The organism is Streptomyces sp. NPDC028298 (assembly GCF_055565895.1).
The window spans coordinates 1,556,358-1,670,518 of sequence record NZ_JBVHTL010000001.1 but is presented as its reverse complement, the minus strand read 5'-3'; the positions used below and the strand labels follow the sequence as shown (position 1 = coordinate 1,670,518).

Below are 114,161 nucleotides of genomic sequence, written 5' to 3'. Positions count from 1 at the left end.
GAATCCCGTCGAGGCGGGACTGGCCGACCTGTGGGCCCGCACGGTGCCCGCGATGTCCACGGCCTGGCGCCGGCGCTTCGCCGTGTCCACCGAGCACCTGCTCAACGAGTCGATGTGGGAGCTGTCCAACATCGACGAGGGGCGGATCGCCAACCCCGTCGAGTACATCGAGATGCGCCGCAAGGTGGGCGGGGCCCCCTGGTCGGCGGGACTCGTGGAGTACGCGACGTCCGAAGTGCCCGCGTCCGTCGCGGAGTCGAGGCCCCTGCGCGTCCTGATGGAGACGTTCTCCGACGGAGTCCACCTGCGCAACGACCTCTTCTCCTACCAGCGCGAGGTCGAGGAGGAGGGCGAGCTCAGCAACGGCGTCCTCGTCCTGGAGACGTTCTTCGGCTGCACGACACAGGAGGCCGCCGAGACCGTCAACGACGTACTCACCTCACGCCTCCACCAGTTCGAGCACACGGCGCTCACCGAGGTGCCCGCCCTGGTCGCCGAGAAGGGGCTCACCCCGGCGGAGATCGGCGCCGTCGCCGCGTACACGCAGGGACTCCAGGACTGGCAGTCCGGCGGACACGAATGGCACATGCGCTCCAGCCGCTACATGAACGAGGGCGCCGTCGAGGAGGCGCGGCCCTTCGGCACGAGCGGGTTCGGGACGTCCGCGGCGGACGTCGGCGCGCTGCTCTCCGCGGCCGGGGCGGAGCGGCTGCGCGCGTACACCCACGTCCCGTTCCAGAAGGTCGGACCCTCCCGGCTCCCCGACTTCCTCATGCCGTTCGAGGTCACCCTCAGCCCGCACCTCGCGGGCGCCCGCGACCGCCTCGGCACCTGGATGCACGCGACGGGCATGCTCCAGGAGGGCGTCTGGGACGAGGACAAACTCATCGCCTACGACCTCCCGCTGTGCGCCGCGGGCATCCATCCCGACGCGACACCCGAGGCCCTCGACCTCAGCTCGCAGTGGCTGGCCTGGGGCACCTACGGCGACGACTACTACCCCCTGTACTACGGCAACCGCCGCGACCTCGCCGCCGCCAGGCTGACCACCGCGCGGCTGTCCGCCTGCATGCCCGTCGACGGCGAGGAGACACCCGTCCCGGTCAACGGCATGGAGCGCGGACTGATCGACCTGTGGCGGCGCACCACCGAGGAGATGACGCCGGAGGCCAGGACCACCCTGCGCGCGACGGTGGACGTGATGACGGAGAGCTGGCTGTGGGAGCTGTCCAACCAGACGCAGAACCGCATGCCCGACCCCGTCGACTATCTGGAGATGCGCCGGGCGACGTTCGGCTCGGAGCTCACCATGAGCCTGTGCCGCCTCGGGCACGGCCGCACGGTCCCGCCGGAGGTCTACCGCAGCGGTCCCGTCCGGTCGCTGGAGAACGCGGCCATGGACTACGCGATGCTCCTGAACGACGTCTTCTCGTACCAGAAGGAGATCGAGTACGAGGGAGAGATCCACAACGGCATCCTCGTCGTGCAGAACTTCTTCGGCTGCGACTACCCGACCGCGCTCGGCGTCGTCCATGACCTGATGACCCGGCGCATGGAGCAGTTCCAGCACGTCGCCGCTCACGAACTGCCCGTCCTGTACGACGACTTCAAGCTCTCGGAGGAAGCGCGCGGGATCATGCGGGGCTATGTGACGGAGCTGGAGAACTGGCTGGCCGGAATCCTCAAGTGGCACCAGGACTGCCGGCGCTACGGCGCGGCGGACCTGGCCCGCCGGGCCCACGGCTTCGTACCGGACCGGGCGCCCGCACCGCCCCTGCTCCGGCGGGCGCAGCCCGTTCCCCTCTGACGGGACGGCAATCCACTCGTCCGGGGAACGGCCGGGTCAGTCTCACTCGTTCGGGGATCGTCGCACGCCGGGGCGCGGGGTAGGGCAAGAGCCGAAGGCGGTCCTCGGAACATCTGCCGGAGGCGACTCATGGAACAGACCGCGTTGCGCCCCAAGCCGATGCCCGGCCGGGATCCGGGCGGCCGCGCCCGTCCGGCCGGCGGGGCCGGGCGCCCGCGCGTGGCGCGGCGGCGCGGGAGGCGGCTGGTCACCGTCCTCGCCGGGGTGTCCGCCGGGGTGGTCCTCGTCCTGTCCGGCGTGGGGCTCGGAGCGGTGGGCGCGACCGTGATCGGCGTGGGCAGGGCGGCGGACCTCCAGCGGCAGACCGGTGCGGCCGGGCAGCCGCGGCAGGCCTCCGCCACCGAGACGCCGGGACAGGAAGCGTCCGGGGCGCGGGAACCGGGCGCGTCCGGGGGGCCGGCACCGGCCGCTTCCGGAGCGCGGGAACCCGGCGCGTCCCAGGGGCCTCGGGCCGGCGCTTCCGGGGCGCCGGGGGCCGGCGGCTCCACGGCGGGGTCCGGTGACGGCGGTCCGCTCCGGCCGGGGGAGTCCGGGCGGCAGTTCGTACGGGGGACCCTCGGCGTCGAGGCGGTCGACGCACCCGGCGGCGGCGCGCTCGTCGTGGGCGTGCACCTGCCCGGTCCCGGCTACACCGCGGGCCTGGTCCGCGGCGACGTCGTGCTCGGCGTCGACGGGACCGGGATCACCTCGGCCGCCGACCTCGCCCGCGCGGTGGCGGACGCGACGCCGGGCCGGGAGGTCACCCTGCGCGTGCGCCACGCGGGCGGCGGCCGCGCGTACCTTTCCGCCGTCCCCGGCACCGCGACCTGAGGCCCCGGCCCGAGCCACCGCGCGGGGCACGGCGAACCTTCCCCGCGGGCGCGAGCAGCGGGCACAGCGCCCCTCCCCGAAGTACAGGGGAAAATTCCTGGTCACCGGACCCGCGGCCCGTCATCATGGCCGCATGCTGAGCACCCTCCTCGCCTTCCTCGGCGCCTGCACCCTCATCGCGGCCTCGCCCGGACCCAGCACCGTCCTGATCATCAAACGGTCACTGGGCAGCCGGCGCTCCGGCTTCATGACCGTGCTCGGCAACGAGACCGGCGTCTTCCTGTGGGGAGCCGTCGCCGCGTTCGGCCTCACCGCCCTGCTCGCCGCCTCCGAGATGGCGTACGGCGTCATGCGGGTCGTCGGCGCCGTCGTGCTCGTCGGCTTCGGCGTCCAGACGCTGTGGCAGGCACGCCGCTCCAAGGGCGCCGCCGACGGCGGCTGGGAAGGAGCGGAGAGGAGCGCCTGGGCGTCCTACCGGGGCGGCCTGCTGCTCAACCTCGCCAACCCGAAGGCGGCCGTCTTCGCGATGTCCTTCCTTCCCCAGTTCGTGCCCGAGGGCGCCCCGCACCTGCCCGCCATGCTCGGACTCGCCGCGCTGTGGGCGGTCTACGAGGTGGGGTACTACGGCGTCTACGTGTGGTTCGTCGGCCGGATGCGGACCGTGCTGTCCCGGACGGGCGTGCGCAGGCGCCTGGAGCAGGTCTCCGGAGGCGTCCTGCTGCTCCTGGGGGCCCGCCTCGCCCTGGAGGGCTGACCCCCCGGGGCGGGCGAGAACCGGCTCGCGCGCACCCCGTCGGAGGGGCAGGATGCTGCCGTAGCCCCCTGGGGAACTCCGCACACACGGAGGCATGGATGACCGCCGCCACACCCGCGCCCTTCACCGCCGCCGACTACGAGGCCCGCATGCGGCGCGCCGCCGAGGCCGCGGCAGCCGCCGGGCTCGACGGCGTCCTGGTCGCGCCGGGGCCCGACCTGGTGTGGCTGACCGGGTACCGCCCGGTGGAGACCGAGCGGCTCACCCTGCTGGTGCTGCGCGCGGGTGCGGAGCCCGCCCTCGTCGTGCCCACGCTGGAGGCGCCCGACGCGGCCAAGTCGGCCGGCGCGCCCGCGATGACCCTGCACGACTGGACCGACGGCCAGGACCCCTACGGAGCGGCCGCGCCCCTCCTCGACAGCGCCGGCCGTTTCGGCGTCAGCGACAACGGCTGGGCCCTGCACCTGCTCGGCCTCCAGAAGCGGCTCCCCGACACCCGCTACGCGGCCCTGACCGAGGTCCTGCCGATGCTCAGGGCGGTCAAGGACGCGGCCGAGCTGGAGCGGCTGGCGTCCGCCGGAGCCGCGGCCGACGAGGCGTTCGAGGAGATCCGCAAGGTCCGCTTCGCCGACCGCAGGGAGACCGAGGTGTCGAACGACCTCGCCGACCTGCTGCGCCGGTTCGGGCACTCCCAGGTGGACTTCACCATCGTCGCCTCGGGCCCCAACGGCGCCAACCCGCACCACGAGGCCGACGAGCGCGTGATCGAGGCCGGCGACATGGTGGTCCTGGACTTCGGCGGCCTCAAGGACGGCTACGGCTCCGACACCTCCCGCACGGTCCACGTCGGCGAACCGGACGACGAGGAGCGCAAGGTCCACGACATCGTCCGCGAGGCCCAGGAGGCCGGGTTCCGCGCCGTGCGGCCCGGAGCCGCCTGCCAGGACGTCGACCGCGCCGCGCGCGCCGTCATCGAGGCCGCCGGATACGGCGAGTACTTCATCCACCGCACCGGGCACGGCATCGGCGTCACCACCCACGAACCGCCCTACATGGTCGAGGGCGAGGAACAGCCCCTGGTCCCCGGCATGTGCTTCTCCGTGGAGCCGGGCATCTACCTGCCGGGCCGCTTCGGGGTCCGTATCGAGGACATCGTCACGGTGACCGAGGACGGCGGACGCCGGCTCAACAACACCTCCCGCGAGATGGTGATCGTCGACTGACGTGCCCCCACCGACCGAGCGGCCGGGCCGCCGCACCCGTACCCTCGACCCCACCCGCAGCCTCCACCGCTCCCGGACGACAAGGGCGCGACCATGAACCGGACACCGGCACCCGCACCGACCCCCGCTCCGGAACCCACCCCGGACGCGGTCCGTCGGCTGGTCCGCGGCCTGCTCTCCGACGACGCCGCGCCGGGCCCGGGACCGGACGTACGGCCCGTGCGCGAACACGGCGGACGCTTCACCTGGTGGGTGGGCCGACGCCATGTGCTGCGGCTCGCCCCGGACCGCGAGGCCTCCCTGCGGCAACGGCGTGAGCTGCGGCTGCGCGACCTGGTCCGCCCCCTCGTCGGGGGCGCCGTGCCCATGAGCGTCGCGCAGGGCGAGTGGGCGAGCGGACTGAGCTTCACCCTCGACACCAAGGTGCCCGGCGTCTCCGGCGAGGAGCAGGCCGTCTCGGCTCTCGGGGAGGCGGACCTGGCCGACCTGCTGACCGGGCTGCGCGAGGTCCCCGTACCGCAGGCCGAGACACTGGGGGTGCCGCGGACCCCGCCGCGCTCCCTGGAGGCACTGCGGGCCGCCGCCGTACGGGCCGCGGGACGGCTGCCCGCCGAGGAGTTCGACCCCGCCCGCTTCGACCAGCTCGCCGCGCCGGCCGCCGTCCAGCTCGGCGCGCAGCCCGGCGCCGCCGTCCTCGTGCACCACGGCCTGCTGGGCGAGCACCTCGTGGTCAGCCCCGACGGCCGGGTGCGGGGCGTCCTCGACTGGACCGGCGCGGTGACCGGGGATCCGGCCGAGGACATCGCGGGGCTGGCCCTGGCGGTCGGCGCCCCCGCGGCCGTACGCGCCGCCACCCTCGCCGGGTACGGCGCGCGCCCCTGCCTGCGCGGCCTGTGGCTCGCCCGCTGCGACACCGTCATCCGGCTCGCCGACCGCCTCCAGGATCGCGACGTGGGACAACTGCCGCTCCTGGAGGCCCGGTTGGCGCGCGCCTGGGAGTCGATCCTGCTGGAGCGGGTCACCGACCTGAGGGACGCGCCGGACGAGGCTCCCTGAGCCGTGTCCGACGCGGGCGTCCCGCGCCGGGCGTCCTCACGCCTGGGTCAGCACCACGCACGACTCGCCCGGCACGCTCAGCACCCCGTCCGTGCCCGGCGCCTCCACCGGGTCCCAGGCCGCGAGGACCCGCGCGCGGCGGATACCGAGGGGGATCGCCGCCGGGTCCTTGCCGAGGTTCACGGCGACGCGCACGTCCCCGCGCCGGACGGCGATCCAGCGGGCGGCCGGATCGTGCGCGACCCTGACCGCCGCGAGATCGGGGTCCGACAGGTCGGCCTGGCTCCGGCGCAGGGCGATCAGCTCGCGGTACCAGGCCAGCAGGCGCGCGTGCGGGGCCTGTCCGGGCTCCGACCAGTCGAGGCACGAGCGGTCCCGGGTCGCGGGGTCCTGCGGGTCCGGCACGTCCTCCTCGGCCCAGCCGTGCGCCGCGAACTCCCGCCGCCTGCCCCGCCGTACGGCGTCCGCGAGCTCGGGATCGGTGTGGTCGGTGAAGAACTGCCAGGGAGTCGTGGCGCCCCACTCCTCGCCCATGAAGAGCATCGGCGTGAACGCCGCGGTGAGGGTCAGCGCGGCGGCGCAGGCCAGCAGTCCGGGGGAGAGGGACGCCGACAGCCGGTCCCCCTGCGCGCGGTTGCCGATCTGGTCGTGGGTCTGGGTGTAGCCCAGCAGCCGCTGCGCCGAGACCCGCGCCCGGTCCAGCGGACGGCCGTGGTGCCGCCCGCGGAAGCTGGAATAGGTGCCGTTGTGGAAGTAGCCCGACGTCAGCGTCTTGCACAGGGCGGCGAGCGGGGGGTTCGCGAAGTCCGCGTAGTAGCCCTGCGCCTCGCCGGTCAGCGTGGTGTGCAGCGCGTGGTGGAAGTCGTCGTTCCACTGGGCGTGCAGCCCGAGGCCGCCCTCCTCGCGGGACGTGATGAGCCGCGGGTCGTTGAGATCCGACTCGGCGATCAGGAACAGCGGCCGGCCCAGGTCGCCGGCGAGCGCGTCCACGGCCGCCGACAGCTCCTCCAGGAAGTGCACCGCCCGGGTGTCCCGCAGCGCGTGCACCGCGTCGAGACGCAGCCCGTCGAGGCGGTAGTCGTGCAGCCAGGCCAGCGCGCTGCCCAGGAGATACGAGCGCACCTCGTCCGAGCCGGGCGCGTCCAGGTTCACCGCGGAACCCCACGGGGTCTGGTGGGTGTCCGTGAAGTAGGGCCCGAACGCGGGCAGATGGTTGCCGGACGGGCCGAGATGGTTGTGCACGACGTCGAGGACCACGCCCAGGTCCAGTTCGTGCGCCCGGTCGACGAACCGCTTCAGCGCCTCGGGACCGCCGTACGGCTCGTGCACGGCCCACAGGGAGACCCCCTCGTACCCCCAGCCGTGCCGGCCGGGGAACGGGCACAGCGGCATCAACTCGACGTGCGTGACGCCCAGTTCGACCAGGTGTTCCAGCCGCTCCGCCGCCGCGTCCAGGGTGCCCTCGGGGGTGTACGTCCCCACGTGCAGTTCGTAGAGGACCGCGCCCGGCAGCGCCCGGCCGGGCCAGTCGGCCCGCCAGGCGTACCCGCCCTGGTCGACCACCGCGCTCAGTCCGTCCGGTCCGTCCGGCTGGCGGCGCGAGCGGGGGTCGGGCAGGACGGGACCGTCGTCCACGGCGAACCCGTACCGGGTTCCCTCCGCCGCCTCCGCCTCGCCCGACCACCATCCGGAACGGCCGGGATCACGGTCCAACGCGCGCGTGACACCGGCGCAATGGAGCGTCATCCGCTCGGCCCGTGGTGCCCACACCTCGAATCGCATGGACGCTTCCCCCTTGTCGGCTCGCAGTGACCCAGCCCGTCCATGGTGCTCCACGGGAGATCAATTCGCTTTCGGATCCACCCTTTTGCCGCGTGTTCGTCGCCCTTTGGTCGCGCGAACGGCCGCACCCGGCCCCACCAGCCGTTTCCGGGTCTTCTGGACACCCTGTCGTTACTGGCCGACAATCACGAACGTGACGTCGTCCTTCGAGTTCCATCCGTACCCCGCGCGGCTGTCCGACGCGGAGCGCGACCGGGCGCTCAAGTCCCTCCGTGACGGCGTCGCGCTCGGCCGTCTCTCGCACGACACGTTCGTCCGCCGCATGGAGCTGGTCCTGTCCGCCCGCCGGTCCGAGGAACTCGCCGTGCTCACCGCCGACCTGCCCGCCGGCGACGAGCCCGCCGGGCGGCGCTGGTCGAAGGTGGTGTTCGGCACCGTGGAGGCCGTCTCCGGCTTCACGGTCCGGCTGCGCCGGGCCTGGCAGGCCGAGCGGCTGCCGAAGCTGCAATTGCCCGACCCGGGCGACGCCTACCCGCTGCGGATCGGCCGGGACCCGGCCAGCGGGCTGCGCCTCAACCACGAGACGGTGTCCCGGGTGCACGCCGAACTGCGCCGCCAGGACGGTGTGTGGGTGCTGCGCGACCTCGGGTCGACCAACGGCACGACCGTCAACGGGCGGCGCGTCATCGGCGCGTCCGTCGTGAAGGACGGCGACCAGATCGGCTTCGGCCGCATGCTGTTCCGCCTCACCTCGGCCTGAACCCGGGCACCGCGGCCCGGCCCGAGCTCCGGCGCCTGCCCCGGCCCGAGCTCCGGCGCCTGCCCCGGCCTGAACCCGGGGCCCGCGCCCCGGCCCGACCGGGGTGCCGCGTGGGGCGCCCGGCGGAGTCCCGCGCGCCCGGCGTCCACAACATCCTTTCGCCGCAGCGGTGTTGACGTACCCCTCGACTCGTGACTGACTGTGTGTACTTCATGTACATCTGGTGAAACGACGGCACCGTACGAGTGGAGGTGTGCCCTGCCGCCACTCCGCCGCTATCCGACCGTGGACGAACTCGGCGTCCGCGCCGCCGCGCTCGTCGCCCGGCGCCCCGGCGAGGCCCGGCTGCGCCAGGTGGGCACCTCCCGGGCGGGCACCCCGATGCTGCTCCTGTCCGTCGGACGCGGCAGCCGCCAGGTCCTCGTGGTCGCCGGACCGCACGCCAACGAACCCGTCGGCGGCGCGACCGCCCTCCGGCTGGCCGAACGGGCCCTCGCCGACCCCCGCCTCACCGAGGGCGCGGACGCCACCTGGAACCTGCTGCTCTGTCTCGACCCCGACGGCTCCCGGCGCAACGAGGCCTGGCTCCAGGGCCCTTACACGCTCGGCCACTACTTCCGGAACTTCTTCCGGCCCGGCTTCCTCGAACAGCCCGAATGGCTGCCCGACGGCGCCGGGCGCGCCGCCCTGCCCGAGACCCGTGTCCTGCTCGCCCTCCAGGACGAGCTGAGGCCGTTCCTCCAGTGCTCCCTGCACGGCGTCGACGTCGGCGGCGCCTTCGTCGAACTCACCCGCGACCTGCCGGGACTGGCCCAGCGGGTCGCGCACAGCGCGGCCCGCCTCGGTATCCCGCGCGAACTCGGCCCCTACGACACCCTGTACTGGCCCGCGCTGGGCCCGGCCGTCTACCGCGTCCCGCCGCCGCGCGGGGGAGACCTCGCCGCGGCCATCACGGAGGCCGCGGTCGACTCCACCTGGTTCCACCCCCAGCCGCACGGCACGGTCACCGCGATCGTCGAGGCACCCATGTGGGGCGTCGGCGCCGTCGAGGACCCGACGTGCCCCGCCGATCCCGACGCCGTGCTGCGCTCCGTCAGCCGCACCCTGCGGCACGACACCAAGGTCCTGGAGGACATCCTGGCCCGGGTGCGGCCCGGCGTCGGCGGCTCGCCCGACGCGCCCCGCCTGCTGGCGCCCGTCGACGACTATTTACTGGTCGGCCCCGGACTCGCCGACTCCTGGGACCCCGACGTACGCGACGCCGGGGGACGCGCGCTGCCCTCCCTCGACACGGCCCGGCTGACCGCCCTGCGCCTCGCCGGACGGCGGGTCGCGCTGCGCACGGCCGGGCTGCTGCACCAGTTGGTCACCGCCTCCGGGCGGGACCCGGGCGGGGCGCTGCCCGAGCTCGACCGTCTGATCGACGCGTGGTGTGCCGACTACCGCGACGGCTGCGGAGCGCGCTGGATCCCGGTGGCGCGTCAGGTCGAGTACCAGGCGCGTGTCGTGCTCGCCGCGTTCGACCTCGCGGGGCGTCCCCGCGGCACGCGTTCCCGTTCGGGTGATTCCGGCTGGACCGCGCGGGCCACCGTGCCGATGCACCGGGAATGACGACAACCCTTCGAGCGATCCGCGCCGCCGTGCTGCTCCCGCTCGCGCTCCTCCTGGCGGGCGCGGCTCCCGCGGCCCACGCGACCCCCGGACACGGCCTGCCGGGCAACTGGCTCCGCCTGGCCGTCACCCGCGGCGACGCCCGCTCCAGCGACACCCGTGGCGTCCTGCTGCTCTGCGACCCGCCCCAGGGCCACGCCCACGCCGCCCGCGCCTGCCGGCAACTCGCCGCGGCCGGGGGCGACATCGACCGCATCCCGGGCCGGTCCGGCGTCAGGTGCCCGATGCTGTACGCGCCGGTGACGGCGTCGGCGCACGGCGTCTGGGAGGGCCGCCGGGTCGACTACCGGCACGCGTTCTCCAACTCTTGCGCGCTGGGGGCGCGGACGGGCGCGGTGTTCGACCTGTCGGCCTGAGTCAGGCGGCGCCCTCGCGCGCGTGGCGGGCGGCCGCCATCACCGTACGGGCCTGGTGCTCGACCTGGTTCTCCAGCGGCACCCAGCGCGCGCGGAAACGCCGGGCGAAGGCGTCGCTCCAGTCGGCGACCAGCTCTTCCAGGCGGGGTGCCTCGCGGTCCTCGGCCTCCTGGAGGACGCGCAGCAGCATCGACGCGGCCCGCAGCGGGATCCGCCGGCCGAAGGCGTCCACACTGCCCACGTACGCCATGGTCGTGTCCGCGGGGAGCGGCTGCGACCAGTCCGCGGCGAGTCCGGGCACCAGTTCCAGCGCCCACTTCGAGGCCCGCAGCAGAGGCCCGTCGGGTCCCCGCAGCCGCGGCCGGGCCCGTCCGAGCACCGCCTCCACCTGCTCCGCGTCCGTCACCAGCCGGTGGGCCAGGCGCCGCATCGCCGCCGCGGGCGCGGGGTGCGGCGCCGGGTCGTCCACGAGGTCGCTGGCCCACATCGGCACCTCCACGACGGCCGTCAGACCGCCGTACCGGTGGGCGTGGTACCAGGTGCTGTGCCGGGCGTCGTCCGGCATGCTCGGGTACGCCGTGTCCGAGCCGGGCGCCGGCATCACATGCACCCCGGGCCCGGAGGCGGGCCAGCCCGCGGCGTCCGAGGCGGCCGTCTCCACCGGGATGCGCAGCTCCGCGGCCGACTTGGCGAACGGCTCCGCGAGACCTGGGATGTCCTTGGTCAACTGCACCCAGCTACCGCCCAGATCGGTGCCGTGCAGCGTCACCTGGAGGTAGGGCCGCACCTCGTCGATCACCCCGGTCAGCGTCCGCGTCTCCGGCGGCAGCCGGTCGGGCGGCAGGACGGAGGGCGACCACTCCGGCTGCTCGGGTCCGGCCGGACGGAAGAACCCCAGGTGGTACTCGAGGAGGGTCCGCGGCGCGGGGGTGACGTGGAGACTCGCCCCGTCCGGGTCCGCGCAGAGCAGGAAGTGCCAGGAGGTGTCCCGGCGCAACTCCCGCCGTAACAGCACACGTTCGGCCAGTGACAGCAGCGTCGAGCCGCCCGTGGGTTCGTTGGCGTGGGCCCCCGCGACGACGAGCACCGTGCGCCGGGCATGGCCGACGGACAGCAGGTGGAGGGGTCTGCCCGCGCGGGAGGTGCCCACTTGCCTGAGGACGCAGAGATCGGGCCGGTGGGCCGCCAGCGCGCGGGCGGACGACACGATTTCGGTCACACTGGGGTAGCGCAACTCCGGCAGATGACTCACCCCCGACTTGTCCGCCCTGCGTCGCTTTTGGCAGTACTCCACGGTCTCGGAGAACTGTCAAGCAGGCGTCGGCGCGGCCCGGAGGGAGCCCGGGTGGCATTTTCCGCTGGCAACGGGCAGCGGAAGGTGCGCGGGCCCGCCCGTTGCCGGCGGACCGCGTCCCGCAGGCCTGCGGAGAACGGGGGCGCGCGCCGCGAGAGAGGGCGCCCCGGAGGGGACGACCGGCGTACGCGCGCACCCCCGGCGGACAAGCCGTTTCTACGTACACGATTCACTCGTCCGGGTGTACGGGAACTGCGGTGCGGGGCGGGCGGTGGTCCACTCGGAACAACCGCGCGCGGGTCCGGCGCGCAGACCCGAGGTGGTGGCCCGCGGTGCTGTGTCCACACGGCCTTCCCGGCGAAGGCGCCCCGACGGCGACCCCCACGGGCCCACCGGCCCGGGCGCGCGCGTCGCTGGTCCCGTCCGCTCCCGTCCCCTCCCCTCCCGTCCCGGCCCGCCCCTCCGCCCCGTCCCGTCCCGCGGTCCGGCCCCGCCCCGCGGTCCCGTTCCGCCCCTCGCCGGACGGGCCCTGCGGGCCGTACACCCCGCCGAGCGGGCCGTCCGCGCGCGCGGACGCCCCCGCGAGCCTGCTCGACCCGGGGACCGAGCGTGACCCCCACCCGCTCCACCGCACCCTGCGCCGGGACTTCCCCCTGGTCCTCGACGAACCGTTCGGCGCCTGGCTGATCAGCCGCCACGCCGACGTCCGCGCCGCGCTCGCGGACCCCCGGCTCGCCCCGCCGTCACCCGGACCCGGGCCGGACCACGGGGAGGACGGCACGCACGCCGCGCACCGGGCCGCCGTCTCCGCGGCGCTGGCGGAAGGGATGCCGGCCGGACTAAGGGCGGGCGTCGAGCGCACCGCCCACGTCCTGGCCAGCCGCCTGGCGGGCCGTCAGGAAGCCGACCTCGTGTCCGAGTTCTGCCAGTGGCTGCCCGTCGCCGCCGCCGTCACCGCGCTCGGACTGCCGTACGAGGACACCGCGCGCGTACACGCCTGGTGCCGCACGGGCCTCGACCACCTCGGCCACCGTCCCGGACTCGACGCCTACCTGCGCCCCCACCTGGCCCGCCGTCGTACCCACCCCGGCGACGATCTGCTCTCCGCGCTGTGCGCGGCCCGGCCCGGCGGACGACCGCTGCCCGACGAGGCCGTGACCGCTGTCGCCGGGACCGTGCTGGGCGCGGCCGGCGGCACGACCGCGCGCGCCCTCGCCTCGTTCCTCGCCAACCTGCTCGACCACCCGGGCCTGCTCGACCTGATCCGCGCCCGCCCCGGACTGACGGGCGCCGCCTGGGCCGAGTCGCTGCGCCGCGACCCCCCGGTGCAGATCGTGCCGCGCCGGGCGCTCGAACCGATCGGCCCGATACCCGAGGGCGCCACCGTGGCGTGTCTGCTCGGCGCCGCGGGCCGCGACCCGGCACGGTTCGCCGACCCGGACCGCTACGACCTCTTCCGCGCCGACCCGGGCGCCCTCCCGTACGGCGCGGGACCGCACCACTGCCTCGGCGAGGCGCTGGCCCGGCTGACGGCGGAGGCCGGGCTGCTCGCCCTGCTGGACGTGCTGCCGGGCCCGCGCCGGGCCCCCGGGCCCCGGCCGCGCCCCGAGGGCCTGGTCAGCCGCTCTCCCCGGACCCTCCCGGTGTGTCCGCGCTGACGCGCTCCAGCAGGACGACGGGGGACCGCTCGAAGAGGTCCGCCACGCGCGCGTGCCCCGTGAACTCCCGCTCCCCGGTGCCGGAGGGGAGCACGTCGGCCCACCGTCCTTCGGGGAGCGCGAGAACGGTGTCCCGCCAGCCGCCGGCCTCGGCGAGCCCCAGCGACAGCCGGGTGACGGCCGCGATCACCTCTCCGGAGCGCGCGAACGCCACACAGTGCTCCGCCGCCGGCCCCTCGGCATGCAGTGGCGCGTACGTCGCCGCCTCTCCGAAGAGGTCGGGCCGCCGGGCGCGCAGCCGCAGCGCGGCGGCCGTGAGCGCGGGCTTCTCCGCGGACGGGTCGCGCGGCGCGAACGGCTCCCGGTTGTCCGGGTCCACGAGGGCCAGATACTCGTCCTCGGTGCCCTGGTACACGTCCGGCACCCCGGGCATCGTCAGATGGACCAGGGCGGCCCCCAGGACGTTCGCCCGCACGTGCGGGGCCAGCGAGGCGCGCAGGGCGGCCACGTGCCGTCCAGGGGGCCCGCACGGCCCGTCCGTGACGAACGCCGTCACCGCGTCCTCGTACGCGGGGTCCCGCTCGGTCCAGGCGGTGCGCGTCCCGGCCTCCCTGATGTGCTTCAGCAGGGCGTCCCGGACCCGCTCGGTGTGGGCCCCCGCCCCGTCCTCGCCGGCGGCCGGGCCGAGCCCGAACACCGTCTGCCACGCCGCCCACGCCACCTGCGGGTCGGGGCTCCCGGGTACTTCGTCCGCCACCTGCGCGAGGACCTCGGACCAGGCCTCCGGGCACTGGGTGAGGACGGCGACGGCGGCGCGGACGTCCGCGCTGCGCTTGGTGTCGTGGGTCGACAGGACGGTCCCGGTGGCGGGCCAGTCGCGCTGCACGCGCGCGCAGTAGGCGTGGAAGTCGTCCGGGGACACCGCGGGGCGGCCCGGGTCGCCGCCCACCTCGTTCGCCGACAGCAGCGGCACATAGCGGTAGAACGCCGTGTCCTCCACCGACTTGGCCCGCAGCGCCGACGAGGTCTGCGCGAACCGGGCCCGGAAGGCGGCCTCACCGGGTCCGTCGCCGTCGCCGAGCAGCAGATCCCGTACGACGTCCACGGCGTGTGCCTCCTCGGGCACCCGGAACGCCGACCTGGCCTCGGCGGCGGCCCCCTCGGTGATCACCCGGGAGGCGTCCGTGGACGGGTAGGGCCGGTACACCTCCAGGCGGACCAGGAGCTCCCGCAGCGCGGCGCCCAGGGCCCAGGGGGCGTGGTCGCGGGCGGCGGGGTCGGGGGACGCGGCGCACAGCGCGCTCACCTCGCGGGTGAGGCGTTCGACCTCCGTGGCCAGTTCGTACGTGATCACCTTGTACGCCGCCCGGCGCACCGTGCTCTCCCAGTGGCCGCCCCGGTCGGCCTGCGGGCCGGCGAAGCGCCGGTAGCGGCCGAGGAGACGGCTCGCGCCGGCCTCGTCGGTGAAGAGGCCGTCGACGTGCCGCAGGGCGTCGTAGCCGGTGGTGCCCGCCACGGGCCAGGCGGGCGGGAGCGGTTCGCCGTCCGCGAGGATCTTCTCGACGACCGTCCAGCGGCCGCGGGTCGCCTCGTGCAGCCGGCGCAGATAGGCGTCCGGGTCCGCCAGCCCGTCCGGGTGGTCGACGCGCAGACCGTCGATCACCCCGTCGGCGACGAGCTCCAGGATCTTCGCGTGGGTCGCCGCGAACACCTCGGGGTCCTCGACGCGCACCCCGATGAGCTCCGAGATGCTGAAGAAGCGGCGGTAGTTGAGCTCGGTGCGGGCCAGCCGCCACCACGCGGGGCGGTACCACTGGGCGTCCAGCAGCCGGGGCATCGGCAGTTTCGCGGTGCCCTCGCGCAGCGGGAACACGTGGTCGTAGTAGCGCAGTATGTCGCCGTCGACCTTGAGCTCGCCGATCTCGGCGCCGAGGCGGTCCCCGAGCACCGGCAGCAGCAGCCGGCCGTCCTGGGCGTCCCAGTCGATGTCGAACCAGCGGGCGTACGGCGAATCGGGGCCCTCGCGCAGGACCTCCCACAGGGCGTGGTTGTGGCGCGGCGCCATCGCCATGTGGTTCGGGACGATGTCCACGACGAGCCCGAGACCGTGCTCCCGCGCGGTGCGGGCCAGGGAACGCAGCCCCTCCTCGCCGCCGAGTTCGTCCCGTACGCGCGTGTGGTCCACCACGTCGTAGCCGTGCGTCGAACCGGGGACGGCCTCCAGGACGGGGGACAGGTGCAGGTGGGAGACGCCGAGCGAGGCCAGATAGGGCACGGCCGCCTCGGCGCGGCGGAAGGGGAACTGCGGCTGGAGCTGGAGCCGGTAGGTGGCGGTCGGCACGTAGGGGACGACCGGGCCGGGGACGACCGAGTGCGCGATCGCCGGTTCGGGGCGCTCAGGTGTCATGCGTGTCTACGTACCCGTCCGGCCGGACTTCTGTCACCGGCGCCTCCAGAAGGGCACGCACGGCCCCCCTAGGAGGCCCACGCGCGCGCTGCCAAGGGAGCCGTGCACGCGCGCGGGTCTCGTGGGAGAGCCCACGCGCGCGTGTCCGCCGGAGAAGCGGTCCACGCGCGCGTGCTCCCGGGAGGGCCGTCCTACGCGGGCCGCTGAAGCACCGTCATGCTCCGGTCGACCAGGGTCAGCCGGTCACCGGCCGTGACCTTGGCGCCCGTACCCGGGGCCACGCCCTCCGCGAGGGAGGTGTCGACGACGACCTGCCACTGGCGGCCGTGGTCGGCCGGTACGACGAATTCCAGGGGCTTGGGGGAGGCGTTGAACATCAGCAGGAAGGAGTCGTCCGCGATGCGCTCCCCGCGGGCGCCCGGCTCGGAGATCGCGTTGCCGTTGAGGAACACCGACAGCGCCCTGGCCTGCGCGGAACCCCAGTCGCGCTGGGTCATCTCCTGGCCCTCCGGGGTGAACCACGCGATGTCGGAGAGCTCGTCGTGGGTGCCCTGGACGGGCCGTCCGTGGAAGAAGCGCCGCCGCCGGAAGACGGGATGGTCGCGGCGCAGCCACACCATCGCGCGCGTGAACGCGAGGAGCTCGCAGTCCTCCTCCGGCCACGGCACCCAGGCCAGCTCGCTGTCCTGGCAGTACGCGTTGTTGTTGCCGCCCTGGGAGCGCGCGAACTCGTCGCCGTGGCTGAGCATCGGCACGCCCTGGGAGAGCATCAGGGTGGCGATGAAGTTGCGCCGCTGCCGGGCCCGCAGCGCCAGCACGTCGGGGTCGTCCGTGTCGCCCTCGGCGCCGCAGTTCCAGGAGCGGTTGTGGCTCTCGCCGTCCCGGTTGTCCTCGCCGTTGGCCTGGTTGTGCTTGTTGTTGTACGACACGAGGTCGTTCAGGGTGAAGCCGTCGTGGCAGGTCACGAAGTTGATCGAGGCGAGCGGACGGCGTCCGTCGTCCTGGTAGAGGTCGGAGGAGCCGGTCAGCCGGGACGCGAACTCGGCCAGCGTGCGCGGCTCGCCGCGCCACAGGTCCCGTACGGTGTCGCGGTACTTGCCGTTCCACTCCGTCCACAGGGGCGGGAAGTTGCCCACCTGATAGCCGCCCTCGCCGACGTCCCAGGGCTCGGCGATCAGCTTGACCTGGGAGACCACCGGGTCCTGCTGGACGAGGTCGAAGAACGACGACAGCCGGTCCACCTCGTGGAACTGGCGCGCCAGCGTGGCCGCGAGGTCGAAGCGGAAGCCGTCCACGTGCATGTCGGTGACCCAGTAGCGCAGCGAGTCCATGATCAGTTGCAGGACGTGCGGCGAGCGCATCAGGAGCGAGTTGCCGGTGCCCGTGGTGTCCATGTAGTAGCGGGGGTCGTCCGCCAGACGGTAGTACGAGGCGTTGTCGAGGCCCCGGAAGGACAGCGTCGGCCCGAGGTGGTTGCCCTCGGCCGTGTGGTTGTAGACCACGTCGAGGATGACCTCGATGCCGGCCTCGTGCAGCGCCCGGACGGCCGACTTGAACTCCAGCACCTGCTGGCCCCGGTCGCCCCAGGAGGCGTACGCGTTGTGCGGGGCGAAGAAGCCGATCGTGTTGTAGCCCCAGTAGTTGCTGAGGCCCATGTCGGCCAGCCGGTGGTCGTTCACGAACTGGTGCACGGGCATCAGCTCCAGCGCCGTGACACCCAGTTCCGTCAGGTGTTCGATGATCGCCGGATGGGCGAGGGCCGCGTACGTGCCGCGCAGCTCGTCCGGGAGCTCGGGGTGCAGCATCGTGAGGCCCTTCACGTGGGCCTCGTAGATCACCGTGTGGTGGTACTCCGTCCGGGGGCGCCGGTCGTCGCCCCAGTCGAAGTACGGGTTGACCACGACCGAGGACATCGTGTGCGGCGCCGAGTCGAGGTCGTTGCGCTTGTCGGGTGACCCGAAGGGGTATCCGTACACCTCCTCGCCCCAGTTCACGGCGCCGGCGATCGCACGCGCGTACGGGTCGAGCAGCAGTTTCGCGGAGTTGGCGCGCTGCCCGCGCTCGGGCGCGTACCGCCCGTGCACCCGGAAGCCGTACCGCTGCCCGGGCATGACGCCGGGCAGGTACGCGTGGCGCACGAACGCGTCGGTCTCCCGCAGTTCGACGGCCGTCTCCGACCCGTCGTCGTGCAGAAGACACAGCTCAATACGGTCGGCGGCCTCCGAGAAGACCGCGAAATTGGTACCGGCGCCGTCGTACGTGGCACCGAGTGGATACGCCTCGCCAGGCCAGACCTGCATGGATATGACTCTTCCAGTAGTTCCGTGCCCCAGGGGGCGAGTCCGAACCGAGTCTCCCCGAAAGTGATGGAACCTCACATGCCTTACATCCCTCTTACCCCGCGACCAGGCATATCTCGTATGCCGAACCAGTGGGACTCAAACGACTCCTGGGGATGTAGGGGGAGTAGGGGGAAATGTGCGCAAGATAGTGCACCGCCATCTGGGCAAGGTGGTGGCGGGTGCGGCCATCGCGGTGGCCGGCACGGCCGTGATGATCGGGATCACCCTTCCGGGGTCGGCGGGGGCCGACGAATCGGGCGGAACGAGCGGGACCGGCGCGAACGGCGGGTCCGCGCAGCAGGCGGCGCAGGACGGGCAGGGCGGCGTCGTGCGGCCCGGCGTCGTCGAGCGGGCGCCGGCCGAGGGGGACAAGGGCAAGGGCCGTGACCCGCTGACCGACGACGAGATGCGGCGCGCCGAGCGGATCGCGGTGAACCGGCAGCTCTTCAACTCGAGCGAGAACGTCGAGGGCGCGCGCGGACCGCAGCGCATCGGTGTGGACCTCGCCGAACCCGACACGGCCGATCTGGACAACCCGGACGCGCCGCGCCGCGCCGACATCACGTTCTACGACTACAAGGACGACACGCTCGTCACCAAGACCGTCGACCTCGACACGGAGAAGGTCGTGGAGGCGGGTGTCCAGCACGGCGTGCAGCCGCCGATCAGCCGGGACGAGATGTCCGAGGCCGCCAAGCTGCTGATCGCCGATCCGCTCGGCGCCGGCCTGAAGGCCGACTTCAAGGACGCGACCGGCAAGGAACTCACCTCGCCCGATCAGCTCATGCTCAACAGCATGGTCTACCGCGCGACCCCCGGCGTCCGGCCCGCCGCCCTCGGCGCCTGTGGCGAGCACCGGTGCGTCCGGCTCTTCCCGAAGGTCAAGAACGGGCCCTGGATCGACAGCCGTGACCTGGTGATCGACCTGAGCGCCCGCAAGGTCGGCAGGCTCGGCTGAGCGCCGCCTTTCTTTCCTTCCCACCTTCACAGCTTTCCGCAAGGAGTCATGTCTTCATGCGCGTCAACAGAAACAGCCGTGCCCGCAGCCGGGCCGCCGTGGGCCTCTCCGCGCTCGCCCTGGCCGCCGGCGCGACGACGGCCGCGGGACCGGCCGTCGCCCAGCCCCGGTCCGCGCCCGCTCCGGCCCCCGACTGCAGCGCCGCGTTCCGGATCGAACAGAAGCTCGCCACCGGCACCACCTGGCGGATGTGCTGGCACTACGAGAGCGAGGCCGGGCTCGTCCTGGAGGACATCTCCTACCAGCCCCCCGGCGAGGCCCAGCCGATCAAGGTCCTGGCCACCGCCAAGCTCGCCCAGATCGACGTGCCCTACGACGACGGCTCGGTCGAGTACAGCGACCTCACCGGCGCCGGCTTCGGCCAGGGCCTGGTCGACATGGCCCCCGCCGAGTGCCCCGGCGGCGCCATCAAGACGGTCAAGGTCCCCGACGCCTGGGACCCGCAGCACGCGAACGTCAAGGGCCTGTGCACCACGACCCGTTCACGCGGCCACGCCTACCGCATGGAGGCCGACACCGGGAACAAGGTCTTCCAGAAGCAGGGCAAGGACCTGCTCGTCTACACCGTCAACAAGGTCGGCTGGTACGAGTACATCACCGAGTGGCGCTTCCAGGACGACGGCACCCTCAACATGAACGTCGGCGCCACCGGCAGCCTCTCGCCCGGTGACTACGACGCGGGCGACGGCCGCGGCTGGCCGCTCGGCAAGGGCGCCAAGGACTACGCCACGAGCCACAGCCACAACATCTTCTGGCGGCTCAACTTCAACCTGGACGGCTCGTCCAAGTCGAAGGTCGAGCAGTACGACTCGGTGGTCAGCCCGCCCGCCTCGGGCCAGGAGGCCCCCAGCAACAAGACCACGGTCACCAAGGTCGGCAAGGAACTCGCCGGCGACGCCAAGAACATGCGCTGGTGGCGCCTGGTCAGCAACACCGGCAAGAACAAGGACAACCACGCGCGCTCCTACGAGCTCGTCCCGGGCGCGACCACCAAGTACCTCGGCCACGCCTTCACCAAGCACGACGTCTACTTCACCGAGTACAACAAGTGCGAGCAGTTCGCCAGCGACAACCTGCGCAACTGCGGTGCCGGGCACGGCAAATCCGTCGACAAGTGGGTCGACGGACAGACGCTCACCCACCCCGTGGTCTGGGTCAACGTGGGCTTCCACCACATCGCCCGCGACGAGGACCAGCAGCCGATGCCGGTCCACTGGCAGGGATTCTCCATCGCCCCGCGTGACGTCACCGCTATGAATCCGCTCACTCCGCCGGAGCTCGCGGACCAGAACGGGCATGTCGAACCTAGGTAGTTGGGAAACGACCTGTGCATCGGGCTGCACCGCTCGCCGCTCCCGGAGTACCCTTCCTTGATCGTTGATTGGGGCCTGGCCCTGGGGAGTGCTCGGGGGAGCGGAAGGCGGTGCGTGGGTGGGCTCGGGAGGGCTGGAGCTGCCTCCTGGTGACGAGGGTCACGAGGGAAACTCCACAGATGTCCCACCCGGCGCGGTGTCCCTGGCACGGCCGATGGAGATGGGATCCATCGGACCGGAACTGGACTGGGGCGCCGACGCCTGGCGCGAGGTGCGTACGCGCGCCCAGCGGGCCGGGCGCGCCTACATCTGGCTGAACCTGGTGGAACAGCGGCTGCGCGCGGTCGTGGCCGCTGTTCTCCGGCCCATCTACGAACCCGTCCACGGTGACGACTGGGTGGTCGCCGCCGCGGGACCGGCCGGCCAGGAGTGGGTGCAGCGCGCCGTCGCCGTGCGCGAAGTCAGCCGCCGCAAGGGGTACTTGCTCGACCCGGCCGACGACAACGTGCTGAGTTTCCTCACGCTGCCCCAGTTGCGTGAGCTGATGGTCCAGCACTGGCCGTGCTTCGAGCCCTACTTCGACGAACGCCGGGACGTCGAACTCGCCCTGGACGAGCTGGAAGTGACCCGGAACGTCGTGTCACGCAACCGCGCCCTGTCCGAGGCCGTGCTCAACCAGGCCGAGCGGGCCGCGGCGAAACTCCTGGAGATCCTCGGCGCCGGGAGCGACGTGCCCTCCGCGCGCAGGCTGCCCGTGGACGCCGTCGAGGACCTCGTCGGCGACCGCTACGCGGACGTCGTCGGGGTGCACTCCGACCGGGTGCGGCTGCTGCGCCAGTTCCCCGCCGAGGACCTCTTCGGCGGCGCCCGCCGGCTCGACGCGGTCGGCATCGGACTGAACCTGCTGGTGCAGAACTTCTCCGGGCGCCGGCTGGTCCGGCTCGCCGAGGCCGGCTGCCGCACGCGACTGCTGTTCCTGAACCCCGCCTCCAGCGCCGTCAAGCGGCGCGAGCGCGAACTCGGCATCAAACGCGGCGAGTTGAGCCGGTCGGTCGAGATGAACATCCTGCACATGCGGCGGGTGCGGTCCCGGCTGCGCGACCCGGACGCCTTCGAGATCCAGGTCTACGACGAGACCCCCCGCTTCACCGCGTACCTCGTCGACGGTGACGGCTCGGACGGCATCGCGGTCGTGCAGTCCTATCTGCGCCGGACGCGGGGCATGGAGGCGCCGGTCCTGGTGCTGCGCGGCGGGAGCCGCCTGCTCAAACCGGACCAGATCGGCGAAGAGGGACTTTTCCCCACCTATCGCGAAGAGTTCGAGGTGGCTTGGGCGGATTCGCGGCCTGTGTCCTGAAAGGCCGTTCCCCGTGGCCGGGTGGAACGCGGTCCCCGGATTGTCAGTGGCTCATGGGATCGTGGGGACCACTGGGGGAAAGCACCACGAAGAAGGGGGGCCGCCCATGGGCTGGCACCGGGAGCTGCTGATCGGCTTCGACCTGGAGACGACCGGGACCGATCCGCGCGAGTCGCGCATCGTCACGGGTGCCGTGATAGAGGTCAGGGACGGGGAGCCACTGGGCCGCCGTGAATGGCTGGCCGATCCGGGCGTGGAGATCCCGGTCGACGCCGTGGCGGTGCACGGCATCTCCAACGAACGCGCGACCGCGGAGGGCCGCCCGGCGGACGAGGTCGCCGACGCCATCGCGGACGTCCTCGTCACCTACTGGCGCACCGGCGTCCCGGTCGTCGCGTACAACGCGGCCTTCGACCTCACGCTGCTCTCCGCCGAGCTGCTGCGCCACGGACTGCCCTCGCTGCGCGAGCGGCTCGGCGGCGTCGACCCGGCACCCGTCATCGACCCGTACACGATCGACCGTTCCGTGGACCGCTACCGCCGGGGCAAGCGCAACCTGGAGGCGGTCTGCACCGAGTACGGGGTGGTCCTGGACTCCGCCCACGACGCCTCGGCCGACGCCCTCGCCGCCGCCCGGCTCGCCTGCGCGATAGCCGGCCGCCACCCCAAGGTCGCGGCCCTCGGCCCCGTCGAGCTGCACCGCCGCCAGATCGAGTGGTACGCGGACTGGGCGGCCGACTTCCAGTCCTTCCTGCGCCGCAAGGGCGAGGCGGACGCGGTGGTGGACGGGACCTGGCCCCTGCGGGACCTGGCGGACGAACGCGTCTGAGCCGACCGCGGCGTCCGCGCCGACCGCGGGGCCGGGACTCCTGTCACGCCCCCGGCGGGCGGCCACCCGGCGTCCGGGCGGCACCCCGGCGGCAGGTCAGAACGGGTACCAGCGCACCGTCTCGTCGCCGTCCCGCAGGGACGCCACCCGGCGTTCGAACTCGGCCGACGCCTTGGGGTTGGTCGGCGCGTGCTGGGCGACCCAGGCGCAGCTCGCGGTCTCGCGGGCGCCCCGGAGCACCGAGCAGCCCTCCCACTCCCGCACGTCCCAGCCGTACGTCCCGGTGAAGGACTCGTAGGCCTCGGTAGGAAGCCCGTAGCGGTCGCGGGACAGGGCCATGACCACCAGATCGTGCTCGCGCAGATCCGCGGAGAAGGTCTCCAGGTCGACCAGGACCGGGCCGTCCGGACCGACGTGCACGTTGCGGGGCAGCGCGTCGCCGTGGATCGGGCCCGGCGGGAGGTGCGGGGTCAGCGCGGCGGCCGCCGCGGCGAAGCCGTCGCGCCGCTCCCGCAGGTACGCCGCGTCCGTGGGGTCGATCGCGTCGCCCGCCAGCCGCAGCCAGCGCTCCACACCGCCGAGGAGTTCCCGGGGCGGCAGCGGGAAGGACGGGGAGGGCAGCGCGTGCACGATCCGTAGCAGCTCCGCCAGGTCGCGCGGCTCGGCGGGGCGGACGGCGTCGGGCAGCCGGTGCCACACCGTCACGGGGTGCCCGTCGACGAGCAGCGCCTCCGGTTCGGCGGCCCGCACCGCGGGGACGCCCGACGCGGCGAGCCACGCGGCGATCGCCAGCTCCCGGCGGGCCCGGTCGTGGAGTTCGGCGTCACGGCCCACCTTGACGACCAGATCACCGGCGCCGAACACCGCGTTCTCGCCGAGGGCGAGGAGTGACGCGTCCCGCACCGGCCCCGGCAGCACCTTCGCCGCGGCCAGCACGTCCCGCGCCCGTGCCTCGTCCATCGCTCCGCCTCCGTGTCCTCGCGTACGACGGCTCCGGGGTGCGTGCCGTCCGTCGGCCAGTCTCCCATTCCGGCGGACCGGAACGCCGAAGGGCCCGTCGGCCCCTCCGGGAGGAGGAGACCGACGGGCCCTGGGCGGACGAGGCGCTCCGGCGACCGGCGTCGGCCGGCTAGACCCCGGCCCGCTCGCCCTGGGGCCGTACCGGCGGCGCGACGGCCTCGGGGGCCTCGTCGTGGGTGAGGTCGGGCATCCGGTTCAGCCACTTCGGCAGGTACCAGTTGCGCTCGCCGAGCAGCGCCATCACCGCGGGGAGCAGGACACCCCGGATGATCGTCGCGTCGATGAGCACCGCGGCCGCCAGGCCCACGCCCATCTGCTTCATGGACTGCATGGACAGCGTTCCGAAGATCGCGAAGACGGCGACCATGATGACGGCGGCGCTGGTGACGACACCCGCCGTGGTGACCACCCCGTGCCGGATCGCGTCCTTGGTGCTGCGGCCCCGCAGCCGTGCCTCACGGATCCGGGACACCACGAACACGTGGTAGTCCATCGACAGCCCGAAGAGGATCACGAAGAGGAACAGCGGCAGCCAGGTGACGATGGCGCCCACACCCGCCGCGCCCACCAGGGAGGCACCCCAGCCGTGCTGGAAGACCGCGACGAGGATGCCGTAGGCGGCCGCCACCGAGAGGAGGTTGAGCACGATCGAGGTGACCGCGATGGTCAGCGAACGGAAGGAGAGCAGCATCAGGACGAAGGCGAAGACGACCACGAAGGCGAACACCGGGGTCACCGAACCGACGAGCTGGTCGTTGAAGTCGTGCGATCCCGCGACCTGACCGGTGATGGGCGCCTGGAGGCCGTCGACCTTGCCGAGCGTCCGCGGTCGCACCTCGTCGCGCAGCAGTTCCAGGCTCTTCTCCGCCTTGTCCTGGTCGGAGCCGCCGACCAGCGGGACGAAGACGAACGCGACGTTGTCCTCGGCGTGCACCTTGACGTCGACCGGACCGCGGGAGGCACCCGAACTGACCGCCGCCGCACGGAAGTCGGCGATCGCGGCCTTCACGTCGGCGGCGTCGATGTCCCGGGCCTTGACGACCACCTCGGCCGGCTCGGAGCCGCCGGGGAAGGCCTCGTTGACCCGGTTGTAGGTGCCGACGATCGCCAGCGAGTCGCCGAACTCCTTGTCCAGGGTGAGCTGCTGGGTCTTCATGCCGAGCGCGGGAGCGGCGATGGCGAGCAGCGCGCCCGTCGCGACGACCAGGGCGACGGCGGGCTTCGCGAGCACCACGCGCAGGACGGCACCCCAGAACCGGCTGCCCTCGTCGGCCGGACGGCGGGTGCCCTGGGCCGCGGAGCGCCGCTTGGCCCGGTGCAGGAAGGGGACGCGGCCCTTCTCGACACGGTCGCCGAGCAGGGAGAGCAGCGCGGGCAGCACGGTCACCGAGCCGACCATGGCGACCGCGACGACCATCAGCGAGGCCAGGCCCATCGCCTCGAACTCGGCGAGCCCCGTGAACAGCATGCCCGCCATCGCCACGCACACGGTGACGCCGGAGACGATGATGGCGCGGCCACTGGTGGCGGCGGCGATCCGCAGGGCCGTACCGGCGTCGCGGCCCGCCTCGCGCTCCTCACGCTCACGCCGCAGATAGAACAGGCAGTAGTCGACGCCGACGGCCAGACCCACCAGCAGCATCACGGAGTTGGCCGTGTCGCTCATCGGCATCAGATGGCTGACGATGCCCATCAGGCCCATCGTCGCCATGATCGCGGTGACCGCGAGCGCCACCGGAAGCAGGGCCGCCACCAGCGCGCCGAACGCGATCAGCAGGATGCCCAGCGCCACCGGGACGGCGGAGAGTTCGGCCTTCTGGAAGTCGTCGCCGAACGCCTCGTCGTACTGCTTCATCATGCTCGCGGCGCCGATCTCCTCGATCCGCAGCCCGGAGTGGTCCTTCTGCACGCCCTTGACGGCGTCCAGCACGGGCGCGACGCGATCGCCCGCCGTCTCCGAGTCGCCGCGCATGTCGAACTGGACGAGCGCGCTGCGCCCGTCCTTCGAGATCGACCTGGTGTCGTACGGCGAGGTCACGTCACTGACCTTGCCGGTGGCGCCGACCGCGTCGACGACCGCGGTGACCGCGCTCCTGAACTCGGCGTCGGTGGCCTTGGTGCCCGCGTCCTTCGCCTGGATCAGAACCGTCTCACTGGCCGGCTCCTCGATGCCGGCATCCTCGATGATCTTGGCGGCGGTGTGGGTCTCGCCCTTGAGCTGGTCGCTCTCCTTGACGTCGACCCGGCCCGCCGCGGAGCCGAGGCCCATCGCCAGGACGACGAACAGCACCCAGATTCCGACGGCCGCCCATCGGTGGCGGGCGCTCCAGCCGCCTGCTCGCGCGGCGATGCCGCGCACCCGTGTGTCTGCGTTCCCCATGACGGGCCTGCCCCCTTGTGCACGGTGACAGCCCCCTGCCGCCACCTTCCGTAATGAAGGTATGGGCCCGATAAACGCTTCTCCTCGTACTGTCCGGTGAACCGCGGGACCTCCCGCTCCTCCCCGCGGACCCCGGCTCCTCCGCACTGGGGAGGACCGAAGCCCCTTACACGTAACGGCACTTCTCGGGGGTGCCGCTCAGGGACCGGCCCCGCTTTCTCGCGGCCGGCGGGCGGTCTCGCGGGGCCGGGCCGTCGCGCCCACCCCGAGGGGCGTGGCGCCCGGCCTATGGTGGGCGGATGACGACGACGTACGCGGCGCTGTTGCGCGGCATCAACGTGGGCGGCGCGAAGAAGGTGCCGATGGCCGAGCTGCGCACCCTGATGGAAGGACTCGGGTACGGCGACGTCCGCACCTATCTCCAGAGCGGGAACGCCGTGTTCAGCAGCGCCGGCGGGGACGAGGAATCCCTCGCCGAGGAGCTGTCCGGGGCCATCGAGAAGCACTTCGGCTTCGGTGTCGGCGTCCTCGTGCGCGAGCACGCCTATCTGCGGGCCGTCAGGGAGGCCTGCCCGTTCCCGGCCGCCGAGCTGGAGGCCAAGCAGCTCCACGTCACCTACTTCTCGCACCCCGTCGACGCCGAGCGCTTCGCCTCCGTCGAGCCCGCGGGATTCCTCCCCGAGGAGTTCCGCCTCGGCGACCGGGTCCTGTACCTCTACGCGCCCGACGGCCTCGGCCGCTCCAAGCTGGCGGAGGCCCTGGCGAAGCCCCGACTGCTCAAGGGCCTCCTCGCCACCACGCGGAACTGGAACACCGTCGTCAAACTGGAGGAGCTGACCGGTGCTTGAGCGCAATCCCGCCGTCGAGGCCGCCATCGAGGGCGAACTGCGCCTGCTCGACCCGGAGGTCCGCCGCTCGGCCGACCTCGTCGCCGCGCTGCTGCATCCCGACTTCTACGAGTTCGGCGCGTCCGGCCGCATCTGGGACCGCGACTCGATCGTCGCGCTGCTGGCCGCCGGGACGGAGGACGGCAGCCGCACCACGACCTCACGGGTGAAAGGGGTGCAGCTCGCCTCCGACCTGGTCCACCTGACCTTCGACACCGACAACAACGGCCGCCGGGCACACCGGAGTTCGCTGTGGCGGCTGTTCGGTGACGACTGGCTCCTCTACTTCCACCAGGGCACCCCGTACAGCCCGGGCGAGACCGAGGCGTTCGTCCACGAGACGAGCTGAGCTCGAAAAGTGGCCCATGATTCCCGTGCGGAATTGGGCCGGGATTCCATGCCACCGGGTGACTAGCCTCGACGGTATGACGACCACATCGCCCACCCGGGTCGACTTCTGGTTCGACCCCGCCTGCCCCTTCGCCTGGATCACCTCACGCTGGATCCTGGAGGTCGAACGCAGCCGCCCGCTCGACCTCCGCTTCCACGCCATGAGCCTCTACCTGCACAACATCGGCAACGAACTGCCCGACTGGTACCGGGACCTGGTGGACAGGTCGATCGGCCCGGTGCGCGTGGCGGTGGCCGCGGCCGAGCGGCACGGCGAGAAGGTGCTCCGCGACCTCTACACCGCCCTCGGCACCCGCATCCACGAGCGCGGCATGAAGGACTTCGACGCGGTGACCGCCGAGGCCCTCGCCGAGCTCGGACTCCCGGCCGCCCTCGCCGACGCCGCCCACGACCCCTCGTACGACGAGGCGGTGCGCCGCAGCCACGACGCCGGGACCGAGGCGGACACCGGCGCCTATGTGGGAACTCCCACCCTCCACGTCGACGGCACGGTGTGGTTCGGCCCCGTGCTCCGGGCCGTCCCCCGCGGTGAGAAGGCCGTCGAGCTCTTCGACAGCTTCCGCGTCCTCGCCGCCCACCCCGACTTCTTCGAGCTCAAGCGGACCCGCACCGGAGGACTCTCCTTCGACTGAACGCCGGAAGAATGCCGGGCGGAGGTCAGGCGCCGACCGCGGCCAGCGACGGCGTCCGCGCCTCGTCGTAGCGCTCCAGCAGGACCCGCGCGACCTCGGGCGCGGGACCGAGCACGTCGGCCAGCACGTCCGCCCCGGCGGCGCCCCGGGCGATGCGGTCCGGCAGGAAGCCGGGCGCGAGGACGTACGGTGCGACGGCGACACGCTCGCAGCCGAGGTCGCGCAGCTCACGCACGGCGTCCTCGGTGCGGGGAAGGGATGCGGAGGCGAACGCGGGCCGCACGGCGCACCAACCGGTGTGCCGCCACTCCCGCGCGATTGCTGCGATCACCGCGATCGCCTCCGGGTCGGTGGATCCCGCCGAGGCCAGGACGACCCCGGTCCGGGACCTGTCGGCGGGCGACAGCCCCGCCTCGTGCAGCCGGCGTTCGAGCGCGGCCGTCAGCAGCGGGGACGGGCCCAGCACCTCCGCCAGCCGGATCCGCAGCCGCGACGGCGCCTGGCGCAGCACCGCCGGGATGTCCGACTTGGCGTGGAAGGCGCGGGTCAGCAGCAGCGGCAGCGCCACCACGTCGCGCACACCCTCGGCCGCCAGGGAGTTCAGCACCCCCGGTACGGAGGGGATGTTGAAGTCGAGGAAGGCGGTCTCCACGCGCAGGCCCGGGCGCTGGGCGCGCACCTTCCGCACCAGGGCGTGCACCGTCGCGGCGTGCCGCGGATCGCGGCTGCCGTGGGCGATGACGACGAGGACGGGACGCTCGGGCCTGTTCATGACGGGGTCAGCCCTTCACCAGGAGTCCGCGGCTGCGCAGCACCCACCGCTCCACCGGGCTGAAGACGATCAGGTCGATGGCGATGCCGACGAACAGGATGAGGAAGATGGCGAGGAAGACCATCGACATGGAGCTGGCGTTGCGGCCGTTCTCCAGCAGTTGGCCGAGGCCCACGCCGAGGTCGGGGGAGGAGGCGATGATCTCCGCGGCCATCAGGGAGCGCCAGGAGAACGCCCAGCCCTGCTTCAGACCGGCCAGATAGCCGGGCAGCGCGGCCGGCATCACGATGTGCCAGGTCCCGCGCAGACCCGTCGCGCCCATCGTCCGGCCCGCCCGCAGGAACAGCGGGGGCACCTGGTCCACGCCCGACACCAGCCCGTTGGCGATGGAGGGCACCGCGCCGAGCAGGATCACCGCGTACATCATCGAGTTGTTCAGGCCCAGCCAGATCACGGCCGGCGGCACCCAGGCCACCGAGGGCAGGGACTGCAGACCCGACAGGATCGGGCCGATCGCCGCGCGCACGAACTTCACCCGGGCCACGATCAGTCCCAGCGGGGTCCCGATCACCAGGGCGAACAGGAAGCCGAGCAGACCGCGCGAGACGCTGGTCCAGATGTAGTCGAGCAGCGTGCCCTGGAGCCAGGCGTTCTCGACCTCGCCCCAGACGTCGGAGGGCGAGGGCAGCTTGGTCGGGTCGTCGACGATCTTGAAGGTGATCAGTGCCTGCCAGGCCGCCAGAACGATCACGAACGCGATCAGCGGCGGCAGCACCTTCTGCCGGAACGTCGTGCCGAAGGAGCGGCGGCCGGCGACGGAGGACTCCAGCGCGTCGAGGCCCGCCTCCAGCCCGCCCAGGCCGTCGTCGTGCTTGGCGGCCGCGTCGGACTTCGTCTCAGTGCTGGCCATGGCGGCGGATCTCCCCACGCAGTTGTTCGGTGATCTCGATGGACAGTTCCGCCACGGGCGCGTCCTCGATGCGGCGCGGCTGCGGGATGTCCACCGTCCATTCGCGGGCGACGCGCCCCGGACGGGAGGACAGCAGGACCACGCGCTGGGCGAGCCGCACGGCCTCGCGGACGTTGTGCGTGACGAAGAGGACGGACAGGCCCGTCTCCCGCCAGATCCGCGTGAGTTCGTCGTGCAGGACGTCCCGCGTGATCGCGTCGAGCGCCGCGAACGGCTCGTCCATCAGCAGGATCTGGCTGTCCTGGGCGAGTGCCCGGGCGAGCGCCACGCGCTGGCGCATACCGCCGGACAGCTCGTGCACCCGCTTGCCGTACGCGCCCTTCAGCCGGACGAGTTCGAGCAGTTCCTCGGCCCGCTCACGCCGTTCGGCCTTCGGAACCCCCCGCAGGCGCAGGGCGAGTTCGATGTTCTTGCCCGCGGTCAGCCACGGGAAGAGGGCGTGCTCCTGGAACATCAGGGCCGGACGCCCGTTGGTCGTGATGGTGCCGGCCGAGGGCTTGTCCAGCCCCGCGACCAGGTTCAGCAGTGTGGACTTGCCGCACCCCGAGGCCCCCAGGAGGGTGACGAACTCACCCGGCGCGACATCGAGGGTGATGTCGTCGAGGACGAGCTGGGGACCCGCGGGTCCGGCGAAGGACTTCGAGACGTGCTCGATGCGGGCGGCGTACTCCGTCGTGTCGGCGCCGTCGGCGGCCTTGGCGAGCGTCGTTGCCATGGTCGTCACCTCCTGGGAACTCATCGGGATCCGGACTTACTTGACGCCGAGACCGGCGTCGTCGACCTTGCTCTCACCCGCGGCGGCGAGGACCTTGTTCAGGAGCGTCAGGTCGTAGATGCCGGTCAGGTTCGGCTTGTCCAGGAGACCGGCCTTGACCGCGTGGTCCGCCTCGGTGCTGAGGGTGGAGGCCAGCGGGTCGTTGGTGATCTGGATGGACTTCCAGGCCGGGTCCAGGACGTCGGCCGGCAGCGCCTTGCCCGAGTCGGCCTCGAGCTGCTTGTTCGCCGCGGCCTTCGCCTCGTCCGGGTTGGCGTTGATCCACTTGTTGGTCTCGACGGAGCCCTTCAGGACCGCCTCGACGACCTTCGGGTGCTCCTTGAGGAACTTCTGCGACACGATGATGTTCGTGATCACGAACTTCTTGTCGGGCCACAGGTCCGACTCGTCGAGCAGCACCTTGCCGCCCTCGGCGACCAGCTTGGACGCGGTCGGCTCCGGCACCCAGGCGCCGTCGATGGAGCCGGACTTGTAGGCGTCGGGGGTGATCTTGTTGTCGGTGCGGACGACCGACACGTCACCCTTGCCGCTCTGGGCGTCGACCTTCCAGCCCTGCTCCGCGGCCCAGTTGAGGAACGCGACGTCCTGCGTGTTGCCGAGCTGCGGCGTCGCGATCTTCTTGCCCTTGACGTCCTTCAGGGACTTGATCTTCTTGGGGTTCACCACGAGCTTGACGCCGCCCGAGGCCGAACCGCCGATGATCCTGAGGCTCTTGCCCTCGGACTTGGTGAAGCCGTTGATGGACGGCGACGGGCCGATCCAGCCGATGTCGATGGAGCCCGAGTTGAGCGCCTCGATCTCGGAGGGCCCGGCGTTGAAGATCTGGTACTTCGCCTGGGTGGCGCCGAGCTCCTTCTGGAAGATGCCCTTCTGGTTGCCGACCAGCGCGGTGGCGTGCGTCAGGTTGCCGAAGTAGCCGATCTTCACGGAGTCGAGTCCGTCGATCTTCTTCGAACCGGCGGCGACCTTGGCCGCGGCGTTGTCGTCCTTCGCGTCGGAGCCGTAGCTGCACGCGGCGAGGGCGAGGAGGGGCAGAGCGGTGACGAGGGCTATACCGCGGCCGAGCAGCTTGGTGCGCGTGGAGCGGATGGCAGACACGGGAGGTGTTCCTCTCGGTGGCCCGGCGGTCACGCCTTTCTCAGGTCGTGGCCGGGAGGTCGGCAGGTCTTCGTCGTAACCGGGACGTCGGGTGGGGGGACAGGGCGCGCAAGCGGTGCGCGTACGTCATCGCGCACATCGCGCCACTCCGCCCTGCCCGCTGCCGAGGGCGCCGCTGCCGACGCGGCCGCCCTCCTTCGCGAACGTCGCGTAGATGTCGATGGGGTTCATGTCAGAAGTCCCAGCCGTCGTCGTCGGACTCGTCCTTGACCGGCTGAGGCGCGGCGAAGGACTCGCCGACCATGCCCGCGGTCAGCGTGGTGCCGTCGGCGGGGTCGATCAGGATGAAGGCGCCGGTGCGGCGGGAGTCGGCGTAGGAGTCGACGGGGAGGGGTTCGGCGGTGCGGATCTTGACGCGGCCGATGTCGTTGGCGACCAGCCGGCCCGGGTGCGGGTGCAGCGAGAGGTCGTCGAGGGTGAGGCGGGAGGGGATGTCCTTGACGATGGCCTTGACCGTGCGGGTGCCGTGCTTGAGGAGCACGCGGTGGCCGACGGTGAGGGGTGCGTCGGCGACGTGGCAGACGGTGGCCTCGACGTCCTGGGTGGTGGCGGGGGCGTCCTTGCTCGGCACGAGCAGGTCGCCGCGGGAGACGTCGATGTCGTCGGTGAGCAGGACGGTCACCGACTGGGTCGTCCAGGCCGCGTCGACCGGCTTGCCGAGCAGGTCGATGCCGGAGATCGTCGTCGTCCGTCCGGAGGGCAGCACGGTCACCTGTTCGCCGACGCGGAAGGTGCCGGCGGCGATCTGGCCGGCGTAGCCGCGGTAGTCGGGGTGTTCGGCGGTCTGGGGGCGGATCACGTACTGGACGGGTAGCCGGGCGTGGCAGTGCGCCAGGTCGTGGGTGACCGGCACGGTCTCCAGGTGTTCCAGGACGGTGGGGCCGCCGTACCAGTCCATGTTCGCGGAGGGTTCCACCACGTTGTCACCGGCGAGCGCCGAGATCGGGATCGCGGTGATCTCGGGGACGCCCAGCTCGGAGGCGTACGCGGTGAACTCCTCGGCGATCGCGGCGAACACGGACTCCTGGTAGCCGACGAGGTCCATCTTGTTGACGGCGAGGACCACGTGCGGAACGCGCAGCAGGGCGGCGACGGCGGCGTGGCGGCGGGTCTGCTCGATGACGCCGTTGCGGGCGTCGACGAGGACGACGGCGAGGTCGGCGGTGGAGGCGCCGGTGACCATGTTGCGGGTGTACTGCACATGGCCGGGGGTGTCGGCGAGGATGAAGCGGCGCCGGGCGGTGGCGAAGTAGCGGTAGGCGACGTCGATGGTGATGCCCTGCTCGCGCTCGGCCCGCAGGCCGTCGGTGAGCAGCGCGAGGTCGGGGGTGTCCTGGCCGCGGTTGCGGGAGGCGTGCTCGACGGCCTCCAACTGGTCGGTCAGGATCGACTTCGAGTCGTGCAGCAGCCGTCCGACCAGGGTGGACTTGCCGTCGTCGACAGAGCCCGCGGTCGCGAAGCGCAGCAGGGTGGTCGCCGAGAGCTGCTCGACCGACAGGTGCTCGGTGGGTTCGGTGGTGCTGGTCATGTCTAGAAGTACCCCTCGCGCTTGCGGTCTTCCATCGCGGCCTCGGACATCTTGTCGTCGGCGCGGGTCGCGCCGCGCTCGGTGAGCCGGGACGCGGCGATCTCGGTGATGACGGCGTCCAGCGTGGTCGCGTCGGAGTCGACGGCGCCGGTGCAGGACATGTCACCCACCGTGCGGTAGCGGACGAGCCGCTTCTCGACGGTCTCGCCGTCCTTCGGACCGCCCCACTCGCCGGCGGTCAGCCACATGTTCGACCGCTGGAAGACCTCGCGTTCGTGGGCGAAGTAGATCTCGGGCAGTTCGATGCCCTCGCGGGCGATGTACTGCCACACGTCCAGCTCGGTCCAGTTGGACAGCGGGAACACCCGCACGTGCTCACCGGGAGCGTGCCGGCCGTTGTACAGGTTCCACAGCTCCGGGCGCTGACGGCGCGGGTCCCACTGCGAGAACTCGTCGCGCAGCGAGAACACCCGCTCCTTGGCCCGGGCCTTCTCCTCGTCACGGCGTCCGCCGCCGAACACCGCGTCGAAGCGCTCCGACTGGATCTTCTCCGTCAGCGGAAGCGTCTGGAGCGGGTTGCGGGTGCCGTCCGGACGCTCGCGCAGCACACCGCGGTCGATGTAGTCCTGCACCGAGGCCACGTGCAGCCGCAGCCCGTGCCGGGCCACCGTACGGTCCCGGTAGTCCAGGACCTCGGGGAAGTTGTGCCCGGTGTCCACGTGCAGCAGCGTGAAGGGCACCGCCGCCGGCGCGAACGCCTTCAACGCCAGATGCAGCATCACGATCGAGTCCTTGCCACCGGAGAACAGGATCACCGGCCGCTCGAACTCACCCGCCACCTCACGGAAGATGTGCACGGCCTCCGACTCCAGCGCGTCCAGGTGCGACAGCGCGTACGGGCTGCTCTCGGTCTCCTCGGAGACACTGGCGACGGTCGTCATGCGAGACCCCTCTCGGTGAGCAGCGCGTGCAGCGCGGCGGCGGACTCCTGCACGGTCTGGGTGTGCGACTCGATGCGCAGGTCGGGCGACTTGGGCGCCTCGTAGGGGTCGTCGACCCCGGTGAGCCCCGTCAGTTCCCCCGCGGCCTGCTTGGCGTACAGACCCTTCACATCGCGTACGGAGCACACCTCGACCGGGGTCGCCACGTGCACCTCCAGGTACGTCGTGCCGTTCTCGTCGTGACGCCCGCGCACCGCCTCACGGCTGTCCGCGTAGGGCGCGATGACGGGGACGAGCGCCTTGACGCCGTTGCGGGCGAGCAGTTCGGCGAGGAAGCCGATGCGCTGCACGTTGGTGTGCCGGTCCTCGCGGCTGAAGCCGAGGCCCGCCGAGATGAACTCGCGGATCTCGTCGCCGTCGAGCACCTCGACGCGGTGGCCCTCCTCGCGCAGCCGGCCGGCCAGCTCGTAGGCGATGGTGGTCTTGCCGGCACTCGGCAGACCCGTGAGCCAGACGGTGGCTCCGCTCGTCACTTCCCGCTCCTGAGAAATCGTCCGGTCCGCGCCGGGCGCGGTGTTCGTCGTGGTCGTCGTCATCCGTGCAGTCCGCACTCGGTCTTCGCGCGGCCCGCCCAGCGGCCGGCGCGGGCGTCCTCGCCCTCCAGCACCCGGCGGGTGCAGGGGGCGCAGCCGACGGAGGCGTACCCGTCCATGAGCAACGGGTTGGTCAGTACGCCGTGTTCGGCGACGTAGGCGTCCACGTCGTCCTGCGTCCAGCGGGCGATCGGCGAGACCTTCACCTTGCGGCGCTTCTCGTCCCAGCCGACGACCGGGGTGTTCGCCCGGGTGGGGGACTCGTCGCGGCGCAGGCCGGTCGCCCAGGCCTGGTAGTCCGTCAGGCCCTCCTCCAGCGGCTGGACCTTGCGGAGCTTGCAGCACAGGTCCGGGTCGCGGTCGTGCAGGCGCGGCCCGTACTCGGCGTCCTGCTCGGCGACGCTCTGACGCGGGGTCAGGGTGATGACGTTCACGTCCATCACCGCCTCGACCGCGTCCCGCGTGCCGATCGTCTCCGGGAAGTGGTAGCCGGTGTCGAGGAACACCACGTCCACACCCGGCCGGGCACGCGAGGCGAGATGAGCGACCACCGCGTCCTCCATGGACGAGGTCACGCAGAACCTCGCGCCGAAGGTGTCCGCGGCCCAGCGCAGGATCTCCAGGGCCGAGGCGTCCTCCAGGTCGCGCCCGGCCTGCTCGGCCAGGGCCTTCAAGTCGTCGTCCGTGCGCTCTTGCTGAATGACCGTCATATCTCCGCCCCTCCACGCTCTTCCGACTGGACGCCCCGGGACAGCAGTCCCAGGAACTTGAGCTGGAAGGCTCGGTTGCACGCCGCGCACTCCCACGCGCCGTGGCCCTGTTCGCTGGGTCGCAGGTCTTCGTCTCCGCAGTAGGGGCAGTAGAACGGCGCGGCACGCTCGCTCACGACAGCGCCTCCTCGGAGGCACGCGCGGCCCAGACGGCGAAGCGCTCGCCGTCCTCGCGCTCCGCCTGGAAACGCTTGAGGACACGCTCGATGTAGTCCGGCAGTTCGTCCGAGGTGACCTTCAGGCCGCGGACCTTGCGGCCGAACCCGGCCTCCAGGCCGAGCGCTCCGCCCAGGTGCACCTGGAACCCCTCGACCTGCTCGCCCGCGTCGTTCAGGACGAGCTGGCCCTTGAGACCGATGTCCGCGACCTGGATCCGGGCGCAGGCGTTGGGGCAGCCGTTGATGTTGATGGTGATGGGCTCGTCGAACTCGGGGATGCGGCGCTCGAGTTCGTCGATCAGCGAGGCCCCGCGCGCCTTGGTCTCGACGATCGCGAGCTTGCAGTACTCGATGCCGGTGCAGGCCATCGTGCCGCGCCGGAACGAGGACGGCCGGGCGGTGAGGTCCAGCGCCTCCAGCCCCTCGACGAGCGAGTCGATCCGCTCCTGCTCCACGTCGAGGACGATCATCTTCTGCTCGACTGTGGTGCGCACCCGGCCCGAGCCGTGCGCCTCGGCCAGTTCGGCGATCTTCGTCAGGGTGGCGCCGTCGATGCGGCCGACCCGCGGGGCGAAGCCGACGTAATAGCGGCCGTCCTGCTGCCGGTGCACGCCGACGTGGTCGCGCCAGCGGGCGACGGGCTGCTCGGGAGCGGGGCCGTCGACGAGCTTGCGCTCCAGGTACTCGTCCTCCAGGACCTGGCGGAACTTCTCCACGCCCCAGTCGGCGACCAGGAACTTCAGCCGGGCGCGGTTGCGCAGCCGGCGGTAGCCGTAGTCGCGGAAGATCGAGATGACACCCTCGTAGACGTCCGCGACCTCGTCGAGCGGGACCCAGGCGCCGAGGCGCTGGCCGATCTTCGGGTTGGTGGACAGGCCGCCGCCGACCCACAGGTCGAAGCCGGGGCCGTGCTCCGGGTGGTTCACACCGACGAAGGCGATGTCGTTGATCTCGTGCGCCACGTCGAGCAGCGGCGAGCCGGAGATCGCGGACTTGAACTTGCGGGGCAGGTTGGAGAAGTCCTTGTTGCCGATGATCCGGCGCTGGATCTCCTCGACGGCCGGGGTGCCGTCGATGATCTCGTCCTCGGCGATGCCGGCGACGGGCGAGCCGAGGATGACGCGGGGCGTGTCACCGCAGGCCTCGGTCGTGGACAGGCCGACGGCCTCCAGGCGCTCCCAGATCTCCGGGACGTCCTCGATGCGGATCCAGTGGTACTGCACGTTCTGGCGGTCCGTGAGGTCGGCCGTGCCGCGCGCGAACTCCTGCGAGATCTCGCCGATGACCCGGAGCTGTTCGGTGGTCAGCCGGCCACCGTCGATCCGCACACGCAGCATGAAGAACTCGTCGTCCAGCTCCTCCGGCTCCAGGATCGCGGTCTTGCCGCCGTCGATCCCGGGCTTGCGCTGGGTGTAGAGACCCCACCAGCGCATCCGGCCGCGCAGGTCGTTGGGGTCGATCGAGTCGAATCCCCGCTTCGAGTAGATCGTCTCAATGCGTGTCCGCACATTGAGACCGTCGTCGTCCTTCTTGAACTGCTCGTTGCCGTTGAGCGGGGTGAAGTGACCTACGGCCCACTGGCCCTCACCGCGGTGACGGCTCACCTTGCGGCGGGGCGCGACGGCTGGATCCTGCGGGGTGGCGGCCATGGTTGTTTCGTCCTTCGAGACTGCGGGGCAGGTCTGATCTGCGGCTCTGACCTGCGCACACGGGTGCATACGGAAGAATGGGCGCAGCACTGCGCAAGGGTCGCAAAAAGAGGGGGGTCGGCGCTGCTGGGCTGGTCAGCTCGCCGGACAGATGGCGCTGGACATGCGGCCGAGGTCGACGTGCCGCCGACTCACCAAGGCAATTCCAGTTCCAGACATGACGGAAGCGTGTCACGGGGATCTCGGGGCAGTCCACCGTCATCCAAAATGTGGACACCCTTGTCCCGAATGTCGAGACAAGGGTGTTGTCGATCACACGATCGGCCCTCCACGGGTACGGCGAGGAGGGGCCGAAGCCGGGGGCACCACGGCACAAAGCGGGTCAGACGGGGTACGCGCCGGGCCACGGACCCGGTGTGAGGGCCTCGGCCTCCTGCTCGACCTTGGTGTCGAAGAGCCGGAAGCCGCGGCGCAGGTAGTTGTCCATCGCGTGCTCGCCGTCCTTGCTGCACGTGTGCAGCCAGACGCGCTTGGTCTCGGCGAGTCCGGGCCAGCGCTCGGCCAGGTCCCAGGCGCGCGCGGCCCCGTACGACAGGAGGTGGCCCCCGATCCGGCGGCCGCGGAAGGCGGGGACGAGTCCGAAGTAGACGATCTCCACGACCCCGTCGTCCTGGGCCGCGAGCTCCACGTAACCCGCCGGGGTACCCCGGTCGTAGGCGACCCAGGTCTCCGTGCCCGGCCTGTCGAGGACCTCCCGCCACCGCGCGTACGTCCACGCGAGCCGGTCCGTCCACAGGATGTCCCCGCCCACCGAGGCGTACAGGAAGCGGCTGAACTCGGGCGAGGGGACCTCGGCGCGGACGATCCGCAGATCCCCGTCCGGCGCGCTCGAGGGGAGCAGGTCGGCCGGGGCCGTCTGCTCCAGGGACCAGGTGGTCACGGTGATGTCGCTCATGACCGCCAGGGAATCACGGAGTCGGTCGCTGCTCCAAAGGCGTCCACGAACCGACCGCTCCTCGCCGGTCCCGGTGCGGTCCGCTAGTCGAGCGAGCCGTCCACCGACGACAGCGGCACCGCGTAGAGCACCCGTCGCTTCGCCGTGTCGGACAGGCTCCACAGCTCGCCGGTCCGCTGCCAGTAGGAGAGCGACCCGGTGCCCAGGCCCCAGCAGGCGTGCGACTGGTCCGCGGTGCACGTGGCCGCGTCGGCGCCGTCCCCGCTCTGGCGCCACAGGGACGCGTGCCCGGCGCCGTCGTCGGACGGCCGTCCCACGTACCACCGGGACCGGTGCGCGAGGGCGCCGGAGATCCCGGAACCCTTGGTCGTCCACGCCTCGGCCGCGTTCACATGGCCCTGGGCGTCGGCGAGCAGTCCGGTGCGGTAGGCGGCGGTGCTGAACGCGTACCGCCAGACCCGGGTGCGCTCGGGGCGGTCGGCCGCCGCCTCCGTCGCGACCAGGCTGTCGGGAGCGGTCGTACGGTCCAGGGAGAGCGAGCCGATACAGGGGACCGCGTGGTCGCGGTCGCGCCGGCACGAGCCGCCCTCCAGGTCGTACGAGCCGATCGCGGGGAGTACGTAGCGGTAGCCGGCGGCCGAGTAGCCGTGGCCCACCCGGCCCACGGCACCGCTGTCCACGTCGGCGCGCAGCAGCCGGTGCAGGTCGAAGACGAGCAGACCGTCGCCGTGGTCCGCGGTGACGATCAGCTTGTCCTCGTACCAGACCATGCCGCCGAGGCCGGTGCGGACCGCGGTGAAGTCCTTGCCGCCGGCCCGCGGGGCGACCAGCAGGACCCAGCGGTAGCGGAGGGCGTCCGGGTCCGTCGCGTCGACGACGGCGATGCGGGCCAGGCCCTCGTCCCGGTCCGGTGCGGCCGCCCGGCCGTCGCGGTGGGTCCAGCCGGCCAGGATCACCTGGTGGGTGCCCCACGCGCCGTCGTCGTCGGCGTCACCGGAGGTGGTCAGGGAGCGGGGCTGCCACTGCGCGGACCGCGCGTCGGCGTCGTCCCAGCAGTACGCGCGGGTGGCCGTCGGATCCACGGGGAGCGCGGCCCGCTCGTCGGCCGTGCAGTCGGCGGTGTTGCGCATCGTGTGGTCGGCGTCGCGCAGGACTCCGTCGACGCCCACGTTGCCGCCCATGGTGCCGCTGAGCGTGTCGAGTGATTCCCGGGAGGTGAGGTTCTCGTGGAGGCGGACCTGTGAGGCGGAGCCGGTGCGGAGCGGGCTCAGGGCGCCCGGACTGTTGGCGCCGGTGGCCTGCGAGGTGCTGATCAGGGTGGCGGCCGCGGTGAGCGCGAGCGCGGTTCCGGCAAGGGTGGCGCGCAGCGCCTGTCCCCTTCTTCGACGACGGTGCCTGCCGCGCTGCTTCATACGTCCTCCCGGATAGGCCAACTGCCTCCCCCGCCGAGGGCGTTGACGGAGAGACGCGTGGGGTGGCCCGTGGAGGGGATGCTACGGCAGTGACCCCCCGGCCAGGACAAAGACCGCGGAAGACGCCCCTGAAATACGCTCGGTTCACCCCTCCTCGCGCTCATGACGGCGCCGGTCCGGCCGTCGCGCGGGCTCCGAGCACCGCGGGCGCGGTCGAGTGCGGCAGCAGGTCCCGGGGGTCGTCCGGCAGCAGGACCTCGACCTCCACCTCCTCGCGGAAGCGGTAGGGCCGGTGGTCGAGGAGCCCGATGAGCCGGCGGCGTACGCGGGACAGTTCGGCGCGGACCGTGACCGTGCGGGTGGGATCACCGAACAGGTCGACCGCGAGCTGGGCGGCGCTGCGTCCCTGCCGGTGCACGGCGAGGACGTAGAGGAGTTCCGCGTGGCGGGGGCTCAGGTCCTGGGCCCAACTGCCCGCCGTGCCCGAGACGGTGATGTGCGGGCGCCGGGGCTCGCCGAGGTCGAGGACCACCCGCCCGGCGCTCCCGAGGTCGCCGGCACCGGTGACGCGCAGCAGCCAGCCGCCGGGCATCGGCTCGACGGCGCACATTCCGAGGGAGGGCAGCCAGACGTGGCCCGCGCCGAAGGAGTCGGGCAGCGGGACCCGGTCCACGGGCGGCATCCCGGTGACCGCGGCGAGCCAGCCGTGGGTGTCCACCACGAGCGCGGGGCCGTCGAGCCGGCACAGCAGGGGCGCGGCCACCGCGCGCAGCCGCTCGATGGCGGCCAGATGCGCGGTGCGCAGTTCGCTTTCGGCCAGTCTGGACACCGTGTCGACGAGCGCGAGGGTGGCGGGATGAAACGTGCTGTCCGGGCCGCTCACGTCGATGATCCCGAGGAGCCGTCCGTCGCGCGGGTCGTGGACGGGCGCGGCGGCGCAGGTCCAGTCGTGCAGGGTGCGTACGAAGTGCTCGGCCGAGTGCACCTGGACGGGGGCGTCCGCCGACAGGGCGGTTCCGATGGCGTTGGTGCCGGTGGTGTCCTCGCTCCACGCGGCGCCTTCCTCCAGGCAGATGGTGTCGGCCCGGCGCAGCACGCTCGTGTTCCCCTCGCGCCACAGCACCCGGCCCTCGGGGTCGGTGACCACCATGATCTGCTGGGAGGCGTCGGCGACCGTCCCGAGGCCGCCGTGCAGGGTCGGCATCACATCGGCGAGCGCGGTGGACGTCCGCCGGTGTTCGAGTTCCTCCGGATGCAGCAGGATGCTGTCCGTTCCCTGTTCGGGATTGACGCCGAAACGTTTCGCTCTTTGCCAGGACCGGCCGATCAACGGGCGCGGGGTGAACGTGCCCCGCTCGCCCTTGACCGACGCCGCCCAGGTCTCCTGGAGGTGTCCCGCCGTCTCGGACGCGTCGGACGGTGCGAGACGGGCTGGGTTGAACGATGTGGTCTTCACAGAGCACTCCCGAAACCAGGACCTCGTACGGGCCGTGACACCGCCGTCATCCCACATCGTGCCTGCTCTCGGCCGGGTTTGGAGGGCCTTCGCACAAGGTGCACAAAGGAATGCAACGGTCTGCAACTCTCGCCAACGGTCACAAGGTTCCTCGAAACTGACAGCGATGCCGCCCGTGCGGTGTCCGAGCTCCTGAACGGGGCGAGCGGCGGGGGTGGTGCCGTGTCGGCGCAGCACCACCCCCGCGTCAGCGCCCGCGTCAGTCCACCGGCCGGGCGCGCTCCACCACGGTGGCCAGATCCAGACTGTGCGGCAGCGTCCCGAACCCCGTGCCCCAGTCACCGCCCAGGCGCGAGGCGCAGAACGCGTCGGCGACCTCCGGCGGCGCGTACCGGACGAGCAGCGAGCCCTGGAGCACCAGCGCGATCCGCTCGACCAGCCGGCGGGCACGGGCCTCGATGCCGTCCAGGTCGGCCAGTTCGGTCAGCATGTTCTTGATGGCCCCGTCGAGCCGGTGGTCGGCGCCCCGGGCCCGGCCCACCTCCCGCAGATACGCGTCCAGGGCGCCCGGCTCCCGCTGCAGGGCGCGCAGGACGTCCAGCGCCTGCACATTGCCCGCGCCCTCCCAGACGGAGTTGAGCGGCGACTCCCGCAACAGACGGGGCATGCCCGACTCCTCGACGTAGCCGTTGCCGCCCAGGCACTCCAGCGCCTCCACCGCGACCGGCGTACACCGCTTGGTCACCCAGTACTTGGCGGCGGGCACTGCGAGGCGCAGGAAGGCCCGCTCCTGCTCGCTCCCGTCGTCGTACGCCGCAGCGAGCCGCATCGCCAGGGTCGTCGCCGCCTCCGACTCCAGCGCCATGTCGGCGAGGACGTTGCGCATCAGCGGTTTGTCGACGAGCCGGCCGCCGAACGCCTCGCGGTAGGTGCAGTGGTGGATCGCCTGCGCGACCGCCTGCCGCATCAGCGCGGCCGAACCGAGCACACAGTCCAGCCGGGTCGCCGCGACCATCCCGATGATCGTGCGCACCCCGCGCCCCTCGTCGCCCACCCGGCGTGCCCACGTCCCGTCGAACTCGACCTCGCTCGACGCGTTGGACCGGTTGCCGAGCTTGTCCTTGAGCCGCTGGATGCGGAAGACGTTGCGGGTGCCGTCCTCCAGCACCCGCGGCACCAGGAAACAGGTCAGCCCGCCGGGAGCCTGCGCCAGCACGAGGAAGCCGTCCGACATCGGCGCCGAGCAGAACCACTTGTGCCCGGTCAGCGCGTACGTCCCGTCCTCGGCGAGCGGCAGCGCCTCCGTGGTGTTGGCGCGGACGTCGCTGCCACCCTGCTTCTCGGTCATGCCCATACCGAAGAGCACGCCGGCCTTCCGGGACGCGGGACGCAGTTCCTGGTCGTACACCGCGGACGTCAGCCGTGGCACCCACTCCGCGGCGAGCGCCGGATCGGTGCGCAGCGCCGGCACGGCCGCGTGGGTCATCGACAGCGGGCAGCCGTTGCCCGCCTCGGCCTGCGTCCAGACCACGAAGCCCGCCGCGCGCCTGACGTGTCCGCCGGGCCGGGTCCACGCCGACGTCAGCCCCGCCGACACACCCTTGCCCAGGAGGCGGTGCCAGGACGGGTGGAACTCGACCTCGTCGATCCGGTTGCCGTAGCGGTCGTGGCTGCGCAGCCTCGGCGGGTTCTCGTTGGCCAGCGCACCCCACTCCTGGACCTGGGCGGAACCCGTCGCCCGGCCGAGCGCCGACAACTCCTCGCGCGCCTGCTGGAGGAGCTCCGGATCGAGATGCCGGCCGACCGCCTCGCCGAGGGCCCGGTCGGCGGCGAATACGTCATATCCGACCAGGGGCGGAGCCTGGTTGGTCACGGTGTGGGTGCTGGCTGCCATACCGCTACCGTAAGGACGTGCACCAGGCAAAAGAAACAAGCGAACGGCCTCGCTCGGGCCGCTTCCACCGCGCTCGCGCGCTCTACCGGAACGTCTCCAAGCGCAGGACCGCCTGGCTGCTGCTCAAGGACACCGTCAACTCGTGCATGGAGTACCGGATCCTCGGACTGGCGGCCGAGGCCGCCTTCTTCACCCTGCTGTCCGTGCCCCCGCTGCTGCTCAGCATGATCGGGCTGCTCGGATACGTGGACGCGTGGACCGGCGCCGACACCATCGCCAGCCTGGAGTCCAACATCCTGGACGCCTCCCGCACGGTGCTGACCCAGAAGGGCGTCCACCAGATCGCCGAGCCGATCCTGCACGACGTGATGAAGGGCGGCCGGCCCGACATCATCTCCCTCGGATTCCTGTTCGCCCTGTGGTCGGGCTCGCGCGCGGTGAACGTCTTCGTCGACACCATCACGGTGATGTACGGACTCGACGGCACCCGGGGCATCGTGAAGACCCGGATGATGTCCTTCCTGCTGTTCATCGTGGCCCTGCTGATCGGCTCCGTGGCGCTCCCGCTGATGGTGGCGGGCCCGGACGCCGTGGTGAACGTCGTGCCGTGGTCGACGACCGTCGTCCAGATCCTGTACTGGCCGGTCGTCATCGTCCTGTCGGTCGCCTTCCTGACGACGCTCTACCACGTGTCCGTGCCCGTGCGTTCGCCCTGGGTCGAGGACGTGCCGGGCGCCCTGGTCGCCCTCGCCATGTGGGTCTTCGGCAGTTTCCTGCTGCGCATCTACCTGACGAACACCATCGAGGGCCCCACCATCTACGGCTCGCTCGCCGCCCCGGTGGCCGTCCTGCTGTGGATCGGCGTCGCCGCCTTCGCCGTCCTCGTCGGCGCGGCCGTCAACGCCGCCATCGACCGGGTCTGGCCGGCCGCCGCCACCGCGGCGGCCCGTGCCGCCAACGAACGGCTGCGCGAGGCCCAGGCCGCCGAGTACGTCGCCCGCGTCGCCGCGCACCGCTCGTACGACGCCGATCCCGACGATCCCGACATGCCCTCCGAGTTCCCGGAACGCTGGTCGCGCTTCCTGCCCCCGGAGGACGTGACGTCCCGCCTGCGGACCCACGCCAAGAACACCCATCACACCCACCCCGCCCCGAAGAACGGCGAGGACCGCTCGTCGGGGGAGTGAGCCCCCGGCGATCCCAGGCTCACCCCGGAGCGGGTCCGGAGCGGGTCCGGAGCGGGTCCGGAGCGGGTCCGGAGCGGGTCCGGAGCGGGTCCGAAGCGGGTCCGAAGCGGGCCCGGACGGGCCGGTGGTCCCCCCTCAGGCCTTCCACGCCCCCGCCGCCGCGGCCTCCCGCGCGAAGTCGGTGAAGTCCCGCGGCTCGCGGCCGAGGACGGTGCGGACGCCGTCCGAGAGGTGGGCGTTACGGCCGTCGAGGAGGCATTCGAAGAGGTCGACGAGGAATCCGGCCTCCTCCGCCGGCATCCCGAATCCGGCCAGCGTGTCGCCGTACTCCCGCGCCGTCACCGGTGTGTACGCCAGCTCCGCGCCCGTGGCCCGCGCGATCTCCGCGACCGCCTCCCGGAAGGTCAGCAGCCGCGGCCCCGTGATCGCGAGCTCCCGGCCGGTGTACGTCTCGCCCCCGGTCAGCGCGGCCACCACGACGTCCGCGATGTCCCGCACGTCGATGAACGGCTCCCGCACCTCACCCGCAGGGAAGACCAGCTCTCCCTGACGCAGCCCCTCGACCAGCGGGCCCTCGCTGAAGTTCTGCGAGAACCACGACGCTCGTACGATCGTCCAGTCCGCGCCGGACGTCCGGAGCGCCTCCTCGGTCGGCGCGGCCCGGTCCTCGCCCCTCGACGACAGGAGCACCAGCCGCCGCGCGCCGAGCTCCACCGCTTCCCGGGCCAGCGCCCCGACCGCCTTCGTGGCGGCCGGCGAGCCGACGTCCGTGGGATGGGCCAGATAGGCCGCGTCGGCGCCGCGCAGCGCCCCGGCCCATGTCGAGGGGTCCTCCCAGTCGAAGCCCGTGGCGCGCGAGGCGCCCCGGACCGTCAGGCCCGCCGCCCGCGCGGCCCGCGCGACCCGGCTCCCGGTCCGCCCGGTGGCCCCTGTCACCAGCACTGTCATGTTCCGCGTGTTCTCTGCCATGCGCCCAGTCAACTGCCGCCCCCGGCGCGGAACCATCGGCGAACGGCTCATCCCCATAAGCGGTCGTCCACGGCCGTCCACGGCTGTCGGAGCCGCCGTCTACGCTGGCCGCATGGACGCTCCGCCACGTTCGGACATGCTCATGCGGGGGGACCCGCTCGCCAGCCTGCTGGAGGGGCCGCGCGCGCGGGGCGCCTTCATGATCCGCGCGTGCTTCGACCCGCCGTGGTGCGTACGCGTCGAGGACCGCGCCCCGCTGTCGATCATGCTGGTGGTCCGCGGCGACGCCTGGGTCGTCCCGGACGAGGGCGAGGGACTGCGGCTGCGGGCCGGCGACCTCGCCATCGCGCGCGGCCCCGATCCGTACCGCTGCGCCGACGATCCGGGCACCCCGCCCCAGGCCGTGATCCTGCCGGGCGGCGCGTGCTCCTACCCGGACGGACGCTCCCTGAAGGGCCACTGGGACCTCGGCGTCCGGAGCTGGGGCGACCGGCTCGACGGCTCCACGGTGCTGCTGATCGGGACGTACATGATGCGCGGCGAGGTCAACCGCCGGCTGCTCGACGCCCTGCCGCCGCTGCTCGCGCTCCCCGCCGACGTGTGGGAGTGCCCGCTGACGCCGATCCTCGCCGCGGAGATGGTGCGTGACGAGCCCGGCCAGGAGGTCGTCCTCGACCGGCTCCTCGACCTGCTGATGATCACCGCGCTGCGGGCCTGGTTCTCCCGCCCCGAGGCCGCCGCGCCCGCCTGGTACCAGGCCCTCGCCGATCCGGTCGTGGGCCGTGCGCTCCGGCTCCTCCAGGACGACCCGGCCCGGCCCTGGACGGTCGCCGCGCTCGCCGCCGGGACCGGTGTCTCGCGCGCCGCGCTGGCCAGACGCTTCGGCGAACTGGTCGGGGAACCGCCGATGACGTATCTGACCGGCTGGCGTCTCGCCTCCGCCGCCGACCGGCTCCGCGAGAGCGACGACACCCTGGAGACGATCGCCCGCCACGTCGGCTACGGCAGCGCCTTCGCGCTCTCCAGCGCCTTCAAGCGGGTCTACGGCGTCAGCCCGCAGGAGCACCGGGCCCGCCCGGCGTAACGTGGCCGGCATGTACGCGGAACGGGCGTCCCGGCTGCCGGGCGCGGTGCTCTGGAGCCGCGGTCCGACGGGCCCCGCGCCGGACGCCGGGGCGCGGACGCCCGGGCGCCCGACGCCGGGCGCGGGGGCCGGCACCGCCCGGGACGCCGTGCTTCCGGACGGGTGCATGGATCTGCTGTGGACCGAGGGGCGGTTGCTCGTCGCCGGTCCCGACACCCGGCCCCACCTCCCGGACGCGGCGCCCGGCGGCTGGGCCGGCGTCCGCTTCCACCCCGGCACGGCGCCCGCCTACCTGGGCGTACCCGCGCACGAACTCCGGGACGTACGCGTGGAGTTGACCGACCTGTGGCCCGCCGCCGAGGTGCGCCGGCTCGCCGCGCGGATCGACACGGCGGCCGACCCCGTGGCGGCGCTCGAAGAGGTCGCGCTGCTCCGGGCGGCCGAGGCCGCTCCCCCCGACCCGCTCCTCGGGGAAGTGGTGGCCGCCCTGGACGCGGGCCGCCCGGTCGCCGAGACCGCCGACCGACTGGGCCTCGGAGCACGGCAGTTGCACCGCCGCTCGCTCGCCGCCTTCGGGTACGGACCCAAGACCCTGGCCCGGGTCCTTCGCCTTCAGCGGGCACTCGCCCTCGCCCGCGACGGTGTGCCCTTCGCGGAGACCGCGCTGCGCGCGGGGTTCGCCGACCAGGCCCATCTGGCGCGAGACGTGCGGGAGTTGGCGGGAGCGACCCTCGGTGAGCTGGTCGGTCACCGCTGACGGGACCGGCTACGGCGCGGGCGCCGGTCCGTCCGGCAGCGGCGCGAACAGGTCGACGCCGTTGCCGTCCGGGTCGTGCACGACGGCGTACCGCATGCCCCAGAAGGCGTCCCACGGCTTGAGTTCGCCGTGGTGGCCCGCGCCGACGAGCTGCTCGTACACGGAGTCGACCTCGGCGGGGTCGTCGCAGCGGAAGGCGAGCGACGCCCTGCCGCCGCCGCTCGGGGGCCGCCACCCGGCGTGGAACGACCGGATGGTGTCCTCCGTGTCCAGCGCGAGGCGCAGTCCGCCGGGCAGGGCGGCCTCGACATGCGGCTCGTTCTCCGCGCCGTCGGGAAAGACGAGTCCGAGCCGGCTGTAGAAGGCGATGGAGGCGGCCATGTCGGAGACCGCCAGCCCGATCACATCGAATCGTGGAGTCATACGGCCACCGTAGGCGGGCCCCCGGCGACCGGTCTTGAACGAAACGGACACCCCTGACCCGAGGCCCTGGAGGGGGCTCGGGTCAGGCTGCGGGCAGCGGGGCTTCCGGGTCGGGCTCGTCCCAGAATTCGGGGCCGAGAGTGTCTTTGAGCAGGGCATACATGCTCTTTCGGAAGTGGCTGGTCACGAGCCATGGGCGGGTGAAGATGCGGATCCCCTCGACCTCGCCCGCATCGTCGAGCGTGAAGATCTCGACCAGTTGCTGAACGTGACCGCCGTCCACGTATTCGTCGATCGCCACCGCGAATCCCGGCCGGCCGTCGATGCCGAGGACGGCACGAACCTTGAGGTCGCTGAAACTCTGCGCCGCTGCCTTGAGGACCTGCCCGACGACAGCCTTCCCCGTCGGCTCTTCGCGCAGGATCGGGGAGTACAGGGTGACGTCCTGCGCCAGCGGCGGGACGGCTGGATGGTCGACCCAAGCGGGTGTCGGCCCCTCCGGGGCGTACGGTCCGGATCCGAGGCTCGGGTCCGCGAGAGCGGGGTCCGTCTTCGCCATCACTTCGCGCAGAGCGGCCATGAACGGCCACGGCCGGCCGTAGACGTCGATGGTGGCGATCAGGCCCGCGGTGTCGCGCCGGGCCAGCGCGACGATCTCTGTCTCCCGTCCGCCGGGGCTCGCGCTGAACACGACCCCCTCGACCTCGTCTCCCTTGAGCCGGACCGTGGCCTCAGGCGCCGCGAGAGCCCGCTGGTACGTACCGAGAGCTGCCACGACAGCGTCACGACCGGCGATACGGGGTGCAGCCAGCGGAGTCGCCAGGGAGACGTCCTCGGCAAGCGCTGTGGCGGCCTGTCCCGAAAGTGCTGCGCTCAGCTGATCCGACATCACGCCCTCCTCGTAGTCCCGATCAAGGCGAGCCTGGGCTTCGGGGAAGATTCGGGCGCGAGGTCATGTCGGCGCGCTCGGCGCCGGTGCCCTGAGGCCACCAAGAACCATCTGACGTACCGCGGCTGTACCCAGGCGGTGTACCAAAGTCCTGACGCCGCAGCCAGGTCCGTAGCCGCCCTTCCAGCATGCGCCCGGAGCAGGGCGCGGCGCATGCTGAAGGACACGGCCGCTCCTTTGCCCGGGAATCGGAGGCCGAGAGGGCGAGGGCCAATCCGGGGAGAGGGGCGCGATCACTTACGGGGCGCCCCTTAGGCTCCGTGCATGGCCTTCCGCGTTCTCGTGTACACCCGTACGACCGGCTACCGGCACGACTCGATCCCGGCCGCCGTCGAAGCGGTGCGCGCACTCGGCCGCGCGCACGGTTTCGAGGCCGACGCCACCGAGGACCCCGCGGTCCTCGAGGCCCCCCTCGACCCGTACGCGGCCGTCGTCTTCCTCTCCACGAGCGGCGAGGTGCTCACGCCGCCGGGCCGCGACCGGCTGGCGGCCCACGTCCACGGCGGTGCCGGTTTCGTCGGGGTGCACGCGGCCGCCTGCACCGAGTACGACTGGCCCCACTACGGCGAGCTGCTCGGCGCCCGCTTCGACCGGCACCCGGACCTCCAGCCGGGCAGGGTCCTCGTCGAGGACCTCGGGCATCCCGCCACCCGGCTGCTCCCGCCGGTATGGGAGTTCACGGACGAATGGTACGACTTCAGGACCAACCCGCGCGCGGCGGAGGGGGTGCGCGTGCTCGCCTCCGCCGACGAAACCTCCTACGAGGGCGGGGGGATGGGCGCCGACCACCCGCTGGTGTGGTGCCGGGAACAGGGCGCGGGCCGGGTGTTCTACACCGCGCTCGGCCACGCCGCGGAGGCGTACGAGGATCCGGACTTCCTCGGGCACCTGCTCGGCGGCATCCTCTGGGCGGCACGGCAGCCCGCCGCGGCGGCGTCGGAACAGGGGGCCTGACCCGGCGCCGGACCCGGCGGAGGCCCCGCGAGGCCCCGCGAGGGCCCGGGAGGGCCGCGCTCGGACCCGGCCGGCCCGCCCGCGTCGTACCGCCAAGACGGCCGGGCGGGGGTCTCCGCAGGAATACCGGGACGGGATGTGGTGCTCTGATCTCTACAGCGCGGTGGTGCTCCGGTCCCTACGGCGCGCGACGGTGAGGAGCTGGTCCAGCATGGTGGTGGACACGGTGGATCCGGTGGCGGAGACCAGGGACCCGGTGGTCCCCACCCCTTACGGAGCGGTGCGCGGCCGGTACGAGAACGGGATCGCGGTCTTCCGGGGCATCCCCTACGCCGCCCCGCCCTTCGGCGCCCGCCGCTTCCGCCCGCCCGAGCCGCCCGAGCCCTGGGACGGCGTCCGGGACGCCGCCGCGTTCGGGCCGACGCCGCCGAAGCCGCCGTACTCCGAGGCCTTCGCCCGCCTCCTCGCCGACCCCGTCGTGCCCGGCGACGACTGCCTCAATCTCAACGTGTGGACCCCGGCGCCGGACCCCGCCGCCCGGCTCCCCGTCATGGTGTGGATCCACGGCGGAGCGCTGACCCGCGGCTCCTCGGCCGTGCCCGTGTACGACGGCCACGCGTTCGCCCGCGACGGTGTGGTCCTCGTGTCCGTCAACTACCGCCTGGGCGTGGAGGGTTACGGCCTCTTCCCGGACGCGCCCGCCAACCCCGGGCTGCGCGACCAGCTCGCCGCGCTGGAATGGGTCCAGGAGTCCGTCGCCCGGTTCGGCGGGGATCCCGGCCGGGTGACGGTCTTCGGTGAATCCGCCGGCGCCATCAGCATCGGCGCGCTGCTCGCGAGCCCGCGCGCCCGGGGCCTGTTCCACCGGGCGGTCCTCCAGAGCGGCCCGCCCGAGGCGAGCGACCGCGACAAGGTGCGCCGCATGGTGCGCAGGATGGCCACCCGGCTGAAGATCCCCGCGACGGCGGAGGCGTTCGCCGCCGTCGACCGCGACCTGCTCCTGCGTACCCAGGCCGACGTGGGCAGGCTCAGCAGCCCGGTGCTCGGCGGTCCCGCCTTCGGCATCGTCGTGGACGGCGACCTCGTGCCGCGCGACCCGATGGAGGCCCTGGTCGAGGGCGCCGCCGCGGACGTCGGGCTGCTGCTCGGCTGGACCCGGGACGAGTACCGGCTGTGGCTCGTGCCGGGCGGGCTCCTGGAGCGGGTCGACCGGCTCGGCCCGGTGGCCCTGGCCGGTGCGATGGCCCGCTGCCACTGCGGTCACGAGGTGCCCCGCGGCTACCGTGCCCTGCGCCCCGAGGCCGGCACCGCCGACCTCGTCGGCCAGATGATCACCGACCATCTCCTGCGGGTCCCGCTGCACCGCCTCGCGGACGCGCGGAGCGGCACGCCCACCGCCTCCCTCGACGCGGACGTTCCCGCGGAGGGCAGGGCCCCGGCCCACGTCTACGAGTTCGCCTGGCCGTCCAACGTGCCCGGCCTCGGCGCCTGTCACGCCCTGGAACTGGGCTTCGTCTTCGACACCGCCGGCGTCCCGGAATCGGCGAAGCTCGCGGGCGAGGGCGCTCCGCAGGAGCTGGCGGACGCCATGCACGGGGCGTGGGTGCGGTTCGCGGTCGACGGCGACCCGGGCTGGGCGGCCTGGGACGCCTCGCACCCGGTCCGGGTCTTCGGCGCCGGTGACCCGCACACCGCGTCCGGCCCGCGCGACCGCGAACTCGCCCTGTGGGAGGCCGAGTCGGCCAGGCCCGACCCCGGCCCGACGGGCAGACGCCCCGAGAGGGCCACGGTCTGGGGGATGGGCCGCTTCACGGCTGCCGCCACCGCCAGGTCGACGACCGGGGCCCCTGCCGGACCCGCGGACGGGCCCGCGACCCCGTCCATCGCCAGGTCCACAGCAGGACCCGCCAGTGGGCGCGCGGGCGACCACCCGGACGGGCCCGCGGCCCCGCCTGCCGCGAGGTCGGCGGCCGGGACGTCCGCCGGACCTGCGGAGGGTCCCGTCGGCGGGTCGGCGGGTGATGATCGCGACCGGCCCGCGGCCGCGCCGATCGCCGGGTCCAACGCCGGGCCTGCGGGGGGACCGGTCGTCAAGCGGGCGGGCGACCACCCGAACCAGCCGGCGGCCGCGCCTGTCGCGAGGTCGGCGGCCGGGACGTCCGCCGGACCTGCGGAGGGTCCCGTCGGCAGGTCGGCGGGTGATGATCGCGACCGGCCCGCGGCCGCGCCGATCGCCGGGTCCAGCGCCGGACCTGCGGGGGGACCGGTCGGTAAGCGGGCGGGTGATCACCCGGACCAGCCGGCGGCCCCGCCCGCCGCCGGTTCGACGGCCGGGACCCCCGCCGAACCTACGGACGCACCTGCCCGCAAGCGGGGCGGTGGCCGTTCGGATCGGGGCGCCGGACGGTTCGGGGAGCGGTCTTCGAAGCGGCACGTGGAGGCGTCCACGAGCCGTTCCCGGGAACGGGCGGCGGACGATTCGTCCGAGGCCGCGGACGGCACGCCCGCGCCGGTCGGTCCGGCCGATCTGTTCGCGCGCATCGCGACACCGCTCTCGGCGGTGCGCCGCTTCCGCCGCTCGGGCGGCGCGGACCGTTCCTGAGCCCGGCCCCGGCCGAGCCGCCGCGGCCGGGATCAGGCCCCGCGCACCGCCTCCGTGATTCCCGCGATCGCCCCCGGGCCGACACGGCAGCACCCGCCGATCAGGCGGGCCCCGGCCCGCTCCCACCCGCCGACCTGGTCGGCCGTGAACGTGGAGCGGCCGGTCCAGGCGCGGGCCCCCGCGTCCCAGGCCTCGCCGCTGTTCGGGTAGACCACGACCGGCTTGCCGGTCACCCGCGAGGCCGTGGCGACGGCCGCGTCGACATCCTCGGGAGCGCAGCAGTTCACCCCGACCGCGATGACCTCGTCCGCCTCGGCGGCCAGGGCGAAGGCCTCCTCCAGCGGCTGTCCGGCCCGGGTGCGGTCACCGGCCACGCTGTACGACAGCCACGCCGGAACGCCGAGTCCGCGCACCCCGCCGAGCAGCGCCCGCGCCTCGTCCGTGTCCGGGACCGTCTCCAGGGCCAGCACGTCGGGTCCGGCGGCGGCCAGCACCTCCAGGCGCGGCCGATGGAACCGCTCCAGTTCCGCGACGCTCAGCCCGTAGCGCCCCCGGTACTCCGAACCGTCCGCGAGCATCGCCCCGTACGGCCCCACCGACGCGGCGACCCACAGGGGCCGCGCGACCCCCTTCGCGTGCGCGCGCCGGGCGGCCTCACGCGCCAACTCGACGCTCAGGCCGAGCAGTTCGGCGACCCGCTCGTGCGGGATGCCACGCCGGGCGAACCCCTCGAACGTGGCCTGGTAGCTGGAGGTGATCGCCACGTCCGCGCCCGCCTCGTAGTAGGCGAGATGCGCCTCGACGATCGCCTCGGGCCGGTCCGCGAGCAGCCGCGCCGACCACAGCGCGTCACTCAGGTCGTGCCCGGCCGCTTCGAGCTGGTTGGACATGCCTCCGTCGAGCACGACCGTGCCGGAGGACAGTGCGGCGGTGAGGGTGAGGGCGTTGTCGCTGGCCATGCCACGACGCTAGTCGATCGGGCCGCCGTACCCCGGAGCCGTCCGCCCACCGGGCGGCCGTCTCGCGAGCCGGGACGTCGGGGCCCGGGCGGGAGGCTTGATCCCGACGGCCGCCCGTCGCCGCCGGCGCGGCTCCTGGCAGGATCGGGTGACATGGAGTTCTCCGAAGTGGTCCGCCGCCGTCGCATGATCCGCCACTACTCCGACAAGCCGCTGGCCCCCGAGGCGGTGGAGAGAATCCTCGCCTCCGCGCTACGGGCCCCGTCGGCCGGCTTCTCCCAGGGCTGGGCGTTCCTGGCCCTCACCGACCCCGCCGACCGCGCCCGGTTCTGGCCGTTCGTCCCGACCCGGGTCGAGCAGACGCCGACCATGCAGGACGCCCCGCTGGTCGTCGTACCGCTCGCCCACAAGGCGGCCTATCTGGAGCGCTACGCCGAGCCGGACAAGGGCTGGGAGGACCGCGCCGAGGCCCGCTGGCCGGCTCCGTACTGGTACATCGACACGGGGATGGCCGCGCTCATGATGCTGCTCAGCGCGGTCGACGAAGGGCTCGACGCCTGCTTCTTCGGCATCATGCCCGAGCAACTGGAGCCTTTCCGGGCCGAGTTCGGGGTTCCCGGGGAGTACGCGCCGATCGGCGGCATCACGGTCGGCTACCGGTCGGAGGAGGTTCCGCCGCAGGGCGCCCGTATCGCGGAACGCCGACGCGGGCTGGACGAGGTCGTGCACCGGGGGCACTGGGGGCTGCACAACTGAGGCGACGTGTCGCGGTCAGGAACCGGTGAGCCCGGTCATGGCGCCGTCCTTCGTCTCGGCATCCGGAGGCGGGGAGGTCACGTCCTGGAGCAGTCCTTCGGGCAACTGGCCGGAGAGCACGGCGCCCTGCAGAGCGGCGCCGACGACCACCCCCGCGGGGAGGGCGGCGCGGACCGGTTCCCGGCCGCCCGCCAGCTCCTTGACGAGCGCCGCGACCGCCGGCATCCGGGTCGCTCCGCCCACCAGGACGACGTGGTCGACGTCCTCGACCCCGTTGATCCCCCGGGCGTCCTTCAACGCCTGGTGCACCGGGGGCGCGCAGCGCTCCAGCAGATCCTTCGTCAGCATCTCCAACCGCGCGCGCGTCAGCGTGACGTCCAAGTGCACCGGCCCGGACGGGGAGGTCGCGATGTCCGGCAGGTCGACGACGGTGGCCATGGCCCGGGACAGCTCGATCCTCGCGGCCTCCGCGGCCTCGGCCACCCGCCGGAGCGCGGCCCGGTCGGTGAGCCGCACGCCCTGGCGGAGGGCGAGTTCGCGCACGAGGTGATCGACGACGCGCCCGTCCCAGTCGCTTCCCCCGAGCCTGCCGTCGCCGCTGGTGGCCAGCGTCTCGACGGCCCCGTCACCGATGCTCAGCAGCGACACGTCCAAGGTGCTTCCGCCCAGATCGAACACCATGATGGTCCCGTCGTCCCGGCCGAAGCCGTGCGAGACCGCCGCGGCGGTCGGCTCGTTCAGCATCCGGACGGTTTCGATGCCCGCGAGGGCCGCCGCGTCCGCCAGGGCCGCGCGCCGGCGGCGGTCGAAGTGGGCGGGCACGGTGAGGACCGCCCGGGTGACCGTCTCGCCCAGATAGGCCTCCGCGCTGGTCCGCAGGTCGGCGAGGATCCAGGAGGCGACCTCCTCGGCGGAGAAGCGGCGTACCGCGTGCCGGTGGGTCCACCCGGTGCCCAGTTCCCGTCTGATCCGGTGGATGCCGGCGCCCGGAACGCGGGAGGCCCGCTCCACGGCGGCCCTCCCCACCAGCGGTGTCCCGTCCTCGGCGAACGCCACGACGCTCGGCGTCGTGGCCTCTCCGTGGCGGTTCGGAACGATCCGCGCTGCACCGTCCAGGAACACGGCAACGGCGGAACGGGTCGTCCCGAAATCGATGCCGAGGATCGTCGGCCCGTCCACGCCCGGCCGGGTGACGCCGAGGATCGTCGACCCGTCCGCGCCCGGCCGGGTGACCCGGGAGGCGGGCTCCGGTGTCCCCGGCGGCGGGTCGCCGAGGCCACGGCTCTGCCAGAGCATCCCGGCTCGCGCGCCGACCTGCGGATCACGGTCCCGCACCAGCAGGGTCAGGGCCTCCAGGGCGGCCTCGTGGACGGGGCCGGGCCGGCTCGCGAGCAGCCGTTCCAGCTCGTGCAGGGCGCCCAGCCGCTGCCACGGAGCCCCGGTGAGAATCGCGGCGCGGAGGGTGTCGGGGAGCGCCGGGTCGACTGGCGCGATCGGTCGACGGCCGCCGGGACGGCGCGTCAGATACAGCGTGCCCTCGGAGTTGTTGACGCTCCGGGTCGGCGTCTGGCTGGGCAGCCGGCTGCGTACGCGGTCATGGACGAAGGCGTACAGCTCCTCGGCCGACACGTACCCGTCCCCGTCGAGATCGGCGGTGCCGTCCCGCAGTCCCTCCACCACGGCCGCGGTGAAGACGGACGGCTCGGCCCGCTCCCTGCTGCTCATCTCGCTCTCGTGGCTGTACTGCAGCGCGGTCGAGGACGTGATCACGACCCGGCCCCGCCCGGAGAAGGGCTCCTTCACATCGACGTCCGGCGCGGCTCCGCGGGTCCGCATCCCTTTGGCGAACGCCCCGCTGTAGCAGCAGTCCAGCAGGACGACGGCCCGGCGGCAGGGACTCTGCTCCAGTTGGTCCGCGACGAACTCGGAGGAGACCGCGGTCGCGTCCAGGAAGTCCCACTCGGTGTCCGACGCGATGAAGTGCAGCCGGCCCCGCGCGTCCTTGCGGCCGTGGCAGGAGAGATGGAGCAGGAGCAGGTCCTGGCTCCGCGCGTGGGCGAAGAAGGACTGGACCGCCTTGCGGATCTCCAGCGCGGTGCCGTTCTCGACGACGGTGACCTCGAAGGCGCCGATGTCCGGGTCGCCGAGTACGGCGGCGAGGTGCTCGGCGTCCGCGGCGGCACCGGGCAACTCGCTGAAACGCCCGTCCGCGTAATGCTGGTTGACGACGAGGAGCGCGGCTTTACGCATCGGGCGCGTCGGCCTCCCGGGGAGCGTGCTTCGCGGCGAACAGTTCGACGGCGCGCCGCTGGTCCGCTCGGGAGACCGATGTCAGACGGAGCTCGTCACCGTCGATCGTGATGTCGATCGAGCCCGAGTTGCGGCGCGCGAGCCAGTCCTGGACCAGCCCGATGAGCGACCTCAGCGTCGCCGCGCTCGTCGCGCCGACCAGGAGCGTCGTCCAGACCACCGTGTCCCCGGCCCGGGTGCCGTCCGGAGCCGGGCCGCCCTGCGCGTGCCGCACGAACGCCGGATCCAGCAGCGACAGTTCCTCGGCCAGGAGGGACACGGCCTCCGCCGCGCCCTCGGGGTCCGCCTCGTCGGTGAACACCAACGCCGCCTCGTAGCGCGGAACGCTCAAGATTCCCTCCCCCGTGGGTTCCCGGGCCGCCGCCCGGGAGAGGCCAGTGTGGCACCCCGGAGTCGCACTTCGGCGGGTCCGGGGGAAATGTGCGCCCCGATCCGACCGGATCTGTAGGGTGCCGGGCCCCGGGAACGAGGGCGTGGTGCGGGGGAGCCGTGGAGGCGGAGCCGGAGGTGGGGCGCGGTGGTCGCACCCGCACGGGACCGCCCTCTAGAAAGCGCTTGCCGATCAGCGGTATCGTCCTGCCACCAGGTCCCGTCGCCTCGTCGCCCCGCCGTCCCGTCGGAGGAGCCCGTGTCCGGTGCCGAGGACCCTGGTGGGGGCGGGGCGAGCCCCTGGGGCGTTCCGACCGGAACCGGGGCGCCCCAGGTATCCGGCCCGGCCCGCCCGAGGACGGCCGGCGTCCGGGAGGCCGGGCCCGGCCCGGAACAGGAAGGCCCCTGATGCCCGCCGAGCCCGCCGAGGACAGGTCCCTGAGCCCGTACACCGGCCGCACGCGCGCCCATTGGGAGGCGGCCGCCGACTCCCTGCTCGCCGCCGTCGCCCCGTACGCCACCGACGACCAGGCCCTCTACCACTTCCCCGGAGAGCGCACGAGCAGCGCCGGGCGGCTCTCCGACGGCCTGGAGGGCTACGCCCGTACGCTCCTGCTGGCGGGCTTCCGCCGGGACGAGAAGGTCCTGGAGCGGTACGCGCGGGGTCTGGCCGCCGGAACGGCCGGCGTCTGGCCCCGGGTCGAGGACCGCAGCCAGCCCCTCGTCGAGGCCGCGTCGATCGCGCTCGCGCTCCGGCTGACCCGTCCGCTGCTGTGGGACCGCCTCGACGACGGCGTGCGGCAGCGGGCCGCCGCCTGGCTGGGCGACGCGCTGACGGCCGAACCCTGGCCCTGCAACTGGGAGTTGTTCCCGGTGACGGTCGGCGGCTTCCTCCAGGAGATCGGCCACGAGCCCGAGGCGTCGCGCGCCGCGATCGACCGTGGTCTGGAACGGATCGAGCAGTGGTACCTGGGCGAGGGCTGGTACACCGACGGCCACGGGCGCAAGTTCGACTACTACAACGGCTGGGCGATGCACCTCTATCCGGTGCTGCACGCCTGGCTGGCGGACGACGCCCGGCTCCTCGATCTGTACGCGGGCCGCCTGGAGGCCCATCTCGCCGACTACGCCCGCCTGTTCGGCGGTGACGGCGCCCCCATGCTCCAGGGCCGCTCGCTCACCTACCGCTTCGCCGCCACCGCCCCGCTGTGGCTCGGCGCGCTCACCGGCCGGACCCCCCTGTCCCCGGGCGAGACCCGGCGCCTCGCCTCCGGCGCCCTGCGTCACTTCCTCGACCGGGGCGCGGTGGACGGCAACGGCCTGCTCTCCCTCGGCTGGCACGGCCCCGACGAGTCGTTCGTGCAGCACTACTCGGGGCCCGCCTCGCCGTACTGGGCGAGCAAGGCCTTCGTCGCCCTGCTGCTGCCCCCGGAGCACGAGGTCTGGACGGCCACCGAGGAGCCGGGCCCGGCGGAGCGCGCCGACGCCGTCACCAGGATCGGGCCGCCCAACTGGCTGCTCCAGTCGACGCGTTCGGACGGTCTGGTCCGCCTCCACAACCACGGCAGCGAGGACGTCCGCTACGACCCCTACTACACGCGGCTCGCCTACTCGACGGCGACGAGGCCCTCACCCTCGTACGACAACAGCGTGATCGTCGGTGGCGACGCGAGCCGCACGGGGATCGTGGCGCTGGGGGTGGGGGAGGACTGGGCGGCGTCCCGGCACACCGTCGCGGAGGGCGTCGGCGCGGTCTGCCTCGTGGTCGCGCGGGGTGCCGTGGAGGTGCGGGCACACCTCGTGTCGGGCGCGGATCCCGGCACGCCGGTCCGTGTCACGGGCTGGGCCGCGCACGACGGCGCGCGCTCCGAACTCCTGCCGGTGCACGGTCTGTCGGCGACGGGGGAGGGCGTCACCGGAGAGGGCCCTTCCCTGTTCGTGGCCCTCGTCCGCCTCACCGCCGACCGGGACCCGCTCCCGCTCACGGACCTGGTGTCCGTGCGCGTGACGACACCCGAGGGAGCGGGACCCGGCGCGTACGACGTGACGGTGGCCTGGACCGCGGGAGGGGCGACGGCCTTCCGGTTCGACGCCACCGGCGGAATGGTCCCCCTGAGCGGCGGCGCCTTCACCGGCGTTGCCTAGAGTTCGGAGTGCGGCGGAAACGGATCCGCCGGAGCAGGGGGGTGTGTCATGGGTGGTTCGGACGTGGGCCGGGGCGGGGGCCCCGGGGACGCCGAGCTGATGATCGCGGAGGCGCGGAAGGCGTTCTTCGTGATGTTCGGGTTCCTGGCGGTCGTCTGGCTGCTGCAACTGGCCAACTACGCCGACGACTACGCCTTCTCGCGGGACTACGGTGTGGTGTCCGGCGATGTCACCTCGCTGCCCGACGTCCTCAGCGCGCCGTTCCTGCACTGGAGTTGGGCGCACATCGAGAGCAACTCCGGGCCGCTGTTCGTCTTCGGGTTCCTCGCCGCCTACCGGGGCGTGGTCCGCTTCCTCGGCCTGAGTCTGCTGGTCGCGCTGACCAGTGGGCTCGTGGTCTGGTTCTTCGAACGAGGAGACGTGGACACGGTCGGGGCGAGCGGCCTGATCTTCGGGTACTTCGGCTACGTCGTGGTACGCGGGATCTTCGACCGCCATCTGATCGACACGCTGATCGGTGTGGTCATGGCGGCGTCCTTCGCCTACATGCTCACCGTGGCGGTGCCCGGAACGCCGGGGGTGAGCTGGCTCGGCCACCTCGGCGGCCTGATCGGCGGCCTGGCAGGCGCCTGGATCTTCCGCGACCGCCGCCCCCGCGCCCTCCCGCCGACCGGCACCGGCACCGGCACGGGATCGGGATCGGGATCGGGCACGTCCGCCCCGTCCCTGAACCCCGCCAACCCCCGCGCCGACCTGCACAAGGAACTGGGAGATCTGGGACTGCTGTAGGCCTGCCGGCGCGAACGATCGGGCGGGCCCCGGCCGTGGATCGGATCGGCATCGAGGAGGAGACGGTCAGCCGGGCCGAGTGGCCTCGGCGCGTGGCCAGTTCTCCAGGGCGACGTGCAGGGCGTCCAGCGCGTGCCGCCAGGACGCCTCCACCGGGCGCGGGGCGCCGAAGCCGCCGATCGCCTCCAGCGTGCAGTAGCCGTGGAAGGTGCTGCGCAACAGGCGTACGGCGTCGGTCAGATCGGGCTCGGACAGCCCGTAGGCGCGGAGCATTCCCTGCGTGACCTCGGCGGTGACCTCGGCCGTGCGGCGGTACTCCGCCCGCTCCGCGACCAGGTCCGGGTCGAGCTGCGTATGGGTGGCCCGGTAGCGCCCGGGCCGCTCCAGCGCGTAGGCGCGATAGGCGTCGGCGAAGGCGACGAGCGCGTCCTTGCCGGCCCGTCCGGCCACGGCGGTGGCGATCCTGTCGATCATCTCGCCGGACGCCAGCAGCGCGATGCGCTCCCGCAACTCCCGGACGTTGCGCACGTGCGCGTACATGCTCGCGTCCTTCACCCCGAACTGCCGGGCCAGCGCGGCCACGGTGACGTTCTCGAAGCCGATCGCGTCCGCGAGATCGGCCGCCGCCAGCACGACCCGTTCGGTCGTGAGCCCGGCACGAGGCATGAGAACCACCTTTTCGCCACAGAACATTTCCTCGGGAACCCAGGCGGAAGCCTAGACCGCCTGATCGCGGACTCCGTGGAATTCGTGACGCAATGGACAGAGGCAACAGCAACAGGCCTATGGATAAAGCCAGTTGACCGATTCAGGACGTTCGGCGCACACGAGGGGGCCGCTCGCCGTTCATACTCCGCCCCGAATCTCCTCATGACGCGCCCGCAGGGGCGGGGCGACTCAGGAGGCGGTCATGGGGCACACGCACGGACACGAGCACGGGCATCACCATCACCACTCGCACGACCACGAGGGCACGGGCACCACGCTGCCCGCCGCCTTCGACACCACCGTGCCCGACGAGGCCCTCAGCCCCGAGCAGCAGTCGCGCCGCTCGCTCCTGCGCCGCGCGGGACTGCTGGGCGCCGGCCTCGCCGCCGCCGGTGTCCTCGCGGAGGGGGCCGCCACCCCCGCGTACGCCTCGACGGGAGGCCGCAGAAAGAACGGCTTCCTCTGGCTCGCCGGAGACCACCACATCCACACCCAGTACAGCAGCGACGGCAAGTACCGCGTCCGCGACCAGGTCCGCCAGGGCGCCGCGCACGGCCTCGACTGGATGGTCATCACCGACCACGGCAGCGAGACCCACGCCAAGATCGGTGTGGACAAGGTGAACCCGGACATCAAGGAGGCCCGGGACCTCCACGAGGACACCCTCGTCTTCCAGGGCCTCGAATGGAACATCCCGGCCGCCGAGCACGGCACCGTCTTCGTCCACCCCGGCCGCAACGAGGTCGCGGTCCTCAAGCAGTTCGAGACGGACTACGACGGCAGCGTCAAGGGAGCCACCGACTCGACGCCCGCCAACGAGGCGCTCGCCATCGCGGGCCTCGGCTTCCTGGCCGAGCAGGTAAGGCGCCGTCGCGTCAAGGACGTCCTGATGCTCGCCAACCACCCCGCCCGCAAGGGCCTCGACTCCCCGCACGAGATCCGGGCCTGGCGCGACGCGACCCCGGCGTCCCACCAGATCGCCGTCGGTTTCGAGGGCGCCCCCGGCCACCAGGCCGGCGGCATCGAGAAGACGTACGGCATGGGCGTGGCACGCGGTCTGTACGACAACAGCCCGAGCGCCAACTCCTTCGCCGGCTACCCGCTGGAGAGCTACCGCACCTGGGGCGGCTTCGACTGGATGACCGCCACCGTCGGCGGCCTGTGGGACAGCCTCCTCGCCGAGGGCAAGCCCTGGTGGATCACCGCCAACTCCGACTCCCACCAGGTCTACACGGACACCGCCGTACGCGGCGGGCCGGACAGCGACTTCAACCTCAACGGCCGGCACACCGACCCGGTCTACGGCGGCAGGATCGACACCACCCAGGGCGACTACTGGCCCGGCCAGTACAGCCGCACGCACGTCGGCTCCGACGGATTCTCCTACGCGGCCGTGATGGACGGCATCCGCGCCGGCCGGGTCTGGGTCGACCACGGCCAGCTCATCAGCGGTCTCGACGCGCGGGTCTCCGGCGGCGGGCGCTGGGCCACCCTCGGCGGCGCGCTGCACGTCCGCAAGGGCACCCGGGTCACCCTGACCGTGGACCTCGGACTGGCCGGCGGCCCCAACTGGGCGGGCTTCGTGCCGAAGCTGGCCCGCGTCGACGTCATCCAGGGCGACGTGACGGGCGCGGCCTCCGACCGGGACACGCTCACCGCCCCCACCGCGCGGGTCGCCAAGTCCTACGAGGTGAACAAGTCGTCCGGCACGGTCCGCCTCACCTACGACCTCGGCGCCGTCGACCGGCCGGTGTACGTCCGCCTGCGCGGCACCGACGGCAACCGCTCCGCCGTCGGCCTCGGGGGCGCGTCCGTCGACCCGGCGGGTCCGGCCGTGGACGTCCTCGGCGACGCCGACCCGTGGAAGGACCTGTGGTTCTACTCCAACCCGGTGTGGGTCCTCCCCTCGTGAGCGAGCCCTACGTCGTCGGAGTCGACACCGGTCACACGGGCGCCCTGCGGGAGGCCGACCATCTGCTGCGCTCGCTCGCCGCGGAACTCGGCCTTCCCGCGGACGTGCTGGGCTGCACGCACCACGTCCGGGACGGACGGCGGCCGCACACGGCGCTGTCCTTCGCCGTGCCGTCGGAGCACGCGGCCCGCGCGGCATGGCGCCGGCTCACGGAGACCGGCTCCGGCACGCCCGGCGCCGGCCCGGGCCCCGGGATTTCCCTCGGTGCCGCCTTTGGCGACGACCGGCACGGGCCCGGAGAGCTCGCCGCCGGAGCCGCCCACGCGGCCGCCGAGCACGGAACACGCACGGGCGGCCGTGCCGTCCTGTACCCGGGGTCCGGCGCCGTCACCGGAGTCCTGACCGTCGGGCGCCTGCTGGAGGTCTCCGCGGTGGACCGGGTCACCGTGCTCGGCTCGCCCGAGGGGGCCGCCCCGGAGGCGGAACTGGTCACCCGCGACCACGTGCGACCGGAGTGGCGCGAGGGCCGGCTCGTCCTCGCGACGATGCCGGCCGCGGGCGGCGCGCTGGTGCCCTTCGAGGTGCCGGACCCGACACCCTGCTGCGCCGACCACTGACGGGTGCGGCCGGACGGCTGGGGAGAGCCGTCCGGCCGCGTTCGGGACGCGGGCGTCAGTCCCGGATCGCGGAGAACACGAACGAGAACTCCGCCGGGGCCGCCCACAGTTGGTACCGCGGAAGGGCGCCGGGACCGCAGGACTGCGAACCGATGCCCTGCTGAGCGTGGTCGAGGTTGACCCAGACCGTGTCGCCGGGGACGAGATCCGTCAGATGACCGGCCGCGTCGAGCTGCTCGGTCGTCCAGCGGCGCGCGGTGAACCAGAACGCCGGGTCGCCCTCGACGCGCAGTCCGCCGATCTCGGCCCAGCGGACTCCGGGCCGCGCGCCGTTCTCCTGCGGGCGCACGTACGGTGTCTGCATCGCGTCGACCGTCGACTCCCACCGCCCGTTCGCGCAACCGGCCCTGGTGTCCGGATAGCCCTCTCCGGGACCACCCCCGAACCACGTCACCCGGTCCGCGGAGCCCGGGAGGCCGAGCCGCACGCCGAGACGCGGCAAGGGCAGCGCCCACCGGCCCTCCGGCGCCACGGACACGGTCAGCCGCAGCCGGGTGCCGTCGGAGGTCCAGCGGTAGACCGTGCGCAGGCCCACCTCACGGGCCGCGGGCGCCACCCGGGTGCGTACGGTCAGGAAGTCGTCGCCCGCCTCCACCGCGTCCAGGCGGTGCCGCATCCGGTGCAGGCCCAGGGCGCGCCAGAGCGGGCCGTGGCGGGCGTCCGGCTGCCAGTGCGCGCCGTTGTCGTTGTCGGTCGGGGCGCGCCACACGTCGAGACGGGGGCCGGTGACCCCGATCCCGCCGAGGGCCAGCAGCGCGCCGGTGCGGGCGTCGAAGGTGCCCGGCCCGAGGGTGACGACCCCGTCGCCGGGGACCGGAGCGGCCGAGGGTGTGAGGGCGGGCGGCGCGGGTTCCGTCAAGGGGACCTGGGTCCAGGCGACGACATGGCCGCGCGGCGCCCAGGCACTCTCCTCGGCCAGGACCGCCCGGATCGTCCACTGGGCGGCGGCGCCCCGCGGATCCACGGGCGGTGCCGGCAGCTTGACGTCGGCCGACCGGCCCGGCGTGAGCGCGGGCACCACGAGCGGGCCCGACTCGACCGTCTCGCCGTCGACTTGGTACGACCACACGAAGGCCAGAGAGGAAAGGTCCGCGAAGTCGTGGCCGTTGGTGACGCGAACGGTGCCGTCCCGGTCCGTGTCCGCGATCGGGTTCTCGGCGGAAGACGGGAGGGAGCCCCCGGCGTCGATGCGGACGGGCTCGACGACCTTCTTGAACTCGACGAGCCCGGGGGACGGCGTCCGGTCGGGGAAGACCAGCCCGTCGCACACGAAGTTCCCGTCGTGCAGTTCCTCGCCGAAGTCCCCTCCGTACGCGAACCCGTGGCGCTCGTCCCGGATTCCGTGGTCGATCCACTCCCAGACGAAGCCGCCCTGGAGACGGTCGTACGAGGTGAACAGCCGCTGGTAGTCGGCGATGCCGCCGGGTCCGTTGCCCATGGCGTGCCCGTACTCGCACAGGATGAAGGGGAGCCGACGCCGCTTCAGGCCGCCGCCGTCCTCATGCCGGCCGATCCTTTCGACCTCGGCGTGGTCGGCGTACATGCGGGAGTAGACGTCCGTGTCCCGGCAGTCGTGGTCGCCCTCGTAGTGCAGGAGCCGGGAGCCGTCCCGGCGGCGGATCCACTCCGCCATCGCGGTGAGACCGCGCCCGGTGCCGGCCTCGTTGCCGAGGGACCACAGCACGACCGACGGATGGTTCTTGTCGCGTTCGACCATGCGCGCCGCCCGGTCGAGCAGCGCGGGTGTCCAGCGCGGGTCGTCGACGGGGTTGTCGCGCCAGCCCTGTTCGGTGAAGCCGTGGGTCTCCAGGTCGCACTCGTCGACGACCCACAGGCCGTAGGTGTCGCACAGGTCGAGGAAGGCGGGGTGCGGCGGGTAGTGCGAGGTGCGGACGGCGTTGACGTTGTGCCGCTTCATCATCAGCACGTCCGCGAGCATGGTCTCCGGGTCGAGCGCGCGGCCCTTCTCCGGGTGCCACTCGTGCCGGTTGACGCCCTTGAAGAGGACGGCCGTGCCGTTGACCTTGATGAGGCCGTCGGCGAGTTCGACCGTGCGGAAGCCGATGCGCAGGGGGACGCGTTCCCCCTCGGTGACCAGTTCGCCGTCGTACAGCCGGGGTGTCTCGGCCGTCCAGGGCAGCACCGGGACGGTGACCGGGGTGCCGGTCCCGACATCGATGTCCAGGGCGGGGACGAGGACCCGCCCGTCGACGTCCGAGTCGACGCGCAGGGTCCCCAGGCCCTCGTGGTGGTCGTAGGAGGCGTGCACGAAGAAGTCGAGCACGCTGCCGGGCGGCCGGTGCAGCAGGGTGACGTCGCGGAAGATGCCCGGCAGCCACCACTGGTCCTGGTCCTCCAGATAGGAGCCGGCCGACCACTGGTGCACCCGGACCGCGAGCACGTTGCCGCCGGGCCTGAGCAGATGACCGACGGCGAACTCGTGCGGCAGCCGCGAGCCCTGGAACGTGCCGAGGTCCGTGCCGTTCAGCCAGACCCGGGCACAGGAGTCGACCCCGTCGAAGCGCAGGACCGTACCGCCGTCCGCGGGCCAGTCCGCGGGCAGGTCGAAGCGGCGCAGATGGTCGCCGGTCGGGTTCTCGGTCGGCACGCGCGGCGGGTCGACGGGGAACGGGTAGAGGTGGTTGGTGTAGATCGGCGATCCATGACCTTGCAGCACCCAGTGGCCGGGGACCTCCACTCCGGCCCAGCCGTCGGGCTCGTACCCCTCGCCGGCGAAGGAGTCGTCCTCGGCGTCGGCGGTGGGCGAGAGCCGGAAGTCCCAGCGGCCGTTCAGGGACAGGGACCGGGCGTCGGAGGCCGCGTACCAGGCGCGGGGCGGGAGGGCGCCGCTGCCGGGGGAGACGTCCTCGACGTGGTCGGTGGTGGACGGGGGAGAGGCCGGTGCTCCGGGAGAGGTGCGGAAAGACATGCGTCTCCTCGTTCAGCCCTTGATGCCTGTCCGCGCGATTCCCTGGACCAGCCAGCGCTGGAGGAAGAGGAACACGAACACCAGGGGCAGGATGGAAATGGCCGTGGCCATGAAGATCAGGTGGAAGTTGACGGTCTGGTTCGTCATGTACGAGGACAGGGCGACCTGGACGGTCCAGGCGTCGGGGTCCTGGCCGATGACCAGCGGCCACAGGAAGGCGTTCCAGCCGCTGATGAAGGTGATGGTCGCGATCGCGGCGAAGAAGTTGAGGGAGTTGGGCACCACGATGCGCCAGTACGCGCCCCAGTGACCGAGCCCGTCCATGCGCGCCGCCTCCTCCAGCTCCTTCGGGAACCCCAAGAAGTACTGCCGGAACAGGAAGCACGTGAAACCGCTGAAAAGCCCCGGGATGATGAGGCCGCGAAGACTGTCCACCCAGCCGAGCGACGACACGAGCACGAAGCTCGGCACGAAGGTCACGGCGGCGGGAACCATCAGGGTGACCAGCACCGCGTAGAAGACCTTGTCGGCGTGGCGGTACGGGATCCGCGCCAGGCCGTAGCCGGCGAGCGAGCACACCAGCAGCGTGCCGAGGGTGTGCAGCACCCCGACGACGGCGGAGTTCCACAGGGAGCGGGCGAAGGGGACGGTGGGGTCGTCGAACAGCTCACGGACGTTGCCCCACTTCAGGTCGGTGGGGAAGAACTGCCAGTTCTCGCCGGTGATCGCGGCGTCGGTCGACAGGGCGTTGCGCACGAGCAGATAGAAGGGGACGAGGAACAGCAGACCGGCGACCCCGGCGGCGAGGTACAGGCCGGTGCTGCCGAGGACACCGCCCGGACCGTTCCGCCGGCGCCTGCCCGGCGCCGCCGCGTGGGTCGTGCGGTCCTGGCCGACGGTGGTCATCCGGCCTCCTCCCCGCGTCCGAACCCCATGAACCTGCCCTGGAGCAGGGTCACGATGCAGATGAGCAGGGTCAGGATGACCGCGCCCGCACTGCCCGCGCCGTAGTCCTGGGCCTGGCCCAGCGCCGTGTAGTACAGCTCGACGAGCGGCGGGCGGCCCCAGGTGGTCTTCGAGAGCAGGTTGAAGAACTCGTCGAAGGCCTGGTAGGCGGCCACGAGGAGCAGCAGGACCACGGCCGTCGAGGTGGCCCGCAGTTGCGGCAGGGTGATGTGGCGGAAGGACTGCCACCCGGGACCGGCGCCGTCGATCGCGGCGGCCTCGTAGAGCTCGGGAGGGATGTTCTGCAGGGCGGCCAGGAAGAGGATCATGTAGAAGCCCGCCTGGAGCCAGAGCCGCGCGGTCACGATGACCAGCCAGTACCAGGGCGGATCGGGGTCGGCCAGCCAGGCGACGTTCTCGATCCCGAACCAGCCGAGGACGGTGTTCATCAGCCCGAAGCGGACCCCGCTGAAGATGGACATCTTCCAGATCAGCGAGGCGGCGACATAGCTGCACGCGGTCGGCAGGAAGAACACCGACCGCAGGAACGCCCGCATGAACCGCAGCCGGTTCACCAGCAGGGCGAGGCCCAGGGAGAGCGCCCAGGTCAGCGGCACGATGAACGCGGCGAACACGGTGAACGTCAGCAGTGAGCCGGTGAAGTCGCCGTTCTCCAGCATCTGACGGTAGTTGTCGAGGCCGACGAACGTGTGCGGGGTGACGGTGAAGCGTGCCTCGAAGAAGCTCAGCCACAGGCTCCAGCCGATCGGCACGTACACGAAGACGGTCAGGCCGATGAGGAAGGGGCCGGTGAAGAGCCAGAAGGCGAGGGTGCTGCCGCCTCGCCGGAACCGCCGTGGCCGGGCCGCGGTGGCCCCGGCCGGGGCGGAACGCGGGACACCGGGCGACGTGGTGGTCGACATGTCGGGGGTCCGTCCGCCGGTCTATCCGAAGAGCTTCTTCAGCTCGCGGTTCACGGTCCCGTCCGCCTTGTCGAGCGCGGCCTCCGGGTCGCCGTTCTTGCGGACGCAGTCGGCGAAGACGTCCTCGAGCGCGGTGATCATGGACTGGGTCCAGCCGATGTTGTCGAAGTGCCCGTACTCCCCGAAGAGTTCGACGCCCTCGGCGGGAAGTCCCGACTTGAGCTTGGTGGCGGAGGCGGCGAGCGAGGAACGCGGCGGGATGTGGAAGCCGTACGACAGCGACCAGTCCTCCTGGTACTTCTTCCGGTCGATCCAGAGCCATTTCACGTACTCCTTGGCCAGGTCGACGTTCCTCCCCTTGGCGTTGACGAACATCGACCAGCCGCCGTTGTAGACGGACGGCTTGCCCGAGTCGGTGACCTTCGGGAAGGGGAAGACCCCGAGGTCGTCGCCGAGCGCCTTCTGCATCTGCGGCATGGCCCACATCCCGCAGAACTGGATCGCGCACAGGCCCTGGTCGATCGCCGACGGGTCCCAGTAGTCGGCGGGGGCGTCGAGGAGCAGATGGCCGCTCGTGAACAGGCCCCGCATCTTCTTCAGTCCCTCCTTGACCCCCTCGGTGTGGTACGCGATCCGGTTCTTGTCGTCGAGGGTGTCGGCGCCCGCGGACCAGATCATCGGGTTGATGACGGCGTGCAGGTCGTTGCCGAGGAACAGGCCCTTCACCTTGCCCGTCGTCAGCTTCGCCGCCGCTTCGACGAGTTCGTCGAGCGTGGTCGGCACGTCGAGTCCCGCCTTCGCCAGCAGGGAGGGCCGGTAGAAGAAGAACTGCGGATCGTCGATCATGCGGACGCCGTACGTCTTCCCGTCGACGGTGTGCGAGGCGATGTCGGCCGGGTTGAAGTCGTCCTGGACCGGGCCCACGATGTCGCTCAGGTCCGCCACCTGGCCGCTCCTGACGAGCTGGATCTGTGGGTGGAACTCGAAGACGTCCGGCGCGTTCTCGGTGAGCAGCGACGCGAACAGCTTGCTCTCGAAGTCGCTGCCGGTGATCCACTGCGTGGTCACCCGCGCCTTGTCGTAGGCCTTCGCGTACCGCTTGATGGCCTGCTCGGTGCCCGCTTCCCCGTAGGCGTGGAAGTACTGCACCAGCTCCTTGCCCGAACTCCCGCCTCCGGAGCGCCCGTTGTTGCCGCCGCAGGCGGCCAGCGGCCCGAGGGCGGCGAGGCCGGCCGCGGCCCGCAGTACGGATCGGCGGTCCCGGTTGCTGCTCAATGCCGACATGGTGACGTCCTTGTCGTGTAGGCGGTTCGAGTGAGCTGTGCTGTGCCGGTCGGGTGCGGTCGTGGCTCGAACGTGGCGTGCGGTGCGGGACGTTAACCTTCCGCCAATGCTTCGGCAAGGGGTTGGACGAAGTCGGCGCGAAGCGTTGCCGGGGGTTCGGGATACCGGACGTCACGGCTCCCGTTTCCTCGGCGTGCCGACCTACGAATCGTCAACTCACTTACATATGAAGGCACTTGGAGCGCCGCATGCCCTCGGCTCCGATTCCGGCGGTCACGCCGGAGGCGCCGTGCGACTCCGTGCGGGAGCGGTCCCCCCGGCCTGCCGCCGGCCGGCCGGCTGGAGCGCCCCTTCGAGGGCGAACGTGGCGGCGCCCAGGCAGACCGGGTCCGTCGGAATGGGGGACAGGACGATCTCCGTGGCCGCGAGCGGACGCCGCAGCGCGTGCCGGGCGACGGCCTCGCGCACCTCCCGCAGCAGCGGTTCCCCGAGCGTGGCCGCGACCCAACTGCTCAGCACGACCACTTCGGGGTTGAGCAGGTTGACCAGGTCGGAGATCGCGGCGCCGAGATAACGGGCGGTGTCGCGCACGACCTTGACGGCCACCGGGTCCTGCGCGGCGACACCCGAGGCGAGGGCGTCGATGGTGGCGGTCTGGTCCTCCGGGTGCAGCAGCGGGCTCCCGGGGCTCAGCTCCCGCAGGTTCAGCATGATCCCAGGGGCCCCGACATACGTCTCCACGCAGCCGTGGTTGCCGCAGTGGCACAGCCGGCCGTCCAGCACCAGCGTGGTGTGGCCCCATTCGCCGGCGCTGTTGCTGACCCCGCGGTGCACTCCGCCCCCGAGCGCGAGACCGGCGCCCACGCCCGTGCCCAGATTGACCACGACCGCGTCACCGCGTCCCCGGGCCGCGCCGAACCACAACTCGGCGACCGCGCAGGCGCGCAGCGGGTTGTCGAGATACAGGGGGTGGGCGATGTGCTCGGCGAGCAGATCGAGCAACGGCACGTCGTGCCAGTCCCAGTTGGGGGCGTACTCCGCGACCCCGGTGTCGCGGTCGACCTGCCCGGGGACGCTGACCCCCACGCCCAGCACCCGCGTGCCCTCCACCCCGGACTGGGCGACCACCGAGCCGACGGCGGCGGCGACATGGCCGACCACCTGCTCCGGGCGGCTCTCGCCGGGGCGCATGTCCTCGTCGGCGCGGGCGAGCACGTTCAGGGCCAGGTCGAACAGCTCGACCCGGACGTACGTCTCCGCGATGTCGACGCCGATGAGGGCGCCCCCGGCCGCGTTCACCGCCACCAGCCCGCGCGGACGGCCGCCCGCCGAGTCCTCGAAGCCGACCTCGGTCAGCATCCCGAGGTCGAGCAGTTCACCCACGAGCGTCGCGACCGTGGCCAGGCTGAGCCCGGTCGCCGACGCCAGTTCCTGCCGTGAGGTGGGGGATTCGGCGATGATCTGACGCAGCACCTCGTACCGGTTCGCGGTGCGGATGTCGCGTGACGTACCGCGCTTCATGGGGCTCCCCTCGCTCCCGCGCACCGGTTCCCGGGCGCGTCGGCCCCTGCGCGCCGCGTCAGGCTACGGCCCGCCGGGGACATTCGACAAGGGGTTAGGAAATGGGGTGGAGGAAGGGTGGCGGCCGCGGTGGAGGAGATCAGGGGCGGGAACCGAGGAAGTCCCGCACGAAGGCGTTGGTGAAGGTCCCCGCCGGGTCGAGGGTGCCGGCCAGCGCCCTGAACTCGTCCAGCCGCGGGGACCGTTCGCGCAGCACCGCCGGGGGCACGGTGAACACCTTGCCCCAGTGCGGCCGGGGCCCGAACGGCTCCAGCGCCCGCTCCACCCGGCGGACCACCGGCAGAACGGCCCCGGTGTCCTCGATCCAGGTGAAGTGCAGGGCCACGGAGTCCCGGCCGTACGCCGGACTCAGCCACTGCTCGTCGGCGGCCACGGTCCGCACCTCACAGATCTGCAGCACCGGCGCGATCGTCCCGCGGATCGCGTCCAGCGCGTGCAGCGCCGCCAGGGCGTCCGAGCGCGCCAGCAGATACTCCGACTGCAGTTCGGCGCCGCTGCTCGGAGTGAACTCGGCCCGGAAATGCGGCAGTCGCTCGTGCCAGGGGCCCGGGACGCCGAGCTGCTCGGTGCAGTTGCGGGCGGGCATGCCCGGCACCGGGTGCAGGGCCTCGGTCGCGGGCGCCGCCCAGGGGAAGTCCGGCGCAGGCCGGTCCGTACGCCGTTTGAGCCAGACCTGACGGAAGCCGGGGCGCCCCCAGTCGGTGAACAGGCTCACGCTGTACGCGGATGCCGCGACCGTCTCGAAGTCCAGTCCCTCCAGCGGGAGTTCGGTGAACACATGCTGGCTCACCCCGAAGTCAGGTTCCAGGTCGAGCGTGAGCGCGGTGACGACACCGAGCGCGCCCAGCGAGGTCACGGCGCCGCCGAACCGCTCCTCGTCCCGGCCGATCACCAGGGTGGAGCCGTCCGCCGTGACCAGTTCGACCTCGCGCACGGCGGCGGCGAGCGGCCCGTTCGTCACCCCGGACCCGTGGGTGCCGGTGGCGACCGAACCCGCCACCGAGATGTGCGGAAGGGAGGCCATGTTGTGCAGCGCGAGTCCGTGCCCGTGCACCCGGCGGGCGAGTTCGGCGTACCGGACCCCGCCCGAGACCCGTACCGTACGGGCCGTCGTGTCGACGTCCACCACGGGCGGCAGCGCGTCCAGCGACAGCAGGACGCCCTCGGCGCCCGGCTCCGCGATCGCGTTGAACGAGTGCCCGCTGCCCAGCACCCGGACGCGCGAGCTGCCGGCGACCAGGGCGCGCAGCGCGTCGGGCGAGGAGGGCCGGTGCAGCTCCTTGGCCGCGTACGTGATGTTGCCGGCCCAGTTGGTCAGGGTCCGAGTCATCCCTGTCGTCCCTCCCGCGAGTCGCTGTGCGTGGCCCATGCAATGACCACCCCCGGGAACCTACCCCGTCGGTCCGCCGCGGTGGCAGAGCAGGCCATTGACCCTCTCACGTGGCGCGATCTACCGTAGAGAGCGCTTGCTGTCCTCGGTGTCACCGCATCGGAAGGCCACCTCCTTGCCCGAACGTCCAGTGGATCAGCCCTCCGAGCGTCCCGTGGCGATGTTCGCCATGACCCCCGAGAACGTGCCGCGGATCTTTCCGCCGGACCTCCTCGCCCGGCTGCGCGAGCGGGTGGACATCGATCCCTCGTTCGTGGCGGTCGACTTCACCGACCCGCGCGTACGGGCCCGGCTCGCGGACACCGAGATCCTGATCACCGGCTGGGGGTGCCCCCTCCTCGACGCGGCCGCGCTCGACGCGGCCCCGAAGCTGCGGGCCGTCCTGCACGCCGCCGGCTCCGTGAAGGGCTTCGCGGCCCCCGAGGTGTGGGAGCGCGGCGTCGTCGTCTCCTCGGCCGCCGCCGCGAACGCCCTGCCCGTCGCCGAGTACACGCTCGCCATGATCCTGCTCGCGGGCAAGGACGTCTTCGCCCACCGGGAACGCCTGCGCACCGAACGGGCCTTCCCCTACGGGCAGATCCTTCCCGGCATCGGCAACTTCGGCCGCCGCGTCGGCGTCGTGGGCGCCTCCCGCATCGGCAGACGTCTCATCGAACTGCTCCGCCCCTTCGACCTGTCGGTGAGCCTCGCCGACCCCTACGTCGACGAGGCCGGGGCGGCCGCCCTCGGTGTTCCCCTGCTGCCGCTCGACGAACTGCTCGCCGGCAGCGACATCGTCACCGTCCACGCCCCGCAGACCCCGGAGACCCGGCATCTGATCGGCCGCCGCGAACTCGCGCTCATGCCCGCCGGATCGGTGCTCATCAACACCGCGCGCGGCTCCCTGGTCGACCACGACGCGCTGATCGAGGAGCTGCGCGCGGGGCGGGTCGGCGCGATCCTCGACGTCACCGACCCCGAGCCGCTGCCCGCCGACTCCCCGCTGCACGACCTCCCGAACGCCTTCGTCACCCCTCACCTGGCCGGCTCCCAGGGCAACGAGGTCGCCCGCCTCGGCCTGACCGTCCTGAGGGAGGCCGAGCACCTGCTGTCCGGGAGGACGCCGGAGTTCCTGATCGACGCGGGGGAGCTGGAGCGGAGCGCCTGACCATGTCGCAGCCGACCCGTCTCCGGCGGGCCCGACCGCGCGTACGGCCCGCTCCGGCGGCCCGCCCGGGTCTCACCCGGCGGGGTGTGCGTCGTAGGACCCGGCCCTCAGCGGGCGGGCCCGGCCAGGAACGCCTCCGTCGTCGTCACGAACAGCTTCGGATCGTCGAGCCACGGGAAGTGGCCGGCCCCGCTCTGGACGACGAGCTCGGCGTCCGGGAACAGGGCGGCGACCTCGGTCATCGCGGGCGCCGGGGAGTTCAGGTCGACCTCTCCGGCGAGCACGAGGACGGGGGAGGTCAGGCGGCCGAGGGCCGCCCGGGTGGTCTCCGGCGCGAAGGCGCCGTCGGCGAAACGGGCCGCGGCCCCGTGGTTCTTGTGCGCGTCCTCCGCGTCCCGGTGCGCCCGCGCGGCCTCGTCCCAACGCCCGTACCAGAACGGGGCGATGGCCCGGAACGCGTCGGCGTCGCCCTGTCCGCCGACGATCGTCTCCAGGGCCGCGAACGCCTCCGGGAACCACGGCTCGCCCTCGCGCAGCAGCGCCGTCGCCCGTCTGGTCTCCGGAGCGATCCCGATCCCGAGGGCGGAGACGCTCGGCGTGATCAGCGCGAGCCGCCGGACCCGCTCCGGGTGCCGCTGCGCGTACAGGACGGCCGTGTTCGTCCCGGCGGAGTGCCCGAGCAGGTCGATCCGGTCGAGACCGAGGTGCTCGCGCAGGGCCTCGACGTCGTCGACGAGCCGGTCGCAGCGGTACGAGGCGGGGTCCGCCGGGATCGCGGACCGGCCCGTGCCGCGCGGGTCCGCCATGATCAGCCGCCGGTGCGCGGACAGTCCGCCCAGGTCACCGAGGTACGCGCAGTCCTGCATCGGGCCGCCGGGCAGACACACCACCGGCGGTCCGTCCCCCCGGGTGTCGAAGGCCAGCTCGGTCCCGTCGTACGAGGTGAAGGCAGGCATGGCGACGACTCTCCCAGCGGCGCCCGGACGGAGCAAACGAGATCCGCCGCGGCGGCCGTCTCCGGCGACGCGGGGGACCCGGCACGGCCGATGTCCGGGCGGGGGCATACCGTGAGGAGTCGAACACGTCAGACGAAGCAGGTCGGGAGCGAGGAGAACGGGATGGGCAGCCGCACCGCGCTGGTCGAGGATCTGATGGAGCGGTTCCCGCACGTGCCACGGGAAGCCGTCATCAAGGAGGACCTGCTCCGCGGGGGCGTGGCCTTCGACGCGTCCGCGCTCAGCGACAACGAGGGCGGCGAGGTCAAGCCGAAGTCGTACTTCATCTTCTCCTTCGACCACGGCACCCTGCCCGAGCTGGGCGAGGCCGCGCTCCGGCGCCCGCCCGAGGAGATCATCCTCACCGGCGGCCCGTACGACCTGCGGCGCACCGTGGTGTCCGTGCGCGTGAACCCGACCTCGCCCTACCGGGTCGCCGCCGACGACGAGGGCGTCCTCGGGCTCTACCTCGACGGGAAGCGGATCTCCGACGTCGGCGTGCCGCCGATGCCCGAGTACTACCGGCACAAGCTCTCCAACGGGAAGTCCGTGATGGAGGTGGCCCCGACGATCCAGTGGGGCTACCTGATCTACCTCACCGTCTTCCGGGTCTGCCAGTACTTCGGTGCCAAGGAGGAGTGCCAGTACTGCGACATCAACCACAACTGGCGCCAGCACAAGGCGGCGGGCCGTCCCTACACCGGGGTCAAGGACGTCGAGGAGGTCCTGGAGGCCCTGGAGATCATCGACCGGTACGACACCGCGAAGGCGTCGACGGCGTACACCCTCACCGGCGGTGCGATCACCAAGACGGTCTCCGGCCGTGACGAGGCCGACTTCTACGGCCACTACGCCAAGGCCATCGAGGAGAGGTTCCCCGGTCGCTGGATCGGCAAGGTGGTGGCCCAGGCGCTGCCCCGCGACGACGTACAGCGGTTCAAGGACTACGGCGTGCAGATCTACCACCCCAACTACGAGGTGTGGGACGAGTATCTGTTCAAGATGTACTGCCCCGGCAAGGAGCGTTACGTCGGCCGCGACGAGTGGCACAAGCGCATCCTCGACTCCGCCGAGATCTTCGGCGCCCGCAATGTGATCCCGAACTTCGTCGCGGGCGTGGAGATGGCCGAGCCCTTCGGCTTCACCAGCGTCGACGAGGCGATCGCCTCAACCACCGAGGGCCTGCGGTTCTTCATGTCGCAGGGCATCACGCCCCGCTTCACCACCTGGTGCCCCGAGCCGACCACCCCGCTGGGCAAGGCCAACCCGAACGGCGCGCCGCTGGAGTACCACATCCGCCTGCTGGAGGCCTACCGCGCCACGATGGACGACTTCGGGCTCCAGTCGCCGCCCGGGTACGGAGAGCCCGGTCCGGGCCGCGCGGTCTTCTCCGTCAGTTCCTTCATGGACAGCCTCCCCGCGCAGGAGCCGGTCTCCCAGGTGTGACCCGTGCCCTCGGGGCGCACCCGCACGGCCCGGACGTCGTCCCGACGTCCGGGCCGTCGTGCGTCGGCCGTCGTGCGTCGGCCGTCGGGTGGCGGGCAGTGGGCTGGGGGCAGTGCGGTGGAGCCGGGGCAGGTGGGGGGTTCTGTGAAAGTTGAAGCGTTCGCTCCCGCCGGGCGGGTGTTCCGTACGACACTCGGGCCACCCGGGTCCCGGCCCGGGCCGCCGGAGACCGGACCGGGGCGACGGACGTTCGACGGATCGTCCTGTGATCGCGCGACCGCATGATGTGACGGCGTCGCTTGTCAGTTGTGTCGGAACCGTGAAAGGCTCTGGCCCGTTGTCGAGTCGCCCCCAACTCCCGCTGAAAACAGGCGAGTTGGGCGCTTGTGTGACGTTGCACGCGGAAGCCGTGGATGCGGGAGACCCCCATGCCAGACCTGCCGACCCCCCAGGACGCCGCCGAGGCCGCGCTGTTCTCGGAATGCTGGGACGCCGTCCTGTCGTACGCCGATCTGTGCACGTCCGGCTCCGCCGCGGCCACCCAGCTCGCCACCGAGGCGTTCACCCACGGCATCCACGAGGCGCGCTCGGCCGCGGTCCGCACCAAGACCACGGGCCGCAGAAACCCCGGGCTGCCCCGGATCCCCCTGCTGCTCAACTCGGTCCGGACCACCGCCGCCGCCTGGGAGGCGCACGGCCAGGGACACCGGCTGGACCCGGACCTCAGGCTGTGGCTCAACTCCGAGAAGGCGGCCCGCTACACGGGGCCGCCGCTGCACCGCCCGGTCGCGCTGCGCGGTCTGAGGGACCTTCAGGAACCCGACGCGGCCCTGCTGTGGCTGGTCGAGGTGGAGGCGCTCCCGCTGCCCGCGGTGGCCCGGCGGCTCGGTCTCGACCCGGTGGCGGCCGCCGAGGAACTCGGCCAGGTACGGGCCCTGTTCAGGGACCGGTGCCACCGCAACCACCTCGACACCCCGATGGACGCCGACTGCCGCAGCTACGCCCGGCTTCTCGACGCGGTCACCCGCTCGCCGGGCGCCGAGACGCCCGAGGACCTCTCGCAGCACCTCGCCCGGTGCGTGGAGTGCGCGGAGGCCGCGGCCTGTCTGCGGCTGCACGGCGGCGGACTGCCGGCCGCGCTCGCGGGCGGCGTGATCGGCTGGGGCGGGCTCGCCTATCTGGAGCGCAGGCGCCGCGCCGCCGAGGCGGGGCTGGCGGGCGGTCGTACGGACGCGGCCGCGGACACCGGTCTCGCCGAGATCAGGGAGGCCGCGCCCCGGATCGGCCGCACCGGACTGCTGGTCGCCGCCGTGATCGTCTCCGGCCTCGCCCTCACCGTCTCACTGATGCCCTTCGGCGCCGGGAACGACCCGGCCGCCGCCGCGCGCGGCGACGCGGCCGACCGCCGTCCGGTGGCCGACCCGGCCGTGTCCTCCCCGGGCGCGACCACCCGAGCCGAGGGCTCGCTCGTCTCGCCCGAGCCCGTGGACGCCAGTGCCGACGCCGGCTCGAAGTCCGACCCCGAGCCCCAGGGCACGTCCTCCTCGTCCCCGGCGCACGCCACCGCGAAGGCCCCGGGATCCAAGCACTCCACACCGCCGGCGAACTCCACGAAGAGCCCCGCGACCTGCGAGGTGACGTACGACCTCGTCGACGAGTGGACGGACGGCTTCCAGGCCACCGTCACCGTCACGTCCGAAGAGGCCCTCGACACCTGGCGGATCGGCTGGACCTTCGACGACGGCCAGCGGGTCACGCAGATGTGGGACGGCACCGTCGCCCAGAGCGGCTCCCGGGTGACCGCCTCCGCCAAGGACTACAACAGGTCGGTCGCCGCGGGCGGTTCCTTCGCGGTCGGCTTCAACGGAAGCTGGAGCGGCGGGAACTCGGCTCCGGACGCCTTCACCCTCAACGGGGAGAGCTGCACGACGGCAGGGTGATCCGTCGGGGCGTTTAATTCGATTGACGGGCCCGGCGGGGCCCCGGATACAGTTCACGCGTCGGCATCGAGGCATGGGCCTCGAGCGAGTACCAGGAGGTGTGACCGATGGCTGTCGTTGCGATGGGCGCTGCCCGCATTCAGAAGTGCATCAAGTCCACCTCCGTGGCCGCCGGCTGACCTTCCACCTTTCCTTCGCGCCGCAGTGCGCGTCGCCGGGGCCACCCTTGTGAAGGGTCTCCCTTGACTTCCAGCTCCGCCTTCCCGACCCCGTCCGCCTCCCTGGGGCTCTCCTCGCTCGTTCCGTACGGCTGGGACGAAGCCTGGGCGGACGAGTTCGCTCCCTACCACTCCGAAGGGCTCGTCGCCGGCCGGGTGATCCGCGTCGACCGCGGGCAGTGCGACGTCGCCACCGCCGAGGGCGTCGTCCGCGCCGACACGGCCTTCGTGACACCGCACGATCCGCTGCGCGTCGTGTGCACCGGTGACTGGGTCGCCGTCGAACCGGCCGGCAACCCGCGCTACGTACGGGCGTATCTGCCCCGCCGTACGGCCTTCGTGCGCTCCACCTCCTCCAAGCGGTCCGAGGGGCAGATCCTCGCGGCCAACGTCGACCACGCCGTCGTGGCCGTCTCCCTCGCCGTCGAACTCGACCTCGGCCGCGTCGAGCGCTTCCTCGCGCTGGCCTGGGAGTCCGGCGCACAGCCCGTGGTCGTCCTCACCAAGGCCGACCTCGTCCCGGAGGCGGCGACCCTCGCCCACCTCGTGCAGGACGTGGAGATCTCCGCGCCCGGGGTCACCGTCCTCGCCGTCAGCTCCTCGACGGGGGCCGGTCTCGACGTCCTGGAGGCCGTGCTCGCGGGTGGCACGGCCGTGCTGCTCGGCCAGTCCGGCGCGGGCAAGTCCACCCTGGCCAACGCGCTGGTCGGCGAGGACGTCATGGACGTCCAGGCGACCCGCGACATGGACGGCAAGGGGCGGCACACCACGACGACCCGCAATCTGCTCGTGCTGCCCGGCGGCGGTGTCCTCATCGACACCCCGGGGCTGCGCGGAGTGGGCCTGTGGGACGCCGGGAGCGGGGTCGGGCAGGTGTTCTCCGAGATCGAGGAGTTCGCCGCCGACTGCCGCTTCCAGGACTGCGCCCATGTCGCCGAGCCCGGGTGCGCGGTGCTCGCGGCCGTCGACTCCGGCGACCTGCCGGAGCGGCGGCTGGAGAGCTACCGCAAGCTGCTCCGCGAGAACCAGCGGATCGTCGCCAAGACGGACGCCCGGCTGCGCGCCGAGATCCGCCGCGACTGGAAGCGGAAGGGGGCGGAGGGCCGCGCCGCCATGGAGGCGAAGCGGGGCCGCTGGTAGCCGCCCCCGGTGGCGGAGGCCCGGACCCCCGGCCCTTCGCTCCTGCCTGCCGGGTTCCGGACCGGTCCCCGCCGACTCCGGGCCGGTCCCTGCTGGGCTCCGGGCCGGTTCCGGGCCCCCGCCCCTGCCTGCCGGGCCCCCGCCCCTGCTCGCCGGTCCTCCGCCGCTGCCCGCCGGGCAACTGACCTGTCCCCGCCCGGCTCCGGGCCACGGGGCCGCCGCCCCTGCCCGCTGGTTCTCCGCCCCCGGCCCGGGCGGGGCACCCCGCGGTCCGGCTGTCGTGTCCGAATTCCGCCAGCTCTGTTTGTCGGGCGGGGACACACTGGAAGGGTGAACGACGAGGACGTCAGGTACGAGGACACCAGGTACGAGGCCGTGCGGAGCCGGGACGCCCGGTTCGACGGGGAGTTCTTCTTCGCCGTGCGGACCACCGGGATCTACTGCCGGCCGAGCTGCCCGGCGGTGACGCCGAAGCGGCGCAACGTGCGGTTCTACGCGACGGCCGCCGCCGCGCAGGGCTCCGGCTTCCGGGCCTGCCGCCGATGCCGCCCGGACGCCGTGCCGGGCTCGGCGGCCTGGAACGTACGGGCCGATGTCGTCGGCCGCGCCATGCGCCTGATCGGCGACGGCGTGGTGGACCGCGAGGGCGTCGGCGGCCTCGCCGCGCGGCTCGGGTACAGCACCCGCCAGGTCCAGCGGCAGCTCACCGCGGAGGTCGGCGCGGGCCCGGTCGCACTGGCCAGGGCCCAGCGGGCGCACACCGCGCGGATCCTCCTCCAGACCACCGAACTCCCCGTCACGCAGATCGCGTTCGCGGCGGGATTCGCCAGCGTGCGCCAGTTCAACGACACGATCCGCACGGTCTACGCGTCCACGCCGAGCCAGTTGCGCGATGCGGCGCCGCGCAGCGCTCCGGCCGCCCGCAGCGCGGCCACCCCCGCCGCGGGCGTCCCGCTCCGCCTCGCCCACCGGGGCCCCTACCAGTCCGCCGCCGTCTTCGACCTGCTCGCCGCCGAGGCCGTCCCGGGCATCGAGGCCGTCCGCGGAAGCCGCGGCCGGCGCACCTACCGCCGGACGCTGCGGCTGCCGTACGGCACGGGCATCGTGGCCGTCGAGGAACGGCCGGGCACCCCGGCGGGCCGCCGCTCCCGGGCCGGCGCGCCGGCCCGGACCGACGGAGCACCGGGCCCCGCCGACACCGCCCACCCCGGAGGCTGGCTCGACGCCCGGCTGCACCTCACCGATCTCCGGGACCTCACCACGGCCGTGCAGCGGCTGCGGCGGCTCTTCGACCTCGACGCCGATCCGTACGCCGTCGACGAGCGGCTGGGAGCGGACGCTCGGCTGGGTCCCCTGGTCGCGGCACGGCCGGGCCTGCGGTCGCCGGGCGCCGCCGATCCGGACGAACTCGCGGTACGCGCGCTGGTCGGGGCCGCGGAGGCCGAGCGGCTGGTGCTGCGGTACGGCAAGACGCTGGACGCCGAGTGCGAGACGCTCACCCATGTCTTCCCCGAGGCCGCCGTCCTCGCGGAGGCGGAGCCCGGTGGTCCGCTCGGCGCGCTGACCGCGGCCCTCGCCGACGGCACCCTGCGGCTCGACCCGGGTGCGGACCGCGAGGAGACGAGGGCGGCGCTGCTCGCGCTGCCCGGCATGGACGAGCGCACCGCAGCCGTCATCCGCACCCGGGCCCTCGGCGACCCGGACGTGGCGCCGCCCGGCACCGACGCCCCGGACACCTGGCGGCCCTGGCGCTCGTACGCCGTGTGCCATCTGAGGGCGGCGGCGGGGGAGTTCAGTCCTCCAGGCCCCAACTGTGGATCCGCCGGGGATGGATCCGGATCAGTTCCTCACTGAAGTGCGGGCCCAAGTCGTGGGCACCGGTGAGGAGTTCCGCCTCTCCGCGGATGTCGACGCCGCGGACCTTCCACGGCTGGACGCTGACGATGTCGTCCACGACGAGCGCCACCTTCGGGTTCTTCTGGAGGTTGCGCCACTTCTTCGTGGTGCCCATCGAGTAGCCGCCGATCAGGATCGTCCCGTCCTCCTGGGGGAAGAAGCCGACGGGGTTGGCCTGGGGCTGCCCGAGCGGGTCGACGGTGGCCAGCCGTCCCAGCCGCTGCGACCTCAGATACGCGCGCTCGGCCTCACTGAATTCGGTCATGACAGCACCCAAACACGCCCCCGGCCCCCGGCGCATCGGGTTGCGGTCCTAGGACCGCAGGCGGAGAGGCGGACCCCGCCCGTCCCCTCCGGTCCAAGCCCGTCCCCTCCGGTCCAAGCCCGTCCCTCCGGTCCCGGGCCTGATCCGGCGCGTGAGGTCCCGGCCGGCCCCGTTCGGGGGTGTGCCGGGCCTCGGGCGACGCCGTTCGGCCCTGGTCGGCCCCGTTCGGGCGCGTCCGACGGTGTGATGATGTGATGCGGGGGTCGGCGCGCGGGGAATCGATCGCCGCATGCCCCGCGCGATCATGTTCCGGCGTCTTCTCGTCCCCCTGGCGACCACCCTGGCCCTCGCCTCCACCGGTGTGATCGCCGAAGCGCGGCCCGCGCCCGGCCGGAGCGCCCCGAAGCCGGCCCGGACCTGGACTGGAACCTGGGAGGCCGCGGCCTCCGGCACCGCGCCCGCGCTGCCCGGCGCCTCGATCCGCAATGTCGTCCACACCAGCGTCGGCGGCAGGGCCGCGCGCGTCCGGCTGTCCAACCGGCTCGGCACGCGGCCGCTCCTGCTCGGTTCCGTGACGCTGGCGTTGCAGCTTCCCGGCGCACCCGGAAGCCCCCGGGCCGTCGCGGGCTCCGTGCGCGCGGTCACCTTCGCCGGAGCCGGATCGGTCACCGTCCCGGCCGGCCGGGACCTGGTCAGCGACCCCGTCGCGCTGCGTGTCCCCGCCGACGCCAACCTGCTCGTCTCGGTGCACACCCCGGCCGACTCCGGTCCGGCGACCTATCACCGCTCCGCGCTCCAGGCCAACTTCGTCGCGCCCCGGGGCGACCGGACCGCCCAGGAGAGCGGCGCGGGCTACACCGCCAAGGTCAACAGCTGGTACTACGTGACGGGCGTCGACGTGCGCGGCGCCACGGCCGCGGGCAGCGTCGTCACGCTCGGCGACTCGATCACCGACGGCACCGGCTCCTCGTTCGAGGCCAACCACCGCTGGCCCGACCGGCTCGCCGCCCGGCTGCGCGCGCTTCCCGCGCACCGCAGGCCCGGTGTCCTGAACGCGGGCATCTCCGGGAACCGCCTCCTGCTCGACGGCCGGGGCCCGAGCGCGCTGACCCGCCTGGACACGGACGTCTTCTCCCGCGCGGGTGTCCGCACGATGATCGTGCTGGAGGGCATCAACGACATCAAGGGAACCCCGGAGCAGACGGACCCACGGGCCCTGGAGGACGCCTACCGGCTCGTCGTTCGCCGCGCCCACGCCCGCGGCATCAGGGTCGTCGGCGGCACGATCACCCCGTACGGCGGCCACGGCGCGTACACCCCCGCCCGGGAGGCCGTGCGGCAGGCGGTCAACACCGCCATCCGCACCCACCGGATCTTCGACGCGGTCGCGGACCTCGACGCCGCCGTCCGCGACCCGGACCACCCGAGCCGGATCCTCCCGGCGTACGACCCCGGGGACCACCTGCACTTCAACGACGCCGGCATGCGCGCCCTGGCCGACACGATCGACCTGCGGACCCTGGTGGCGAAGCGCCTCAGCCCCAGATGACCGCTCCCAGCCACGCCCCGAAGATGAGCAGGCAGGCGAAGTACTCCGTCAGCACGCTCCAGCCGCCCGCGCGCATCGCGGTCCGCACCGAGGCCTTCGCCGGGCCGTGCCCGCCCAGGCGCCGCCGTTCACCGAGATAGATCCCGCCGATGAAACCGGCCACGCCGCCGACCACCGGGACCAGGAAGAAGCCGAGGAACGACCCGCCCCCTGCGTACACCGCCATCCGGGTGGTGGCACCGCTCTCGCGGAGCCGTCGCGGCGGGAGCATCCAGCGGATGGCCAGGGAGAGCAGCAGGACGGCCGTGGAGGCGACCAGGACGGCCCAGGACAGGGTCTGCGGGTAGCTCAGCGCCCACCACAGCACGGCGGCCCAGACGAGCCACGACCCCGGCAGACCGGGCACCAGTACTCCGACCAGGCCGAGCAGGATCACCACGCCGACCAGCAGGAGTTCCCACGCTCCCATCTGCCCAGACTGCCCGAGCGGACGGGAGCGCGCAGGTCAGCCCCGGGCGACCCAGTCGCGCTCGTACGCGTGCCAGCCGAGCTGAAGCCGGGTCGTCACGCCGGTCAGCTCCATCAGCCGCTTGACCCGGCGCTGCACGGTCCTCAGGCCCAGGTCGAGCTGTTTGGCGACGCTCGCGTCGGTCAGCCCGGCGAGGAGCAGCGACAGGATCTCCAGGTCGGTGGTGTCGGGGCCGTCCGCCTCCTGTTCCAGTACGCCCCGGCTGCCCAGCCGCAGCGGCAGCGCGTCCCGCCACACGGACTCGAACAGCCCGGCCAGCAGTTCCAGGAGTCCGCTCGCGTGCACGACCAGCGCGGCCGGCTCCGCGGTGTGCGAGGTGAGCGGCACCATGGCGAGCGCCCGGTCGGCGATCACCAGCTTGGTCGGCACCCGGTCCACGACCCGCACGCGCTCGTCGCGGCCGAGCGCGGCGGACAGCTCGGTGATCCCGCCGGGCTGGTCGAGAACGGACCGCTCGACGACCACGCGGTAGCGGACACCCCGGCCCGCGGCCTGCTCCTCGGCGTCGTTGTCCGTGCCGGAGACGACCATCGGGGTGCCGGTGACCAGCGCGCACACCTCCTCGACGGCGCCGAGCTGGAGCTGGAGGAAGCGCTGGGAGACCGCCGCGGCGCCGATCACCACCTCGACCAGGTCGTGGACGGCCGGTTCGCCCGCCGAGCCCCGGTACTCCTCGGCCAGCAGCGCGGCCGCCAGCTCGGCCTTCTCCAGTTCGTGGCGCTGCTGGGTGAGGAGCGCGCCGAGGGCGACTCCGGGCGGCGCGGCGACCCAGCGGCCCGGCCGCGCCGAGGACTGCGCGGCCAGGCCGCGCAGCTCCAGCCGGCGCAGCGCGCGTTCCGTCTCGTGCTCGCCGAGCGTGAGCCGGCGCGCGAGATCGGGCACCTCGGCGGCGCCCACGGACACCAGCGCGCGGTACGCCGTTTCGTGGGTCTCGTCCAGACCTATCGCTCCCAGCATGCGGCGAAGTCCCTCCGTGGTTGCGTTCCGGCCGGCCGGCGTCGTCGTGGCGGAAATCGGCCACGGCGCAAACCCGCCCCGGCACATCATCGCCGTACCCCCCGCCCCTCTGACAAGCTCACGTCACCGAGGTGCCGACCGGCGTTCGTGAACCGGCCCCGGAGGGCGGAGGGTCGGGAGTCCCGTCGCCTCCCGGGACGAAGCCGGTGCCGAACCGGCCGTGACCGGCGGCGAGTCGGTCGTCCGGACCGCGGCCCGGCCGGTCCACGGCGGGTGGGGCCTCGGTCGCCCAGGCTCCGCCGGGCGGTCCTCCCGTGGGGGGTGGGGCCGTCCGGCGGCCGGGCGTTCGCACGTTCCGGCGCGGATTCCTGTTCGACCGTTCGCCGTTCGACGGTCCGCGTCTTGGCCGGTTTTTCCGGATGCCCCGTTTTCAACCGGCTCTCTCGGTGGACAATCGGGAGCATGAGCCAGCAGGGGGAGAAGCCGACCGGTCACGAGGACGACTGGTGGCGGCAGTTGTACGACGACTCCACCGAGGACACGGGGCCCGCGGCCGTCGCCGATTCCCTCGACGACCGGTTCGCGTCGGCGTCCGGGACGCTCGGGGACGGCCTCGACACGGCTCCCGACACAGGGCCGGACGCCGGCCCCGGGTCGCGGCGAACGCCACCGTCCGCCGCTCGTTCCGCGCCGGGGCGCACACCGGCGCCGCGGGCCGGGTCGGGACGGACGCCCACCCCGGACGCGCGGCCCGCGTCGGGACGGACGCCGGCATCGCCGCCCGCGCCGAGGCGTACACCGACGTCGGGGCAGCCGCCCGTGCCACCCCGGACGCCCACCTCGGACGTGCCGCCCGCCCCGAGGCGGACGCCCCCGCAGGACGCGCCGCCCCGGACGCCCGCCTCGCCGGACGCGTGGTCCGCCGACGACCCGAGGTCCGCCGCGGACGCGGCGGCCTTCCCTGGGCGCGGGACCGCCCCGCGGCCCGGCGCACGGCTCGACGGTCCGCCGCGCCCCGAGCGGCCTCCCACCGTCCCGGACCCCTCGGCGCCCGAGGCCGGGAGGCAGCCGCCCCCGCTGCCGACCCAGCCTCCCGCCGGATCGGCGCGACTCCAGGGCACGACCGAGCCGACCTCGCCGCGTCAGCCCGGCCCGGCAGGCGGTACTTCGGCCTCCGCCGCCCGGCCCGGCGGCGACCCTCCCGAGGAGTCGCCCTCCGGCGAACCCGTCTCGCGGCCGGGACGCTGGGAGCGCGGCCCGGTGCCGGGGCCCGGCACCGGCGTCGGCCCGTCCGGCCGCGAGGCGCCCGCCTCGGAGACCGCTTCGTGGGAGCCCACCCCCTGGGAGCCGACCCCCTGGGAGCCCCCGTCCTGGGAGCTCCCGCCCCCGGGCCCGGCACCGGCCGCCCCCTCGGCCCTGCCGCCCGGTCCGAAACCGCCGGGCTTCACCGCGCGGGAACCCGCCCCGCACGACTCCCGAGGCGCCCGGAGCGACACACCCCCGGCGCCTCCCGCGGACCGGGAGCCCGCGGCGGGTACGGCCCCGGACGTGCCGCCGAAACCCGCGTCGGCCCCCCTCGTACCCCCGGACGCGACGGGCCCCGAACCCGCGGCGGACGCACTGCCCAGCACCACCGGTGGCTTCCGGACCCCGCCGACCGAGTCGGCCCCCGAGGATCTGCCGACCGACGAGCCCCGGGAGCCGGTCCTGTCCGTCGTCGAGCCACCGCCCGCCGCCGGACACGTCGGATCCGGCCCGCCCACCTACGCCTCCGAACCCACCGCGCTGCCGGCCGTCGAACCCGACGAACTCGCCGACCTGGTCGCCGACACCGTGCTGGACGGCGCACGGTACGGGACGAGCACCCTGCGGGCCGCCTCCGTCCGCGGCGATTCCGCGCGCTACCGGGGCGAGCCGCGCCGCGACGCGCTGCTCACCGCCCGGTTCGGGACGGGCGAGCAGGCGCTCGTGCTGGTGGCGATGGCGACGGGCGCGCGTGCCACCCCGGGCGCGCACCGGGCCGCCGCCGAGGCGTGCCGGTGGATCGGGCAGGCCGTCGGGCGCAGCCACGAGCGGCTCGCCGCCGACATCAGGGCCGCCCGGCGCGGCGAGCTGAAGTCGGGACTGCACCGGCTCACCGACCGCAGCCTCGGCAAGCTGCGGGCGAGCGCGGCGGAGCAGGGCGTCGAACCGGAGGAGTACACGGCGGGCCTGCGCTGTCTGCTGCTGCCGGCCGATCCCGAGTGCCGTACCCGGGTGTTCTTCGGCGTCGGGGCGGGCGGCCTGTTCCGGCTGCGGGACGGCGAGTGGCAGGACATCGAACCGCGGGTCGCCGACACGGCCGGGGAGGCCGTCGTCGGCTTCGGGTCGCCGCCCCACGAGACCCCCGAGGGCGACCGGCTCACGATGGACCTCGGCATCACGACACCGCCGAGCCCTTACGAACCGGCCCCCGGCCCGCCGCGCGCCCCCTTCCGGTTCCGGGCCTCCGTAGCCCGCCCGGGTGACACGCTCCTGCTGTGCACGGGCGGCCTCGCGGAGCCGCTGCGCGGCGAGCCCGAACTCGCCGAGTACCTGACGACCCGGTGGTCGGTGGGCGATCCGCCCGGTCTCGCCGCGTTCCTCGCGGACGCGTCGGCGCGGGTCAAGGGGTACGCCGACGACCGGACGGCCGCCGCCGTGTGGGAGGCGTAACCGCGCCGCGTGTGAATTCATGGATCCGACGGATGAGCCGGGGAACGAGGGGGACCCGGGGTACGCGAGATCCGAGGATCACGAAGAGGTGTGTGCGGCATGGCCAAGCAGAACGTCGCCGAGCAGTTCGTCGACATCCTCGTCCGCGCGGGGGTCGAGCGGCTGTACGGAGTCGTCGGCGACAGCCTCAACCCGGTCGTGGACGCGATCCGGCGCAACGCGGCCATCGACTGGATCCAGGTCCGCCACGAGGAGACCGCCGCCTTCGCCGCGGGAGCCGAGGCCCAGATCACGGGCCGGCTCGCCGCCTGCGCCGGTTCCTGCGGACCGGGCAACCTCCACCTGATCAACGGCCTGTACGACGCGCACCGCTCCATGGCCCCGGTCCTGGCCCTCGCCTCGCAGATCCCCTCCAGCGAGATCGGCCTCGGCTACTTCCAGGAGACCCACCCCGACCAGCTCTTCCGCGAGTGCAGTCACTACAGCGAGCTCATCTCCAGCCCGAAGCAGATGCCGCGGCTGCTCCAGACCGCCATCCAGCACGCGGTGGGCCGCTCCGGCGTCAGCGTGGTGTCGCTGCCGGGCGACATCGCCTCCGAGCCCGCCCCGGACAAACCCGTGGAGACCGCCCTCGTGACCTCCCGGCCCACCGTCCGGCCGGGTGACGCCGAGATCGAGAAGCTCGTCGCGATGATCGACGAGGCGGAGAAGGTCACCCTGTTCTGCGGCAGCGGCACGGCGGGCGCGCACGCCGAGGTCATGGAGTTCGCCGGGAAGATCAAATCGCCGGTCGGGCACGCGCTGCGCGGCAAGGAATGGATTCAGTACGACAATCCCTTCGACGTCGGGATGAGCGGACTCCTCGGCTACGGAGCGGCCTACGAGGCGACCCACGAGTGCGACCTCCTCGTCCTGCTGGGCACCGACTTCCCGTACAACGCCTTCCTCCCCGACGACGTCAAGATCGTCCAGGTCGACGTGCGGCCGGAGAACCTGGGGCGCCGGTCGAAGCTGGACCTGGCGGTGTGGGGGGACGTACGGGAGACGCTGCGCTGTGTGATCCCGCGGGTGCGGCCCAAGGGGAACAGGCGCTTTCTCGACAAAATGCTGAAGAAACATTCGGACGCCCTCGAAGGGGTCGTCAAGGCGTACACCCGCAAGGTCGACCGGCACGTCCCGATCCACCCCGAGTACGTCGCCTCGGTGCTCGACGAACTGGCCGACGAGAACGCGGTGTTCACGGTCGACACCGGTATGTGCAACGTCTGGGCGGCCCGCTACATCTCGCCCAACGGCAGCCGCCGGGTGATCGGTTCGTTCTCGCACGGGTCGATGGCGAACGCGCTGCCGATGGCGATCGGCGCCCAGTTCACCGATCCGGGACGCCAGGTCGTGTCGATGTCCGGCGACGGCGGATTCTCCATGCTGATGGGCGACTTCCTCACCCTCGTGCAGTACGACCTGCCGGTGAAGGTGGTCCTCTTCAACAACTCCGCCCTCAGCATGGTCGAGTTGGAGATGCTGGTCGCCGGGCTGCCCTCCTACGGCACCCACAACAAGAACCCCGACTTCGCGGCGGTGGCCCGCGCCTGCGGGGCGTTCGGCGTCAGGGTCGAGAAGCCCAAGCACCTCGCCGGCGCCCTCAAGGACGCCTTCCGCCACAAGGGCCCGGCCCTGGTCGACGTCGTCACCGACCCGAACGCGCTCTCCATCCCGCCGAAGATCAGCGCGGACATGGTGACGGGCTTCGCGCTCTCGGCGTCGAAGATCGTGCTGGACGGCGGGGTGGGCCGGATGGTGCAGATGGCCCGCTCCAACCTGCGCAACGTGCCCCGCCCGTAGAGCCTCGCTGGGCGGGACGCGGGCCGCGTTCAGTCGGCGCTGGTCAGGGCCCAGCCGTTCTGCCGGTACCAGTAGTAGGGCAGGCCCTTGATGCCGCTGGTGCGGAACGGGACACCCTGGTCGTCGATGCGGACCGTGCCGGTGCGGCCCCGCGAGGACCAGTCGAGCTCCAGATACCAGCGGCAGTCGCAGCCCGTCGTCAGGGCGTCGACCATCAGCATCTGGGGGTCCCTGACGGACACCCGGAAGGGCGGGGCCAGAATCCGGGAGCCCGTTCCGTCGTCGTCGCTCGCCACCGGGCGGGCGACCGGCCGGTCCTTGTCCAGGTCGACGGTGAACGAGCCGACGCCCATGCTGCCGCCGCACCCCCCACCCGTGGCGTAGGCGATGCCCTTCAGCGGGGCCGAGCGGCCGACGACGCGCACGCGCAGCGCCTCCAGCACCACGGCCGCGTCGGAGCGCCCCTGCACGGTGAAGTCGACGATCGTCTCGCCGCCGTGCACCGCGTTCTGCGTCTGCGCCCAGGGGGAAGCGTCCTGCGGGGCCGGGGGCGGCGGCACCTGGTCGGGCGTCTTGTCGATGACGTAGGTGTGACCGCAACCGACCGCCCAGCGATGGGAGTTCACGGTCCAGGTGAACGGGGGCCCGGCGGAGACGCCGGTGGGGGAGGGGCTCGCGGACGGGCTCGGCGAGGTGTCATGACTGCCCGACGGACTCGGAGACGGGGAGCCGGACGGCCGTCCGTGCGTGGCGGAGGGGGACGCGGACGGGGTCGCGGAGCCGCGCCGCTCGCCCGTCGCCTTCCCGGTGGGCGCGCCGACCACGCGGTCGGCGGCGTCCTTCCCGGAGTGCCCGGAGGGCAGGGCGGACAGGCTGCCCAGGGTCGCGACGATAGCGGTCACCACGGCCGCGGTGACCGCGGCGCGACGCCTGAACCGGCGCTTACGCGGCGCCGCGGACGGTACGGAGGAGGCGCCGCGGGAGCCTTCCCCGGTGCGGTCCGAGGAACCGGGCCCGAAGTCCGTGACCGGCGGCAGGACTTCGGCCGGGTGTCGCTCCGCCGACGGCGGCAGGGCCCCGTCGACGCCGAGCCCGTCGGCCGACAGGAGCACGTCGGCGCCGTTCGCCCCGATTCCGTCGGCCGGCGGGCGCGCTTCGGCGCCGTCCGCCCGGATCCCGTGTCCCGGCACTCGCGCCGCGTCCGGCCGGGCCCCGGGGGTTCGCATCGCGTCCGGCCCGGCCTCGGGGGTCCGCGTCGCCTCCGGCCTGGTCTCCTGGGCTCGCGTGGCGTCCCGCCCGGCCTCCACGGCGTCCGTCGTGTTCCGCCCGGCCTCTGCGGCGTCCGTCGTGTTCCGCCCGGCCTCTGCGGCGCCCGTCGTGTCTCGCCCGGCTTCCGCGGCGTCCGTCGTGTTCCGTCCGGCTTCCGGGGCCTCCGTCATCTCCCGCCCGGCTTCCGGCGTGCGGGCCTCGCCCGTGGCCTGTCCGGACTCGGCGCCCGTCGCCCGGGCCCGCTGGCGGGCAGCCACCGCGAGGATCCACAGGCGGTGGAGTTCGACCCGCTCGGCCGGATCCGCTCCGCACAGCGCGGCGAACCGCTCGACGGGCGCGAACCCGAGCGGCACGGCCTCGCCCGAGCAATACCGGTGCAGCGTCGAGGCGTTCATGTTCAGGTGACGGGCGAGCGCGGCGTAGCTGCGGTCGGAGCCCGTCTTCAGGCGCCGCAGCATCGCCGCGAATTCCTCGGCATCGTCCCGGGATGACATCGTTTCCCCCGCTTCTCGTCCCGGGACGGCGCCCCGGACACTCCCCAGAAAGAGAGGCCGGGACGCCCGGGATGGTTCCACCGTCGCGGGTCCCGCCTTTCACACGTCGGTGCCCTCGTCCCCGCGTGCGGGCCGCAGGCGCAGGGTGAGGATCTGGAACGGTCGCAGCTCGATCTCGGCCGGGGCCTGGCGCAGGGGCCGTTCCAGCAGGTCCGTCACCTCGGCCCGGGCCACCGCGAAACCGGCGGTCACCCTCGCGCGGGCCCGCCCGCCCCGTGACTCGTACAGCCGCACCACGACATCGCCGCTGCGGTCCTCCGCGAGCTTGACCGACTCGACGGTGACGGCCGGGTCGTCGACGCTCACCAGCGGTTCGAACTCCGGCACCGCGGCCCGGCGCAGCGGCAGGTTGAGCGCGAGTCCCTCCGCCACGGCGTCCCCGACACCGGCCCCCGGCAGCAGCGCGTACGTGAACCGGTGCGTGCCCAGATCGGTCTCGGGGTCGGGGCTGTGCGGGGCCCGCAGCAGGGTCAGCCGGACGGTGGTGCCGAGGCCGTCGGCGTGCGGTGTACGGGTCACGTCGTGGCCGTACGTCGAGTCGTTGAGCACCGCGACGCCGTACGACTCCTCCGCGACCCGCAGCCAGCGGTGGGCGCAGATCTCGAAACGGGCCGCGTCCCAGCCGGTGTTGGCGTGGGTGGGCCGGTGGACGTGACCGAACTGGATCTCGGCGGCGGAGCGTTCGGCGTGGACGTCGAGCGAGAACGCGGCCTTGAGGACCTTCTCCGACTCCTGCCAGTCGACGTCCGTCACGATGTCCACCCGGCGGCTCGCGGCGGTCAGCCCGATCTCCTGGACGATCCGGGAGGAGCCGAAGGTCCGGATGACGCGCACGGTGGCCCGCAGCGGCCCGCTCTCCACCAGTTCCACCGACTCGGCGGACGTCAGGTCCGTGCGGGTGCGCCGGTAGTGCCGGTCGATGTCCCAGGCGTCCCAGGCGTTGGGGTGGTCGGGGTGGAGCTGGAGCAGGTTGCCGGGGCCGCACAGCACCTCCCGGCCGTGCGCGAGATCCCGTACGGAGGTGAGCAGCCCGTCGGCGTCGATCCGTACCCGCAGCCTGTCGTTCTCCAGCACGAAGGCGCCGTCGTGCCGCTCGGCCCGCACGGTGGGGCCGGTGCCGGGCCCCGCGGGCAGGACGGCGGTTCCCAGACCGGGCACGGTCACCACCCCGTCCCCGGCCACCTCGGTCCGCTCGTACGGCGACGCGTTCAGCACCGCGGGCGAGCCGGATCCCAGGGCCCGCAGGGCCTCCGCGGTGATCTCCTCGAGCTCCGCGAGCACCCGCGCGTACGTCTCGCGTGCCTCCCGGTGCACCCAGGCGATGGAGGAGCCGGGCAGGATGTCGTGGAACTGGTGGAGCAGCACGGTCTTCCAGAGCCGGTCCAGCGCGTCGTACGGGTAGCTGTACGAGGGATCGCGCACGGCGGCCGTGGCACACCACAACTCGGCTTCACGCAGGGCGTGTTCGGAGCGCCGGTTGCCCTGCTTGGTCTTGGCCTGCGTGGTGTAGGTGGCCCGGTGCAGCTCCAGATACAGCTCGCCCGACCACACGGGCGCGTGCGCCCCGTACTCCTCCTCGGCGGCGGCGAAGAACGCCTCCGGCTTCTCGATCCGGACGGTGGGCGAGCCCTCCAGGGACCGCAACCGGCGCGCCTTCTCCAGCATCTCGCGGGTCGGGCCGCCCCCGCCGTCGCCCCAGCCGAACGGGGCGAGCGAGCGGGTGGCCAGGCCCTTCTCGGCGAAGTTGCGTTCGGCGTGCGCGAGTTCACGGCCGTGGAACTGTGAGTTGTAGGTGTCGACGGGCGGGAAGTGGGTGAAGACCCGGGTTCCGTCGATGCCCTCCCACCAGAAGGTGTGGTGGGGCATCTTGTTGGTCTGGTTCCAGCTCAGTTTCTGGGTGAGGAACCAGCGGACGCCGGCGAGCTCGGCCAGTTGCGGGAAGGCGGCCGTGTAGCCGAAGGAGTCCGGCAGCCAGATCTCCTCGGTCTCGACGCCCAGTTCCTCCCGGAAGAACCGCTTGCCGTGCACGATCTGCCGGGCCAGCGCCTCACCGCCGGGCATGTTGGCGTCGGACTCCACCCACATGGAACCCACGGGAGCCCAATTGCCGTCCTGTACCGCCTTCTTGATGCGTTCCCAGATGTGCGGCTGGTGCTCCTTGACCCAGGCGTACTGCTGGGCCTGGGAGCAGGAGAAGACCAGTTCCGGGTAGTCGAGGGCGAGCGCGGTGACGTTGGCGAAGGTCCGGGAGGCCTTGCGGACCGTCTCCCGCAGCGGCCACAGCCACGCCGAGTCGATGTGCGCGTGTCCGGTCGCCGAGACGCGGTGCGCGCTGGCCGACGCGGGCCGCGCCAGCACCTCCGCCAGTTCGGCCCGCGCCGCCGCGGCCGTGCCGGGCACGTCGTGCAGATCGAGGGCGTCGAGCATGTTCTCCAGGGCGCGCAGGATCTCGTGCCGGCGCGGCCGCTGCGGGTCCAGCTCGTACATCAGCTCCGAGAGGACCTCGATGTCGAGGACCAGATGCCACACCTCTTCGTCCAGTACGGCGAGATCGGCAGACGCGAATCGGTAGATCGGCCCATCTCCCGCGGTCAACACGTCCCCCAGACGCGTGGGCTCGAACCCGTGCAGGACGGCGGGGTTCGCGGCCGCCTCCAGCAGCAGGCGCACCGCCTCGCCTCCGTGTGCCGGTGCTCCGACCGTCAGGTGGCGGTTGCGCGGGTGGATGCCCTTGAGCGGGACGCCCGAGGTGTCGTACAGCAGTCCCTCCGCCTGGAAGCCGGGCCCGTCCCCGGTGAACCCGGGGTCGATCACCACCTCCACGCGGCGCCCCGCCCATTCCCCGGGCACCCGGCCCTCGATGCGGAACCAGCTCGTCGACCAGGGCTTTCCCCAGACCGTGCCGGTCGTGAAGGGCTCGTAGGAGGCCTGGAGCGCCTGCCCGACGGGCACGGGCTCGCCCGGCACGTGCCAGACGGTGAGCGTGAGCGGGACCCGCTCCCCGTACTGGGCGGGGCGCAGGAACTGCCGCAGCGCGCGCTCCAGACGGGCCTCCACCAGCGAACGGTCGTCGTGCACGGCGGCTCCTCGGTGCTCGGACGGCTCTGTCGTTGCCTTCACTTCCCCGTGCGGGCGTCGCGCACCCGTGACCGTACGGCGTCCGGCCGACGATTCGGCATGACTGTCAGGTTCCCGAAGAGGGCATGGATCCCCGTGAACGTGTTCGAGCAGAGGGGACCCGACATCGGCACGCAGGCGGGGGTCATGAAGCGGCATGCACCAGGAGGTGGTCCCATGACCAGAGGGGCCTTCTCCACCGGACCAGTGGAGGAAGCGTCCGAGGGGACGATGGACGGACCGGACGGCGCGCAGCTCAGGCGCCGGCTCGGCAAGGCGGATCTGCGGGCGGTGCCCGAAGCACGCAGGGCGCTGAGGGAACACTTACGGCACTGGGGGAAACCGGGCAGGGCCGAGACGGCGGAGCTCTTGACCAGTGAGCTCGTCACCAACGCGTTGATCCACACGGATGACGACGCCGTCCTGACCGCGACGATCGGACCGGGCGGACTGCGCGTGGAGGTCCGGGACTTCGTGGGACGCAGGCCGAGACTGCGCGTACCGGACGCCGACGACGGTACGCACGGCAGAGGGCTCGTCCTCGTGCAGTCCCTGGCCGACGCCTGGGGCGTCCGGTCGCACGGGGTGGGCAAGGCGGTGTGGTTCGAACTGAACGGCGACGCGGTGTAGGAACACCGCGCCGCCGTCGTCGTGTGCGGGCCCGTCCGGAACTCCGGGCGGGCCCGCCGTGCCGTCTGCCGCTCAGCCGAACTGCTGTTCAAGGTCCTTGAGTTTGCGCTCCAGGGAATCGAGCCGGGGCAGGGCCATCGTGTCGTCCTCCGTGGTGAGGTCGACGGTGATCGGCTCGGTGCTCTTGCGGACGGGCGTGAGGGAGGGCCGCGACCGTACGGGAAGCTGCTCCGCGGTGGATATGGCAGGCTCCGTGGAGGCTCCGGCGGGCGCCCGCTCCACGGTCGTGGTCTCCAGTTCGCGTGCGCCCCCGCGTCCGGGGAAGCCGCGGTGACCGCGGCTGAGCGCCTTCAGGTGCGCCCGCTCCACCCGCTCCTCGTTGCGGCGGCGCAGCCGGTTCTGCTCCTTCTGGCGCCGGTCCTCGCGCACCTCGTCCACGGCCTCGTCCAGGGACCGGACGTTCTCCAGGAGCATCAGCGACCACGCGCTGTACGTCTCACGGGGTGCGCGCAGCCAGCGGACTATACGGATCTGCGGCAGCGGCCGCGGTACCAGACCCTGCTCGCGCAGGGCGGCCCGGCGGGTCTGCTTCAGGGCCCGGTCGAACAGGACGGCGGCCGACAGGGACATGCCGGCGAAGAACTGCGGAGCGCCCGCGTGGTCCACGCCCCTGGGCGCGTGCACCCAGTTGAACCAGGCCGCGGCACCGGCGAAGGTCCACACGAGTATGCGGGAGCCGAGCGCCGCGTCGCCGTGGCTGGCCTCGCGCACCGCGAGGACGGAACAGAACATCGCCGCGCCGTCCAGGCCGAACGGGACGAGGTACTCCCAGCCGTCGGAGAGGCCGAGGTTCTGCTGGCCGAAGCCGACCAGGCCGTGGAAGGAGAGTGCCGCCGCGACGGCGGCGCAGCAGAACAGCAGGACGTAGGAGGCGGTCCCGTAGACGGCCTCCTTACGCCTGCGGCGTTCCTCGGTGCGCTCCCACGAGTCGTCGCTGCTCGTGCTGTCCCCGGACCGCTTGCCGCGTGCCAGCACCGCCACCGCCGCCAGCAGGCCCAGGAGCAGAACGGCGCCTGGAAGCAGCCAGTTCAGCGATATGTCGGTCAGTCTCATCGGGGGTCCCTTGCATGGGGAGAGGGCGTAACGCCCGCCATAGTGGCCCAATCACATCGGCCCTCAGGGGGTTTCGGGGCAAGAGGCCGCCAAGGAAGTGCAAGAAGGTGCGCAGGGCGACTTTCTGCTCGAACTGCCGCGCGAGGGACGGGAGTTGAGTACGAATAAGACTACCCATACGGATGGTTCCGCGGAGGGTTCCCGTGACAAGTGAGGAAAGTGTGAAGCATCTGTGATCCGAGGATGCCCCCGGGTGCCGCGCCGGCTCCACGGGGGTGTCGCGACCGGTGTCAGGGTCCCGGCGCGCGTACGGTCGCGCGCTCGATCCCTTCGTGTCAACTCGCCTGGGCGACAGCCGACTTGGTGACGCGGTCCGCGTCGCAGGTGCGCGGGCAGGTGGCGCAGGTGTCGTCGGGGCGCACGGTGTAGAACAGGCAGCAGCTCACCCGGTCGCGGGTCGGCAGGGACTCCCCGCCGGGTCCGGTCAGTTCACGGAAGGCCGGTGAACCGACGTACGGACGGGTCGAGTCCGGGAGCAGCAGTTCGAGCTCGCGCATCGCGCGCCGCTCCTCGCCGAGCAGGCCGGCGACGTACCAGAGGCCTTCGACCACCTCGTCCGTGGCCATGCCCCACAGGGCCCGGCCGCGCCGCCGCATGCGGGGCCCGAATCCGCCGAGGAGCGGCTCCAAGTGCTCGGCCACCGCGGACCGCACCTCCGCGCGCAGCGCGTCCTCGTCCGGTACGACGCGGGCGCCCGGCAGGGCGGCGGCCGGGTCGTCCGGCAGGCAGGCGAACGTGGTGATCCGGACGGCCATCCGGCCGAGCTCACGCTGGAATGTGACGTCCTCCACAGGCAGGCGTGGCACCCGGCGCTGCAGGAACCACGGCACGGTGATCAGCAGGCAGGCCGGCCAGGCGTACCGGTGCAGTCCGAAGCCGGCCACGACGTCCGGCCGGGCCCGTGTGCCGTAGTCCCGCAGGACCTGGGCCTCGTCCCAGGCGAGGAACGCGTCGAGGTCGGGGCCGCCCTCGGCGAGCCGGGCGGCGGGGGCCCAACCCGCGCCGTGCGGGGCCGTTTCGCCCGCTCCCAGCTCCGTGACGCTCAGGCCGGGGAAGACCTCGGTCAGCCGCGCGTAGGCCTCGGCGACGGGCGACACGCCGACGGCGGGCGCGGCCGGACCGGCCGGGGCGGGCGGGGCCGCCGGGGCGGTCGTGGCGGCGTCGGCCGACAGCGTGGGAGTGGACATCCGGAACCATCGCTTCACGATCGTTGGCAGGTAAGGCTTACCTTACCCTGTCGCGCGGGTGTTTGAACCGGGCCCGTGTGCGCCTATCGTGCTTGACGGAGTGGTAACAACCGGCGTCACGAGCCCCCCGTACCACCGACGTACCACCGACCCGGAGGAGGAACCGTGGAACAGGCCGGTCCGCGCAGCGCGCACGGCTCCGCCGGGCCGTGGGCCCCGGACGTCCCCGCGGTCGCCTTCCGGGTTCCGCAGCAGGCGGGACCCGTGGACACGGGGCGGGTCAGGGCCGTACCCGCTGGAATCGCGGGCGACGGGTCCGGTGCCCCGCCCCTCGCCGGGCCGGACGCCGGTCACCCCGTCGTCCTGGCCTCGGCCCGCGGTGAGCACACGCACAGCGAGGCGCCGATCCCGCACCCGCGCACCGAGGACCCCCGTCCCGCCGTACGGGCGGACGAGGCCCGCCCCGCCGCGAACCCCGGGGGCGGCCGGCCCGCACCCGCCGACGAGACGCGTCCCGCCGCGCGCCCGGGCGACACCGGCCCGGGGGCCGGCCCCACCCGCACCGACGGGACCCGGCCCGGCCCGGACACCCAGGGCACCCGCGTCGGGCGCACCGAGGAGGCCCACCCGGCGGCCCGCGAGCCGAACACCCGCCCCGCGCACCGGGAGGAGGCCCGTCCCGCGCACCGGGAGGAGGCCCGTCCCGCGCACCGGGAGGAAGCGCGCCCCGCCGTCCGCGCCGAGGCCGCCCGGCCCGTCGTGCAGCGCGCCTCCGTGCGGGGCCAGGTCCTCGACGCCCTCCGCACCGCGCTCGTCGCGGGTGAACTCGCCCCCGGCGAGGTGTACTCGGCGCCCGCGCTCGGCGAGCGGTTCGGGGTGTCGGCGACGCCGGTCCGGGAGGCGATGCAGCAACTCGCCCTCGAAGGCGCCGTCGAGGTCGTCCCCAACCGGGGCTTCCGCGTCATCGAGCGCGGCACCCGGGAACTGGCCGAACTCGCCGAGATCCGGGGTCTGATCGAGGTCCCGGTGATGCTCCGGCTCGCGCGCACCGTGCCCGCCGCCCGCTGGGCCGAGCTGCGCCCGCTCGCCGAGGCCACGGTGCGGGCCGCCTCCTCGGGCTGCCGCGCGACCTACGCGGAGTCCGACCGTTCCTTCCACCGCGCGGTCCTCGCCCTCGCGGGCAACGCGCAGTTGGTGCGCATCGCCGACGATCTGCACCGCCGCGCCCAGTGGCCGCTCGTCGGCGGCCCCGTCTCCCGGGGCCGCGCCGACCTGGTGGCCGACGCGGCCGAACACACGGCGCTGCTGGACGCGTTGATGGCCGGGGACCTCCCGGTCGTCCAGTCCCTGGTACGAGAACACTTCACCGGCGCCCCCTGACGCCTGACCCCCGGGCCGAGCCGCACGCCGCTCAGCCCGCTCCGCCCGAAGCTGTGCGTTCCTCCGGGGAGCCCGCCCCGGTCGGGGCGGGACCGGACATGCGTCCTGGTGTGCCGTGATCAGGCCGTGGCCGCCGGTGGGGCCGGGGTCAACTGGTCTGCCAGCCACAGGGGGACGCCGCCGAGGAGGCGGAACAGGCGGCCCGCCTCCGCCCGCAGCCGCGAGGCCTCCGGCTCGGTCTCGGCGTCGGCGAGGGACGCCAGCGCCGGTGCCGTACCGACCAGGTACCCGAGCTCCTCCCGGATCCGCAGGGATTCGGCGAACCCCTGCCGGGCCTCCGCCAACTCCCCCTCGCGCAAGGCGATTCCGGCGAGGTGCCGCCAGGTGAAGGACAGCAGCAGCGCGTCGTTCTGGGCGGTCGCGCCCGCGTGCGCCCGCCGGTACGCGGCGCGGGCCGCCTGCGGCGCGTGCGCCAGGTTCTCGGCGAGCAGCCCGCGCCGGAAGTCCAGCAGCGCCCTGCCCGGCGCGCCCGGCGCGAGCAGCGCCGCGGCCCGGCCGAGCGCGGCCCGGGCCTCGTCGGCCCGGTCCCGCACACCCAGCAGGGTCGCCGCGTAGGCGAGTTGGCCCCGCTCACAGGCGGCGGCACCCCGCTCGTCGTCGCTCTGCGCCAGCGCCTCGGCGGTGCGCAGCGCGTCCTCCGCCTCGGCCCAGCCCTGCTCGGTGTAGAGACAGCGCTCGACCAGCAGCGACGCTCTCTGCAGCGCCGGCCCCGCCGCGTGCGGCTGGATCAGCGCGGCCGCGTCGGCCCAGCAGGCGCGCGAGCGCAGCCGCCATACCGCGGTCTGGAGTGGATCGTCCCCTGCAGTCGTTCCGGTACCAGACATGGCGGTATGCGCCACGTTGCCCTCCCCGAGCACACCATTGAGCTGTTGAGTGGTGGCATCTCAGCACGGATCACATGGCCCGGCCAAGAGGGTAGGTGAAGGATTTCACAAAGTCGTAGGTCCCGCGCCGGGCCGCGCGAGGCTCCCGGAGTCAGCTCATCCGCAGTGCCAGGAAGAAGTCCAACTTGTCTTCCAGCCTCGACAGATCACGACTCGTCAACTGCTCGATACGTCCGACGCGGTAGCGCAGCGTGTTGACGTGGAGGTGCAGACGGGCCGCACAGCGCGTCCAGGACCCGTCGCAGTCCAGGAACGCCTCCAGCGTCGGGATGAGCTCCGCGCGGTGCCGGCCGTCGTACTCGCGCAGCGGGTCCAGCAGACGGGCGGTGAAGGCGCGGCGCACGTCGTCCGGCACGAACGGCAGCAGCAGGACGTGCGAGGCCAGCTCCTGGTGTCCGGCGGCGCAGACCCGTCCGGGGCGGGCCGCGGCGACCCGGCGGGCGTGCCGTGCCTCCTCCAGGGCGCCGCGCAGCCCCTCGGCGGAGTGGACGGCCGCGCTGACGCCGATGGTGAGCCGGCCGTCGTCGTCCAGACCGGCCGACAGCGGTTCCCGTACGGCCGTCAGCAGACTGTCGGCGTGCAGACCCGGCTCGGAGCCGTCCTCGTCGGAGGCGACCGCCGGAAGCGGGACGAGCGCGACCGCCTCGTCCCCCGTGTGGGCGACGGCGATCCGGTCGGAGAGTTCGGGGCCCGGCGACAGCGGGTCGACGAGGATCTCCTCCAGCAGCGCCTGGGCGACCGGGCCGCCCTCGATCTCGCCGCCGTCCCACTCGACGCGCGCCACCACGACCTGCCAGTGCGGGGCCGCGCCGAGACCGGGAAGCAGCACCGGCGCCGCGACCCGCAGCCGGGCCGCGATCTCGGCGGGCGCGGCCCCCGTCTGGACCAGCTCCAGGACCTCCTGCGCGAGCCGTCGGCGCACCGTGCGCGCCGCGTCCCGCCGGTCCCGCTCCACCGCGATGAGCTGGGTGACGCCCTGGAGCAGGTCGAGCCGCTCGTCGGGCCAGTCCCCGGCGTCCGCCTCGACGGCGAGCAGCCAGTCGGAGAGCACCGTCTCGCGGACGTCCCGGAAGGCGCCCGTGGCCCGCCCGGAGGAGCGGACCGGGAAGAGCGAGTACATCGAAGACCCCACGGTCACCCGGTGCGGCCCCCGGCGCCCGCTGCGGACCGCCGCGAGGTGCGCCGCGGCCAGCTCGGCGCGGGTGCCCGCGGGCAGCGCGCCGCCCGCCAGCTTCGAGCCCGCGATGGGCCGTCCGGCGGGGGAGAGGACCCAGGCGCGCAGGTCGAGGTCGGTGCCGAGGAGATCGAGGACCACGTCGGGGCCGCCGCCCGCGGGGCCGGAGGTCATCATCCGCCGGTGCCGCTCGACCACGGCGGCCAGATCACCGGCGCGCTCGCCGGAGACCTGGCGCACGACGTGCTCGGTGATCGTGGCGAAGGCGACCGACTCGTTCACGGCGAACAGCGGCAGCCGGTGCCGGGCACAGGCCACGATCAGGTCGTCCGGGATGTCGCCGAGCTCCGCCTCGCCCGCGGCCAGGGCCGCCACCCCGGTGCCCACGAGGATGCGGACGAACGGCTCGGAGTCCTCGGCGTCGTGCCGCCAGGCGAGGCCGGTGAGGACCAGCTCGCCGCCCGAGAGGTAGCGGCTCGGGTCCTTGAGGTCGGTGGTCATCACACCGCGCACGGTGCGGTCGAGCTCGTCCTCGCCGCCGAGCAGCCGCAGGCCCAGCGCGTCCGTGTCCAGCAGTGCGCGCAGCCGCATTCTCGTCGCCGCCGTTCCTTGTCTCGAAATCTACGATGGACCAGTGTGAGGCCCTTCGGCGTCCCGGGCTCCGCGGAGCGGTCCGCGGGGTTCCGGTCACCGGTGGTACCGGTCCCGGGGCCTCGGGTTCCATCGGGCCGCGTCCCCGTTTCCACCCGGGGCCGTGTCCCTGCTTCCAGAGGACCGGCCGACTGTTTCCAGAGGGTTGTGCCGACTGTTTCCAGAGGGCTGTGCCGACTGTTTCCAGAGGAAAACGAAGAGGTTGCCGATGGCCTCGGTTCATACGAATCTACAAGATGCGCGCGCTGGCCAGCGAACTCCTTCATGGTTTCGGTGACTGACCCCGGTGCCGGAGTCCGCTGTCTACTGACCCCACTCCGCTGTTGAGACCTCTTGAACGAGCCGAGGACGCCGCACCCGATCTGGCTTGATCAGAACGCCCACGACACGAATGAAGAGAGCCACTCATGGACTTCCTTCGCCCCGCCAGTTGGGAGGAGGCGCTCGCCGCGAAGGCCGAGCACCCCACCGCTGTGCCGATTGCGGGTGGCACCGATGTGATGGTCGAGATCAACTTCGATCACCGCAGGCCCGAGTACCTGCTCGACCTGAACCGCATCGGGGAGCTGAGCGAGTGGGAGGCCGGCGAGAAGAGCGTGCGCCTGGGTGCCTCCGTCCCGTACACCCGGATCATGGAGCACCTGCGCCGTGAGCTTCCCGGGCTCGCACTCGCCTCCCACACGGTGGCCTCCCCGCAGATCCGCAACCGCGGCGGCGTCGGCGGCAACCTCGGCACCGCCTCCCCGGCCGGCGACGCCCATCCCGCCCTCCTCGCGGCGGGTGCCGAGGTCGAGGCCGAGTCGGTGCGCGGTTCGCGGATGATCCCGATCGACGACTTCTACACCGGCGTGAAGCGCAACGCGCTCGCGCCCGACGAGCTGATCCGCGCCGTCCACGTCAAGAACGCGGACGGACCGCAGCAGTACTCCAAGGTCGGCACCCGCAACGCCATGGTGATCGCGGTGTGCGCCTTCGGCCTCGCCCTGCACCCCGAGACCCGTACGGTCCGCACCGGCATCGGCTCGGCCGCGCCGACCCCGGTCCGCGCGAGGACCGCCGAGGAGTTCCTGAACGCGGCGCTGGAGGAGGGCGGCTTCTGGGACAACGGGAAGATCATCACCCCCTCGGTGGCCAAGCAGTTCGCCGCGCTGTGCTCCGCCGCCTGCAATCCGATCGACGACGTCCGCGGCACGGCGAGCTACCGCCGCCACGCGGTCGGCGTCATGGCCCGTCGCACCCTGACCTGGACCTGGGAGTCCTACCGCGGCACCGCCGCCCGTACGGAGGGAGTCGCGTAATGCGTGTCAGCTTCACGGTCAACGGCCGCAGGCAGGAGGCGGACGACGTCTGGGAGGGCGAGAGCCTCCTGTACGTCCTGCGCGAGCGGCTCGGCCTGCCCGGCTCCAAGAACGCCTGCGAGCAGGGCGAGTGCGGCTCCTGCACCGTCCGCCTCGACGGTGTGCCCGTGTGTTCCTGTCTGGTCGCGGCCGGCCAGGTCGAGGGCCGCGAGGTCGTCACCGTCGAGGGACTGGCCGACTTCGCCCAGCAGCGTACGGAACACGCCGGTTGTGCGGCGGGTGCGTGCAACGCGGGCGAGTCCGCGGGCGTTTCGCTCGACGAGGCCCAGCGCTGGGCGGCCAAGGGGCAGGACTCGCAGACCGGCGAGGGCACCGAACTCTCGCCCGTGCAGCAGGCGTTCATCGACGCCGGAGCCGTCCAGTGCGGCTTCTGCACCCCGGGTCTGCTGATCGCGGCGGACGAGATGCTGGAGCGCACCCCGAACCCGAGCGACGCGGACATCCGCGAGGCGCTCTCGGGCAACCTGTGCCGCTGCACCGGCTACGAGAAGATCATGGACGCGGTCCGCCTCGCGGCCGCCCGGCAGTCCGAGGCGGTCTGATCATGGGAACCACCGGCACACCGACGAACCTCACCCAGGGCTCCCGCACCAAGGGCGGCATCGGCGAGTCCACCCTCCGCCCCGACGGCACCCTCAAGGTCACCGGCGAGTTCGCGTACTCCTCCGACATGTGGCACGAGGACATGCTCTGGGGCCAGATCCTGCGCTCCACGGTCGCCCACGCCGAGATCGTCTCCATCGACACGGGCGAGGCCCTCGCCACCCCCGGCGTGTACGCCGTCATGACGTACGACGACCTGCCCACCGAGGTGAGGAACTACGGCCTGGAGATCCAGGACACCCCGGTGCTCGCGCACGGCAAGGTGCGCCACCACGGCGAGCCCGTCGCCATCGTCGCCGCCGACCACCCGGAGACCGCGCGCCGCGCCGCCGCCAAGATCAAGGTGGAGTACCGCGAGCTGCCGGTCATCACCGACGAGGCGTCCGCGACCGCGCCCGACGCGGTCCTCGTCCACGAGGGCCGCACCGACCACCACATCGGCCACGTCCCGCACCCCAACATCGTGCACCGCCAGCCGATCGTCCGCGGCGACGCCGAACGGGCCGCGGCCGGGGCCGACTTCGTCGTCCGGGGCGAGTACACCTTCGGCATGCAGGACCAGGCGTTCCTCGGCCCCGAGTCCGGCCTCGCCGTGCCCTGCGAGGACGGCGGCGTCGAGCTCTACATCGCCACCCAGTGGCTGCACTCCGACCTGCGCCAGATCGCCCCGGTCCTCGGCCTGCCCGAGGACAAGGTCCGCATGACGCTCTCCGGGGTCGGCGGCGCCTTCGGCGGCCGCGAGGACCTGTCGATGCAGATCCACGCCTGCCTGCTGGCCCTGCGCACCGGCAAGCCCGTCAAGATCGTCTACAACCGCTTCGAGTCCTTCTTCGGCCACGTCCACCGCCACCCCGCCAAGCTCACCTACGAGCACGGGGCGACCAAGGACGGCAGGCTGACCCACGTCAAGGCGCGGATCGTCCTCGACGGCGGCGCGTACGCCTCGGCCTCCCCGGCGGTCGTCGGCAACGCCTCCTCGCTCGGCGTCGGCCCTTACGTGGTCGACGACGTCGACATCGAGGCCATCGCGCTCTACACCAACAACCCGCCCTGCGGCGCCATGCGCGGCTTCGGCGCGGTCCAGGCGTGCTTCGCCTACGAGGCGCAGATGGACAAGCTCGCCGACGAGCTCGGCATGGACCGGGTCGCGTTCCGTCAGCTCAACGCGATGGAGCAGGGCTCGCTCCTGCCGACCGGGCAGCGCGTCGACTCCCCGGCCCCGGTCGCCGAACTCCTGCGCCGCGTCAAGGCGATGCCCCTGCCGCCCGAGCGGCAGTGGCTGTCCGCGGGTGAGGACGCGGACGTACGGCAGTTGCCCGGCGGCCTGTCCAACACCACGCACGGCGAGAGCGTCGTCCGCGGGATCGGCTACGCCGTCGGCATCAAGAACGTCGGCTTCTCCGAGGGCTTCGACGACTACTCGACCGCCCGCGTCCGCATGGAGGTCGTCGGCGGCGTGCCGGTCGCCACCGTGCACACCGCCATGGCGGAGGTCGGCCAGGGCGGCGTCACCGTCCACGCGCAGATCGCCCGCACCGAGCTGGGCGTCGCCCAGGTGACCATCCAGCCGGCCGACACCCGCGTGGGCAGCGCCGGTTCGACGTCCGCCTCCCGTCAGACGTACGTGACCGGCGGCGCCGTCAAGAACTCCTGCGAGCTGGTCCGCGAGAAGGTCCTGGAGATCGGCCGCCGCAAGTTCGGCACGTACCACCCCGCCTGGGCCACGGCCGAACTCCTCCTGGAGGGCGGCAAGGTCGTCACCGACGGCGGCGAGGTCCTCGCCGATCTCGCCGACGTGCTGGAGGACGAGGCCGTCGAGGTCGAGGCCGAGTGGCGGCACCGCCCCACCGAACCCTTCGACCTGCGCACCGGGCAGGGCGACGGCCATGTCCAGTACTCCTTCGCCGCGCACCGCGCCGTCGTCGAGGTGGACACCGAACTCGGGCTGGTCAAGGTCGTCGAACTGGCCTGCGCCCAGGACGTCGGCAAGGCGCTCAACCCGCTGTCCGTCATCGGCCAGATCCAGGGTGGCACCACCCAGGGCCTGGGCATCGCGGTCATGGAGGAGATCATCGTCGACCCGAAGACCGCGAAGGTGCGCAACCCCTCCTTCACGGACTATCTGATCCCCACGATCCTCGACACACCGACCATCCCCGTCGATGTGCTCGAACTCGCCGACGACCACGCCCCCTACGGGCTCCGTGGCATCGGCGAGGCCCCGACCCTGTCGTCCACCCCGGCCGTCCTCGCGGCGATCCGGAACGCGACGGGTCTGCGGCTCGACCGGACGCCGGTACGCCCCGAACACCTCACCGGGACCGCGTAGGCGCCGGGCAGTCCCCTCCGGGCGGCACCGGGAACGTCACAGGCCGCCGCGCCGCCCGGAGGCAAGTACGGCAACGGAGTTCCGCTCGTTCCTCTCGTTTCCCACGTTCGTCTCGGGCCGTCCCCCGGGTCGTGCGGCCGAAGCACCTTCCCAAATCCCGCAACCGCACCAGCGGTTGACCAGCCGTCAGGACGGCTGTCCGGGTGCCCCTTTGAACCTTGGGAGCAGGCCCACATGACCCAGCAGTCACTGGAGCCGAAGACCACCGCGCAGGACGCGGGCGCGGGCAGCCGCGTCCCGGCGGGACGGTCTTGGCTCGACCGGTACTTCCACATCTCCCGGCGGGAGAGCTCGATCGCGCGCGAGGTGCGCGGCGGCGTCACCACCTTCATGGCGATGGCGTACATCCTGCTGCTCAACCCCCTCATCCTGTCCGGCAAGGACGTGGCGGGGGACGTGCTCGGGCAGAAGGCCCTGATCACCGCGACCGCGTTCGCGGCGGCCTTCACCACCCTTCTCATGGGCTTCGTCGGCAAGGTGCCGCTCGCCCTCGCCGCCGGGCTCTCGGTGTCCGGAGTGCTCTCCTCGCAGGTCGTCCCGCAGATGACCTGGCCGCAGGCCATGGGCATGTGCGTGATGTACGGCGTGGTCATCATGCTCCTGGTCGTCACCGGGCTGCGCGAGATGATCATGAACGCGATCCCGCTGGCGCTCAAGCACGCCATCACCATGGGCATCGGCCTGTTCATCGCGCTGATCGGCCTGGTCAAGGCCGGTTTCGTGCACCAGGGCAAGGCCACCCCCCTCACCCTCGGCCCCACCGGTGAACTCGCCGGCTGGCCGGTGCTGCTCTTCGCCGCGACCCTGCTGCTGATCTTCGCGCTCCAGGCGCGGGGGGTCCCCGGCGCGATCCTCATCGGCATCGTCTCCGGCACGGTCGTGTCCGTCCTCCTCGACGTGACCGGCGTCATCGCCCCCGGACAGTGGGCCGGAGGCGCCCCCGAACTGCACGGCAGCGCCGTCTCGATGCCCGACTTCTCGCTCTTCGGCCAGGTCGAGTTCGGCGGCTGGAGCCAGGTCGGAGCCATGACGGTCGGCATGATCGTCTTCACCCTGGTGCTCGCCGGGTTCTTCGACGCGATGGCCACGATCATCGGTGTCGGCACCGAGGCCGGACTGGCCGACGACCGCGGCCGGATGCCCGGCCTGTCGAAGGCGCTGTTCATCGACGGCGCGGGCGGAGCGGTCGGCGGAGTGGCCGGAGCCTCCGGGCAGACGGTCTTCGTCGAGTCCGCCACCGGCGTCGGTGAAGGCGCCCGCACCGGTCTGTCCTCCGTCGTCACCGGCCTCCTCTTCGCCGCCTGCCTGTTCTTCACCCCGCTCACGGCGATCGTCCCGGGCGAGATCGCGGCGGCGGCCCTGGTGGTCATCGGCGCCATGATGATGACGAACGCGCGCCACGTCGACTGGGCCGACCGTGCCACCGCGGTCCCCGTCTTCCTGACGGTCGTGATCATGCCGTTCACCTATTCGATCACCGCGGGCGTGGCGGCCGGTGTGATCAGTTACGTCGCCATCAAGACCGCCCAGGGCAAGGTCCGGGAGATCGGGGCCTTCATGTGGGGTCTGACGGCGGTCTTCTTCGTCTACTTCGCGCTCCACCCGATCGAGGGCTGGCTGGGCGTCCGCTGACGCCGAGCCCCTTCCACGCAACCGCCGTCAAGGAGACCGAGACATGCTGGACATCGCCGAAGAACTGCACCGGTGGGTCGAGCAGGGCCGCGACTTCGCCGTCGCCACCGTGGTGGCGGTCGGCGGCAGCGCGCCCCGCCGGCCCGGCGCCGCGCTCGCCGTCGACAGCGAGGGCACCGCGATCGGCTCGGTCTCCGGCGGCTGCGTGGAAGGAGCGGTCTACGACCTGTGCACGCAGGCGCTGGAGGACGGCGAGACCGTCCTCGAACGCTTCGGCTACAGCGACGACGACGCCTTCGCGGTCGGCCTGACCTGCGGCGGCGTCATCGACATCCTCGTCACCCCGGTCCGTGCGCGGGACACCGCCCGACGGGAGGTGCTCGCGACGGCCCTGGCCGCCGCGGCCGGTGGGGAGACGGCGGCGCTGGCCCGCGTCGTGAGCGGGCCCGCCGACCTTCTGGGCCGCGCCCTCCTCGTACGTCCCGACGGCTCCCATGAGGGCGGCTTCGGCGCCCATCCCGGACTCGACCGTACGGTGGCGGGCGAGGCGGCGGCCCTGCTGGACGCCGGCCGCACCGCCACGGTGGAGATCGGAGAGCAGGGCTCTCGTTGCGGAGCGCCGCTCACGGTCCTCGTGGAGTCCTCGGTCCCGCCCCCGCGCATGATCGTCTTCGGCGCCATCGACTTCGCCTCGGCGCTGGTCCGGGTGGGCAAGTTCCTCGGCCACCGCGTCACGGTCTGCGACGCCCGCCCGGTCTTCGCGACGGCGGCCCGCTTCCCCGAGGCGGACGAGATCGTCGTGGAGTGGCCCCACCGCTATCTGGAGCGCACGGAGGTCGACTCCCGGACCGTCCTGTGCGTCCTCACGCACGACGCCAAGTTCGACGTCCCGCTGCTCCGGCTCGCGCTGCGGCTCCCCGTGGCGTACGTCGGTGCCATGGGCTCGCGCCGCACCCACCTGGAGCGCAACGAACGGCTGCGCGAGGTGGGCGTCACCGAGATGGAACTGGCCCGCCTCAGGTCGCCGATCGGCCTCGACCTCGGGGCGCGGACCCCCGAGGAGACCGCCCTGTCGATCGCCGCGGAGATCGTGGCCGAGCGGCGCGGCGGAAGCGGGGTCTCCCTCACCGGGGCGCACACCCCCATCCATCACGACGCGCCCGCGGTCCCGGTGCGGCGGATCGGCTCGGTGGCCTGAGGAAGGGCTCCCGCCCGGGCCGCGCCTCAGGCCGTGGGCCCGGCCCACGGTGCCTCGCGCCATGGGGTCGGCCCACGCTGCCTCACGCCGTGGGCCCGGCCCCACGGGCCGTTCCGCGGATTTCGGCCGGGTTCTTCCGTGCCCCGTATTTTTGTGCCCCGTATTGACGCACGGCCGCCTCTCGGCGAACCTCCTGTGGGAGCGCTCCCGCAAGTCCCTCGTGACCGTTGCGACCCCGGAGTGAACCTGTATGAGACGACGCACGCCCATCTGGCTCGCCGCCCTGTCCGTCGGTCTGGCCGCCCTCTTCGCCGCGCCCCCGGCGCAGGCCGCGCAGCCCGCAGGCCGCGGACCGTCGCTGTACGTCCCCGACGCCAACCCGGCGGCCTATCAGCAGGCCCTCGGCCTCGCCCGGGCCGGCCGGCTCCGCGACGCGGCGGGCATCCTCGCGATGGTGAACACCCCGCAGGCCGTGTGGTTCGGCGACCAGACACCGGCCGAGGTCGAGAAGGAGGTCCGCGCGGTGGTGCGCGACGCGGACCGCCACGGCGCGATCCCGGCGCTGGTGCTGTACGACATTCCCGGCCGGGACTGCTCCAACTACTCGGCGGGCGGCGCCGCGAACACCGCGGAGTACCAGGCCTGGATCGACGCGGTGGCCCGTGGGATCGGGCGCGGCGACGCGATCGTCACCCTCGAACCCGACGCCCTGGCCCTGCTGCCCTCCGACTGCGGCCAGGACGACGCGCAGGGCACGAAGACGGCCGCGCGCTACACCGAGGTCAACTACGCGGTCGACGCGCTGGAGCCGCTGCGCGGCACGAAGGTGTACCTCGACACCGGGCATCCGGGCTGGCACTCCGTCAACGACATCGTGCCGCGCCTGGTCCGGGGCGGGGTGGCCCGGGCCTCCGGCTTCTACACCAACGCCTCGAACTACCAGACCGACGACGCCAACTCCTGGTACGGCAAGCTCATCTCGTCCTGTCTGGCCTACGCCGACGGCGGTGGCGACGCCGCCGAGTGCCCCAACCAGTACTGGCCGCGCGCCGACGCCCAGACGTGGATCGACGCGCACGTGACGACCCCGCCGTCCCGGATGAAGCACTTCGTCACGGACTCCAGCCGCAACGGGCAGGGCACCTGGACCCCGCCGGCCGGCAAGTACACCGACGCGCAGGACTGGTGCAACCCGCCCGGCCGCGGCCTAGGCGCCCGCCCCACGCTGCGCACCGGCGACCCGCTCCAGGACGCCCGCCTGTGGATCAAGACACCCGGCGAGTCGGACGGCCTCTGCCTGCGCGGGACCGCGGGCCCCGAGGACCCCGAACGCGGCACCGTCGACCCGAAGGCGGGCGACTGGTTCCCCCAACAGGCACTGGAACTGGTCCAGTCGGCCGAACCGCCACTGCTGCCCGGAAAGTGAAGGACGCGGGCCCCGGTCGTCGCCGCTCTGGCGTGCGGCCGGGGCTCAGCCCCGGTCCAGCAACCCGTCCACCGCCCGCCCGAACATCCACCGCGCCGACCCGCCCAGCGGCCGGTCGGCGCACCCGGGGAGTCCGCGTACGCGCAGGTCCTCGCGCCAGACCACCCGTGAACCGCCGCCGTCCGCCGGGTGCACCTCGAACTCGGCCCAGCCCGTGACGAACGTGCCGCGCTTGACCAGGCGGCACGTTCCCGGACCCTCGCCGTCCGGCGGACTCCACGCGACGACCTCCATCGGGTCGTCGAACGCGAGCGGCCCCAGTCCCGACCGTGCGACGAAGACCGTCCCCTGCCGTGTCGGCGCGGGCGTGCGCACGGTGACCCGGGTCAGCGGGACGACGTCGGCGTGCCGGGGCCAGTCGGTCAGCCGCCGCCAGCTCTCGGCGACCGGGTGCCGGGACACGCGTTCCAGGACGAAGAGGACCACGGGACGATCGTAGGCGCCGGAAGGGCCGTGGACCGGACGTGCACTCCCGGGCGTCCGGGGTGTTGGCCGACGAGGCCCCCGGAGCCGAACACCCCGGTGGCCCGGCGCCCCCGCGCCCTGGCGGCCCGGCGCCCCTGGTGGCCCGGCGCCTCTGTGGCCCGGCGTCCCGGTGGCCCGGCGCCCCCGCGTCGCAGGGGCCCGGCGATCCGGCACCGTCAACGGCTTCGGCCGGGTCGCCCCCGGCAAGGTCAACGGCTCCGGTCCGCCCGTCCCGGGCAAGGTCAACGGCTCCGGTCCGCCCGTCCCGGGCAAGGTCAACGGCTCCGGTCCGCCCGTCCCGGGCAAGGTCGACGGCTCCGGTCCGCCCGTCCCCGGCAAGGTCGACGGCTCCGGTGCCCCCGCCACGGTCCCCGCCAACGCCTCCGGTCGGTCAGCGGCTGTCGTCCTGCCGCCCCGGTCCGTGGCCCGGGCGGTGTACGCCGGCCGTGCGGCCCACCAGCAGGGCCATGGCCATCAGCCGGCGCCAGTCCAGGGTGGGCTGGACCGCGGGGACGCCCGGGCGCTTCCTGGGGACGCGGACGCGCAGCGCGCCCGGTTCGACACGGCAGCGGACCGGGGTGGGCAGGACCATGGCCTCGCCGTCGATGCCCGCCTCCAGCTCGGCGCCGTCGGCGGTCACGACCACCTCGCGCGCGGTGAAGACCGACAGGCCGTGCGGGGCGGGGGCGAGCAGCAGGGCCGCTGCCTCGACCGCGCTGTCCACCTTGACGCCGAGGACCCCGAGCAGCCCCGAGTCCAGCCGCTCGCGCCGGCCCAGACCCGCCGGGTCGTTCGTGCGGTAGGGGTTGTTGCTCACCAGCACGGCCTGCGGCGCCTCCAGTGTCGTACCGGCGGCGTGGGCGGTCAGCTCGGGCCCGCGCTGGCGGGTGAGGAGGTCCGGCAGGAGCTCCAGGATCGTGCCGATCTTGTCGTCCCGGTACGCGGGATCCTGGACGACCGCCGCGTACGCCCCGAACGAGGCGTTGTTGACGAACGGGTGCTCTCCGGCGAAGCCGAGGTCCACCCGCAGTTCGACCCCGTCCTTCAGCGCGTCCAGGCAGGTGCTGGGGTCGTCGCGGTCGAGACCGAGGTCCATGGCGAAGTGGTTGCGGGTACCGGCCGAGACGACGAGGAACGGCAGACCGTGTTCGGCGGCGACCGCCGCGACGAGCGCCTGCGTCCCGTCGCCGCCCGCCACGCCCAGCAGGTCCGCCCCCTCCGCGACCGCCTGCCGGGCCAGAACGGTGACGTCCTGGTGCCGCTCCGGGTCCAGGAGCACGACCCGGGCGCCGAGCCGTTCGGCCTTCTCGACGAGGCCGAACCGCTCGACCTTGCCGCCCCCCGACCGGGGATTCATGATGACGACCGGCCGCCGCGGCGGCGGAGTGCGGTGCTCCTTCATGGCCCGGACCCGGCCACGGGCGCTGCGCAGGGCGTAGCGGCCGCACCACACGGCGACGATCCACAGCACGGGGGACAGCAGCAGGGTCCACAGGAGCGTGATCGCGAGGACCACGACGACGGCGAGCGGCAGCACGACGGCGAGCAGGCCCGCGATCCAGCGCACCGGGCCGCGCCGGGTCAGCGCCCACCACAGCGCCGCGGCCGCGACGGCCATGGCGGCCAGAGCGGCGAGCAGGAGCAGGAAGCCGCGCACGCCCCCGAAGGCGAGCGGGAGTGCCACGGCGAGCGCCGCCGCCGCGAGCGAGGCTCTCGCCGCCCATCGTTCGCGGGCCGGTGGCCCCGTCTGCGTGCTCATCGTTCCTCCACCGGTCGGTCCGTCCGGCACCGCGGCCGCCGTCCGAGGGGGCGCCGCCTCACGCCGGTCACGCGAAACCGGATGCCCGCGCGGCGGACGTCCATGTCCGACGTGCCGGGCCGGCCCTCATGAGGTCACGCTGCCACGAGCCGGGCCCCGGCACCACGAGGCGGCCTGTGTCCCGCCCCGGTTTCGCGCCGAGGACCCCATCGGTTCCCGGCCCGAAGGCGGCCCGGGGGCCTCACCCGCCGGACGTGGGCCGGGCGGCGGTGACGAGGCCGCCTTAGAGGTGTTCCCCGGTCACCCTCCGGAAGCCGGGCGGGCGGGCGGCTCGGGCAGCCGGGCCGACGGGCCCAGCCGGGTCCGGGCCTCCGGCGGGATCAGCGTGCCGTGTCCGGCCCCGCACACGACCGCCGCGCGCACCTGCTCGCCGCACTCCGCGTGCACGACCTCCAGCGGCGGCCCCTCGGGATCCGCCGTGTAGCGGTCACCCCACTGCTTGAGGGCGATCATGGCGGGCCACAGGTCCCAGCCCTTGCGGGTGAGCCGGTACTCGTTACGGGTGCGGCTGCCGGGCTCGCTGTACGGCACGGTGTCCAGGATCCCGACCGCGACCAGCTTCCGCAGCCGGTCCGCCAGCACGCTCTCGGAGAGCCCGACGTGGCGCCGGAAGTCGTCGAAGCGCCGTACGCCGTTCATCGCGTCCCGCAGGACCAGCATCGACCACTTCTCGCCGACCAGGTCGAGCGTCCGCTGGACCGTGCAGTTCTCGGTGCTGGTGTCGAGCCACGTCATGGGCCCCATCGTAGGCTGACTGTGAGATTGACATCCAGGTGTCGCGCTGGCTAGCTTCGGTCGTACCGGCTGACTGTGAAAAACAGAGTCAGCTCGCCGAGCGGGGAGTGTGGGAGAACCATGGGCAGGTCTCGTACGTACGACTGGGAGGACCCGGCCGTCTCCGCGGCCGCCGTAGCCCGGTACAGCGGTCTCGACTTCCTCCGCGAGATGCAGGCCGGACGGCTCCCCGCGCCGCCGATCTCCGCGACGCTCGGCATGACGCTCGAAGAGGTCGAGCACGGCCGGGTGGTCTTCTCCCTGGTTCCCGGGGAGGAGCACTACAACCCGATCGGAAGCGTCCACGGAGGCATCTACGCCACCTTGCTCGACTCGGCGGCGGGCTGCGCTGTGCAGTCCGTGCTGCCCCACGGCACCGGCTACACCTCGCTCGACCTGAACGTGAAGTTCCTGCGCCCGGTCACCGTGGACACCGGCAGGGTCCACGCCGTCGGCACCGTCCTGAACAGCGGCCGCCGCACCGCGCTCGCCCAGGCGGAGCTCTTCGACACCTCCGGCCGGCTGCTCGCCCACACCACCAGCAGTTGCCTGCTCTTTCCCGTCTGACCCCCGTCGCCCCGCCCGTTCGTGCCGCAGCCCCGCCCGTTCGCGCCGGCCGGCCGGCGGCCCCGGGGCGGGGGAGTGCCGGGCGTCGCCGGGCAGGCGGGACTCCGCGGACATGCCCTAGCGTGACGGCGTATGAGGACCAGCCTGCCGAGACTGCCCCTGGACGCCGTTCCGCGCCTGATCATCTCGTTGCTCCTCGGTGCCGCGGTCGGCGTGGCCGTCGGCTTCTCGAACGACGTCTTCCTGGGTCTGCTGGCCGGAATCGCCGGGACGGAGCTGTTCTTCGTCCTGGCGGGCTGGGCGGTGCTGTGGCCGATGAGCGCCGAGGCGACCCGCGGCAGCGCGTGCCGGGAGGACCTGCGCCCGCTGACCGACGAACTCGTCGTGGTCGCCGTCGCCCTGTGCGGGCTCGGCGCCATCGCGCTGCTGCTCCTGCGCGGCGGCAGGTCCGGCCACGGTGACGCGGCGGCCGTGACCGCCCTGTGCGGAGTGTTCCTGGCCTGGGCCGCCCTCCACCTGATGTACGCCACCCGTTACGCCTACCTGTACTACGACGGGAACGGCGGCATCGACTTCAACACGGACGACCCGCCCGCGTACCGCGACTTCTTCTACTTCAGCTACAACCTCGGGATGACCTACCAGGTGTCCGACACCAGCGTCTCCAGCGCGCAGATTCGCTCGATCGTACTGAGGCACTGCCTCCTGTCGTACGTCTTCGGCACCAGCATCCTCGCCACGGCCATCAACGTCGTCGTCGGACTCGTGAGCGGCTGACCCCGGCGGAGGAGCGGTCCGTTCTGGTGCGGTTTGCCCCGGGACCCAGCAGGATGGGAGGAAGAACCGTCCGGTCCGTGCGCGACGGACACCTCCGCGTCCCATGAGGAGGCCGACTCTTGGCCGAGCCACAGGCTGTGATCTCCCGACCGGCCAGGGCCACGGTGTTCCTCGTGGTCACCGTCACGCCGGGGCACGAGGACACGGTCCGCGGTCTGCTGGAGGACGTCTCCGGACTGCGCCGCTCCGTCTCCTTCCGGGCCCCGGCCGACGAACTGGCCTGTGTCGTCGGCATCGGATCGGCCGTCTGGGACCGGCTGTTCAGCGGTCCCCGTCCCCGGGAGCTGCACCCGTTCGTGGAGTTGACGGGCAGACGCCACCGGGCCCCGGCCACGCCGGGAGACCTCCTCTTCCACCTCCGGGCCCGCCGCCAGGACCTCTGCTTCGAACTGGCCCGGCTCATCGTGGAACGGCTGGAGGGCGCGGCCACGGTGGTCGACGAGGTCCACGGGTTCAAGTACTTCGACGAGCGCGACCTGCTCGGCTTCGTCGACGGCAGCGAGAACCCCGAGGGCCCCGCGGCCGTCGACGCCGTGGTCGTCGGCGACGAGGATCCCGCCTTCGCGGGCGGCAGTTACGTGATCGTCCAGAAGTACCTGCACGACCTGCGGACCTGGAACGCGCTGCCGTCGGACGAACAGGAACGGGTCATCGGGCGCACGAAGCTTGCCAACACCGAACTCCCCGACGAGATCAAACCGGCCGACTCCCACGTCGCCCGCAACACCGTCACCGACGAGAACGGCGACGAACGCAAGATCGTGCGGGAGAACATGCCGTTCGGCACCCTGGGCGAGGGCGAGTTCGGCACCTTCTTCATCGGCTACGCGCGCACCCCCGAGGTGACCGAGCAGATGCTGCGCAACATGTTCCTCG

General features: G+C 72.9%; 91 protein-coding genes and 1 pseudogene (2 of these 92 cut by a window edge). 45 read left to right on the top strand and 47 right to left on the bottom strand.

Annotation, left to right across the window (positions count from 1 at the left end):
- From cyc2 to ACZ4TO_RS07255, 5 genes are all read left to right on the top strand, one after another.
- A protein-coding gene (gene cyc2, locus ACZ4TO_RS07275; protein ID WP_468023659.1) for a germacradienol/geosmin synthase Cyc2 crosses the window boundary here: on the top strand, positions 1-1,807 show its 3' portion. Its footprint begins 371 nt before the window's first position; the window shows 1,807 of its 2,178 coding nt (coding positions 372-2,178); the start codon falls outside the window, past its left edge; its stop codon occupies positions 1,805-1,807.
- Between the two features lie 129 nt (positions 1,808-1,936).
- A complete protein-coding gene (locus tag ACZ4TO_RS07270; protein WP_468023658.1) occupies positions 1,937-2,677 on the top strand; it encodes a PDZ domain-containing protein in 741 nt (246 codons plus the stop codon).
- 133 nt (positions 2,678-2,810) lie between these two features.
- Positions 2,811-3,431 (top strand): LysE family translocator, encoded by a 621-nt coding sequence (locus ACZ4TO_RS07265; protein WP_382788599.1) that lies wholly within the window; start codon positions 2,811-2,813, stop codon positions 3,429-3,431.
- A 98-nt stretch (positions 3,432-3,529) separates the two neighbouring features.
- Positions 3,530-4,654, top strand: a complete 1,125-nt coding sequence (locus ACZ4TO_RS07260) for an aminopeptidase P family protein (RefSeq protein ID WP_468023657.1) — start codon at positions 3,530-3,532, stop codon at positions 4,652-4,654.
- Positions 4,655-4,747: 93 nt separating this feature from the next.
- Positions 4,748-5,710, top strand: a complete 963-nt coding sequence (locus tag ACZ4TO_RS07255) for an aminoglycoside phosphotransferase family protein (RefSeq protein WP_468023656.1) — start codon at positions 4,748-4,750, stop codon at positions 5,708-5,710.
- 36 nt (positions 5,711-5,746) lie between these two features.
- Here ACZ4TO_RS07255 and treZ read toward each other — a convergent pair whose 3' ends face one another.
- Positions 5,747-7,492 carry a malto-oligosyltrehalose trehalohydrolase gene (gene treZ / locus ACZ4TO_RS07250; RefSeq protein WP_468023655.1) on the bottom strand — a complete coding sequence of 582 codons (1,746 nt, stop codon included), beginning with the start codon at positions 7,490-7,492 and terminating at the stop codon, positions 5,747-5,749.
- 193 nt (positions 7,493-7,685) lie between these two features.
- Between treZ and ACZ4TO_RS07245 the strand changes: the two genes are divergently transcribed.
- The 3 genes from ACZ4TO_RS07245 (at position 7,686) to ACZ4TO_RS07235 (ending at position 10,279) form a co-directional block, all read left to right on the top strand.
- On the top strand, positions 7,686-8,252 hold the full coding sequence (locus tag ACZ4TO_RS07245) for an FHA domain-containing protein (RefSeq protein ID WP_382788591.1): 567 nt from the start codon (positions 7,686-7,688) through the stop codon (positions 8,250-8,252).
- A 285-nt stretch (positions 8,253-8,537) separates the two neighbouring features.
- Positions 8,538-9,863 carry a M14 family zinc carboxypeptidase gene (locus ACZ4TO_RS07240; RefSeq protein WP_468023654.1) on the top strand — a complete coding sequence of 442 codons (1,326 nt, stop codon included), beginning with the start codon at positions 8,538-8,540 and terminating at the stop codon, positions 9,861-9,863.
- Positions 9,860-10,279, top strand: a complete 420-nt coding sequence (locus tag ACZ4TO_RS07235; protein WP_468023653.1) for a subtilase-type protease inhibitor — start codon at positions 9,860-9,862, stop codon at positions 10,277-10,279. Before ACZ4TO_RS07240 ends, ACZ4TO_RS07235 begins: the two co-directional genes overlap by 4 nt.
- Before the next feature lies 1 nt (position 10,280).
- On the opposite strand, the gene ACZ4TO_RS07230 is transcribed toward ACZ4TO_RS07235, so the two are convergent.
- Positions 10,281-11,531: a M14 family zinc carboxypeptidase gene (locus ACZ4TO_RS07230; protein WP_382788585.1), complete on the bottom strand. Its 1,251-nt coding sequence runs from the start codon at positions 11,529-11,531 to the stop codon at positions 10,281-10,283.
- Between the two features lie 374 nt (positions 11,532-11,905).
- Between ACZ4TO_RS07230 and ACZ4TO_RS07225 the strand changes: the two genes are divergently transcribed.
- Positions 11,906-13,231, top strand: coding sequence for a cytochrome P450 (locus ACZ4TO_RS07225; protein ID WP_468023652.1), 1,326 nt, complete (start codon positions 11,906-11,908; stop codon positions 13,229-13,231).
- Here ACZ4TO_RS07225 and treY read toward each other — a convergent pair.
- Together treY and glgX are read right to left on the bottom strand one after the other, a co-directional pair.
- A complete protein-coding gene (gene treY / locus ACZ4TO_RS07220) occupies positions 13,191-15,638 on the bottom strand; it encodes a malto-oligosyltrehalose synthase (protein ID WP_468023651.1) in 2,448 nt (815 codons plus the stop codon). The genes ACZ4TO_RS07225 and treY overlap by 41 nt on opposite strands.
- Positions 15,639-15,829: 191 nt before the next feature.
- Complete coding sequence (gene glgX, locus ACZ4TO_RS07215) at positions 15,830-17,938, bottom strand: glycogen debranching protein GlgX (protein ID WP_382788579.1); 2,109 nt, start codon at positions 17,936-17,938, stop codon at positions 15,830-15,832.
- A 178-nt stretch (positions 17,939-18,116) separates the two neighbouring features.
- Between glgX and ACZ4TO_RS07210 the strand changes: the two genes are divergently transcribed.
- From ACZ4TO_RS07210 to ACZ4TO_RS07195, 4 genes are all read left to right on the top strand, one after another.
- Positions 18,117-18,938 (top strand): Tat pathway signal sequence domain protein, encoded by an 822-nt coding sequence (locus ACZ4TO_RS07210; RefSeq protein WP_468023650.1) that lies wholly within the window; start codon positions 18,117-18,119, stop codon positions 18,936-18,938.
- A 56-nt stretch (positions 18,939-18,994) separates the two neighbouring features.
- Positions 18,995-20,311, top strand: a complete 1,317-nt coding sequence (locus ACZ4TO_RS07205) for a copper amine oxidase (protein ID WP_468023649.1) — start codon at positions 18,995-18,997, stop codon at positions 20,309-20,311.
- 118 nt (positions 20,312-20,429) lie between these two features.
- Positions 20,430-21,668: an SAV2148 family HEPN domain-containing protein gene (locus ACZ4TO_RS07200; protein WP_468023648.1), complete on the top strand. Its 1,239-nt coding sequence runs from the start codon at positions 20,430-20,432 to the stop codon at positions 21,666-21,668.
- Positions 21,669-21,774: 106 nt separating this feature from the next.
- Entirely contained in the window at positions 21,775-22,497 is a 723-nt protein-coding gene (locus tag ACZ4TO_RS07195; protein ID WP_468023647.1) for an exonuclease domain-containing protein, read from the top strand.
- Positions 22,498-22,593: 96 nt separating this feature from the next.
- On the opposite strand, the gene ACZ4TO_RS07190 is transcribed toward ACZ4TO_RS07195, so the two are convergent.
- Both ACZ4TO_RS07190 and ACZ4TO_RS07185 read right to left on the bottom strand, forming a co-directional pair.
- Positions 22,594-23,457, bottom strand: a complete 864-nt coding sequence (locus ACZ4TO_RS07190) for a phosphotransferase enzyme family protein (protein ID WP_468023646.1) — start codon at positions 23,455-23,457, stop codon at positions 22,594-22,596.
- 169 nt (positions 23,458-23,626) lie between these two features.
- Complete coding sequence (locus tag ACZ4TO_RS07185) at positions 23,627-25,897, bottom strand: MMPL family transporter (RefSeq protein WP_385041015.1); 2,271 nt, start codon at positions 25,895-25,897, stop codon at positions 23,627-23,629.
- A 299-nt stretch (positions 25,898-26,196) separates the two neighbouring features.
- On the opposite strand from ACZ4TO_RS07185, the gene ACZ4TO_RS07180 reads away from it, so the two are divergent.
- The 3 genes from ACZ4TO_RS07180 (at position 26,197) to ACZ4TO_RS07170 (ending at position 27,827) form a co-directional block, all read left to right on the top strand.
- On the top strand, positions 26,197-26,745 hold the full coding sequence (locus ACZ4TO_RS07180) for a DUF1697 domain-containing protein (protein WP_382788567.1): 549 nt from the start codon (positions 26,197-26,199) through the stop codon (positions 26,743-26,745).
- A complete protein-coding gene (locus ACZ4TO_RS07175) occupies positions 26,738-27,133 on the top strand; it encodes a nuclear transport factor 2 family protein (protein WP_468023645.1) in 396 nt (131 codons plus the stop codon). The genes ACZ4TO_RS07180 and ACZ4TO_RS07175 overlap by 8 nt, the downstream gene beginning before the upstream one ends.
- A 76-nt stretch (positions 27,134-27,209) precedes the next feature.
- A complete protein-coding gene (locus ACZ4TO_RS07170) occupies positions 27,210-27,827 on the top strand; it encodes a mycothiol-dependent nitroreductase Rv2466c family protein (RefSeq protein WP_385041022.1) in 618 nt (205 codons plus the stop codon).
- 25 nt (positions 27,828-27,852) lie between these two features.
- Here the strand turns inward: ACZ4TO_RS07170 and ACZ4TO_RS07165 are convergent, their stop codons facing one another.
- The 15 genes from ACZ4TO_RS07165 to ACZ4TO_RS07095 form a co-directional block, all read right to left on the bottom strand.
- Positions 27,853-28,599, bottom strand: coding sequence for a sirohydrochlorin chelatase (locus ACZ4TO_RS07165; RefSeq protein WP_385041026.1), 747 nt, complete (start codon positions 28,597-28,599; stop codon positions 27,853-27,855).
- A 7-nt stretch (positions 28,600-28,606) separates the two neighbouring features.
- Positions 28,607-29,509 (bottom strand): ABC transporter permease, encoded by a 903-nt coding sequence (locus tag ACZ4TO_RS07160; RefSeq protein ID WP_382788559.1) that lies wholly within the window; start codon positions 29,507-29,509, stop codon positions 28,607-28,609.
- The gene (locus ACZ4TO_RS07155; RefSeq protein ID WP_382788557.1) at positions 29,496-30,284 is read right to left on the bottom strand and encodes an ABC transporter ATP-binding protein; all 789 of its coding nucleotides are present in this window, start codon (positions 30,282-30,284) and stop codon (positions 29,496-29,498) included. Before ACZ4TO_RS07155 ends, ACZ4TO_RS07160 begins: the two co-directional genes overlap by 14 nt.
- A 36-nt stretch (positions 30,285-30,320) precedes the next feature.
- Positions 30,321-31,442 (bottom strand): aliphatic sulfonate ABC transporter substrate-binding protein, encoded by a 1,122-nt coding sequence (locus tag ACZ4TO_RS07150; RefSeq protein ID WP_382788555.1) that lies wholly within the window; start codon positions 31,440-31,442, stop codon positions 30,321-30,323.
- Between the two features lie 232 nt (positions 31,443-31,674).
- On the bottom strand, positions 31,675-33,030 hold the full coding sequence (locus ACZ4TO_RS07145; RefSeq protein ID WP_382788553.1) for a sulfate adenylyltransferase subunit 1: 1,356 nt from the start codon (positions 33,028-33,030) through the stop codon (positions 31,675-31,677).
- Between the two features lie 2 nt (positions 33,031-33,032).
- The gene (gene cysD / locus ACZ4TO_RS07140; protein ID WP_468023644.1) at positions 33,033-33,971 is read right to left on the bottom strand and encodes a sulfate adenylyltransferase subunit CysD; all 939 of its coding nucleotides are present in this window, start codon (positions 33,969-33,971) and stop codon (positions 33,033-33,035) included.
- Positions 33,968-34,567, bottom strand: a complete 600-nt coding sequence (gene cysC / locus ACZ4TO_RS07135; protein WP_382788549.1) for an adenylyl-sulfate kinase — start codon at positions 34,565-34,567, stop codon at positions 33,968-33,970. Before cysC ends, cysD begins: the two co-directional genes overlap by 4 nt.
- On the bottom strand, positions 34,564-35,274 hold the full coding sequence (locus ACZ4TO_RS07130; protein ID WP_468023643.1) for a phosphoadenylyl-sulfate reductase: 711 nt from the start codon (positions 35,272-35,274) through the stop codon (positions 34,564-34,566). The genes cysC and ACZ4TO_RS07130 overlap by 4 nt, the downstream gene beginning before the upstream one ends.
- A complete protein-coding gene (locus tag ACZ4TO_RS07125; protein WP_468023642.1) occupies positions 35,271-35,450 on the bottom strand; it encodes a hypothetical protein in 180 nt (59 codons plus the stop codon). The genes ACZ4TO_RS07130 and ACZ4TO_RS07125 overlap by 4 nt, the downstream gene beginning before the upstream one ends.
- Positions 35,447-37,141: a nitrite/sulfite reductase gene (locus tag ACZ4TO_RS07120; RefSeq protein ID WP_382788543.1), complete on the bottom strand. Its 1,695-nt coding sequence runs from the start codon at positions 37,139-37,141 to the stop codon at positions 35,447-35,449. Before ACZ4TO_RS07120 ends, ACZ4TO_RS07125 begins: the two co-directional genes overlap by 4 nt.
- Before the next feature lie 135 nt (positions 37,142-37,276).
- Positions 37,277-37,360, bottom strand: coding sequence for a putative leader peptide (locus tag ACZ4TO_RS07115; RefSeq protein WP_309486338.1), 84 nt, complete (start codon positions 37,358-37,360; stop codon positions 37,277-37,279).
- A 163-nt stretch (positions 37,361-37,523) separates the two neighbouring features.
- Positions 37,524-38,096, bottom strand: coding sequence for a GNAT family N-acetyltransferase (locus ACZ4TO_RS07110; protein WP_382788541.1), 573 nt, complete (start codon positions 38,094-38,096; stop codon positions 37,524-37,526).
- 83 nt (positions 38,097-38,179) lie between these two features.
- Positions 38,180-39,508 carry a hypothetical protein gene (locus ACZ4TO_RS07105; protein WP_382788539.1) on the bottom strand — a complete coding sequence of 443 codons (1,329 nt, stop codon included), beginning with the start codon at positions 39,506-39,508 and terminating at the stop codon, positions 38,180-38,182.
- A gap of 160 nt (positions 39,509-39,668) precedes the next feature.
- Complete coding sequence (locus ACZ4TO_RS07100; RefSeq protein WP_382788537.1) at positions 39,669-40,964, bottom strand: GAF domain-containing protein; 1,296 nt, start codon at positions 40,962-40,964, stop codon at positions 39,669-39,671.
- A 259-nt stretch (positions 40,965-41,223) separates the two neighbouring features.
- Positions 41,224-42,858 (bottom strand): acyl-CoA dehydrogenase family protein, encoded by a 1,635-nt coding sequence (locus ACZ4TO_RS07095; RefSeq protein WP_382788535.1) that lies wholly within the window; start codon positions 42,856-42,858, stop codon positions 41,224-41,226.
- Between the two features lie 17 nt (positions 42,859-42,875).
- On the opposite strand from ACZ4TO_RS07095, the gene ACZ4TO_RS07090 reads away from it, so the two are divergent.
- Positions 42,876-44,045 (top strand): YihY/virulence factor BrkB family protein, encoded by a 1,170-nt coding sequence (locus tag ACZ4TO_RS07090; protein WP_382788533.1) that lies wholly within the window; start codon positions 42,876-42,878, stop codon positions 44,043-44,045.
- Positions 44,046-44,180: 135 nt separating this feature from the next.
- Here the strand turns inward: ACZ4TO_RS07090 and ACZ4TO_RS07085 are convergent, their stop codons facing one another.
- Positions 44,181-45,014 (bottom strand): NmrA family NAD(P)-binding protein, encoded by an 834-nt coding sequence (locus tag ACZ4TO_RS07085; RefSeq protein WP_468023641.1) that lies wholly within the window; start codon positions 45,012-45,014, stop codon positions 44,181-44,183.
- Positions 45,015-45,156: 142 nt separating this feature from the next.
- Between ACZ4TO_RS07085 and ACZ4TO_RS07080 the strand changes: the two genes are divergently transcribed.
- Positions 45,157-46,098: an AraC family transcriptional regulator gene (locus tag ACZ4TO_RS07080; protein ID WP_468023801.1), complete on the top strand. Its 942-nt coding sequence runs from the start codon at positions 45,157-45,159 to the stop codon at positions 46,096-46,098.
- Positions 46,099-46,108: 10 nt separating this feature from the next.
- Positions 46,109-46,855 carry a helix-turn-helix domain-containing protein gene (locus tag ACZ4TO_RS07075; RefSeq protein ID WP_468023640.1) on the top strand — a complete coding sequence of 249 codons (747 nt, stop codon included), beginning with the start codon at positions 46,109-46,111 and terminating at the stop codon, positions 46,853-46,855.
- 9 nt (positions 46,856-46,864) lie between these two features.
- Here ACZ4TO_RS07075 and ACZ4TO_RS07070 read toward each other — a convergent pair whose 3' ends face one another.
- Together ACZ4TO_RS07070 and ACZ4TO_RS07065 are read right to left on the bottom strand one after the other, a co-directional pair.
- A complete protein-coding gene (locus tag ACZ4TO_RS07070; RefSeq protein ID WP_468023639.1) occupies positions 46,865-47,278 on the bottom strand; it encodes a VOC family protein in 414 nt (137 codons plus the stop codon).
- Positions 47,279-47,360: 82 nt separating this feature from the next.
- Positions 47,361-48,167 carry a hypothetical protein gene (locus ACZ4TO_RS07065; protein WP_468023638.1) on the bottom strand — a complete coding sequence of 269 codons (807 nt, stop codon included), beginning with the start codon at positions 48,165-48,167 and terminating at the stop codon, positions 47,361-47,363.
- A gap of 324 nt (positions 48,168-48,491) precedes the next feature.
- Here ACZ4TO_RS07065 and ACZ4TO_RS07060 point away from each other — a divergent pair, with 324 nt between their 5' ends.
- Together ACZ4TO_RS07060 and ACZ4TO_RS07055 are read left to right on the top strand one after the other, a co-directional pair.
- A complete protein-coding gene (locus tag ACZ4TO_RS07060) occupies positions 48,492-49,181 on the top strand; it encodes a ThuA domain-containing protein (RefSeq protein WP_468023637.1) in 690 nt (229 codons plus the stop codon).
- 211 nt (positions 49,182-49,392) lie between these two features.
- A pseudogene (locus ACZ4TO_RS07055) lies at positions 49,393-50,943 on the top strand (carboxylesterase/lipase family protein); the annotation flags it as partial.
- An 872-nt stretch (positions 50,944-51,815) separates the two neighbouring features.
- Here ACZ4TO_RS07055 and mmuM read toward each other — a convergent pair.
- The gene (gene mmuM, locus ACZ4TO_RS07050) at positions 51,816-52,742 is read right to left on the bottom strand and encodes a homocysteine S-methyltransferase (protein WP_468023636.1); all 927 of its coding nucleotides are present in this window, start codon (positions 52,740-52,742) and stop codon (positions 51,816-51,818) included.
- Between the two features lie 153 nt (positions 52,743-52,895).
- On the opposite strand from mmuM, the gene ACZ4TO_RS07045 reads away from it, so the two are divergent.
- Positions 52,896-53,498 carry a nitroreductase family protein gene (locus tag ACZ4TO_RS07045; protein WP_468023635.1) on the top strand — a complete coding sequence of 201 codons (603 nt, stop codon included), beginning with the start codon at positions 52,896-52,898 and terminating at the stop codon, positions 53,496-53,498.
- 15 nt (positions 53,499-53,513) lie between these two features.
- On the opposite strand, the gene ACZ4TO_RS07040 is transcribed toward ACZ4TO_RS07045, so the two are convergent.
- Positions 53,514-55,748: a caspase, EACC1-associated type gene (locus ACZ4TO_RS07040; RefSeq protein ID WP_468023634.1), complete on the bottom strand. Its 2,235-nt coding sequence runs from the start codon at positions 55,746-55,748 to the stop codon at positions 53,514-53,516.
- The gene (locus ACZ4TO_RS07035; RefSeq protein WP_382788513.1) at positions 55,741-56,139 is read right to left on the bottom strand and encodes an effector-associated constant component EACC1; all 399 of its coding nucleotides are present in this window, start codon (positions 56,137-56,139) and stop codon (positions 55,741-55,743) included. Before ACZ4TO_RS07035 ends, ACZ4TO_RS07040 begins: the two co-directional genes overlap by 8 nt.
- 446 nt (positions 56,140-56,585) lie before the next feature.
- Here ACZ4TO_RS07035 and ACZ4TO_RS07030 point away from each other — a divergent pair, with 446 nt between their 5' ends.
- Together ACZ4TO_RS07030 and ACZ4TO_RS07025 are read left to right on the top strand one after the other, a co-directional pair.
- Positions 56,586-58,322 carry a DUF2264 domain-containing protein gene (locus tag ACZ4TO_RS07030; RefSeq protein WP_468023633.1) on the top strand — a complete coding sequence of 579 codons (1,737 nt, stop codon included), beginning with the start codon at positions 56,586-56,588 and terminating at the stop codon, positions 58,320-58,322.
- 48 nt (positions 58,323-58,370) lie between these two features.
- Complete coding sequence (locus ACZ4TO_RS07025; RefSeq protein WP_468023632.1) at positions 58,371-59,111, top strand: rhomboid family intramembrane serine protease; 741 nt, start codon at positions 58,371-58,373, stop codon at positions 59,109-59,111.
- 66 nt (positions 59,112-59,177) lie between these two features.
- Here the strand turns inward: ACZ4TO_RS07025 and ACZ4TO_RS07020 are convergent, their stop codons facing one another.
- Entirely contained in the window at positions 59,178-59,777 is a 600-nt protein-coding gene (locus tag ACZ4TO_RS07020; protein ID WP_468023631.1) for a TetR-like C-terminal domain-containing protein, read from the bottom strand.
- Between the two features lie 244 nt (positions 59,778-60,021).
- On the opposite strand from ACZ4TO_RS07020, the gene ACZ4TO_RS07015 reads away from it, so the two are divergent.
- Positions 60,022-61,731 (top strand): PHP domain-containing protein, encoded by a 1,710-nt coding sequence (locus ACZ4TO_RS07015; RefSeq protein ID WP_385041077.1) that lies wholly within the window; start codon positions 60,022-60,024, stop codon positions 61,729-61,731.
- On the top strand, positions 61,728-62,348 hold the full coding sequence (locus tag ACZ4TO_RS07010) for a hypothetical protein (protein WP_468023630.1): 621 nt from the start codon (positions 61,728-61,730) through the stop codon (positions 62,346-62,348). The genes ACZ4TO_RS07015 and ACZ4TO_RS07010 overlap by 4 nt, the downstream gene beginning before the upstream one ends.
- Before the next feature lie 55 nt (positions 62,349-62,403).
- On the opposite strand, the gene ACZ4TO_RS07005 is transcribed toward ACZ4TO_RS07010, so the two are convergent.
- From ACZ4TO_RS07005 to ACZ4TO_RS06980, 6 genes are all read right to left on the bottom strand, one after another.
- Positions 62,404-65,337 carry a glycoside hydrolase family 2 TIM barrel-domain containing protein gene (locus tag ACZ4TO_RS07005; RefSeq protein ID WP_468023629.1) on the bottom strand — a complete coding sequence of 978 codons (2,934 nt, stop codon included), beginning with the start codon at positions 65,335-65,337 and terminating at the stop codon, positions 62,404-62,406.
- 12 nt (positions 65,338-65,349) lie between these two features.
- A complete protein-coding gene (locus ACZ4TO_RS07000; RefSeq protein ID WP_382788499.1) occupies positions 65,350-66,243 on the bottom strand; it encodes a carbohydrate ABC transporter permease in 894 nt (297 codons plus the stop codon).
- Positions 66,240-67,205 carry a carbohydrate ABC transporter permease gene (locus ACZ4TO_RS06995; RefSeq protein WP_382788497.1) on the bottom strand — a complete coding sequence of 322 codons (966 nt, stop codon included), beginning with the start codon at positions 67,203-67,205 and terminating at the stop codon, positions 66,240-66,242. The genes ACZ4TO_RS07000 and ACZ4TO_RS06995 overlap by 4 nt, the downstream gene beginning before the upstream one ends.
- Positions 67,206-67,226: 21 nt before the next feature.
- On the bottom strand, positions 67,227-68,489 hold the full coding sequence (locus ACZ4TO_RS06990) for an ABC transporter substrate-binding protein (RefSeq protein ID WP_385041092.1): 1,263 nt from the start codon (positions 68,487-68,489) through the stop codon (positions 67,227-67,229).
- Positions 68,490-68,762: 273 nt separating this feature from the next.
- Entirely contained in the window at positions 68,763-70,010 is a 1,248-nt protein-coding gene (locus ACZ4TO_RS06985; RefSeq protein WP_468023628.1) for an ROK family transcriptional regulator, read from the bottom strand.
- A gap of 139 nt (positions 70,011-70,149) precedes the next feature.
- The gene (locus tag ACZ4TO_RS06980; RefSeq protein WP_468023627.1) at positions 70,150-71,400 is read right to left on the bottom strand and encodes an FAD-binding protein; all 1,251 of its coding nucleotides are present in this window, start codon (positions 71,398-71,400) and stop codon (positions 70,150-70,152) included.
- Positions 71,401-71,629: 229 nt separating this feature from the next.
- Between ACZ4TO_RS06980 and ACZ4TO_RS06975 the strand changes: the two genes are divergently transcribed.
- Positions 71,630-72,607 carry a hydroxyacid dehydrogenase gene (locus tag ACZ4TO_RS06975; protein ID WP_468023800.1) on the top strand — a complete coding sequence of 326 codons (978 nt, stop codon included), beginning with the start codon at positions 71,630-71,632 and terminating at the stop codon, positions 72,605-72,607.
- Between the two features lie 107 nt (positions 72,608-72,714).
- Here ACZ4TO_RS06975 and ACZ4TO_RS06970 read toward each other — a convergent pair whose 3' ends face one another.
- Entirely contained in the window at positions 72,715-73,563 is an 849-nt protein-coding gene (locus ACZ4TO_RS06970; protein WP_468023626.1) for an alpha/beta fold hydrolase, read from the bottom strand.
- A gap of 162 nt (positions 73,564-73,725) precedes the next feature.
- On the opposite strand from ACZ4TO_RS06970, the gene ACZ4TO_RS06965 reads away from it, so the two are divergent.
- The 4 genes from ACZ4TO_RS06965 (at position 73,726) to ACZ4TO_RS06950 (ending at position 80,200) form a co-directional block, all read left to right on the top strand.
- Positions 73,726-75,048 carry a radical SAM protein gene (locus ACZ4TO_RS06965; protein ID WP_385041101.1) on the top strand — a complete coding sequence of 441 codons (1,323 nt, stop codon included), beginning with the start codon at positions 73,726-73,728 and terminating at the stop codon, positions 75,046-75,048.
- Positions 75,049-75,476: 428 nt separating this feature from the next.
- On the top strand, positions 75,477-76,988 hold the full coding sequence (locus ACZ4TO_RS06960; RefSeq protein WP_468023625.1) for a cellulose binding domain-containing protein: 1,512 nt from the start codon (positions 75,477-75,479) through the stop codon (positions 76,986-76,988).
- Between the two features lie 242 nt (positions 76,989-77,230).
- Positions 77,231-78,346 (top strand): ribosome small subunit-dependent GTPase A, encoded by a 1,116-nt coding sequence (rsgA, locus tag ACZ4TO_RS06955; protein ID WP_382788484.1) that lies wholly within the window; start codon positions 77,231-77,233, stop codon positions 78,344-78,346.
- 330 nt (positions 78,347-78,676) lie between these two features.
- Entirely contained in the window at positions 78,677-80,200 is a 1,524-nt protein-coding gene (locus ACZ4TO_RS06950; RefSeq protein WP_468023624.1) for an AlkA N-terminal domain-containing protein, read from the top strand.
- Here the strand turns inward: ACZ4TO_RS06950 and ACZ4TO_RS06945 are convergent.
- Complete coding sequence (locus ACZ4TO_RS06945; RefSeq protein WP_382788480.1) at positions 80,139-80,507, bottom strand: PPOX class F420-dependent oxidoreductase; 369 nt, start codon at positions 80,505-80,507, stop codon at positions 80,139-80,141. The genes ACZ4TO_RS06950 and ACZ4TO_RS06945 overlap by 62 nt on opposite strands.
- A gap of 289 nt (positions 80,508-80,796) precedes the next feature.
- Between ACZ4TO_RS06945 and ACZ4TO_RS06940 the strand changes: the two genes are divergently transcribed.
- Positions 80,797-82,056, top strand: coding sequence for an SGNH/GDSL hydrolase family protein (locus tag ACZ4TO_RS06940; RefSeq protein WP_468023623.1), 1,260 nt, complete (start codon positions 80,797-80,799; stop codon positions 82,054-82,056).
- Here the strand turns inward: ACZ4TO_RS06940 and ACZ4TO_RS06935 are convergent.
- Complete coding sequence (locus ACZ4TO_RS06935) at positions 82,043-82,525, bottom strand: DUF456 domain-containing protein (protein ID WP_382788476.1); 483 nt, start codon at positions 82,523-82,525, stop codon at positions 82,043-82,045. The two genes, ACZ4TO_RS06940 and ACZ4TO_RS06935, sit on opposite strands and share 14 nt — an antisense overlap.
- A 36-nt stretch (positions 82,526-82,561) precedes the next feature.
- Positions 82,562-83,542: a helix-turn-helix domain-containing protein gene (locus ACZ4TO_RS06930; protein WP_382788474.1), complete on the bottom strand. Its 981-nt coding sequence runs from the start codon at positions 83,540-83,542 to the stop codon at positions 82,562-82,564.
- Between the two features lie 462 nt (positions 83,543-84,004).
- Here ACZ4TO_RS06930 and ACZ4TO_RS06925 point away from each other — a divergent pair, with 462 nt between their 5' ends.
- Both ACZ4TO_RS06925 and ACZ4TO_RS06920 read left to right on the top strand, forming a co-directional pair.
- Entirely contained in the window at positions 84,005-86,236 is a 2,232-nt protein-coding gene (locus tag ACZ4TO_RS06925) for a protein phosphatase 2C domain-containing protein (RefSeq protein ID WP_468023622.1), read from the top strand.
- A gap of 99 nt (positions 86,237-86,335) precedes the next feature.
- Positions 86,336-88,078, top strand: coding sequence for a pyruvate dehydrogenase (locus ACZ4TO_RS06920; RefSeq protein ID WP_382788470.1), 1,743 nt, complete (start codon positions 86,336-86,338; stop codon positions 88,076-88,078).
- A gap of 29 nt (positions 88,079-88,107) precedes the next feature.
- Here ACZ4TO_RS06920 and ACZ4TO_RS06915 read toward each other — a convergent pair whose 3' ends face one another.
- Together ACZ4TO_RS06915 and ACZ4TO_RS06910 are read right to left on the bottom strand one after the other, a co-directional pair.
- Positions 88,108-89,841, bottom strand: a complete 1,734-nt coding sequence (locus ACZ4TO_RS06915; protein WP_468023621.1) for a helix-turn-helix domain-containing protein — start codon at positions 89,839-89,841, stop codon at positions 88,108-88,110.
- Between the two features lie 99 nt (positions 89,842-89,940).
- On the bottom strand, positions 89,941-92,979 hold the full coding sequence (locus tag ACZ4TO_RS06910; protein WP_468023620.1) for an alpha-mannosidase: 3,039 nt from the start codon (positions 92,977-92,979) through the stop codon (positions 89,941-89,943).
- A gap of 216 nt (positions 92,980-93,195) precedes the next feature.
- Between ACZ4TO_RS06910 and ACZ4TO_RS06905 the strand changes: the two genes are divergently transcribed.
- Positions 93,196-93,648 carry an ATP-binding protein gene (locus tag ACZ4TO_RS06905; RefSeq protein ID WP_468023619.1) on the top strand — a complete coding sequence of 151 codons (453 nt, stop codon included), beginning with the start codon at positions 93,196-93,198 and terminating at the stop codon, positions 93,646-93,648.
- 72 nt (positions 93,649-93,720) lie between these two features.
- Here the strand turns inward: ACZ4TO_RS06905 and ACZ4TO_RS06900 are convergent, their stop codons facing one another.
- Positions 93,721-94,761, bottom strand: coding sequence for a DUF2637 domain-containing protein (locus tag ACZ4TO_RS06900; RefSeq protein WP_382788462.1), 1,041 nt, complete (start codon positions 94,759-94,761; stop codon positions 93,721-93,723).
- A 335-nt stretch (positions 94,762-95,096) separates the two neighbouring features.
- Positions 95,097-96,008 carry a (2Fe-2S)-binding protein gene (locus ACZ4TO_RS06895; RefSeq protein WP_468023618.1) on the bottom strand — a complete coding sequence of 304 codons (912 nt, stop codon included), beginning with the start codon at positions 96,006-96,008 and terminating at the stop codon, positions 95,097-95,099.
- Positions 96,009-96,413: 405 nt separating this feature from the next.
- Here ACZ4TO_RS06895 and ACZ4TO_RS06890 point away from each other — a divergent pair, with 405 nt between their 5' ends.
- Entirely contained in the window at positions 96,414-97,388 is a 975-nt protein-coding gene (locus tag ACZ4TO_RS06890) for a GntR family transcriptional regulator (protein WP_468023799.1), read from the top strand.
- A 119-nt stretch (positions 97,389-97,507) separates the two neighbouring features.
- On the opposite strand, the gene ACZ4TO_RS06885 is transcribed toward ACZ4TO_RS06890, so the two are convergent.
- Both ACZ4TO_RS06885 and ACZ4TO_RS06880 read right to left on the bottom strand, forming a co-directional pair.
- Entirely contained in the window at positions 97,508-98,287 is a 780-nt protein-coding gene (locus tag ACZ4TO_RS06885) for a hypothetical protein (RefSeq protein ID WP_382788458.1), read from the bottom strand.
- A 136-nt stretch (positions 98,288-98,423) separates the two neighbouring features.
- Positions 98,424-100,097, bottom strand: coding sequence for a PucR family transcriptional regulator (locus ACZ4TO_RS06880; protein WP_382788456.1), 1,674 nt, complete (start codon positions 100,095-100,097; stop codon positions 98,424-98,426).
- 467 nt (positions 100,098-100,564) lie between these two features.
- On the opposite strand from ACZ4TO_RS06880, the gene ACZ4TO_RS06875 reads away from it, so the two are divergent.
- The 6 genes from ACZ4TO_RS06875 (at position 100,565) to ACZ4TO_RS06850 (ending at position 108,763) form a co-directional block, all read left to right on the top strand.
- A complete protein-coding gene (locus tag ACZ4TO_RS06875) occupies positions 100,565-101,455 on the top strand; it encodes an FAD binding domain-containing protein (protein ID WP_382788454.1) in 891 nt (296 codons plus the stop codon).
- Entirely contained in the window at positions 101,455-102,057 is a 603-nt protein-coding gene (locus ACZ4TO_RS06870) for a (2Fe-2S)-binding protein (protein ID WP_468023617.1), read from the top strand. Before ACZ4TO_RS06875 ends, ACZ4TO_RS06870 begins: the two co-directional genes overlap by 1 nt.
- A gap of 2 nt (positions 102,058-102,059) precedes the next feature.
- Positions 102,060-104,447: a xanthine dehydrogenase family protein molybdopterin-binding subunit gene (locus ACZ4TO_RS06865; protein ID WP_468023616.1), complete on the top strand. Its 2,388-nt coding sequence runs from the start codon at positions 102,060-102,062 to the stop codon at positions 104,445-104,447.
- 234 nt (positions 104,448-104,681) lie between these two features.
- The gene (locus ACZ4TO_RS06860; protein WP_382788448.1) at positions 104,682-106,139 is read left to right on the top strand and encodes an NCS2 family permease; all 1,458 of its coding nucleotides are present in this window, start codon (positions 104,682-104,684) and stop codon (positions 106,137-106,139) included.
- A 43-nt stretch (positions 106,140-106,182) separates the two neighbouring features.
- Positions 106,183-107,337 carry an XdhC family protein gene (locus ACZ4TO_RS06855; protein WP_382788446.1) on the top strand — a complete coding sequence of 385 codons (1,155 nt, stop codon included), beginning with the start codon at positions 106,183-106,185 and terminating at the stop codon, positions 107,335-107,337.
- Positions 107,338-107,587: 250 nt separating this feature from the next.
- Positions 107,588-108,763 (top strand): glycoside hydrolase family 6 protein, encoded by a 1,176-nt coding sequence (locus tag ACZ4TO_RS06850; RefSeq protein ID WP_385041138.1) that lies wholly within the window; start codon positions 107,588-107,590, stop codon positions 108,761-108,763.
- A 45-nt stretch (positions 108,764-108,808) separates the two neighbouring features.
- Here the strand turns inward: ACZ4TO_RS06850 and ACZ4TO_RS06845 are convergent, their stop codons facing one another.
- The 3 genes from ACZ4TO_RS06845 to ACZ4TO_RS06835 all read right to left on the bottom strand — a co-directional run bounded on the left by ACZ4TO_RS06845 (position 108,809) and on the right by ACZ4TO_RS06835 (position 111,842).
- Positions 108,809-109,249, bottom strand: a complete 441-nt coding sequence (locus ACZ4TO_RS06845; protein ID WP_468023615.1) for an SRPBCC family protein — start codon at positions 109,247-109,249, stop codon at positions 108,809-108,811.
- Positions 109,250-109,679: 430 nt separating this feature from the next.
- Positions 109,680-111,047, bottom strand: coding sequence for a diacylglycerol/lipid kinase family protein (locus ACZ4TO_RS06840; RefSeq protein ID WP_385041152.1), 1,368 nt, complete (start codon positions 111,045-111,047; stop codon positions 109,680-109,682).
- A 300-nt stretch (positions 111,048-111,347) separates the two neighbouring features.
- Positions 111,348-111,842: a winged helix-turn-helix transcriptional regulator gene (locus ACZ4TO_RS06835; RefSeq protein WP_468023614.1), complete on the bottom strand. Its 495-nt coding sequence runs from the start codon at positions 111,840-111,842 to the stop codon at positions 111,348-111,350.
- Positions 111,843-111,962: 120 nt separating this feature from the next.
- On the opposite strand from ACZ4TO_RS06835, the gene ACZ4TO_RS06830 reads away from it, so the two are divergent.
- The 3 genes from ACZ4TO_RS06830 to ACZ4TO_RS06820 all read left to right on the top strand — a co-directional run.
- Complete coding sequence (locus tag ACZ4TO_RS06830) at positions 111,963-112,448, top strand: PaaI family thioesterase (RefSeq protein ID WP_468023613.1); 486 nt, start codon at positions 111,963-111,965, stop codon at positions 112,446-112,448.
- 132 nt (positions 112,449-112,580) lie between these two features.
- Positions 112,581-113,225, top strand: coding sequence for a DUF1345 domain-containing protein (locus ACZ4TO_RS06825; protein ID WP_468023612.1), 645 nt, complete (start codon positions 112,581-112,583; stop codon positions 113,223-113,225).
- 119 nt (positions 113,226-113,344) lie between these two features.
- A protein-coding gene (locus ACZ4TO_RS06820) for a Dyp-type peroxidase (protein WP_468023611.1) crosses the window boundary here: on the top strand, positions 113,345-114,161 show its 5' portion. The gene runs 254 nt beyond the window's last position; the window shows 817 of its 1,071 coding nt (coding positions 1-817); it begins with the start codon at positions 113,345-113,347; the stop codon falls past the right edge of the window.

Bases quoted from the DNA above. Each gene is read 5' to 3' on its own strand.
- ACZ4TO_RS07270 (WP_468023658.1), top strand. From the start codon at position 1,937: ATGGAACAGACCGCGTTGCGCCCCAAGCCGATGCCCGGCCGGGATCCG.
- ACZ4TO_RS07265 (WP_382788599.1), top strand. From the start codon at position 2,811: ATGCTGAGCACCCTCCTCGCCTTCCTCGGCGCCTGCACCCTCATCGCG.
- ACZ4TO_RS07260 (WP_468023657.1), top strand. From the start codon at position 3,530: ATGACCGCCGCCACACCCGCGCCCTTCACCGCCGCCGACTACGAGGCC.
- ACZ4TO_RS07255 (WP_468023656.1), top strand. From the start codon at position 4,748: ATGAACCGGACACCGGCACCCGCACCGACCCCCGCTCCGGAACCCACC.
- treZ (WP_468023655.1), bottom strand. From the start codon at position 7,492: ATGCGATTCGAGGTGTGGGCACCACGGGCCGAGCGGATGACGCTCCAT.
- ACZ4TO_RS07235 (WP_468023653.1), top strand. From the start codon at position 9,860: ATGACGACAACCCTTCGAGCGATCCGCGCCGCCGTGCTGCTCCCGCTC.
- treY (WP_468023651.1), bottom strand. From the start codon at position 15,638: ATGACACCTGAGCGCCCCGAACCGGCGATCGCGCACTCGGTCGTCCCC.
- glgX (WP_382788579.1), bottom strand. From the start codon at position 17,938: ATGCAGGTCTGGCCTGGCGAGGCGTATCCACTCGGTGCCACGTACGAC.
- ACZ4TO_RS07205 (WP_468023649.1), top strand. From the start codon at position 18,995: ATGCGCGTCAACAGAAACAGCCGTGCCCGCAGCCGGGCCGCCGTGGGC.
- ACZ4TO_RS07195 (WP_468023647.1), top strand. From the start codon at position 21,775: ATGGGCTGGCACCGGGAGCTGCTGATCGGCTTCGACCTGGAGACGACC.
- ACZ4TO_RS07190 (WP_468023646.1), bottom strand. From the start codon at position 23,457: ATGGACGAGGCACGGGCGCGGGACGTGCTGGCCGCGGCGAAGGTGCTG.
- ACZ4TO_RS07185 (WP_385041015.1), bottom strand. From the start codon at position 25,897: ATGGGGAACGCAGACACACGGGTGCGCGGCATCGCCGCGCGAGCAGGC.
- ACZ4TO_RS07180 (WP_382788567.1), top strand. From the start codon at position 26,197: ATGACGACGACGTACGCGGCGCTGTTGCGCGGCATCAACGTGGGCGGC.
- ACZ4TO_RS07170 (WP_385041022.1), top strand. From the start codon at position 27,210: ATGACGACCACATCGCCCACCCGGGTCGACTTCTGGTTCGACCCCGCC.
- ACZ4TO_RS07165 (WP_385041026.1), bottom strand. From the start codon at position 28,599: ATGAACAGGCCCGAGCGTCCCGTCCTCGTCGTCATCGCCCACGGCAGC.
- ACZ4TO_RS07160 (WP_382788559.1), bottom strand. From the start codon at position 29,509: ATGGCCAGCACTGAGACGAAGTCCGACGCGGCCGCCAAGCACGACGAC.
- ACZ4TO_RS07155 (WP_382788557.1), bottom strand. From the start codon at position 30,284: ATGGCAACGACGCTCGCCAAGGCCGCCGACGGCGCCGACACGACGGAG.
- ACZ4TO_RS07145 (WP_382788553.1), bottom strand. From the start codon at position 33,030: ATGACCAGCACCACCGAACCCACCGAGCACCTGTCGGTCGAGCAGCTC.
- cysD (WP_468023644.1), bottom strand. From the start codon at position 33,971: ATGACGACCGTCGCCAGTGTCTCCGAGGAGACCGAGAGCAGCCCGTAC.
- cysC (WP_382788549.1), bottom strand. From the start codon at position 34,567: ATGACGACGACCACGACGAACACCGCGCCCGGCGCGGACCGGACGATT.
- ACZ4TO_RS07130 (WP_468023643.1), bottom strand. From the start codon at position 35,274: ATGACGGTCATTCAGCAAGAGCGCACGGACGACGACTTGAAGGCCCTG.
- ACZ4TO_RS07120 (WP_382788543.1), bottom strand. From the start codon at position 37,141: ATGGCCGCCACCCCGCAGGATCCAGCCGTCGCGCCCCGCCGCAAGGTG.
- ACZ4TO_RS07115 (WP_309486338.1), bottom strand. From the start codon at position 37,360: ATGTCTGGAACTGGAATTGCCTTGGTGAGTCGGCGGCACGTCGACCTC.
- ACZ4TO_RS07110 (WP_382788541.1), bottom strand. From the start codon at position 38,096: ATGAGCGACATCACCGTGACCACCTGGTCCCTGGAGCAGACGGCCCCG.
- ACZ4TO_RS07105 (WP_382788539.1), bottom strand. From the start codon at position 39,508: ATGAAGCAGCGCGGCAGGCACCGTCGTCGAAGAAGGGGACAGGCGCTG.
- ACZ4TO_RS07095 (WP_382788535.1), bottom strand. From the start codon at position 42,858: ATGGCAGCCAGCACCCACACCGTGACCAACCAGGCTCCGCCCCTGGTC.
- ACZ4TO_RS07085 (WP_468023641.1), bottom strand. From the start codon at position 45,014: ATGGCAGAGAACACGCGGAACATGACAGTGCTGGTGACAGGGGCCACC.
- ACZ4TO_RS07080 (WP_468023801.1), top strand. From the start codon at position 45,157: ATGCGGGGGGACCCGCTCGCCAGCCTGCTGGAGGGGCCGCGCGCGCGG.
- ACZ4TO_RS07075 (WP_468023640.1), top strand. From the start codon at position 46,109: ATGTACGCGGAACGGGCGTCCCGGCTGCCGGGCGCGGTGCTCTGGAGC.
- ACZ4TO_RS07070 (WP_468023639.1), bottom strand. From the start codon at position 47,278: ATGACTCCACGATTCGATGTGATCGGGCTGGCGGTCTCCGACATGGCC.
- ACZ4TO_RS07065 (WP_468023638.1), bottom strand. From the start codon at position 48,167: ATGTCGGATCAGCTGAGCGCAGCACTTTCGGGACAGGCCGCCACAGCG.
- ACZ4TO_RS07060 (WP_468023637.1), top strand. From the start codon at position 48,492: ATGGCCTTCCGCGTTCTCGTGTACACCCGTACGACCGGCTACCGGCAC.
- mmuM (WP_468023636.1), bottom strand. From the start codon at position 52,742: ATGGCCAGCGACAACGCCCTCACCCTCACCGCCGCACTGTCCTCCGGC.
- ACZ4TO_RS07045 (WP_468023635.1), top strand. From the start codon at position 52,896: ATGGAGTTCTCCGAAGTGGTCCGCCGCCGTCGCATGATCCGCCACTAC.
- ACZ4TO_RS07040 (WP_468023634.1), bottom strand. From the start codon at position 55,748: ATGCGTAAAGCCGCGCTCCTCGTCGTCAACCAGCATTACGCGGACGGG.
- ACZ4TO_RS07030 (WP_468023633.1), top strand. From the start codon at position 56,586: ATGCCCGCCGAGCCCGCCGAGGACAGGTCCCTGAGCCCGTACACCGGC.
- ACZ4TO_RS07025 (WP_468023632.1), top strand. From the start codon at position 58,371: ATGGGTGGTTCGGACGTGGGCCGGGGCGGGGGCCCCGGGGACGCCGAG.
- ACZ4TO_RS07020 (WP_468023631.1), bottom strand. From the start codon at position 59,777: ATGCCTCGTGCCGGGCTCACGACCGAACGGGTCGTGCTGGCGGCGGCC.
- ACZ4TO_RS07015 (WP_385041077.1), top strand. From the start codon at position 60,022: ATGGGGCACACGCACGGACACGAGCACGGGCATCACCATCACCACTCG.
- ACZ4TO_RS07005 (WP_468023629.1), bottom strand. From the start codon at position 65,337: ATGTCTTTCCGCACCTCTCCCGGAGCACCGGCCTCTCCCCCGTCCACC.
- ACZ4TO_RS07000 (WP_382788499.1), bottom strand. From the start codon at position 66,243: ATGACCACCGTCGGCCAGGACCGCACGACCCACGCGGCGGCGCCGGGC.
- ACZ4TO_RS06995 (WP_382788497.1), bottom strand. From the start codon at position 67,205: ATGTCGACCACCACGTCGCCCGGTGTCCCGCGTTCCGCCCCGGCCGGG.
- ACZ4TO_RS06990 (WP_385041092.1), bottom strand. From the start codon at position 68,489: ATGTCGGCATTGAGCAGCAACCGGGACCGCCGATCCGTACTGCGGGCC.
- ACZ4TO_RS06985 (WP_468023628.1), bottom strand. From the start codon at position 70,010: ATGAAGCGCGGTACGTCACGCGACATCCGCACCGCGAACCGGTACGAG.
- ACZ4TO_RS06980 (WP_468023627.1), bottom strand. From the start codon at position 71,400: ATGACTCGGACCCTGACCAACTGGGCCGGCAACATCACGTACGCGGCC.
- ACZ4TO_RS06975 (WP_468023800.1), top strand. From the start codon at position 71,630: ATGACCCCCGAGAACGTGCCGCGGATCTTTCCGCCGGACCTCCTCGCC.
- ACZ4TO_RS06970 (WP_468023626.1), bottom strand. From the start codon at position 73,563: ATGCCTGCCTTCACCTCGTACGACGGGACCGAGCTGGCCTTCGACACC.
- ACZ4TO_RS06965 (WP_385041101.1), top strand. From the start codon at position 73,726: ATGGGCAGCCGCACCGCGCTGGTCGAGGATCTGATGGAGCGGTTCCCG.
- ACZ4TO_RS06960 (WP_468023625.1), top strand. From the start codon at position 75,477: ATGCCAGACCTGCCGACCCCCCAGGACGCCGCCGAGGCCGCGCTGTTC.
- ACZ4TO_RS06945 (WP_382788480.1), bottom strand. From the start codon at position 80,507: ATGACCGAATTCAGTGAGGCCGAGCGCGCGTATCTGAGGTCGCAGCGG.
- ACZ4TO_RS06940 (WP_468023623.1), top strand. From the start codon at position 80,797: ATGCCCCGCGCGATCATGTTCCGGCGTCTTCTCGTCCCCCTGGCGACC.
- ACZ4TO_RS06935 (WP_382788476.1), bottom strand. From the start codon at position 82,525: ATGGGAGCGTGGGAACTCCTGCTGGTCGGCGTGGTGATCCTGCTCGGC.
- ACZ4TO_RS06930 (WP_382788474.1), bottom strand. From the start codon at position 83,542: ATGCTGGGAGCGATAGGTCTGGACGAGACCCACGAAACGGCGTACCGC.
- ACZ4TO_RS06925 (WP_468023622.1), top strand. From the start codon at position 84,005: ATGAGCCAGCAGGGGGAGAAGCCGACCGGTCACGAGGACGACTGGTGG.
- ACZ4TO_RS06920 (WP_382788470.1), top strand. From the start codon at position 86,336: ATGGCCAAGCAGAACGTCGCCGAGCAGTTCGTCGACATCCTCGTCCGC.
- ACZ4TO_RS06915 (WP_468023621.1), bottom strand. From the start codon at position 89,841: ATGTCATCCCGGGACGATGCCGAGGAATTCGCGGCGATGCTGCGGCGC.
- ACZ4TO_RS06905 (WP_468023619.1), top strand. From the start codon at position 93,196: ATGACCAGAGGGGCCTTCTCCACCGGACCAGTGGAGGAAGCGTCCGAG.
- ACZ4TO_RS06900 (WP_382788462.1), bottom strand. From the start codon at position 94,761: ATGAGACTGACCGACATATCGCTGAACTGGCTGCTTCCAGGCGCCGTT.
- ACZ4TO_RS06895 (WP_468023618.1), bottom strand. From the start codon at position 96,008: ATGTCCACTCCCACGCTGTCGGCCGACGCCGCCACGACCGCCCCGGCG.
- ACZ4TO_RS06880 (WP_382788456.1), bottom strand. From the start codon at position 100,097: ATGCGGCTGCGCGCACTGCTGGACACGGACGCGCTGGGCCTGCGGCTG.
- ACZ4TO_RS06875 (WP_382788454.1), top strand. From the start codon at position 100,565: ATGGACTTCCTTCGCCCCGCCAGTTGGGAGGAGGCGCTCGCCGCGAAG.
- ACZ4TO_RS06870 (WP_468023617.1), top strand. From the start codon at position 101,455: ATGCGTGTCAGCTTCACGGTCAACGGCCGCAGGCAGGAGGCGGACGAC.
- ACZ4TO_RS06865 (WP_468023616.1), top strand. From the start codon at position 102,060: ATGGGAACCACCGGCACACCGACGAACCTCACCCAGGGCTCCCGCACC.
- ACZ4TO_RS06860 (WP_382788448.1), top strand. From the start codon at position 104,682: ATGACCCAGCAGTCACTGGAGCCGAAGACCACCGCGCAGGACGCGGGC.
- ACZ4TO_RS06855 (WP_382788446.1), top strand. From the start codon at position 106,183: ATGCTGGACATCGCCGAAGAACTGCACCGGTGGGTCGAGCAGGGCCGC.
- ACZ4TO_RS06850 (WP_385041138.1), top strand. From the start codon at position 107,588: ATGAGACGACGCACGCCCATCTGGCTCGCCGCCCTGTCCGTCGGTCTG.
- ACZ4TO_RS06840 (WP_385041152.1), bottom strand. From the start codon at position 111,047: ATGAGCACGCAGACGGGGCCACCGGCCCGCGAACGATGGGCGGCGAGA.
- ACZ4TO_RS06835 (WP_468023614.1), bottom strand. From the start codon at position 111,842: ATGACGTGGCTCGACACCAGCACCGAGAACTGCACGGTCCAGCGGACG.
- ACZ4TO_RS06830 (WP_468023613.1), top strand. From the start codon at position 111,963: ATGGGCAGGTCTCGTACGTACGACTGGGAGGACCCGGCCGTCTCCGCG.
- ACZ4TO_RS06825 (WP_468023612.1), top strand. From the start codon at position 112,581: ATGAGGACCAGCCTGCCGAGACTGCCCCTGGACGCCGTTCCGCGCCTG.